Source organism: Microbacterium sp. JAI119, assembly GCF_013410135.1.
In the GTDB taxonomy this organism is placed as follows: domain Bacteria; phylum Actinomycetota; class Actinomycetes; order Actinomycetales; family Microbacteriaceae; genus Microbacterium; species Microbacterium oxydans.
Genome location: NZ_JACCCK010000001.1, coordinates 672,788 through 782,791 on the forward strand (window position 1 = coordinate 672,788; position 110,004 = coordinate 782,791).

The window sequence follows — 110,004 nt, forward strand, 5'->3', positions numbered from 1 at the left end:
TTTGGTGGAAAGATTCCGGCATATACGGAATCTTGACGATAATCTTACAGCTATGGATGACTCTGTCGACCGCGCGATCCTGACCGCCATCTCCCGCGACGGCCGTGCCACGCTCTCGCAGCTCTCCGACGCCGTGGGGCTGTCGGTGTCGGCCGTGCAGTCGCGCCTGCGCAGGCTGGAGACGCGGGGTGTCATCTCCGGCTACCGCGCGATCCTCGACCCCGAACAGGTGGGAACACCGCTCTCGGCGTTCATCGAGATCACGCCGCTCGACCCCGCCCAGCCGGACAACGCCCCGGAACTGCTCGAGCACCTCGATGCCATCGAGGCCTGTCACTCCATCGCCGGTGACGCGAGCTACATGCTGTTCGTGCGGGTGCCGTCGCCGCGCGCACTCGAAGAGCTCGTGCGCGACGTGCGCCTGGCGGCGAACGTCAGCACCCGCACGACGGTGGTGCTGCAGACGTACTACGAGCACCGGCCGATCATCCCGGTGGGCTCCGCGGAGTAGCCCGTACGGCGGGTGTCAGAGCGCGGCACCCACCAGGGCCTCGCCCAGCGGGGTGCGCAGGTGGTGCATCCTGGCGCCGTCGCGTTCGCTGGTGACCAGGCCGGCATCTCGAAGAACCGAGAGGTGATGCGACGCCGTCGATATCGCGAGGCCCGCATCGTGCGCGACCTGCGTCGTCGTGCGGGCGGCGCCGGCCTGAAGCAGGATCGCCGCCCGCGCCGGTCCCAGCAGGGCGCCGAGAGCATCCTCGATGTCGGCGGCGTCTCGGGCCCAGCCTGCGGTGACGCCGCGGGCCGGATAGAACAGCGTGGGTTGCGCCGGAGGTTCGGTGAGCACCATGCAGCCCCACGACGACATGACCGAGGGCACCAGCACCAGTCCGCTTCCGCGGCAGTCGACCTGCTCGCTGTGGCGACGCAGGGAGACGCGCACGGCGCCCGCGCCCCAGGTCACCTGGCGGTGCAGGTCTCCGGCCATGCCGGCGATACCTGCTGTCGTGATGGTGCGGGCGCGCACAGCGATGTCGGCACGGAGCAAGCGCTCGAGCTGCGGCCACACCGGGGCGAGTGCCGCCTCCCATACGGCGGCCCACCCGTCGGCGATCATGTCACGGGCGCGCTCGGGATGGTCCTGCATCTCGCGTAGGGCCTGTCGGCGGGCGCCGGTCGAACGCTGCACCATCTTCCCGAAGTCGACGCGCATCGGATCGAGAGGTGCCGCGCGCAGTTCGTCGAGCTCGGCCTCGGGGGTCAGATCCCATCGGGGCGTGGTCGTGAGGAAGTCGGGCAGGTAGCCGTCGTCGCCGATCACGCTGGAGAGCAGTGCGAAGTCGCAGCGCGGGAGCTGTTCGCGAACGGCGCGCAGCCACCCCCATTGCAGCGGATGGGCGGCCGGACGCCGCAACACCCTCACCGCGTGCGCGAGCTCGTGCCCGGGGGAGATGCCGAACCGCACCGCCTCGACGTCGCCGGGGCTCAGGTGGAACTCGACACGATGATCCGGGTGCTCGACGCCCTCGATCGGGCTGGAGTTTCGATCCACATCGAAACTCTAGGAGCAGGCGAAGGGTCTGTCGAGACTGGAGCCATGAACAGCACACCGTCTCTCTCCGGCGTCGTCGCGGCCGACGACATCCGCATCGGCACGGGGCGCAGCCGGAGGTTCGTCGGGGTCGAACACGGCGCCGCCGTGTCCTACTTCTTCGTCGAGAACCAGCCGGGGGAGGGGCCGGGTCTGCACTGGCATCCCTATCCTGAGACCTGGGTCGTGATCGAGGGCATCGCCTCGATCACGGTGGGCGAGGAGACCTTCGTCGCCGGAGCAGGCGATACCGCGACCGGACCCGCCTATGTGCCGCACCGCTTCACCAACGTCGGTGACGGGGTGCTCAAGATCATCGGCATCCACGCCTCCGCCACCATCATCCAGACGTTCCTCGACGAGGACTGACCACAGGAGCACCATGTCCTTCCAGGCATACCTCGACAACATCGAGACCAAGACCGGCCTCACCCCGCGGCAGTTCATCGAACTCGCCGCCGAGAAGGGGTTCGACCAGACGACCAAGGCGACGCCGATCGTCGCGTGGCTCAAGGAGGACTACCAACTGGGACAGGGTCACGCGATGGCCCTCGTGCACGTGATCACCAAGGGGCCGCAGATCAGCGACAAGCACGTGGGCAAGGGCGGCGCCCACGGCGACCGGTCCGACACCCTGTGGCTCGACGGCAAGGACACCAACCCGAACCCCTGATGCGCCGTCCCGCTGAGGTCCGGCATCGGGTCGGCCAGTAGGATTCCCTGCGTGGCAGCATCCTCCCAGCGCAAGAAGAAGAACCCGTCCGCGAAGCGCACGCCGGTACACACGAGTGGCAACCCGGCGAAGCGTCCGGTGGTCGAAGCCGGGCCGGTGACGGCGGGGGACTGGATCGGCGCTGCGCGCCTGCGCACCCTGCCGCTCGCGATCGCACCCGTCGTCATCGGCACGGGCGCCGCGCGCAGCACCGGGCCCGAGTTCCACTGGGTCATCGCGCTCGCCTGCCTCGCGGTCGCGGTGCTGCTGCAGATCGGTGTGAACTTCACGAACGACTACAGCGATGGCGTCCGCGGCACCGATGCGCACAGGGTCGGACCTGCGCGCCTGACGGCCTCGGGGCGGGTGAAGCCGCGCACCGTGCTGATCATCGGCCTGGTGTTCTTCGCCCTGGCCGCTCTCGTGGGTCTGGGGATCGTGATCCGCACGGGGCAGTGGTGGATGCTGGCCGTCGGCGCCGCCTGCATCGTCGCCGCGTGGTTCTACACCGGCGGCAAGCGGCCGTACGGGTACTACGGCTTCGGCGAGGTGTTCGTCTTCGTCTTCTTCGGACTCGTCGCCACGCTCGGCACCACCTGGGTGCAGATCTTCGCCCTGCCGCAGCAGGCCTGGCTCGGCGCGATCGCGACAGGTCTGTTCGCCTGCGCCGTGCTGCTCGCCAACAATCTGCGCGACATCGACCAGGACCGCGAGGTGGGCAAGCGCACCCTCACGGTGCTGATCGGGCGCAGGGCCACCCAGGTGCTCTTCACGCTCTTCGTGCTCGCGCCGTTCGGCATCGCCGCATTCCTGGCACTGGGGTTCCCGATCGCGTGGATCTCCCTGCTGGCGCTGCTCGCCGGTCTGCCGGCCATCGCCATCGTCTGGTCGTACCGGCAGCCGAAAGAGCTGGTGACCGCTCTCGCGCTCACCTCATTGACGTCGCTGCTGTACGCCGGGGCCCTGTTCTGGGCCTTCGTGGGCTGATCCGGCCGTGGGCTGATCCGGCTCGCGGGAGCCTCAGGGCTTGGCGTCGCCGTCGACGGGATCGTTCGACTCGTCGATCGCCTGGTCCTCGGCGTCCGCGTCGTCCTGACCGCCGGATGAACGGCTCTCGCGGCGCTCCTGCAGGCGGGCAGACGCGTCGGTGAGCGGCGTGCGGAGGAACAGCATCGAGATGCTCATGCCGATGAGCGCGGCGAAGATCGCTGCGAGCCACCAGAACTCCCGGAAGATCGGGAAGAAGAACCAGAGGATGGCGAGCGGGACGAGGAACGCCAGCAGCCGCAGCACGGTGTAGACGAGGAAAGGCGCGGGCTTCTTCACCCCTCCAGTCTACGTTCGCCGTCGGGAGCCCTCGTCGCCGATCCCGAGCCTGGCGAAGGGGATGCCGCGCACCACCCGTCGCCAGGGGTGCTCTCCGAGCGACCAGAGCAGTCCGGCCTCGAGGTCGAGAGCCAGGTCCTCGCACCCGACGGGGAGACGGACGGCGTCCGGAGCGAGAGCCCCGCGTCGGCCGCTCCAGAGTGTGCCGGGGTGCATGCGGTCGGACTGCGACACGAAGTGATGCCGGCCCCAGCGGACGGCGCCCTGCATCCGTGCGATGCCGGGGGTGAAGCGGTCCACCTCGGTGAACTCGCCGGCGAGGTCGACGGGGATCGCGAACTCGCCGATCCTTCCGCTCTCGTCCGGGCGATGCTCACCGATGAGTACCCGTGCGCGCGGGGAGCCGTCGTCGTCGAACACCCGCCCGAGGTACGAGCAGCGCAGGGCGATGGGATGCACCCTGGTTCGCACGGCGACGAGAGCGGTGCTGCGTCCGCCGCGGCGGTTCGACCCGGCGAGTCGCTGGGCGAGAGCGCCGCGCACGGTACGGATGTCCGACAGATCGAACTCCCAGATGCCCTGGCCCGTCGCGGCGGCGAACAGCCGATCCCCGAACCACGCGAGTCCCCCGGCGTGGATCCGCGCCGGGTGCAGTTCGCCGTCGTCGTCGTCGGCGGTCGCGAGGAGGACGTCGAGGTGACGCGAGCGCTCGAGATCGACGAGCGTCACGCGGGAGGCGAGATGCTCTCCTGACAGCTCCTGGCGGAACCAGCTCACGGCAAGGGTGCGTCGGCCGCGCCATTCGCCGACGTCGACGCCCTGCGGATACCAGCGCCTGGTCCAGGTCCTCGCGCTGAGCCAGCGCAGGTCGACGGTGTCACGCCGCCGCTGTCGCACGGGGCGCCAGGTCGATCCGAAGGGCCACAGCATCTCCTCATCGTCGCCGATACGGCCGTTGGGGGCGAACCGGACCACGGGCGTCGCGCGATGGAGTGCAGCCGTAGTTCTGGCATGTATTATGTTACCGTCCGGTCGCGCTCTCCTCTCATCCAGGGTGGCGCGTCGACCATGAGCGTCTCGCGGCCATCTGATGGGGGTCAGTCGGCCGCGTGGCACGCGGTGTCGCATCTGCGATACCGCGTCCCGAACGTGTCTCGTTCGGCAGTGCGATGCACTGGGAGGTGTGGTTCCGTTCGGGTACGGGACCACACCTCAGTGCCTTTCTCCCGAGTGCCTTTCTCCCGAGTGCACGGTCTCTGGCGCTTCACGGACACCCGTCGTTCACCTCCGCGTCGCCGCCCGGCAAGGACCGCCTGCGACCATTCCCGCACACCGTCCCCGTTCTGGAGTCCTGTGCGCACACCCCTCGTCACCGTCATCCTGCCCGCGAAGGACGCCGGCGCGTACATCGGGACGACGCTCGAGACGCTCACTCGGCAGTTCGATGATCTCGGAGCCGTGAAGCTGGTCGCGATCGACGACGGCTCGCGCGACGACACGGGTGCTCTCATGCGGCGGTACGCGGAGCGGTTCCCCCGCGCCGAGGTGCTGCGCAACGAGTCCGCGCGCGGGTTGGCGACGGCCCGCAACCAGGGACTGCCGCACGTCGAGGGGGAGGCCTTCTGCTTCCTCGACGGCGATGACTGGATGCAGCCGCGTCGGCTCGAGGTGCTCGCGTCGCGGCTGCGAGAGCTCGATTGCGACTTCGTACGCACCGACCACGTCACGGTGAGGGGTGGGACGCGCGCCCTCGTCCGGGCGCCGTATCCGTGGCGCGACCGGGTCGCTCCTCCGCGAGACGCCATCCTGCCGGAGCACGAATCGACGATGGTCGACTACCCGTACGCCTGGGCGGGGCTCTTCCACCGCCGGCTCATCGACCGTGGCCTGGCGGCGTTCACCGAAGGGCTGTTCACCGCAGAGGACCGACCGTGGATCTGGCGACTGCATCTGCATGCCGAGTCGTTCGCGGTGGTCGATGCGCCTGCGCTGCTCTACCGGCGGGGCGTGGCCACATCGCTCACCCAGACCCGAGATCGGAGACAGCTCGACTTCGCCAGGGCGATGGACGAGGTCATCTCGCTCGTCGAACGAGATCGCGAGGCGGAGCGGTTTCTCCCCAAGGCCGTCTGGACGGTGCTCGCCCTCAGCTCCCACCACCTCGTGCGCGCCCGCCGCATGAGCCCTCAGCTGCGCGGCGCAGTGCGCGCGGGGATCCTCCGCACGCTCCGTCGACTCCCGGCCGATGAGGTGGCCGTCGTGCTGAGCCACCTCGATGGACCGCGCCGCCGGGTCCTCGCACGCGTCCTCCGTCAGGCGGGTCGTGCCGGATGACGCAGGTCTTCGCGCTGCACAGCGCCTATGGACTCGCGACCGCAGTGGCCGCGATGGATGCCGGACTTATCGACGACGAGGTCCGTGGCGAGCGAATCCTTGTGCCCTTCACCTCCTCGACGGTGCCCGAGACCGTCACCGGGATCGCGGATGATGCGGCGCTCGGGCCGCTGCGGGCGCGGTTCGACCGCGCGGAGCCGCTGGATGAGATGCTCATGCCGCGGCATCCGCGATCCTGGGAGCCGAAGGCCGCTGATCTCCCGATGCTCGAGCGCCTGTTCGCGCGCGCGTGGGGTGTGGACCCTCGCGATCTGGAACTGTTCGTGCAGAGCCCGCAGGTGGCACCCGCCAGGACGTTGATGGCACTGTTCCCCCGGGCGCGGATCACGATCATCGGGGACGGGCTGATGACCTATGCGCCCATGCGGGTGCGGGTGCCCTATCCCGTCGCCGCACGCATCGAGCGAGTCGTCCATGCCGACGTCGTGCCGGGCGTCGAGCCTCTCGTGGGATCGCCGGGTGCGCGGATCGTGCCGGTGCCGCCGGCGTCGTTCGCCGCGGTCCTGCGAGAGACGGACACAGGGGAGTCTTCCCTCCCTGAGGCTTCCCCATCGACGGTGCTCGTGCTCGGCCAGTACCTGTCGGCGCTCGGTCTGGTCTCGGTGGCCGAGGAGATCGACCTGCAGCAGCGTCTGATCGACCGTGCGGCGCAGTGGCGACCACGGCGCATCGTGTTCAAGCCGCATCCGGGCGCGCCGCCTCTCGTGACGGCGGCCGTCGGGGCGCGAGCGCGCGAGCAGGGCATCGACTTCGTCGAGTATCGCGGTCCGCTCGCGGCGGAGCTGCTCGCCGAACGGATCGATGCCCTGGCCGTCGTCGCCGGGTTCTCCACTGCGCTGCCGACCGTGCACACGCTCTTCGGACGCGCGGTCGGGTCGGCCGGCAATGACGCGGTGCTCGCGGCACTGAAGCCGTTCGAGAACAGCAACCGGATTCCCGTGACTCTGGTGGACGCCATGACGCGCGAGGGCTCGCCCTACGCCGACCCCGCCCGGCTCCAGCTGCTGATCGACGCGGTCGGTTATGCCATGCAGCCGAAGATCGCCGGACATCTGCGGGGGCGGGCCGAGGAGCTGCTGCACGATCTCGACCCGGCCGAGCGCGATCGGTACTTCTCGCCACGAAGGCTCGCCGAGCTGCGGCTACCCGGCGCGCCGGTCGAGAACGCCGTGCGTCGTGCACTGCGACCCGCCGGAGGGGTGGGCAGGATCGAGGAGTGGCGACTGCACGCCCTCGGTGCGCGGCGGCGTGCGGGGCGCGTCTGGCGGGCGGCGCGCGGACGATGACGGCGATGGCGATGGCGATGGCGACGATGAGGAGGACAGGGACGATGGACGAGCAGAGGCCCCTCACGGTGGCGATCATCCCGGCACGCGGCGGATCGAAGCAGGTGCCGCGCAAGAATCTGCAGCGCGTCGGCGGCGTGCCGCTGGTCGAGCGCGCCGTGCGCGCGGCCGCCCGTGCCGCGGGCATCGACCTGGTCGTGGTCTCGACCGACGATGACGAGATCGCCGCGCTGGCGACTGCCGCGGGTGCCAGAGCGGTCCGCCGCCCCGCGGAGCTCGCGGGAGACACCGCGACCTCGGAGAGCGCGATTCTGCATGCCCTCGACGCGCTCGAAGCGAGCGGCGACAGCGTCGATGTCGTGGCGTTCCTGCAGGCGACGTCGCCGTTCATCCCCAGTGATGCGCTCGCCGCCGCCGTGGAGGAGGTTCGCGCCGACCGTGCCGACAGTGTCTTCGCGGCGCATGAGACGTACGGGTTCCTGTGGCGGGAGGACGAACACGGTGAGGCTGCGGCGATCAACCACGAGGCCGCACACCGCCCGCGAAGGCAGGATCGCGAGCCCCACCACCTCGAGACCGGGGCGTTCTACGTGTTCCGGGCTTCCGGCTTCCGGGCGAGCAGACATCGCTTCTTCGGCAGGATCCGCATCGCCCCCGTGCCGGAGTGGACCGCGATCGAGATCGACGATGCAGAGCAGCTCCGTGTCGCCCGTGCGCTCGCCGCTCTGCACGACGTGCCTGAGCCCATCCGGGTGCGCGCGGTGGTCACCGACTTCGACGGCGTGCACACGGACGACACCGCCATCATCGATGCCGACGGCGGGGAGCGCGTGCGGGTCAGTCGGGAAGACGGCATGGGTGTCGCGCTCCTGCGTCGGGCCGGTGTGCCGCTGCTGATCCTGTCGACCGAGGTCAACCCGGTGGTGCGTGCTCGTGCAGACAAGCTCAGGGTGCCCGTGCTGCACGGCATCGACGACAAGGAGAGCGCACTGCGCGCCTGGTCGCGCGAGAACGGGGTGCCGCTCGCCGACATCGCGTATCTCGGCAACGACGTCAACGACCTGCCGGCCTTGCGGATCGTGGGGTGGCCGGTCGCGGTCGCGAACGCGCACCCGCTGGTGATCGAAGAGGCTCGTGTCGTCCTGCGCCGCCGGGGCGGAGAGGGCGCCGTGCGCGAGCTGATCGAACGGGTGTTGTCGAGCTGACCTATGCCGGTAACCCGGCGGTCTCCCGGTGTTCATCCTCGGCCCGTAGTCAGGAGGGAGGGGTTGCACCAACGCTCGAACACCGGAGGAATCATGACTGTCAGCATCGGCTCGCGAGTGATCGGCGGCGGTCGTCCGGCCTACGTCATCGCGGAGATCGGCCTCAATCACAACGGCGACGTCGACATCGCGAAGAAGCTCATCGACGTCGCGGCCCGGGCCGGCGCCGACGCGGTGAAGTTCCAGAAGCGGACTCCGGAGATCTCGACTCCTGAGCACATGCGCGACGTCCCCCGCGAGACGCCCTGGGGTGTGATGAGCTACCTCGACTACCGCCGGCGGGTCGAGTTCGGTCGTGAGGAGTACATCGAGATCGGCGACTACGCGACCATGCGCGGTCTGGACTGGTTCGCCTCTCCCTGGGACGTGCCCAGCGTCGAGTTCCTGGAGGATCTCAACGTCGTGGCGCACAAGGTCGCGTCGGCCAGTCTCACCGACACCGAGCTGCTGATCGCGCTGCGGGAGACCGGCAAGCCCGTGATCCTCTCCACCGGCATGTCGACCATCGAGCAGATCGACCGTGCGCTGGAGACCCTCGGCACCGACCGCGTGGTGCTCATGCACGCGACCTCGACCTACCCGCTGGAGCCCGAGGAGGCGAACCTGCGGGTGATCGCCACGCTGCGCGACCGCTACCCCGGCGTGCCCGTCGGCTACTCGGGCCACGAGCGCGGGCTGCAGATCTCGCTCGCTGCAGTGGCCATAGGAGCCGTCGCGGTCGAGCGGCACATCACGCTCGACCGCACGATGTGGGGGTCCGACCACGCGGCATCGCTCGAGCCGACGGGGCTGGAGCACCTCGTGCGCGATATCCGGGTGATCGAGCGCGCGACCGGCGACGGGGTCAAGCGGGTGTTCGACAGCGAGCGGGCGCCGATGGCGAAGCTGCGCCGCGTTCCGGCATGACGGTAACCAGCGGCATCCGCGTCGTCGCCATCGCGGACGCCGACTCGTTCGTGAAGTGGGCCGCCTCCCTTCTCGGTTCCGTGCCCGGTGTGCGCCCTCACCTGCTGCTCGTGCGCACACCGCTCACGGCCAGCGCCGAGCAGCAGCGCACGGCTCTCGCCGGCACGACGCTCGGGCCGGATGACGTCACCCGCATCGGGTTCGCGCAGACGGAGGGCTGGCTGGCCGAACAGCGCCCGGACGTGGTCCTGCTCGCGGGGCGTGGACCGTTCGTGCGGCTGATGGGGCGCGTGATCGACACGTTGGAGCATCGGCCGGTCACGGTCTCGGGGCTGCCCGGTATGGCGATCCCCGCCCAGCGCGGGGCGCTCGACTATCGCCGCCACACCGACCTGCTGGTGGTGCACTCCCACCGCGAGGTGCGTGCCTTCGAAGAGCTCGGGCGCCGGATCGGGGTGCGGACGCCCGTGGCGCTCGCGACCCTTCCGTTCGCCCGGCGACGGCAGCGGATGCTGCGCTCGGAACGACTCGCCGTCGATGCGGTGGCGGCGTGGGGCAGCGGTTTCGGGGCGCTGAGCGGCGGTATCGCGGTCGCCGAACGCCCCCCGCGGACCGCTCCGGTCAAGCCGCCGGCCACGGACATCGTCTTCGCCGCGCAGGCCCTCGTCCCCCTCGCGAAAGACCAGCGCGCCGAGATCGCGGCCATGCTCGTGCGCGCGGCCGAGGCCGAGCCGGGCCGCCGGGTGGTGGTGAAGCTGCGGTCGCGGCCGGGGGAATCCGAGACGCACCTCGAGCGCGAGCCGTACGCGGGGTTGCTGCCATCGCGCCTTCCGGAGAACCTCGTCTTCTCCTACGACTCGATGAGCACGGCGCTCGATACGGCCGCGGGCCTCGTCACGGTGAGCTCCACCGCCGCGATCGAGGCCACGGCTCTCGGTGTGCCCGTGATCGCCCTGGATGCGTTCGGTGTGAGCAAGAGTCTGCTGAACACGGTGTTCGTGGGAAGTGGGCTGCTCGGCGGTCGCAGCGAGGTCGTGGCGGGGCGCTTCCGGCACCCGCACCCCGACTGGCTGCGCGACAACTACTTCCATCCCGACGGCGAGTCGACGTGGTGGGAGCGGGTCGAGCAGCTCGTGGCGCTGCGACGCTCCGGGGCCCTGCCCTCACGGCGGGTGCCTGCGGCCCGAGGCGGTTCCCTGCACGAGGCCTGGCACCGGGCGAGCGTGCTCGGGGTCGAAGATCGCACGGTGCGGGGCTCGGTGGCGCTCGCGGTGGGCGCCCCGGCGACGCGAGCGCTCGGTGTGCTTCGACGGCGCAGGACACCCGCGGATGGCGGGACCTGGTCGGACGCCTCGACCGACTACACGCTCGAGCCGAACCCGTTCGACGACTCCCTCCGGCGCTGAGTCTTCGGGGCGTTCGCTCGGTCAGCCTCCGAGGAGGTTGCCGAGCTGGGCACCGACCTCCTCGACGAGCTCGTCGACGCTCAGTTCGACGTTCGTGCTCGGCGTGAGGGTGAGGAACATGATCGAGGAGACGATCCGGGCGAGGGCGGTGGCCCGTTCGACGCCTGTCTTCTCATCGCGCTGAAGAATCCGGGCCACGGCGGTCTCTGTCTCCCCGACGATGCGGAGTGCTTCGGCGTGGTGCGGATCCGACGTGTCGGCGAACAGCATCTCGCGAAGGTAGGTGCGTCCGTTCTCGACCTGGACGCGATTGCACTCGATGATCGGTCGCAGGAGAGCGAGGATCGCCTCGGCGATATCGGGAGTCGCCTCGGCGGCCGCCACGCCCTTCTCGAGGGCGACCGCGTAGTGCGCGTTCTGCACGAGGAGCAGCAGCTCGCCCTTGGTCTTCGCATAGAGGAACAGTGTGCCGGTGCCGACGTCGGCCCGCTCGGCGATCTGCTGGGTGGTGACGTCGTCGATGCCGTGCTCGGCGAACAGCTCGGCCGCTGCCGCCGTGATCCGCTCGAGCTTCTGCTGCTTGTTGCGCTCGCGACGCCCGAGGACGTTCGATGCGGAGGTGGTCATGCTCTTCTTTCAGGAATAGAAACTGACTACGCTCAGTTATGAGTTAAGTCGCTAACGTGCACACTCAGATATCGCCTATTGTCGCAAAGAAGAGAGCATTCCATGCCTTCACTCCACGGAGCCGTCGTCCTCGTCACCGGAGCGAACGGAGGCATCGGCACGCAGTTCGTCCATCAGGCGCTCGCCCGCGGAGCCGCCAAGGTGTATGCCAGCGCCCGCGTGCCACGCAGCTGGGATGACGAGCGCGTCGTCCCGCTCGCGCTCGACGTGACGGATGCCGAGTCCATCCGTCACGCGGTCGAGGCCGCGCCGGATGTGACGGTGCTCATCAACAACGCCGGTGCCTCGGCACCCACCGCGGGAATCCTCACACACTCCGACGACGACATCCGCCGGAACGTTGAAACCAACTTCCTCGGCCCGCTCTTCCTCGCGCGCGCCTACGCCCCGCTGCTCACCGGGCGGCCCGGTGCCGCGATCATCGATATCCACTCCGCTCTCTCCTGGTTCGCGGTGGCCGGTATCTACAGCGCGACGAAGGCGGCGCTGTGGTCGGCGACGAACTCGCTCCGCCTGGAACTCGCTCCGGCTGGAGTGCACGTCGTGGGCGTGCACGTCGGCTATGTCGACACCTCGATGGCCGAGCACGTCTCGGACCCGAAGACCGATCCCGCCGACCTCGTGGCCACCGTGTTCGACGCGACGGAACGCGGGGAGTACGAGGTGCTTGCCGATCAGACCTCGGTGCAGCTCAAGGCGGCGCTCAGTGCTCCGCTGGAAGCCGTCTACCCCCAGCTGCAGGCGAGCGCCTGAGTCGCCGCGAGATCGTCGGAGGAGTCGAACATCATGCGCGCATTCGTCGTCCCGAAGTACAAGCGGCCACTCGAAGAGCGGGATGTCGTCGAACCGGTCGTGGGTGACCGAGACGTCCTGGTTCGTGTGGAGGCTGCCGGTCTCAACCAGCTCGACGAGAAGATCCGGCGGGGCGAGTTCGCACAGATCCTGCCCTATGAGCTGCCGCTCGTGCTCGGCAACGACCTGGCGGGGACGGTGATCCGTGTCGGCGCACTCGTCGACGGATTCCGACCCGGCGACCGTGTGTACGCGACCGCAGACGGGGCACGTATCGGGACGTTCGCCGAGCGGATCGCCGTCGCCGAGAAGGATCTCGCCCTCATGCCGGCCGGGCTCACGATGGCGGAGGCCGGGTCCCTCCCGTTGGTGGCTCTCACGGCCTGGCAGGCCCTGGTCGAGCGCGGCAAAGTCCGGGCAGGACAGAAAGTGCTCATCCACGCGGGTGCCGGCGGTGTCGGATCCATCGCCGTCCAGCTCGCCGCCCACCTCGGAGCCACGGTCGCCACGACGGCCAGTGCGGTGAACGCCGACTTCGTCCGTGAGCTCGGCGCCGACATCGTGGTCGACTACCGTCGGCAGGACTTCGCCGAGGAGCTGTCCGGCTACGACTTCGTGTTGGACAGCCTCGGCGGCGAGAATCTCGAGAAGTCGCTGCGGGTGCTGAAGCCGGGCGGACTGGTCGTCGGCATCTCGGGACCGCCCGACCCCGCATTCGCCCGCGCGCGGGGGCTGAACGCCTTCGTGCGACTGGCCGTGGCAGGGCTGAGCCGGAAGATCCGTCGCCAGGCGAAGAAGCTCGGGGTCCGCTACGAGTTCCTCTTCATGCGGGCGGATGGCGATCAGCTCCGCGAGATCTCGGCTCTCGTCGACAGTGGGGTGATCCGGCCCGTCGTCGCGAAGACGTACCCGTTCGAGCGTGTGCCGGAAGCACTCGCCGATCTTGCCGCCGGGGGGAGCCGCGGCAAGCTCGTGATGACGAACAGCTGAGTCACGGGGCGGGTGCCGGAAGCCAGACGCATCGCGCCGTGCGCGGCGCGTCGAGGGCGGCGCGTCGAGGGCGGACACGCCGACGGTGCGCTGCCGCGTCTGGGTTTTCGCACGCAGCGACGCACCGCCGGGCCCCGCTCAGCTGCTGCGACGGATCGCGCGCACTCCGACGATCAGCCCGACCACCGCGACCGCGAGCGCCGATACCCAGCCCCACAGCACGGTCGCGTCTCCCAGGTCTCCGGCGAACAGTGCCCGCTCGGCCTGCACCACCCAGTTCACCGGGTTGACCGAGGCGACGACCCGCATCCAGTCGGGGGCAGCGTCCAACGGCAGCAGCATGCCGGAGAGGATCAGCAGCGGGAAGATCAGCGACTGCTGCACACCCCAGAACAGCCACTCCCGGTCTTTCGTCGCCAGAGCGAGCGAGTAGGACAGCGAGCCGAGGCCCACCCCGAAAACGGCCAGCAGCGCCAGGCCGACGAGGAGGCCCGGGATGTCGGCCGCGAAGCCGAACGGCCAGGCGATCAGCACGATCACCAAGGCCTGCACGACGATCGGCGCGATCTCCTTGAGGGCGCGTCCGACCAGCAGGGAAGAACGGGCGAGCGGGGCGACGAGGGTGCGCTCGTGCGAGCCGGTCATCATCTCGTACTGCAGGTTAGACCCGGTAGACCCGGTGCCGAACAGCACGATCATCACGAGTACCCCCGGCACGAACCAGGCCAGCGTCTCTCCGGCAGGCTGTCCCGAGTCGCCGATCAGCAGGGGCGCGAACAGCCCGAGGAAGATGAGCGGTTGCAGCAGGCTGAAGATCAGCGTGAACGGATCGCGGAGCACGGGCTTGAGCTCGCGCGTCAGCACATTCCGCGTGTCGCGCGCGAGGTTCGGGCGCACGAGCGTGTCGTTGGTGATCATGAGAGGACTCCTGTCGTGCTGTTCTCTGAAGCTGTGCGGGTGTCGGCGGGGGCGGAGGATTCGGGTGCTTCGCCCGCGGCATCCGCTCCTTCGCCTGCTTCGCGTAGCGTGCGCCCGGTGAGGGCGAGGAACACGTCGTCGAGCGTGGGTGGCACGCCGGTGGCCCTACGCGCGACGATCCCGGCGGCGTCGAGTTCGCGCACGATCACCGGCAGCAACCGGTCGCCGTCCTGCACCGCGACCGAGATCGAGGCATCGTCGACGGCGACCTCGGCGGAGGTGAGACGGGCGACCACGGCGCGGGCGCTCACCGCTTCGGCAGCATCCGCGAAGCCGAAGGTCAGCACGTCGCCGGCGAGGGTCGCCTTGAGGGAGGCGGCGTCGTCGTCGGCGATGATGCGTCCCTTGTCCATGACCATCACCCGCTCGGCGTAACGATCGGCTTCTTCCAGGTAGTGCGTGGTGAGGAAGACCGTGGTGCCGTGCTGGGTGCGGAGGTCGAGGATGTGCTCCCAGAGGTTCGCTCTACTCTGCGGGTCGAGTCCGGTCGAAGGCTCATCGAGGAAGATGAGTGGCGGCGCGTGCATGAGCCCGAGCGCGATGTCGAGTCGGCGCTTCTGCCCGCCGCTCAACTGCTGCACACTGCGGGTCGCGAAGGACGCGAGATCGAGCGACTCGATGAGTTCGTCCGCCCGGCGCACACTGTCCCGCCGCGACAACCCGTAGAACGCGCCCTGGCTCAGCAGCTCGTCGCGCACCCGCTGCGAGAAGCTTCCGCTGGTGAGCTGTCCGACGTAGCCGATGCGGGCACGGACCCCTGCCGCGTCGGTGCGAATGTCGTGCCCGACGACCTTCGCTCGCCCCGAGGTGGGCGGGATCAGGGTCGTGAGCATCCGTAGCGTCGTCGACTTGCCCGCGCCGTTCGGCCCGAGGAAGGCGACGAGCTCTCCGCGCGCGGCGGTGAAGGAGACGTCGGTCACGGCATGCACCGGCGTCTTCTTGACGGTGAAGACCTTGGTCAGGCCTTCGGTCTCGATGAGGGATTCGTTCATGGGGAGAGAGTAGAAACCGATGCGGACAGATCCTGTCCGCATCATCTGGCAATCTGAGGCGCATGACCGACACCACCTCCCGTGCCCTCGCCCTGCTGAACCTGCTGCAGACGCACCGGCACTGGCCGGGAACCGAGCTCGCCACCCGGCTCGGAGTGACCGAACGCACCGTGCGCCGCGACGTCGACCGGCTGCGCGAGCTCGGCTATCGAGTGGAGTCGACCCCCGGTGTGGCCGGTGGCTATCGACTGGAGGCCGGAAATGCCGTGCCACCGTTGCTGCTCAACGACGACGAGGCCGTGACGATGGCGATCGGGCTGCGCGTGGCCGCGACCCAGCAGCTCGTCGGCGGACCGGAGGTCACACTCACAGCGCTGGCGAAGCTCGAGCAGGTGCTGCCCTCGGCGCTGCGGCAGCGGGTGAACGCGCTCGCCGCGTCGGTGCAGGCGCCGCGCATCGGAGAGGGACCGGTGGTCTCGCCGGAGGTGCTCGGGGAGATCGCCCTCGCCACCCGCGACACCGAGCGATTGCGTTTGAGGTACGTCGACGGCGAGGGGCAGGAGAGCGTGCGCCGGGTCGAGCCGCACGCCCTGGCCCCGGCCGGTCGCAAGTGGTTCCTGCTGTGCTGGGACCTCGACCGCGACGACTGGCGCACCTTCCGCGTCGACCGCATCGCCGCGGTCGAGCACACGCGGGTGCTGTTCACGCGCCGGGAGATCACCGAGGAGGAGATCGAAGAGCGTGTGCTGATCGCCTCGTCGTGGTCGCCGCAGAAGGTCGAGGCGGCTGCGGTGATGGAGCTGCCGCTCGCCGAGATGCAGGAGCACTTCGGGCCGTGGTGGCAGGGCGCGACGCCTGTGGGCGAGGACCGCACACGCTGGCCCGTCGGCGGCTCGGACTGGCGCGAGGCCATGTACGGACTGCTCTGGATCCCCGAGGGCGTCGAGTACGCCGTAGCGTTGTCTGATCCGCATCGGAGTGAGCTGCGCGAGGCCGTCGGGCGCCTGCTGCGTGCCCTCGACGCCCCCGAGCCGGATGACGCCGAGTGACGCAGCGACGTCATCCACAGACTCATAGGGTTATCCCAGGCAACGGTCCTGGCGGGTCAGATAACGGCCGGGTAACGTCATTCCCATCGCGGCGATCCGGGCGGTCCCGGGCCTCAGCTCATACCTGATGGCGTTGCGGGTTCGACTCCCGCCGTCGCGTCCACTCCAGAAGGTTCGGCGCAGCCTCGCGTCCGCTGAGATGCCGTCGTCACAACCCGAGCTGGTCCAGGCGCTCCTCGAAACGCACCTGCACGTCCTCGGGCTCGTCGTCCTCGGCATCGGCCCAGATCGCGTCCAACTCCTTCTGCACCGACTCGGGCAGCGCGGCGAACTTCTCCTCCCACGCAGCGACCGGCGTCCAGTAGCCGACGACCTTGAACCGGGTCGCGGGCAGGCCGAGCTCTTTGCGCAGATACTTGCGCACGTCTCGCAGCGCCACGGTCTCGCCGGCCACCCACACGTAGCCCTCATCGAGGGGGAGCCGGTCGTCGACGATGCCGCGCACGAGCGGGCCGAGTGCGCTGGGGCCGTGACCGTTGCCGCCGACCACCCAGGTGACCTCGACATCCGCCCCCGCCTCCAGACCTATGCGGTCCGACTCGCTCGGCACTTCGAGCACGACCCGCGTGCGCACGCCCCGAGGTGCTTCGGCGATGATGCGCGCGACCGCCGGAAGCCCGGTGAGGTCGGCGACGAGCACCTGCCATGTGATGCCCTCCGGCGGCGAGTACAGGCCGGTGGGGGAGTTCAGCCCGAGCACGTGACCCGGCTGCGCGCGGGCGGCCCAGGGACCGGCGACACCCGCCTCGTGGATCACGAAGTCGATGTCGAGCTCACCGGCGTCCGGGCGCACTCCGCTGATCGTGTAGGTGCGCATCGGTGCCTCTGGCGCTCCCTCCGGTGTCTCCCACCAGTCGCCCGCGGGCACCGGCAGCGAGACATCCATCGGGTCGTCGCCGTGTGGGAAGAAGACCCGCACGTACTCGTCGCCGATGCCGGTGCTGAGGAACTCGGCGACGCCCTCGCCGCCGAGCGTGACGCGGACCAGGGTCGGAGTGAGGGTGGTGGTGCTGCTGACGATGCCGCGGTGGATGCTCACGGAGTCTCCGTCTCTGTGGTGGGGGTGGTCTCTGTGGTGGGGGTGGTCTCTTCGGCGGGGGTGGTGTCTGTGGCGGGGGAGGGATCGGTCGGGTTCGGTGTCGCGACTGAGGCGCGAGTCTGCGCCAGCCAGGAGTCGCGATAGAGCCCGTCGGTGGCGAGGAGCTCCTCATGCGTGCCGCGCTGCGTAGCCCTGCCATCGGCGAACACGACGATCTGCTCGGCGGTGACGGCCTGCTGCAGCCGGTGCGCGATGAGCAGAGCGGTGCGTCCTTCGCGCAGCACGGCGATCGCCTCTTCCACGGCTTCTCGATGGTGGAGCCCGACGTCGGCGGTGGCCTCGTCGAGGATCACGATGTCCGGGTCGGCGAGGAAGGCCCGTGCGACGGCGAGCTGCTGGATGCGTCCCTCGTCCAAGGGCACGACAGCCTCCTCGGAAGGCTCCACGTTCTCGCGGACCATGGCATCGACGGCCCACTGCGCTCCGACAGCCTGCAGCGCCGCGATCATCTCGTCGTCGCTCGCCTCCGGAGCGATGAGCCTCAGATTGTCGGCGATCGTGCCCCGGAAGTGATGCAGCTCCTGCGACAGGTAGTACGGGGCCGACGTGCGGGAGGCGAGGTGCACGCTGCCAGAGGTCGGTGGGTGGTGGCCGGCGACCACGCGCGCGAGTGTGCTCTTGCCCGACCCCGAAGTGCCCACCAGCGCCGCCGTGGTGCCCGGCTCGACCCGCAGGTTCACGTCGTGGATCCCCCGGCCGGTGGTCGGATAGCGGAACGTCACGTCGCGCACCTCGATCCCCGCTGATGACGCTGATTCCTCCGATGCCCGTGCTGCCGCGTCCGCTCGCCGATCCGAGGCGATAGTCGACGGCGCGAGGTCGATCACGCCGACGAGTCGCGCCAGGCCGATGGTCGCGCGTTGGATGTCGTCGAGTCCGAAGATCAACTGCCCCACGGGACCGAACAGACGGTGGAAAAGCAGCGCTGCGGTGGTGACGGCGCCCACCGTGACCGCGCCGGCCGACTGCAGCAGGAACCCGGTGCCGAGGATCGCGGCGAGGCCGACGAGCTCGCCACCGTTGATCCAGCGGAACAGCCGGTTGGTCACTCGCACGCCCTCGATCTGCTTCCGGATCGAGGCCTCTGCGCGCTCTCGCACCCGCTCCAGCGCCGGCTCCTGCTCGTTGAACGCGGTGAGTGTCTCGATACCCTCGACCGCATCGAGTACGGCCTGACTGCGCGCGGCTTCGCGCACCCGCACTTCGCGGAACACGACGCGCGACCTGCGGAGGAACGCCCGGGTGCCGAGCACGTAGAACGGTGCGGAGGCGAGTCCGGCGAGGGCGAGCCGGGGATCGAGCGCGGTCAGTGCGACCACCGACATGGCGATCGCGAATGCGGCGGACAGCAGGGTCGGGGCCACGTTCCCTCCGGCCTCGGCCACCGCATCGACATCGCCGGTCACGCGGGAGAGCAGGTCGGCGCTCTCGCCGTCGTCGACCGTGCTCACCGGAAGACTCATCGCCGAGGCGAACACGTCCTCGCGCAGTGCCGCGAGCATGTCCTGCACCAGGCCGGTGAGCACCCGCACGGCCCACAGCATCACCACGGCCGCACCGATGGCGCCCAGTCCCGCTCCGACGACCCAGCCGGCGATGCTCGCGAAGCCTGCGTCTGACGAGACGGCATCGACGATGCGGCCCAGGCAGGCGGGCATCACGATTCCGAGGGCGGAGGCCGCGAGGAAGAGCGCGGCGACGGCTGCCGTGCGGCCGGGATGCCGGCGCAGAAGCGCACCGATGACGGCCCGTACCCGAGCGCCGGAGGCGATCGGCAGCAGAGGGGAGGTCGAGACCGGGTCACCCATACTGCACCTCCGATCCGCCGGAGGGAACGTCGACGACTCGGTCGCAGGCGCCGAGCAGAATCGGCGAGGTGGTGATCACGATCACGGTCCCGGTGTGTTCTGCCAGGGCGCGGGCGATGTGCGCCTCGGTGAGGGCGTCGACGGCGGAGGTCGGTTCGTCGAGCACGAGCACGTCGGCCTGTGCGTGCAGGGCGCGGGCGATGCCGATGCGCTGCCGTTGTCCGCCCGAGAGACGTCTCCCGGCTTCCCCGACCTGCGCTTCCCAGCCGCCGACCTGCACCACGGTGTCGTGGAGGGCTGCCATCTCGATGAAGGGCGGGTGCGTGGGCTCGTCCCGCCCGTGCCCACGCACGGCCTCGCGGAGAGAGCCGCTCACGATCGTCTGCCCATGCGGAGGGGCGACGACCCGATGCCGGTATTCCACCGGGTCGAGGTCGGCCAGATCTCGGAGTTCTCCGTCGACCGCGAGGTGGACGCGGCCTCGGTCGACACGGGTCCGCAGGCCGAGCATCCGGGAGAGGGCCCTGGCCGTGTCGCTGTCGGCAGGGCGGACACCGAGGAGCTCCCGCTCGCGCACCTCGACGCGCGGCGAACCCGAGTCCGTGTGGAAAGCCAGCACCACCTGTCCCGCCGGACCTGCCGATGCGGGCGATGCGGGCGGCGGATCCAGCAGATCCTCGGCGTCGATCATCTCGGCGAGGCGCTTGGCGGAGGCGAGTTTGTGGATCCAGTTCGAGGGGAACGACCCCGCATACGCGAGGTATCCGCTGATGAACTGGGCGAGGCCGAGCACGGTCACCAGTTCACCGATGCTGATGCGGCCCTCGGCGGCGAACCATGCCGACATGCCCGCCAACGCGGTCGTCGCGATCGCGGCCAATGTGCCGCTCACCGCTTCGTAGGAGGCGAGGGATCGGCCGGCTGCCGTCGCCGCGCGTCGGGAGGTGTCGCTCGCGGCGACGTAACGCCGCACGGCCTCATCCCGGGCACCGATACCCACGAGCACGCGGAATCCGCTCATGAAGTCGGCGGCCACGGCGCCGGCCTCGGTCGCCGCGTGCTGCTCAGCGAACCCGCGACGCTCGAGCGGACGGGAGACGACCTGCATCACGAACATCATCGCGATGGTCGAGCCGAACACGACGAGTGTCGCGACGGGCGAGATCACCAGCATCGCGAGTCCGGCTCCGATGATCGCGGCGATCGTGGAGCATTGCTGCGCCACTGACCAGGCGACGCCGGCGACGCGATAGGTGTCGGATGTGACGAAGGTGAGCGCCTCGCCGGGGGTCACCGTGCGACGGGAGAGCCGGGGTCGCAGCATCCGCGACAGCGCGAGGTGACGGAGCGCCTGCTCGCCGTACCCGTAGACCGAGACCATGAGCCGGGAGGCCGACTGATAGCTCACGGTCAGCACGAGGAACGTTCCGACGAGCACGCCGAGCCAGAGGGCGAGCGCGGCGGGGTCTGCGGGAAGTACGGCGCGGTCTATCGTCGCTCCGATGATGACGGGGATCGTCGCCTCGGCGAGCGCGTGCACGATGAGCAGCGCCGTCGCTCCGGTGAGGGCGATCCCGCGACCCCCCGATCTCAGCGCGATCCCGAACAGCTTCCGCGGAGTGGATGTCGTGGGGGATGTCTTGGGGGACGTCACGGTGTCCGCCGTCCGAGCGGCAGCACGAGCGGGGTGCCTGAGACGGGGTCGGTGATCACCTTGCAGGGCAGGTCGTACACGGCGTGCACGAGCTCGGCGGTGATGATCTCGCGCGGGTCTCCCTGCGCCACGATGGCCCCGTCGCGCATCGCCACGAGGTGCGTGGCGTAGCGAGCGGCGTGGTTGAGGTCGTGCAGCACGGCGACGAGCGTCGTGCCCTCGCGGTGCAGGTCGGCGAACAGCTCCATCAGGTCGATCTGGTGCGCGATGTCGAGGAAGGTCGTCGGCTCGTCGAGCAGCAGGTGCTTGGTCTGCTGGGCGAGGGCCATCGCCACCCAGACGCGCTGCCGCTGCCCGCCGGAGAGCTCTTCCACCAGGCGCCGTGAGAGATCCGTGACCCCGGTGGCGGCCATGGCCTCAGACACCGCACGCTCGTCGGCGCTGCTCCACGTGCGCATGGCGCTCTGATGCGGGAAGCGTCCGCGACCGACGAGATCGGCGACCGTGATGCCGTCTGGCGCGATGGGCGACTGGGGGAGAAGGCCCAGCTTGCGAGCGGCTTCCTTCGGCTTGAGCGAGCGCAGCTCGTCGCCGTCGAGCAGGACGGCCCCGGTGCTCGGGCGCAGCAGCCGGGCGAATCCGCGCAGCAGGGTGGACTTGCCGCACGCGTTCGGTCCGATGATGATCGTGAACGAGTCGTCCGGTACCTCGAGGGTCAGCTCGGAGATGATGGGGGTGTCTCCGTAGCCCAGCGTGATGTCGCGAGCCAGCAGCGAAGCGGTCATGGGTGTTCCTTTCAGGTGCGGCGCGCGTACTGGGCGGCCAGCAGCCAGGCGAGGTAGATGCCGCCGACCGAGACCGTCACGACGCCGACGGGCACGGCGACGAGCTGGGCGACGGCGTCCGACACCACGACGAGCGCGGCCCCGGTCATCATCACGGGCACGGTGCCCATCGGGGTGTTCGAGCGGGTGAGGCGCTGCGAGATCTGCGGGGCGGCGAGCGCGATGAACGAGATGGGTCCGGCGGCGGCGGTGACGAGCGCGACCAGGGCAACGCCGAACACCATCGCCGCGAGGCGGGTGCGTCCGGGACTGATGCCGAGGGCGGTCGCTGCGTCGTCGCCCATCTCGAGCACGGGGAGCGTGCGGGCGAGCGGGAGGGACAGGAGCATGACGATCGCGAACACGAGAGTCGCCGGGATCAGCTGGTCGAACCCGAGCGAGGCGATCGAACCTGCCCCCCAGGTCGCCGCCATCATCGCCTTCTCGACACTGACCGAGATCAGGATCCACGAGGTGAGGGAGCCGAGTCCTGCCGAGACGCCGATGCCGACGATGATGAGCCGGAACGACGACATCGTGTTCTTGTTCGCCAGCACGTAGACGAGAAGTGCGGTGAACAGGCCGCCGATGAGTGCGCCGGCCGCCTTGAACATGTATGTGTTCAGTTCGAGCACGACCATCACGAGCGTCACACCGAACTGGGCCCCGATGCCGAAGCCGATGATGTCCGGGGAGCCGAGCGGGTTGCGCGTGAGGGACTGGAAGATGCCACCGGCGAGGGCCAGGGCAGCGCCGCACAGCACGGCGAACAGCACCCGGGGCAGGCGCCATTCGACGACCACCTGGCGGATGTCGGGGTCGGAGGAGGGATCGAAGATCGCCCGGATGACGGCCGCGAAGTCGACCTCGTAGGCGCCGAGCGTCATGGAGAAGAGGCCGGCTCCGACGATCACGACGAGGAGGATGAGGCACACGACCACGGAGCGCACCGGGATGAGGGTCGCGACGCGCGCGGTCTCGATCCGGAACAGGCGCCGACCGTGGTCGACGGGCGCGACGTCGGTCGACCGCGCTGGCGTCCCCGACGCGGTGACCGGCTTCTGATCGATGCTCACAGCCCGCTCACCCGCTTGCGGCGCACGAGCACGATCAGGATCGGGGCTCCGAGGAGGGCGGTGACGATCCCGACGCGCATCTCCCCGTTCGGGAGCACGATGCGGCCCAGGATGTCGGCGAGGAGCAGGAAGGCGGGGCCGATGATCATGGAGTACGCGAGTACCCAGCGTTGATCGGGTCCGGTGAACCAGCGCACGATGTGGGGGATCATGAGTCCGACGAAAGCGATGGGTCCGGCGGCGGCGACGCTGGTTCCCGCCAGCAGGGTCACGGCGATGATGACGAGGATGCGGGTCACCCGCACGCGCGCGCCGAGTGCCTGCGCCAGGTCGTCCCCGAGTGCCAGGGCGTTCAGGGAGCGCGCGCACAACAGCCCGATCAGCAGCCCGGCGACGATCAGCGGCACGGCCCAGGTGAGCTGGTCGATCGTGCGTCCACCGATCGAGCCGACACCCCAGAACCGCATGACCTGAAGCGTGCTGGTGTCGCGCAGCACGATGGCGGTGGTGAACCCGGTGAAGGCGGCGCCCAGGGCCACCCCGGCGAGGGTGAGCTTCATCGGGGTCGCGCCCGAGGCGCCGAAGGAACCGAGGATGTACACGAGTAGGGTGAGCACGAAGGCGCCGCCGAGGGCGAAGGGCACGTAGGCGCCGGGGGTGGTGAACCCGAGCACGCCGACGGCGAACGTGACGGCGAACGACGCACCGGCGTTGACCCCGAGGATGCCGGGGTCGGCGAGAGGGTTGCGGGTGAATGCCTGGATCAGTCCGCCGCACACGGCGAGAGCCGCGCCCACGACGATGCCGAGCAGGGTGCGGGGCACGCGCAGCTCCATGACCATCAGGTGCAGCGGGTTCTCGTCGTCGTAGGTGAAGAGCGACTGCAGGACGGTGACGGGGTCGATCGCGCGGGCGCCGACCGCGAGCGAGGCGATGGCGGCGATCACCAGCACACCCGCGGCGATGACGAGTCCCAGAACGAGCGTCCCGTTGCGGTGCGGGGAGCCGGCGTCGCGACTCCCCGCACCCGTGTTCGAGACGTCCGTGACGTCGTCCGTCGTCAGGGACATCCCGTGCGTCACTTGCCGGTGATGGTCGGCTCGCCCTGCAGCGCGCCGGCGAGGTCGTCGACGTACTTCGGCAGGATGTACTTCAGCGAGAGCACGGTGGGAGCGCTGATGGCGGAGGCCTCGGCGGCGTCGGCGTAGATCACGTACGAACCGTTCGCGATCGGGTTCCAGCGGGAGACGACCTTGTTCTCGACGGTGTACTTCCCCTCGTCGGCGCTGCTGCCCCACGCGGCGAACAGGTCGGCCTGGACGTCGTAGAGCTTCTCGAGGCTGACGCCGGTGTACCAGTTGTCGCCCTCGGCGGTCTTGAGGAAGCTGTCCATCGCCGAGGTGGACGTGAATCCGAGGGCCTCGGTGATGCGCACGCGCGGGTCGTACTCGAGGTAGACGCCGAGGTCGGTGCCGCCCTCGTTCAGGGTCAGACCCCAGACGAATGTCTTGTCCTGGAACTCGGGGTGCTCGCCGGCGAGAGTGGTGATCTGCTCCTCGGTCTCGGCGATCAGCTCGTCGGCCTTGTCCTCTTCCGACAGGGCCTTGCCGACCGTGCGGGTCATGTCCTCCCACGTGCCGGGGTTCCACGGACCTTCGATGTAGGGGACGGTCGGGGCGATCTCGGTCAGGCGCTCGTACTCGATGTCGGAGATGCCCGAGTACAGGCTCAGGATCAGGTCGGGCTTGAGCTCCTTGATGGCCTCGTAGTTGGGGCCGTCTTCGAGGAAGGGGATGATCTCGGGCGTCTCGCCGTACTCTTCGGTGACGTAGTCCTCGAACCAGGGCTGGTAGCCGCTCTCGCCCGCGCCCCACACCTCTTCCATGCCCACGGGGTTGGTGCCGAGGGCGGCGACGATGTCGGCCGTCATCCAGCCGAGGGTGACGATGCGCTGCGGCTTCTCGGGGATCACGGTCTTCCCGTGGCCGTGCTCGATCACCACGCCGTCGGTTGCGGTGGGCGCCGAATCGGCAGCTTCACCGGGCGCGGTCGAGCACCCGGCCAGCGTGAGGGCGGCGGCGACGGCCGCGGCGACGAGGGCGGAGCCTCGGCGGATCTTCGGGCGCGCAGAAGCGTGCGACATGGTTCTCCTTCGGGAAGGGGGGAGGGTGTTGCCGCATCGACGCGGCGAGAAGTTAGGTAAGCATGCCCTAACAGAACGATGCTAGAACGCGGATGCGGCGCTCAGTGTTGCGGGAGCGACGACTTGTATCGCGGAACCGACAAACGTTGGTCGGATCGACCGTCGGGCGACCGGGAATGCCGTGCCGTCAGCGCCAGTACAGCTGGTGGGCGGCGTCGGAATGCACCCGTGCCACGTGCTGTCGCGGGGTCAGGCCGAAGCGGTCCTTGAATGCGGCGGAGAAGGCGCTCGTCGTGGCGTAGCCGCAGCGGTGCGCGGCGGCGCCGATGGGGGTGCCGTCCACGACCAGTCGGGCTCCGAGAGTCATCCGCACTCCGGTGCGCCAGCGCCCGAAGCTCATGCCGACGTCGTTCTGGAAGATGCGCAGCACCGTGCGCTCGTGGAGGCCGTGGGCGAGGAACAGCTCGATCGCACTGCGGGGGTCGCCGGGGTCGGCGAGCACGGTCTGCACGAGAGCTGCCACGCGTTCGTCGGCGGGCATCGGCACCTCGCCCCACTCGCTGGCGGCCTCCGGAAGCGGCTGTTGGAGCATCTCGATCAGGACGGACTGGATGCGCACGCGCAGGTCGGTGGGCATGTCGTTGATGCCGAGGTGCAGCAGCATCTCCTGCACGGCGCGCGGCACGAGCACCCGGGTGATGCCGTCGATCGGGGTGATCAGCGCGGAGTCGGGGATGTAGGTGTAGCAGCCCGTCGAGTCCGCCTCGTGATGAGCGGTGTGCGGGGTGTGGGCCGGGATCCATACGCCCTGACCGGGAGCGAGTCGCCACCGCGCATCCTGCAGGTGCACCCACACCGTGCCGCGATAGCACCAGGCCAGCATCGGGTCGGCGTGGCTGTGCGGGGGAGAGAGCGGACGGGTTCCCGTGTCTTCGGCGGTGACCACACCAGTGCCCATCAGGTACGGCTCGTTCACGGTCGACGGATACGAGGGGCTCGCCGCCCAGTCGTCCTGCCGGTATGAGTTCATTCGTGCTCCGCGTGACGGGCTGCGCCGCGGGCTCGAAATCCGGCCTGCCGTCCTCGCCATGCTAACGGGGTGCGGTGCGGTGCGGTGCGAGTGCGACGCGAGGCCTGATGATGGAGGTATGCCCTCCGCTCATCGCCCCGGTCTGCGGGTCTCGTCGGGTCTCACCATCCCCGAGGCCGAGCTGTCGTGGCGCTTCTCGCGGTCGTCCGGTCCGGGCGGTCAGGGCGTGAACACGGCCGATTCCCGTGTGGAGCTGGTGTGGGATGCGGCGCGTTCGCCGGTGCTCTCACCGCATCAACGCGAGCGACTGCTCGAACGGTTGAGCGGTCGCCTGGTCGACGGCGTGCTGACGATCGCCGCCTCAGAACACCGCGCACAGCTGCGGAACAGGGATGCGGCGCGCGATCGACTCGTCGCTGTCGTGGAGGAGGCGCTGCGTCCGCCCGCTCCGCCGCGTCGAGCGACGAAGCCGAGTCGGGGATCGAAGGAGCGCCGGCTGAAGGCGAAGCAGCGGCGCACGGACGTCAAGAGCCTGCGTCGGCGCCCGCGCGAGGACTGAACCGACAGTGAACGAGGGCGATGCCCGATCGTGATCCTCGGGCGCACCTGAAGTCCCTATGCTCGACGCCATGGTCGACCAGGTCGGGTGGGTTCCGGAGTCCCAGTACCGTCGCGCCGTGGGTCTCCTCCGTGGCTGGGTGATGGGGCTGGCGATCCTGGGCGTCGTCGGGGTGCTGATCCTCGGTACGTTGATGTTCCGCTGGGTGTTCCAGGTCTCGCCCTTCCCCGTGGTCGTGTCGTCGCCGGCGGCGTGTCATCTTGGCGGCGATCCGCAGGACCCCAGGTTGTACGTGGCGGTCGACGTGCAGAGGATAGTTGACGGGGCGCTCGTGGACGCATCATCGTTGGGCCCTTCGGGATGGACTGTCGAGGCCGCAGGGGTCGCCGCGTCGATGCCCGAGTTCGCTGCCCTGGATGACGCGGCGTTGACGCGCATCATCGAGCGGGCGGCGGCGGATTCCTCGATGCTCAGCGCGAAGAGGCCCACCGGCGTTCTGCTCGTGGTGCTCGACACCGAGGGTGAGAGCAGCGGGAGCCTCGCCGGACTCCGCACCGAGTGGGTGTTGGGGGAGCCCGTCCACCAGCAGGATGTGCCTCTGGGAATCGAGTTCACGCCCTCCGGTTGCACGGTGACGACCGTTCGATGAGGGCTCTCTAGCTGGCGGATCCGCTGAGGCCGGCTTCGACCGGCGCCCAGCCGTTCTCGAGGATCACGAACCCTGCTTCGAGCGTCCCGAAGGGGTCGTCGTTCTCGTTGACGAGCAGCTGCATCTGCAGGATGAACCGCGAGTAGACCCGGATCTCCGGGGTGGGTGTATCGAGTCCCAGTTCGTCGGCGATCGCGTCGGAGAGGGCGTCTTCGTGTCGGAGCCACATCTTCGCCGCGTAGTCGCGCAGCGCCGGTGTCTCGTTCAGGAAGCGCATGAAGGTGCGAGTGATCTCGTCTCCGTGCTCGTCGACGTTCGCGCGGAGCTCTGAGGCGTAGAAGTCGTGGATGGCGCGGTTGATCGTGCTCCCCGACGGGCGCTCGCGGACGGCGGCCACCAGGCGGTCGCGCTGCTCGTCGTCTTCGTCGAACACCAGCGCCTCCTTCTGAGGGAAGTGCGCGAACACGGTCGTGGGGGAGACATCTGCGGCATCGGCGACCTCGCGGATGCTCACCTCATCGAAGCCGCGTTCCAGGAACATGGCCGTCGCGACGTCGGAGATCGCCTTGCGGGTCGCGGCCTTCTTCCGTTCGCGGCGACCGAGAGGTGCGGGGTTCGTCATGCCCGACAGTCTATCGTGAACCCACTATAAAACTGGCTTGACACCAAAACTGGTATGACTACACTTTCGGTATGACTTCACCCACCTCTCTCACGCGACGGGACCAGAACCGCGCGTGGATCATGCTCATCGTGCTCACGATGCTCACCGTCATCGGAATGACGGTCGTCCTCCCGGTCCTGCCCTTCGTCGTGCTCCAGTACGTCTCGCACGAGAGCGACCTGGCCATCTGGGTCGGCGTGCTCGAAGCGATCAACGGCCTCTGCGCCTTCCTGGTCGCGCCCTTCCTCGGACGTCTCTCAGACCGCTTCGGACGTCGACCCGTGATCATCGTCGCGGCATTCGGTGCGGCCTTCTCGATGGCGCTGTTCGGATTCGGCGGCGCCCTCTGGGTGCTCGTGCTCGCTCGCGTCATCCAGGGCCTCACCGCGGGCGATCTACCCGCCCTCTTCGCCTACCTGGCCGACATCACCCCGCCGGAGCAGCGCGCCAAGCGCTTCGGCCTCCTCGGTGCGCTCTCGGGGATCGGCACCATGATCGGTCCAGCCATCGGAGGACTGCTCGCCGCGATCAGCATCCAGCTCCCGGTGTTCCTGACCGCCGCCGTCGCCCTCACGATCGCGATCCTCAGCATCTTCCTCCTCCCGGAGAGCCTGAAGCCGGGCAACAGGATCGCCGCGATCAAGCTGCGCGACGTGCAGCCCTTCGCCGTCTTCAAGGAGGCCTTCGGACGCAAGGAGCTGCGCGGGCTGATGATCGGCTTCGGCCTGCTCGCGCTGCCGTTCGGCTTCTTCGTGAACAACTTCAGCGTGCTCGCCCTGGACTCCATCCAGTGGGGACCGACCCAGATCGGACTCCTGACCGCGGCCGTCGGCATCATCGACATCCTCATCCAGGGCGTGCTGCTGGGCATCCTGCTTCCGCGCATCGGCGAGCGCGGAGTGATCGTGAGCGGCATCGTCGCGCAGATGATCGGTCTCGCGGCCCTCGCCGTCGTGGCTTCCGTCTTCGCGCAGCCGTGGGTGTTCATCGTCGGCGCCCTGATGCTGGCCGCCGGCCAGGGGGCGTCCCAGGCCGCGATGGACGGGGCGATGTCCAACGCCGTCGGCGACGACGAGCAGGGCTGGCTCGGCGGAGCCACCCAGTCGTTGAATGCGGCGATGGGCACGGCAGCCCCGCTCATCGCCGGTGCGCTCTACGCACTGGTCAGCCACGCGGCCCCGTACTGGCTCGGGGTCGCGCTCATGATCGTGGCGGTGACCGTCGTCAGCCGCGCGCACATCGCGAACACCGCGAAGCGCCCGGCCGGCGAGACGACGGGCGACGCTCCCGCGGCACTCGTGGAGACGGCTGGCTGAGGTTCAGTCCGAGGGGGTTGCCGGGCGCGGCAGCCCCCTCAGCTGTGCGATCGACGCCAGCAACTCTTCCGGCGCGGTTCCGATGCTTCCGAGCACCGCGGCGGCTGCCGCGCTGAACCCCGCCGTGTCGATCGGGAGCCGTGCCGCGTTCGGCACCAGTCCCTTCTCGTTCGTCACCCACTGGCCGGCGGCCGCGTGCCAGGCATGGGCGATCAGCATGGCCGTCGTGGTTCCGCACAGCACCACGTAGGCGGCATCGCCCGTCTTCGCGCCCTTCGTGGCTGCGTTCAGCAGGAAGTCGACCTGCCAGAGATTCTCGATGAACGCCGCGCGGAGGGCGTCGGGGTACGGAGTCACGCTTTGAGCCAGCGCGACGAGGATCCCGTCCGGGTCGCAGAGCGGCACGCCGGTCGCCACCTCACCCGCATAGGCGACGTCGAGGAAGCCGAGCGGATGTCCCGGCTGGGAGTGGAAGGCGAACTCGCCACGGGCGGCGCGGGCGCACTGATCCTCGACGCGGGTCACGTCGCGGAGGATGAGGTCGACCGGTGCGCCGTCGACGATCAGCCAGGCCCCGCTGTCGACCCAGGGTCCCCATCCGCCGCGGCCGGCGATCTCGACGTCTTCGCCGGTCCATCCGCTCGCTGCCTCCGCGAGGGCGGTCAGGTCGACGTCCGCCTCCACATACAGCCCCAGATCGATGTCGGAGTCGGGGCGGTGCGTCCCTCGCGCGCGGCTGCCGCCCAACGCGACGGCTCGCACCCCTGGCACCTTTCCCAGGTCGTCGGCCATGGAGCGGAGGCGGTCTTCATCGAGCACGACACCGATCGTACTCATGCGGATTCCCCGGTGCGGATCCCGCCGGCGTCAGTCCTTGCCGCCGCGCACGAGCTCGAGCCCTGCGCCGGCGAACTGCCGCAGGGTCGCGTCCGGGAGGAAGGCCCGGGTGAGCGCTCCGCCGATGCGGGTGAGGTCGCTCTCGTCACGGAACAGCAGGTACATGGTCTCGTACCGCGGGTGGAACTTCTGCTTGAAACGGTGCAGCGACCCGAAGCCGTACACCGGTTCCAGGGCCTCGGCGAGCCGGTCGCTGAGCGCTGCGATCATCCCGGCATCCGGTGGATAGTCGTGGGCGAGCGGTGCCCCTGAGAGCGACATGATCTGTGCGCCCTCGTCGGCGAACTGGCGGGCGGAGGATCCGATGAGGTACTCCATCACCGGCCCGAAGCCGCCCTCGCGACGTCGCATGAGGTCGAGGGTCCAGCCGCGCACGACGCCGCCTTCGCCGTAGACCGGCAGCCACGACAGGAACCCGTCGACGTCGCCGTTCGGAGCGAGGGCCAGCGCGAGTCGCACCTCCGGGTCTTCCGCCTCGTCGAGCGTGCCGAGCGTGAAACGCATCTCCGGCAGATCCTTGTCTCCCACCCAGGCCTCCGAGATCGCGCGCAGCTGCTGCTGCACACCCCACGGTTCGGCCTTCAGGTGCGTCATCCGGAACGTCATCTCCTCGCGGCCCGCCTTGTTGAGCGAGGTGCGGACGGAGTTCCAGCGCTTGCCGGTGAACTCCAGGCCGGGGAGGTCGACGATCGTGTCGTCCGCCACCACGATGCTCCGCCACGTCGAGGGCACGGCGGCGCGCGTGGCTTCGTCGGCGCTGAAGAAGCACGGCACGAGACCGGCCAGCTCGGCGGCGTGGATGAAGTCGGTCACGGCCTCGGCGCGCGTCTGTGCCGGTCCGATCGGGTCGGCGAGGGCGAGGGCGACGCCGTTGCGCCGCTGGTACGCCACGATGCCGCCGATGACCCTGGCGTAGCTGTTGCCGTCCCAGGTCGTCATCCACGAGAGCGTGCCGCCTCCGTGCGTGCGCAGCTGCTGCTTCATGTCCTCGACGGTGGGGGCGGGTTGCATGCCGAGCTTGGCTCGCCGCTTGGCGCGGAAAGCGCGGCGTACCCAGATCAGGTACACGAGCATGATCAGCCAGAGGAACCCGTTCGCCAGAGCGAGCTCGGTGTCTCCATCCCAACGGAAATCGACCTGAGCCTGGCTGTACACGGTGATCAGGATCAGCACGAGAGTGGCAGTGAGGACGTTGAAGATCCCCAGCAACAGCGCGAGCACCCAGGTCCAGCGGCGCCCGCGCCGGAGGCCGTTCACCAACACGAGGATCACGACGAGATCGATCGCGAGGTCGATGAAACCGCCGGACGCGGGATCGGTCTGGCCGAAGGGGCCGTCGGTCGCCACGAACGTCGTGATGATCTCCACGGCGCCGAGGACGAGCATCGCGACCACGGCGATCAGCCGCTGCTCGCGGACCGTGGTGTGCCGCACCCGCAGCGACCGGTCGACCACGAGGATCAGCAGCACCGCGAGGAGGTGTTCGAGGTCGGCGACCTTGCCCCAGAACAGCATCGCGATGAAGACGAAGCCGAGCAGGATGAGCCAGCCGCGCACTCGCCACGGCGGACGGAACAGCCCGACCGCGGCGGCGATGCAGGCCATGGTGCCGCCGGATGCCCCCACGTCGAGTGCCTGGGCCTGCTCCGTCGCCCAGGCCCAGGGGAACTGCGACAGCAGGAACAGCAGCAGCGCGGTGGCGAAGATCGCGAACAGCTGCCCGATCCAGTAGTAGGCGAGCGCGATGCGCGACCCGCGACGGAACTCCAGGTAGGCCATGCCCCAGAAGCCCGCGATGGTGAACAGATACACCCACGGCTCGTTGACGAAGAACGTGCCGGTGAGGGGAGTCCACCATTTGCCGTCGGCCAGGTTGGGAAGACCGTAGGCGACGCTCTGGAAGAGTGCGGTGTCCTCGAACGGTGTCCAGAGTCCGCGCGAGACTACCCCGACGACGAGGATCAGCAGCACCATCGTCAGCGTCGCGGGGATGCGCCGGACGACGGCGATCACGGGATGCGGAGAGGGGGAGTGCTCCTCGGTCAAGCGCTCAGCGTAGCGAGGGAGGTGGCTCCGCCGCGGAGGCCGCTCCTACTCGCCGCGGAGAACCCGTCGGAGGTCGGCGATCTCCTCGGCCGTCATCCCACCGCTGCGCAGGTAGCCCGACACGTCTCCGTGATTCGCGGTGATCCACTCCATCGCCGTCTCGATCGCCGACGCCGGCGACTCGGTGGCGAGGGTCTTCAGCGCCGGGGTGAGGGGGACTCCGAGAGAGGTGATCAGCGCGGTGAGGGCCTCGGCGAATCCGCGCGCGAGGTTCTTCTCCGTGAGGGTGTAGTCGGCGACGATCTCCTCACGGGGAACCTCCGCGACGAGCAGCAGGATCGCGGCAGCGAGGCCGGTGCGGTCCTTACCCGCAGTGCAGTGGAACAGCACTCCCGGCCGCTCGGTGCGCGCGGCGGCGAGCACCGTCCTGGCGATGGTGGCGAACTGCGGGGCACTGGACTCCAGGATCGAGGTGTAGAGCTCCTCCAGCGTCGGCACCTGCTTCAGCACCTCGGTGACCTGGGTCACGGAGAGACCAGCGCTCCCGGCCGAAGGGAGGAACTTCTTGACCATCTCGTCCATCGCCCCGCCCTGCATGGGAAGTTCGATCAGTGTCACGCTGCCGTCGTCGGGCAGTCGGTCGGCGGCACGGGAGCGCTCGCCGTCCGTGCGCAGGTCGATGACCGTGCCGATACGCAGATCGGTCAGGGCCTGCATCCCCTCATCCGTCAATGCAGCCAGCGCGTCCGACCGGAAGAGGAGGCCGGAGGCGAGCGTCCCGCCGTCGGAGGTCGGGAGTCCCGTGAGTTCGCGGGCGTTGTGGGTCGTCTGCAAAGCGGTTGAGATGTCGATGGTCATTCTGGCCTCTCCTGGGTGTGCGGCCAGAATATCGGTGTGGCGGGAACACGCGGCTTCGACACGGAAACCGCGCGTTCCCGCCCGTCGTCTCAGCCGTTCACGGCCTTCTCGATGGCCTGCTCGAGGTCGTCCCACTCCTGCAGCACGACTTTCTCCCCGGCGACGAAGAAGGTCGGCGTGCTGTTGACCCCGAGCTTCTCACCGTCCGTCTTGTCGGACTGCACCCGCTCCGCGGTGGCCGGATCGGCGATCGCGGCGTCGTAGGCGGCCATGTCGAGGCCAAGCTCCTCGGCGAAGCCTCGGAACACCTCAGGGGTCTCCTCTGGCTGCTCGCCCCACTGCGCCTGGGTCTCGAACAGGCGGTGGTACATGTCCTCGAAGCGGTCCTGACGAGCGGCCGCCTCGGCGGCCAACGCGGCCTGCGTGGAGTTGATGTGACCGGGAAGCGGGAAGTAGCGCACGACGTAGGTGATCTCTCCGTCGTACTTCTCGCGGAGATCTTCCACCACGGGGTAGAACGCACCGCACGCCTCACATTCGAAGTCGAGGAACTCGACGACGGTCACGGCGCCGTCGCCCCCGTCGTCGAGCACATGCGAGTCGGTGCGGACGGTCTGCTGCGGTTCTCCTTCTGCCGAGGGTGCGGCGGGTTGCTGCTGGCTGATCGCGAACACGATCCCGGCGATCAGCAGGACGATGGCGACGGCGATGGCGACCAGGGTCGCTTTGACAGAGTTCTTCATGGGGTCTCCAGACACACGGGTACGACGAGGGAAGGTGCCGCCGGCGGGCGGCGCGGACGCTCGTCGTGGATCAGGTGCGGGAGATGGAGAGCTGCGTGAGGGTGAGGGCGGAGACGAGGATGCCGGAGCCCGCCCGGCTCGGAGTCGCCGCGTGCGGAGAGTGGACGTCGAGCGTCCGTGTCGAATGGCCCGTGAGCCGGCGGAACAGCAGGATCAAGGCGACGGACCCCAGCACCGCGAGCAGGCAGATGCCCACGCCGGAGGACAGCACATCGACCGTCGCTGCGCTCTCGACATCGGCTGAGGTCGGGGCAGCCGCGGCCGAGTCCGAGACACCGGAGGCGAGACACAGTGTCGCGTGCACGTCGGCGGAACCCCGAGACGTCGACCAGGCGCCGACGACGAGCAGGAGCGCGAGGCCGACGGCGATGATCACACGGGCGATCAGCAGCCGTTCGGCCCCCGCTCGCGGCGACGGATCAAGCGATGGGGGCAACATTTCCCGCGCAGTCTAGCAACGCCGCCTCTGTCCTCCCCGGGGCCGGAGCGGTCGCGACACGCCTAGACTGGAGGGGTGGCGAGACTACTGATCGTCGGCGGCTTCCTCGCCGCCGTGTTCTGGGTGTTCAGCATCGTCGACTGTGCAGTGCAGCCGGCGACGCGGCACCGGGGTGTGTCCAAACCGCTCTGGATCGCGATCGTCGTGCTCCTTCCCGTGATCGGCGGCATCCTCTGGTTCGTGATCGGCCGCCGTCGGGCGAACGATCCCGGTGTCCGTCCTGTCGTCGCACCGGATGATGACCCCGCCTTCCTCCGCAGCATCAGCAAGTCCGAGCAGGATGCGCGTATCCGCCGCCTCGAGGAAGAGCTGGCACGCCTCGACGACGAGACCGACGAGCCTCCTGCCACGGACCAGCGCCCGTGACCTCGTCGCCGGCGATGGACGCCGCGGCGACCCTGATCGCCGAGCTCGTCGGCCACGGTGTGCGCGACATCGTGCTGTCGCCGGGCTCGCGGTCGCAGGCACTCGCGCTCGCCGCTGTGCGTGCCGCCGATGACGGACACCTCCGCGTGCACGTCCGAATCGACGAGCGGGTCGCGGGGTTCACCGCCCTCGGCATCGCCAGGGAGACACGCATGCCCGCAGCGGTGGTGTGCACCTCGGGGACGGCCGTCGGCAACCTGCTTCCCGCGGTCATGGAGGCGTTCCACTCCGGGGTCCCGATGCTCCTGCTCACCGCCGACCGCCCCCCGGAGCTGCGCGGCGTCGGCGCCAACCAGGCGACGCTCCAGGAAGGCCTCTTCCGTCCGTGGGTGCGTGACGCGCTCGATGCTCCGGTGCCGGGCGAGGGCGACTGGGCCGGACTCGCCGAACGGGCGGTCGCCGCGTCGATGGGGGCACGCGAGGTCGAGAGCGGCCTCCGTGGCGTCGCCGGGCCCGTGCACCTGAACCTTCCCACGAGAGAGCCCCTCTCGGGGGACCTTCCCTCCATCGAACTCGTCCAGGGCGAAGTTCCCTCGGTGCTGAAGGAGGAGCCGTTCGAGCTCGACCGCAGCCGGCGCACCGTCGTGATCGCCGGGGCCGATGCCGGCCCCGATGCCGAAGAGATCGCGCATGCCGGTGGGTGGCCGCTGATCGCCGAGATCGTGAGCGGTGCGCGGTTCGGACGTCAGGTCGTGCACGGCTACCGTCGCCTGCTGGCTCGCGAAGACCTCGGCGGACGCATCGAGCGGGTCGTGGTGCTGGGCCATCCCACTCTCAGCCGCGAGGTCGCCGCGCTGCTCGCGCGACAGGACGTCGAGATCGTCGCCGTGCGCCACGGCGGCGAGGAGCTGAACCTCAACCACCGCACGCGCGGAGTCGACGCGGTCGCGGTCGCCCGGGGGGCGGCCGATCGCGACTGGCTCGGCGAGTGGATGCGCGCGTCCGCCGCTGAGGTCGTGGACCTGAGCGAGCACGCCCCCGACCCGGAGGCGCTGGCATCCGCCGACTTCGCTGCGCGCAGAGAAGCGGTGAAGGCCGAGCTCGACGCGGTCCGCCGCCCGCTCGATCGCGAGCTCCTCGTCGATGCCGTGTGGCGCGCCACCTGGCCGCACGATCGCCTGGTGTTCGGATCCTCGCGCCTGGTGCGCGTCGCCGATCAGGTGCTCGGCGGCAAGAAGGTCCCCGTCCACGCCAACCGCGGTCTCGCCGGCATCGACGGCACGATAGCCACCGCGACAGGTGTCGCGATCTCCAGTCAGGCGGCCGGAGCACCAGGGATCACCCGTGTGCTGCTGGGCGATCTGGCCTTCCTGCACGATGTCGGCGCTCTGCTGCTGCCGCCGGACGAGACGGAGCCTCGGCTGCAGGTCATCGTCGGGAACGACGGCGGCGGCACGATCTTCGATGCCCTCGAGGTCGCATCCTCCGCGCGGCCGGGCGACCTCGACCGGGCCTTCTACACGCCGCACACCGTCCGCCTCGAACACCTCGCCCTCGCCTACGGCTGGGAGTACCAGCGCGTCACCACCCGCACGGCACTCGATCAGGCGCTGACCTCGCCGCGCGGCGGCCGTCAGATCATCGAGGTGCCGCTGGCGCGTTGACTGGCAGGATGTGCGTATGAACGCGCACACCTGGACGCAGAAGCTGCGAGTCGGCGAGGGATTCCGTCTCGCCGATGTCGACCCCGATGTCAAGCCCGGCTACGACCACGGCAAGTCGCACGGGGTCTCCGACCTCGCGGCAGGCCTGGCGGACCTCAACGTGCTGCAGGAACGGCTGTTCGCCGAGAGCCGCGTCGGCGTGGCGAAGGACGCCGTTCTCCTGGTGCTGCAGGCGATGGACTCCGCGGGCAAGGGCGGCATCGTGCGGCACGTTGTCGGCGGTGTCGATCCGCAGGGCGTCGCGCTCGCCGCATTCAAGGCGCCGACGGCCGAGGAGCGCGCGCACGACTTCCTCTGGCGTGTCGAGAAGCGTCTGCCGGAGCCGGGGTTCATCGGGGTGTTCGATCGCTCGCACTACGAGGATGTGCTGATCGGGCGCGTGCGCGAACTCGCCCCGCCCGCGGAGATCGAGCGCCGCTACGACGCCATCAACGAGTTCGAGGCGCGCGTCGCGGCATCGGGTACCCGGATCGTGAAGGTCATGCTGCACATCTCGCCCGAAGAGCAGAAGGCGCGGCTGATGGAGCGCCTCGAACGTCCGGACAAGTACTGGAAGTACAACCCGGGTGATGTGGACGAGCGGATGCTCTGGCCGCAGTACATGGACGCGTATCAGACCGTCTTCGACCGCACGTCGACCGACGCGGCCCCGTGGTTCGTGATCCCGGCGAATGCGAAATGGTACGCGCGACTCGCGGTGCAGGAGCTGCTGCTCGCGGCACTGGAGGACATCGATCCGCAGTGGCCGAGTGCCGACTTCGACGTCGAGGCCGAGAAGAAGCGCCTCGCCGCCAGCTGAGCGTGCGCCGCGGTCAGGCCAGCGCGTCGACCAGCGGACGGAACTTCACGCGCGTCTCGAGCAGTTCGCTCTCGGGATCGGAGCCGGCGACGATACCGGCGCCCGCGTATGCGGTCACGCCGATCTCTCCCGCCCGTTCGGTGAACTGGGCGCAGCGGAGCGCGATCGCCCACTCGCCGTTGCCTGCGGCGTCCACCCAGCCGACGGGGCCCGCGTAGCGCCCGCGATCGAAGGGCTCGAGCTCGCGGATCGCCGCGATCGCCGCGGGTGTCGGGGTGCCGGCCACAGCCGCAGTCGGGTGCAGCGCGCGGACGAGGTCGAGTGCCGTCTCGCCGGACGCGAGCTCGCCTTCGACATCGGTGGCCAGATGGAACAGGTTGGGGAGCTTCAGCAGGAAGGGCTGCTCGCTCGCCGCCAGAGCCCTGGTGTGGGCGCGCAGCGAGGCGAGCACGCTCTGCACGGCGTACTGGTGCTCGTCGAGATCCTTCACGCTCGACGCGAGATGAGCTGACGCGGCGGTATCGGCATCCGCATCGGCTCCGCGGCCGATCGTGCCCGCCAGCACCCGCGCGGTCACCGTGCCCCCGTGCACGGTCACGAGCGTCTCCGGGCTCGCGCCGATCAAGCCGTCGACGGCGAAGGCCCAGGTGTCGGGGTAGCCGGTCGACAGGGCGCGCACCAGACGCCGCAGGTCCGATCCGGCGGGGATGCTGCCGGTGAGGTCGCGTGCGAGCACGACCTTGCTCACCTCGCCGTCGGCGATGCGGGTGAGGGCGCGGCGCACCGAGTCCTGGTAGCCCTGAGGCGTCTGGGCCCCCGGACCCACCGTGCCGGCCCAGTGCGGTCCATAGGGCTGCGTGACCAGGTCGACCTGATGCTCCGGCGCACCTGCCTGCGCGGCGCCGGCGAAGCGGATCGTGGTGCGCCAGAAGCGGTCGCCGTGTCGTCCGATCACCTGCGTCGGGATCACCAGCACGCTGTCGGCTGTCGAATCCTCATCGAATGCGATGGTCCCGAAGGCGACGAGCCCGGTGCCGGGAAGCTCCATCGGGTCGGACACCTCGGCATGTGCGGCCATGTCCCGCCAGGCGCTCGCGAGCGACGTGACGCGTGACGCTTCCGCATGTGCGGGAGGCCGGATCTCGCTGAGGGTCTGGCCGACGGCGACGATCCCGTCTCCGCGCCGCAACCAGGCCAGAGGACGGGCGGGGTCGGCGTACGCCAGGAGGTCTTCGACCGGGTCGATCTCTCGGGTCTCCACGACCAGGTGGGGGGTGTGCACGCATCCAGCCTATGCCGCTCAGACGACAGGGATCCGCGTGGCCGTAGGGTGAGCGGATGAGCGATGCACGCCCCGCACCCGGCACCGAGATGGTCTTCCAGTGGCGCAAGTGGGACGGCTCGCCGCACTGGCGGCACGAGTGCGTGTATCTCGGTGCCGACCGGTGGGGCGATTGGCTCGGACAGCCCGTGGGGTGGCACAGTGTGCGACCGGGCGCGGAGTTCCACGCCGGGGGTCCGAACGTCACCCTGGTTCCGGCCGAGGGCGACCATGCCGTGACCGTCAACCGCCGTCACCGCAGGGGCATGCGCATCTACATCGACCTGGGGTGGGACATCCACTGGTCCGACGATCCGCTCCTCGTGACCGGGATCGACATGGACCTCGACGTGGTGCGGGTCGCGGGCGAGCGCGGCACCTGGGTCGACGACCGCGACGAGTGGGCCGAGCACAGTGTGCGCTACGGGTATCCCGCGGACGTCATGGCCCATCTCGAATCCCTGGCCCTCGACCTCGAGGCGCGGGTGCGTGCGCAGGTCGCCCCGTTCGACGACGCCACCGTCGACCCCTGGCTCGACCGCCTCGAAGCGCTGGGCCTCCCGCCTAGACTGGACTCGTGACCTCGAACGAGAAGAACCGCGCCGATCTCGGCAAGGACCCCGCCCGCGTCAGCGGCATGTTCGACCAGGTCGCCGCGGGCTACGACCGCACGAACACCGCCATGACGTTCGGCAACGACGTGCTCTGGCGTGCAGCCACCACGCGAGCCGTGGCTCCGAAGCCGGGTGAGCGCATCCTCGACCTCGGTGCCGGAACGGCATCGTCGTCGGCCTCCCTCGCGCGCAGCGGCGCCGAGGTGGTCGCAGCCGACTTCTCCCCGGGGATGCTCGCCGAGGGGGAGCGGCGGCACGGCGCGATGCGCAACCTGTCGTTCGTGCAGGCCGATGCCACCGATCTACCGTTCCCCGACGCCTCGTTCGACGCGGTCACCATGTCTTACGCGCTGCGCAACGTGAACGATCCGAAGAAGGCGCTTCGCGAGCTGTATCGGGTCACGAAGCCCGGGGGCCGGCTCGTGATCAACGAGTTCTCGACGCCGCCGGGGAAGCTCTTCCGCAGCGCATACAGGTTCTACAACGCGCAGGTGCTGCCCCGTGTCGCCCGCGTGGCCGGCACCAACGGCGATGCCTACGACTATCTGAACGAGTCGATCAGGGAGTGGCCCGATCAGAAGCGGCTCTCCGCGTGGATCCGTGAGGCGGGCTGGAGCGAGGTCGCGTACCGCAATCTCTCGTTCGGCATCGTGGCCCTGCACAGAGCGCGCAAGCCGGAGTGAACCGTCCGGGCGAAACCGTGACATCGGACGAAGGTAGGCTGAGAACGTGACTTCGAGCCCCATCGCCCCGGGTTCGCGACTGGCGAGCCGTCTCGGCTTCAGCGATCGCGTCTTCATCGGCCCCGCCGCCCGCCGCGTCGCCCGCGCCATCGAGGACGGGCTGGAACTCGTCGAGACCGGTCTGGCCGACGACGTCCGTGTCGCCGACCCTCTGGCCGATGCCGCGAGTCGCTATCTGTACGAGGCAGGTGGCAAGCGCATCCGCCCCGTGCTCACCCTCCTCGCCGCCCAGCTCGGCGACGGCAACACCACCCAGGTCATCGACGTCGCGAAGGCGCTCGAGATCACGCATCTCGGATCGCTCTATCACGACGATGTGATGGACGGAGCCGATCGCCGTCGCGGGGTACCGGCTGCCCACGCCGTGTGGGGCAACAACATCGCGATCCTCACGGGCGACATCCTGTTCTCCCGTGCCAGCCAGTTGATGTCCCGACTCGGTGAGCGCGCGATCCGTCTTCAGGCCGACACCTTCGAGCGGCTCGTCCTCGGTCAGATGCACGAGACCCTGGGCCCGCAGGAGGGCGACGACCCGATCGAGTTCTACATCCAGGTGCTCGCCGACAAGACGGGTTCGCTGATCGCCGCGGCCACGCAGGGCGGTGTGATCTTCTCGAACGCTCCGTCGGAGTACGAGGAGCCGCTGCGCGTGTACGGCGAGAAGATCGGCGTGGCGTTCCAGCTGCTCGACGATGTGATCGACCTCTCGGCGAAGCCCGAGGAGACCGGCAAGGTGCCGGGCACCGACCTGCGCGCCGGCGTTCCGACCATGCCCTACCTCCTGTTGAAAGCGGAGGACGACGCGGGTGCGGTCGATCTCGCGGCGCGCATCGACGACGGTGTGGCCCTGATCGCCGACGGCGCGGACTCCGCGATCCTCGACGGCCCGCTGGATGAGCTGCGCGATCACGCGGTCACGCAGAAGACCCTCGAGCTCGCGCACGCCTGGACACAGGATGCGATCGATGCCCTCACGCGCCTGCCGCGGGGGACCGTGCGCGAGGCACTGACCCGCTTCGCAGAGACCCTCGCCGAACGCTCCAGCTGAATCCGCGCGGGCGGCCCGTCGGGTCGCGCGCCTGTTGCGACGGCATACGAAAGGACCTCCCATGACCAAGCTCAGACTGGCCATCGTCGGTGCAGGCCCCGCCGGCATCTACGCCGCGGACATCCTGCTGAAGGCGGAGCGCAAGTTCGACGTCTCGATCGATCTGTTCGAGCAGCTTCCCGCGCCCTACGGTCTGGTGCGCTACGGTGTGGCCCCCGACCACCCGCGCATCAAGGGGATCATCACGGCCCTGCGCGACGTTCTCGACCGCGGTGACATCCGCCTGTTCGGCAACGTGCGCTTCGGCGAGGACATCACCCTCGAAGACCTGAAGAAGCACTACAACGCGGTGATCTTCGCCACGGGTGCCATCCGCGACACGTCTCTGGACATCCCCGGCATCGACGCTGTCGCCTCCTACGGAGCGGCCGACTACGTCAGCTGGTTCGACGGACACCCTGACGTTCCGCGCGAATGGCCGCTGGATGCGGCATCCGTCGGTGTGCTGGGCAACGGCAACGTGGCGCTCGATGTCGCACGCATGCTGGCCAAGCACGCGGAGGATCTGCTGGTCACCGAGGTGCCGTCGAACGTCTACGAGGGCCTCAAGGCCAGCGAGATCACCGACGTGCACGTGTTCGGCCGCCGTGGGCCGGCGCAGGTGAAGTTCACGCCGCTCGAGCTGCGCGAGCTCGGCGAACTGCGGGACGTCGACATGGTCGTCTACGACGAGGACTTCGACTACGACGATGCGGCGAAGGATGCCGTCGCCAGCAACAAGCAGGTCATGGTCATCGACCGCATCCTGCAGTCGTGGCGCAAGCGCGATTCGGTGAACAACGCCGGCGGCACGGCCTCGCGACGCCTGCACCTGCACTTCTGGGCGAAGCCGGTCGAGGTCCGCAAGGACGAGAACGGTCGCGTCGCGGCGCTCGTCTACGAGCGCACCCAGCCCGACGGCCAGGGCGGGGCGATCGGCACCGGTGAGCTGCGCGAGGTGCCCTTGCAGGCCCTGTACCGCGCCATCGGCTACTTCGGCTCGCCCCTTCCCGGCGTCCCGTTCGACAAGAAGCACGGCGTGATCCCCAACCGTGAGGGCCAGGTGCTCGCGAAGGACTCGAACGAGCGCGTCCCCGGCATCTACGCCACGGGGTGGATCAAGCGCGGGCCGGTGGGTCTGATCGGGCACACCAAGTCCGATGCGATGGAGACCGTGCGCCACATCATCAATGACCAGGGCTCCTGGTGGCACCCGGAGGACCCCTCCGAGGAGGCCATCGTCGAGCTCCTGCAGGAGCGCGGTGTGCGCTGGACCGATCTGGACGGATGGCACCGCCTCGACGAGCACGAGATCGCTCTCGGCGCGCCTGAGGAGCGGGCCCGCGTCAAGGTGGTCCCGCGCGACGAGATGGTCCGCGTCTCCCGCGGCGAGTAACGCCGCCTCGGTCGGGCCTCCCCGTCCCTTCGGCATGCTCCGCTAGCCTGGCGTGAACGGGGGAGGAATGCATGGCCGACTGGATTCCCGATGTGCTCGGTGACGAGTTCCAGCAGCGCACTCTCGACCTCGGTGTCGACGATCAGGGTCCGGTCGTGGCCACCCTGGTGCGCGCGCTGCCGACAGAGCCGGGCCTCTGGGAAAGGGTGCGCGGACACCGTCCGCTCCTCGACGGAGTCGATGTGCTGTACGTGCACGGCTGGTCCGACTACTTCTTCCAGAAGCGTCTCGCCCGCTTCTGGACCACGCGGGGCGCCCGTTTCTTCGCGCTCGATCTGCGCAAGTACGGCCGCAGCCTCCGCGACAGGCAGACGCCGGGATACATCGCCGATCTCGCGATCTACGACGAGGACATCGCTGCGGCACTGGACGCCACGGGGCGTGGGGAAGGAGGCGTCGAATCCGACCGGCGCCTGATCCTGCTCGGACACTCCACCGGCGGTCTGACACTGAGCCTGTGGGCGTCTCGGCATCCGGGAGCGGCCGACGCGGTGATCCTCAACAGTCCCTGGCTGGAGTTCCAGTTCGCCCCGGCGAGAGCGGCGATCGCCCCGATGGTCGAACTGCAGGCGAGGATCCGTCCGATGGAGGTGGCACCGCAGGTCGACCTCGGCTTCTACACGCGAGCACAGCAGGAGGTGGCCGACCCTGACGACCCGATGGAGGTGAACCCGGTCTGGCGCCCGGCGCAGACCATGGCCGTGTACGCGGGGTGGCTGCACGCCATCCTGTCGGGGCACAAGGCCGTGGCATCGGGCCTGTCCATCACGGCGCCGGTGTGCGTGCTGCTCTCCGCGAGATTCGTGCCCCCGACGCGATGGTCGGAGGACCTCACCTCAGCCGATTCCGTGCTGGTCGTCGACGACATCGCCCGTGCGGCACTCCGTCTCGGACCCAGCGTCACCGTGGAGCGCATCGACGGTGCCCTGCACGATGTGTTCCTCTCCCGGCACGAGGCACGGGAGGACGCCTATCGGCGGCTGGACCGGTGGGTCACCGCATGGCGAGCGGTGCAGTGAGCTCTCACAGGTAGTACATCGCCCGGACGAGGCGCTCTGCGGTGTCGCCGTCCGCACTTCGAACGGCATCGCCGAAGTCGGAGTACACCTGACCCATGCGTGCGCGATCCGACGGCGGCACCACCCAATCGCGGAGGTTGCGGAACAGCACCATGCTCGCGTCGTCGATCAGCGTGCGATGCTGCGAGTTGCCGCTGTGATCGCCGAGGTAGGAGAACACCGCCCAGCGCGCGTTCGACGTCTCGGTGCCGTCCTCGAGTGATGCGTGCAAGCCCTCGACCAGGGCGACGACGTGCTCGCGCTGGGCCATCGTGATCCTCGGTACGGCCAGTCTCGCGGCGATGCCCGCCTGGTAGCCGGCGAACTCGAGCGACTGCGCCACGGTCTCCGGGGTCACCGCCGTCACCTCCGTGTACCGGCTCGGATACATCGTCACCATCCCGAGGCGTTCCAGTCGCTGGAGCGCCTCCCGCACCGGTGTCCGTGACACGTGCAGCTCCTCCGCCACGTCGACGTCACGGATGCGCTCACCCGCGGCCAACGTGCCGTCGATGATCTGTCCGCCGATGTGGTGGAAGACTTCTTCGGCCAGGAGCTGCTTGCTCTCGCCGATGTTCGTCGATCCGGTACTCCCCATGGATCCGCCCCCAGTTGCCCTTCTGATCCCGAGCGCCCCATGATTCGCCCGGGAGGGCAACTACATCATGAAGTCGCTTCGGATGCCAATATCCCCCACCGGAGTCCGCGGTCCGCGTGGGGGCGCGCAGCGCGGGCCCCGGTGGGCTCTTCTTACGTGTGGTCGCCCGCTCGCGGTTTCCGTGGCCGGCGGATGCTCAGCATCCGCCGGCCACCGAAGACGCGAGCGCATGGAACTGCCGCGGCCTCGTCCCCACGAGGGCAAGCTCGCAATACCGAAATCGCGCAGCCCTACGACGGCAGTGCGTCACGCGGCGTTCGCGTCGTCGGTCGAGTCGACCGCTTCCCAGTCTTGGGTACGGAAACCCATATATTGGTATGCAATTCAACAATCTGGCACGCAGTCCAGAAATCACGACGGAGGGGCCGGAAGCGATCGCATCCGGCCCCTCCGTCGTCGAGCGCGACGCTTACCGGTAGTTGATGAACTGCAGGTCGAGATCGAGGTCGGCGCCCTTCAACAGTGCGATGACCGACTGCAGGTCGTCGCGGCTCTTGGACTGCACGCGCAGCTCGTCGCCCTGGATCTGGCTCTTCACGCCCTTGGGGCCCTCGTCCCGGATGATCTTGTTGATCTTCTTCGCGTTCTCGGAGGAGATGCCGTCCTTGAGCGTCGAGACGATGCGGAACTCCTTGCCGCTGGCGAACGGGTCGCCGGACTCGAGGCTCTTCAGCGAGATGCCGCGCTTGATGAGCTTGGACTGGAACACGTCGAGCACGGCCTTGGCGCGCTCCTCGGTGTTCGCGATGATGAGGATGCTCTCGCCGCTCCAGGCGATCGACGCACCGGTGCCCTTGAAGTCGTAGCGCTGCTCGATCTCCTTGCGGGCCTGGTTCAGAGCGTTCTCCGCTTCCTGGTGGTCGACCTTCGAGACGATGTCAAATGAGCTGTCAGCCATGGTTTCATCCTACTCAGGGGCTCAGCGCGTAGACGTTGTCGGAGACCCGGGTGGCTCCGTCCGGCGTGGGGTAGTCGTTGGGGACGGTCACGAAGTGCCCGGTGGGACCACTCATCTCCACGGGGGCGCCTTCTCCGCCGCACGCCATGCCCCACTCGCCATCCTCGGGGAAGGCGAGCACGCATACCGCTCCGTGTTCGACGCCGCGCAGCAGCCAGATCGAGCTGCCGGAGTGTTCACCCACCAGGCGGGCCGACGACAGGTCGGCGACGTCTCCGGAGTCCTGCTCCGCCACCGCGTCCGGGACGGCGTCTTCCGGCTCGGCTTCTCGATCCAGGACGCCATAGCTCGGGGCGAACACGGTGCACCCGCTCAGCGCGATCGCCGTGAGCGCCAACGCGAGCGCTGCCGTGATCCTGCGGATGCGAAGTGTGCCACCAGCCATGACCACAGTCTACGGAGCGGGTTTCGTCGGACCCGTGGAAGCGTTTCCATCCGAGTGAAGCGGATTTCGGTGCATCACGGGTTGATATCGACGGCCTCTCTCATTGCGAACACGCCTGATTTCGATGCATACTGTAAGCGCTTGCAGTCCTTGCAGGTGATCAGCACTGAGAGAGGCACACACCAATGAAGGTGAACAAGAGGGGCATCGTCGCCGCGGGCGCGATCGCCATCGTTTCGACTCTGACGCTTGCCGGCTGCTCCACGGGGACCAGCAACGACGACACCTCCGGCTCCGACGACAGCAGTGCGCTGGTCGTCTGGGTCGACGCCGAGCGGGTCGACGCGCTTCAGGGCGCCGCAGATGCCTACGAGGAGAAGACCGGCGTCAAGGTCGAGCTCACGGGCAAGTCGGTCGATGACATGAAGGACGACTTCATCCAGCAGGTCCCGACCGGCAAGGGCCCCGACATCGTCATGGGCGCGCACGACTGGCTGGGCGAGCTCTCCACGAACGGCGTGGTCGCTCCGATCGAGCTGGGCGACAGCTCCGAGGACTACCTCCCCGTCGCGCTGCAGGCGGCGACGTACGACGGCACCGTCTACATGCTCCCGTACGCCGTGGAGAACATCGCCGTGCTCCGCAACGCCGACCTGGTTCCGGCTCCCGCGACCAGCTTCGACGACATGATCTCCAAGGGGAAGTTCGTCGTCGAGCAGGGGACCGAGGGCAACCCGTACCACCTGTACCCGTTCCAGACCGCGTTCGGCGCCCCGGTGTTCGGCACCGACGACACCGGCAGCTACGACTCCACCGACCTCCAGCTCGGCAGCGAGGGCGGCTTCGCCTTCGCCGACTGGCTGGGCGCGCAGGGCGCTGCCGGCGTGCTCAACACCGATGTCGACGGTGAGATCGCCAAGCAGCAGTTCCTCGACGGCACCGCCGCCTTCTGGCTGACCGGTCCGTGGAACGTGGGTGCGGCCACCGACGCCGGCATCAACGTCGCGATCGACCCGATCCCGAGCCCGACCGGTGAGACCGCATCGCCGTTCGCCGGAGTGAAGGGCTTCTTCGTGAGCTCCGAGTCGAAGAACAAGGTCGCCGCGAACGACTTCCTCGTGAACTACATCGGCACCGAAGACGTGCAGCTCGAGCTGTTCAAGGCCGGCAACGTGCTTCCCGCGCTCACCGCTGCGGCCGACACCGCGGCCGCCGACCCGATCATCGCCGGCTTCCAGGCCGTCGGTGCCGACGCCGTGCCGATGCCCGCCATCCCGGCCATGGGTGCGGTCTGGCAGTACTGGGGCGTGGCCGAGGCCGCGATCATCAACGGCGAGGACCCGGCGACGACGTGGCAGAAGCTCGTCGACGACGTGACCGCCGCGATCAAGTAACAGCCAGGACACTGACTCTGCCGGGGTGGGCGCCTTCGCCCGCCCCGGCAGGATCATGACGAGGACGACATGACTGACACCGAAGAGCGCACAGCTCCTCCGACCAAGCGCCAGCGCCAGGCCGCCAAGATCGCCGAGGCTGCAGCAGGGCCGATCGGCTGGATGCTGCTGAAGATCCTCCTGCTGGCGGTCGTCGATGCGATCGCGCTGTATGCCGCGTTCGTCCTCTTCGCGCACCAGGAGTGGTTGATCCTTGGCATCGTGGTCGTCGTCGCGGTCCTGGTCAACTACATCTACTTCTCCCGCAAGCGCATCGCGGCGAAGTACCTGACGCCCGGCATCATCTTCCTGATCGTGTTCCAGGTCTTCACGCTGCTCTACACCGGGTACATCGGCTTCACGAACTACGGCACCGGCCACAACGGAACCAAGGACCAGGCGATCTCCTCGCTCCTCGCTTCGGCGCAGGAGCGGGTCGAGGACTCGCCGACGTACCCCGTCACCGTGGTCGAGCAGTTCGGCACCTACGGCCTGCTGGCGACAGACCCGGACACCGGCGATGCACTCCTCGGCACGGCGGAGCAGCCGCTCGCAGAGGTCGACGCGCAGTTCGAAGGTGACAAGGCCGTCGCGGTCGACGGGTGGACCACGCTTCCCCTCGCCACCGTCTTCACGCTGTCGGAGGAGCTGGAGCAGCTCTCCGTCCCGTTCAGCGACGACCCCAACGAGGGCAGCCTGCGCGCTCCCGACGGGCAGAAGGGCTACCTCTACGTCTCGACTCTCGAATACGACGAGGTCGCAGACACCATCACCGATACCACCACGGGCACGGTCTATTCGGACACCGGTGACGGTGCGTTCACAGCCGAAGGCGGAGAGCAGCTCCTCCCCGGATGGCAGACGACGGTCGGTTTCGACAACTTCGTGCGCGCTGTCACCGACTCCTCCATCCGCGGTCCGCTCATCTCGGTGACGCTCTGGACCTTCGCGTTCGCCCTGATCTCGGTCGCGACCACGTTCTTCCTCGGTCTGCTGCTCGCGCTGGTGTTCAACAACACCCGTATGCGCTTCCGCAACGGCTACCGCATCATCCTGATCCTCCCGTACGCGTTCCCCGCGTTCCTGTCCGCGCTGGTCTGGGCGGGCATGATGAACGAGAGCTTCGGCTTCATCAACCAGGTGATCTTCGGCGGGGCCGCGATCCCGTGGCTGACCGATCCCACGCTCGCCAAGGTGTCGGTGCTGCTGGTGAACCTGTGGCTCGGGTTCCCGTACATGTTCCTGGTCTGCATGGGGGCGCTGCAGGGCATCCCGGAGGACGTCAACGAAGCCGCCGTGATGGACGGCGCGAACCCGTGGCAGGTCTTCCGCCGCATCAAGCTGCCGCTGCTGCTCGTGACCGTGGCGCCACTGCTGATCTCGTCGTTCGCGTTCAACTTCAACAACTTCAACCTGATCTACATGCTCACCAAGGGCGGGCCGCGCTTCAGCGATGTGTCCATCCCCGTGGGCCACACCGACATCCTGATCTCGATGGTCTACAAGGTGGCCTTCACGGGTCAGACCCGCGACTACGGTCTGGCGTCGGCCTTCACGATCCTGATCTTCATCGTGGTCGCGACGATCTCCATCATCAGCTTCCGCAAGACCAAGGCCCTCGAGGAGCTGAACTGACATGAGCACCGACAGCCCCATCACCGAGCGTCCCGCCACAACCCGGCCCGCCGAGAAGGCGCAGACCCTCGCTCCGCGCCGCCGCAGCTTCGGCGCCTGGTTCGCCGACACCGGATGGCGTCACCTCGTGGCGATCGTCGTGAGCGCGTTCGCGCTGTTCCCGCTGCTGTACGTCGTCTCGGCCTCGCTGAACCCGAAGGGGACGCTGACGGGCTCGAACCAGCTGTTCTCCGCGATCGGGATCGACAGCTACGTGCGCATCCTCAGCGACCCGCAGAACCCGTACGGCACGTGGTTCCTCAACACGCTCCTGATCGCCGTCGTCACCGGCGCGGTCACGGTCTTCATCGGAGCGTGCGCCGCCTACGCCTTCTCGCGCATGAGGTTCGCCGGGCGCCGCGTGGGCCTCGTGACGATCGTGGTCGTGCAGATGTTCCCGCAGCTGCTCGCCGTGGTCGCGATCTTCCTCCTCATGTCGACCCTGGGGGACTGGTTCCCGGCCATCGGTCTGAACACCCACACGGGTCTGATCCTGGTGTACCTCGGTGGAGCGCTCGGTGTGAACACCTACCTGATGTACGGCTTCTTCAACACGATCCCCAAGGAGATCGACGAGGCTGCCCGCATCGACGGTGCCGGTCACGCACGCATCTTCTTCACGATCATCCTTCGTCTGGTCGCGCCGATCCTCGCGGTGGTCGGACTGCTCTCGTTCATCGGCACCGTCAACGAGTACGTCATCGCGAGCGTCATGCTCGTCGACGTCGATCAGCAGACGCTCGTGGTCGGTCTGACGAAGCTCGTCGCGAACCCGCGGTATGCGGACTGGTCGGCGTTCTCGGCGGGGGCCGTGATGGCCGCGATCCCGGTGATGATCCTGTTCCTGTTCCTGCAGAAGTACATCGTGGGCGGTCTGACGGCCGGAGCGACGAAGGGCTGAGCCGCTGGTCTGCCCGCCGGCGTCGTGATCCGGTGGGCACGGGTGCCCGCACGGTCGGACTCCTCACGCTCTCTTGTCTCGCATGCTACCTTGTCTTGCATGACAGCTGATGTCGGCGCTCAGATGCGCAAGGGAGTGGTCGAGTACTGCGTGCTCGGCCTGCTCGCGCGCGAGCCGATGTACGGCTGGCAGCTGGCGGATGCGCTCACCGGCGCGGGCCTGATCGCCAGCATCGGCACGCTGTACCCGCTGCTCGGGAGGCTGAAGGACAACGGGTGGGTCACCACGTTCGATCAGCCCTCCGACAGTGGTCCGGTGCGCAAGTACTACCGGCTCACCGGCAGCGGGATCGATCAGTTGGACCGTTTCCGCGCCCAGTGGACACCATTCGCCCGTGTCGTCACGGGCATCGTCGGAGAGGGACGACCATGACAGAGCTCACCGCAGACGGCCTCCGCACCGAGTACCTCGCGCGGCTCGACGAGGCCATGCGCAACCTGCCGCACGGTGTCGCGAGCGACATCCGTGCCGGCATCCTCGAGGAGCTGCAGGGGCTCGATGCCGAAGCGACGGCGGCACGCATCGCGGATCTCGGCGATCCTGTCGCGATCGCCGATGGGGCTCAGGCGGAAGTCCCGTCCGGGCCGACGATCATCGGCGCGCCCGCGGTCGCCGCGCCCCCGGTGCCGCGTCCGCCGGCGACCTCGACGAGAGGGTTCGCGATCGCTGCGGCGCTGACGTTGAGCTTCGGAGGGATCGTCGTGCCCGTACTCGGCTGGTTCGTCGGCGCCGCGCTCGTGAGCGCGAGCTCGCTCTGGAGGACGTGGGAGAAGGTGGTCGCGATCGTCGTACCCTTCGTCGTCACCGGCATCTCGTTCCTCACGGTCTCCACGCTGACGGCCTTCTCCTCGTCGGAGTCGGGTGGGAGCTCCTCGGGGACCGGGACGCCCCCGGAGGTCCCCGCCGTCAACCCGCTCGTGCCCGGCGTGGGGGAGTGGCACGTCCTCATCCTCCTCGGATTCCTCCTCGTGCCGCTCTCCGGGCTGTGGCTGCTGTGGCGACTCCGGGGGCGCGCCGCAGGATGAAGCGGGTGCCGCGCACCGGATATCGGCGTTGCTCCTCGGGGGATCGGTGCTTCGGGCCTAGCGTGGAGTCATGGCACGGGTGGGGGGTCGCAACCTCGGGATGAGCTGGTTCGCCGGCATCGTGTGCGTCGGCGTCATCGGCGCCCTCGTGTGGCTGTCGCTTCCGATGGTCCCCGTGCTCGCCCAGTTCGCCGGGGATGCGCTTCGCACCGCTCTTCCCTGACCTGGGACGACGTATCCGCATGAATGCCGACACGTCGGCACGCCTCCGCGAGCGTCCGTTCGCGCGGAGGTACCCTCGCAATGCACGATTCCGATGAGAGGCGCACCCCATGAGTGACCCCGACGTTCCCCAGCCCGAGAAGCCGGCTGACGTTGACGACGTCGTCGGCAGCGCGAACGCGGGTCTGGATGCCGCCGCGGCCGCAGGTGCGGATGTTCCCGGCTCCGGCGAGACCGTGGCAGACGGTGGCGACGTCACGCCGGCCGCCGCACCCGTGGATCCCGACCTCGCCGCTTTCGAAGCGGCCGAGCGCGAACACCCCGGAACCTTCGCTTCGCCGCCCCCCGCGGTGACCCCCGCTTCCTCCGCTGCATCGTACGACCGCGCCGAAGAGATCAGGGCTCAGGCCGACGCCGAGACCACCTCCTTCTACCCGGAGCCCGTCGTGGGCGAGCCCGTGCCCTTCGGTCACGAGCAGTCCGGCATGGCGGGAGCCGCCTACGCCCAGTACGGCGATGAGGCCGAGACGCGTGTCGTCCCCTCGGAGCCGCTGGTGGTCGCGGCCGCAGCGCAGCCGCAGCCGATCTTCGTCCAGGCTCCCGAGCCTCCCCGTGACCGGGGCAACCGCGGCACGGCAGGGGCCATCGGGCTTCTCGCCACCCTCGTCTTCGCGGTCCTGTACCTCGGTGCATGGCTCGGTCTCGGCGCGATCGCCGGTGACGTGACCGGAGAGAACATCGGTCAGAGTGCTGTCGCCCCGCTGTCCACCTGGGGGTTCTGGACGCCCGTCGTCGTGTTCTTCCTCGGGTTCTGGCTGCTCGGCGCGATCATCAACCGCGGTCGCTGGGGACTCTGGGTCGTCTTCGGTCTCATCGTCGGCGTCATCGCGTACGGCGGCCACATCCTCGGGCAGCTCTTCGAAGCCCCGTTCTGGAAGCTCAGCTCGAGCCAGGGGCTCGACCTCGTCGGCGAGCAACTGCTCGCTCCGCTCGCGATCGCGGCATTCGTGTTCGCCCGCGAGCTCACGATCTGGTTCGGCGCGTGGGTCGCACGCAGTGGCGCCCGCAAGACCGAGCTGAACGCCGAGGCGCAGCGCGAGTACGAGCGCACGCTCGAAGCCGGCCCGACGCTGGCGAGGTAATCACGAACTCCACCACGCCGAACCCCCGCGGACCCGAGTCCGCGGGGGTTTCGGCCATCCTGGCGGTGGTCCTCGCCACCATCGGCTTCTTCGCGCTCGCCGTCTTCGGGCTCGGAGCGGTGAGCGTCGCCACGGACACCGACATCATCGCGGTCCCGAACCTGGGCCAGGTGCCGGGAGTGGCCGGGATGATCGCCGCCGTCGTCTCCTTCGCCCTCGTCCTGTGGTCGACGCTGCGTCGGTCGCAGCCCTCCTATGTGGCGACGGTCGCGATCGCCCTGACGGCGGGACTCGCCCACCTCGTCGTGGTCTGGTTCGCCGTACTCATCGGCGACGGAGATCTCGTGCTCGCGACTGCGGTCGCCGGAGACCTGGTGCGAGGCGGTGCGAGCGCTGTCATCGTGCTGGCTGCGCTGATCGCCGGGTGGGGCGGTATCGCCCTGCGGCGCACCCGTGCGGAGCATCCACGCTGGCCCTGGGAGCGCGAAGAGGAGGAGTGACCTTCGGGCGCTCGTCCGTCTTCGCCCCGCCGGGCTGGGGAAATCGCGACGGCGAGGGGCGACGCGCCGTACGCTGGTGGAGTGGAGCGCTCGTTGGAGACGCAGGTCGACCAGGCCGTCGAAGCCTGGTTGCGCTGGGTGCCGCGCTGGGAGCCGGCGACCCACCGCGGTCGCGTCGCGCCGTGTCGTCGGTGTCTCGGCTCTCCGATCCTCTCGGCGGCCGGCATCGGGGCGAACGTGCCGCACGGGGTGCAGCACGGGCTGTCGACCAGGATCAAGACCATCGTCGATCATGCCGTCGCGGAGTACACGGCGAGGAACCTGCCGATGCTGCAGCGCGAACTCGACCAGCAGGCCGCGCGCAACCGTGCCCGCAGCTATCGCCCGGCGGAGGATCTCGACCCCGAGTTCGACGGCCTCCCGCTCGATCCCGATCCGGTTCCTGGCGCCCCGTTCCTGTTCACCATCGCCGGGCTCGCGGACGACTCTGCCGCGGAGCTCCCCGCGCTGCCTCCGCTCACGGAGGAGGCCAAGATCGCGCTCCGGCAGGAGGTGGCACTCGCCGACGAGTACGCCAACCTGGTGGGCCGCGAGATCTGCGGCATCCTGCTGCGGCACCGGATCTCGATCCAGGCCGCGGTCTCGCAGCACGTCGAGCCGCAGATCGAGGCTCTGCTGGCCGAGCTGACCGAATCGCTCGACTCGCCGTTCGACCCCGACCTGCCCTGAGGTGCGAGCGCAGGCACGCCCATTTGACCGCTACGTTACGCGGCATTACACTTGATCAGGTGTGTGCACGCCTCCGCGTGCGCACTGGGCGCCGGCACCTGTCGGTCTGCCCCCACGGCATACCCATCACACCAAAAGCTCGTCGGTTCCGGCGTGCCGGTGGGTCATGATGTGAAACCCATCACGCTGTCACCGTGCAGCACTATGAGGAGAGAACGTGCCAACCATTCAGCAGTTGGTTCGCAAGGGTCGCTCGCCCAAGGTCACCAAGACCAAGGCGCCGGCGCTCAAGTCGAACCCGCAGCAGGCCGGGGTCTGCACCCGCGTCTACACCACCACGCCGAAGAAGCCGAACTCCGCGATGCGCAAGGTCGCTCGTGTGAAGCTCCGCAACGGCACCGAGGTCACCGCGTACATCCCCGGTGAGGGCCACAACCTGCAGGAGCACTCGCTCGTGCTCGTGCGTGGCGGTCGTGTCAAGGACCTCCCCGGTGTGCGTTACAAGATCGTCCGCGGCGCCCTGGACACCCAGGCAGTCAAGAACCGTAAGCAGGCTCGTTCCCGCTACGGCGCGAAGAAGGGTTGAGTTAGATGCCTCGTAAGGGACCAGCCCCCAAGCGCCCCGTCGTCAACGACCCGGTATACGGCGCACCGATCGTCACCTCGCTGGTGAACAAGATCCTCGTCGACGGCAAGAAGTCGCTGGCCGAGTCGATCGTCTACGGCGCCCTCCGCGGTGTCGAGGCGAAGAACGGTCAGGACGCCGTCGCCACCCTGAAGAAGGCGCTCGACAACGTGCGCCCGACCCTCGAGGTCCGCAGCCGCCGCGTCGGTGGCTCGACCTACCAGGTGCCGGTCGAGGTCAAGCCTCACCGCGCCAACACGCTCGCACTGCGCTGGCTCGTGAGCTACGCGAAGGGCCGTCGTGAGAAGACGATGACCGAGCGTCTGCAGAACGAGATCCTCGACGCGTCGAACGGCCTGGGTGCCGCGGTCAAGCGCCGCGAGGACACGCACAAGATGGCCGAGTCGAACCGCGCGTTCGCTCACTACCGCTGGTAAACAGCTCCGCCGGCCCCTCGGCCACCCGCCGAGGGGCCGGCACCCCCTCTTCGCAGTACACCTGCTCCAAAAGATAAGGACACTCCTGTGGCACAAGACGTGCTCACGGACCTGAGCAAGGTCCGCAACATCGGCATCATGGCGCACATCGATGCCGGCAAGACCACGACGACCGAGCGCATCCTGTTCTACACGGGCGTCAACCACAAGCTCGGCGAGACGCACGACGGCGCCTCGACCACCGACTGGATGGAGCAGGAGAAGGAGCGCGGCATCACGATCACGTCTGCCGCCGTGACCTGCTACTGGAACAAGAACCAGATCAACATCATCGACACCCCCGGCCACGTGGACTTCACGGTCGAGGTGGAGCGTTCGCTCCGCGTGCTCGACGGTGCGGTCGCCGTGTTCGACGGCAAGGAGGGCGTCGAGCCCCAGTCCGAGACCGTCTGGCGTCAGGCCGACAAGTACAACGTCCCGCGCATCTGCTTCGTCAACAAGATGGACAAGCTCGGCGCCGACTTCTACTTCACGGTCGACACCATCATCAACCGCCTCGGCGCCAAGCCGCTCGTGATCCAGCTGCCGATCGGCGCGGAGAGCGACTTCATCGGCGTGGTCGACCTGATCGAGATGCGTGCACTGGTCTGGGCCGGAGACTCCAAGGGTGACGTCACCATGGGCGCCTCCTACGAGATCCAGGAGATCCCGGAAGACCTCAAGGAGAAGGCGGCGGAGTACCGTCAGCAGCTCCTCGAGACCGTCGCCGAGACCGACGACGCGCTGCTGGAGAAGTTCTTCGGTGGCGAGGAGCTCACGGTCGCCGAGATCAAGGGCGCCATCCGCAAGCTGACCGTCGCGAGCGAGATCTACCCGGTGCTCTGCGGCTCCGCGTTCAAGAACCGCGGCGTCCAGCCGATGCTCGACGCGGTCGTCGACTACCTCCCGAACCCGCTCGACGTGGGCTCGATCGAGGCGCACGACCCGAAGGACTACGACACGATCATCGAGCGTCACCCCGACGCCAATGACCCGTTCGCAGCTCTCGCGTTCAAGGTCGCCGTGCACCCGTTCTTCGGTCGCCTCACCTACGTGCGCGTCTACTCGGGCCACCTCGACTCCGGTTCGGCCGTCGTCAACTCGACCAAGAACAAGAAGGAGCGCATCGGGAAGATCTTCCAGATGCACGCCAACAAGGAGATCCCGGTCCCCTCGGTCACCGCCGGCAACATCTACGCGGTCATCGGCCTCAAGGACACCACCACGGGTGACACCCTCACCGACCCGACGGCGCCCGTCGTCCTCGAGTCGATGACGTTCCCGGAGCCCGTCATCGAGGTCGCGATCGAGCCGAAGACCAAGGCCGACCAGGAGAAGCTGGGTGTCGCCATCCAGAAGCTCGCTGAAGAGGACCCGACCTTCCGCACGGAGCTCAACCCCGAGACCGGTCAGACGACCATCAAGGGCATGGGCGAGCTGCACCTCGACATCCTCGTCGACCGCATGAAGCGCGAGTTCAACGTCGAGGCCAACGTCGGCAAGCCGCAGGTGGCGTACCGCGAGACGATCCGCAAGACCGTCGAGAAGCACGACTACACGCACAAGAAGCAGACCGGTGGTTCTGGACAGTTCGCCAAGATCCAGTTCACCATCGAGCCGCTCGACCTCGACTCCGAGAAGACCTACGAGTTCGTGAACGCCGTCACCGGTGGTCGCATCCCTCGTGAGTACATCGGCTCGATCGACGCCGGTTTCCAGGACGCGATGAACGTCGGTGTGCTCGCGGGCTACCCGATGGTCGGCGTCAAGGCGACCATCGTCGACGGTGCGGCCCACGACGTCGACTCCTCGGAGATGGCGTTCAAGATCGCGGGCTCCATGGGCTTCAAGGAGGCCGCGCGTCGTGCCAACCCCGTGTTGCTCGAGCCGCTGATGGCCGTCGAGGTCCGTACTCCTGAGGAGTACATGGGCGACGTCATCGGCGACCTGAACTCGCGTCGTGGCCAGATCCAGTCGATGGAAGACGCTGCCGGCGTCAAGGTCGTCCGCGCTCAGGTCCCGCTGTCCGAGATGTTCGGCTACATCGGCGACCTGCGCTCGAAGACCTCGGGCCGTGCCGTCTACTCGATGGAGTTCCACAGCTACGCTGAGGTGCCCCGCGCTGTGGCCGACGAGATCGTCCAGAAGACCAAGGGCGAGTAATCGCTCTTCTGGGAGCCCTGGGTCGCTGAGCCTGTCGAAGCACCCGGGGTTCCCAGGTCACCTACAACTTCACATTCCCTCTCTACTAAACTGAGAACCTAACCCGTAGAGAACCGGTCGCAAACCAGTGCCCGGTCACCTCTACAACGACGTCCTGAGGAGGACCCAGTGGCTAAGGCCAAGTTCGAGCGGACCAAGCCGCACGTCAACATCGGAACGATCGGTCACGTCGACCACGGCAAGACCACGCTCTCCGCAGCGATCTCGAAGGTGCTTGCTGACAAGTTCCCGTCCGACACCAACGTGCAGCGTGACTTCGCTTCCATCGACTCGGCGCCGGAAGAGCGCCAGCGTGGAATCACCATCAACATCTCGCACATCGAGTACGAGACCCCCAAGCGCCACTACGCGCACGTTGACGCTCCCGGCCACGCCGACTACGTCAAGAACATGATCACCGGTGCGGCTCAGATGGACGGCGCGATCCTCGTGGTCGCCGCCACCGACGGCCCGATGGCTCAGACGCGTGAGCACGTGCTGCTCGCCAAGCAGGTCGGCGTTCCGTACCTGCTGGTCGCGCTGAACAAGTCCGACATGGTCGACGACGAGGAGATCCTGGAGCTCGTCGAGCTCGAGGTCCGCGAGCTGCTCGCAGGCCAGGGCTTCGACGAGGACGCTCCTGTCGTCCGCGTCTCGGCTCTCAAGGCCCTCGAGGGCGACGAGAAGTGGACCCAGGCGATCCTGGACCTGATGCAGGCTGTCGACGACAGCGTTCCGGACCCGGAGCGTGACCGTGACAAGCCGTTCCTGATGCCCGTCGAGGACGTCTTCACGATCACCGGTCGTGGCACCGTCGTCACGGGTCGCGCCGAGCGTGGCACGCTGGCCATCAACTCCGAGGTCGAGATCGTCGGACTCCGTCCGACCGTCAAGACCACGGTCACGGGTATCGAGATGTTCCACAAGCAGCTCGACGAGGCCTGGGCCGGCGAGAACTGTGGTCTGCTGCTCCGCGGCACCAAGCGTGAGGACGTCGAGCGCGGCCAGGTCATCGTGAAGCCGGGTTCGGTCACGCCGCACACCGACTTCGAGGGCACCGCTTACATCCTGTCCAAGGACGAGGGTGGGCGTCACAACCCGTTCTACACGAACTACCGCCCGCAGTTCTACTTCCGCACCACCGACGTCACCGGCGTCATCTCGCTGCCCGAGGGCACCGAGATGGTCATGCCCGGCGACACCACCGACATGACGGTCGAGCTGATCCAGCCGATCGCCATGGAGGAGGGCCTCGGCTTCGCCATCCGTGAGGGTGGACGCACCGTCGGCGCCGGTACGGTCACGAAGATCATCAAGTAAGCACCTGCTTCCTCGCAAAGGGGTCGGACCTTCGGGTCCGGCCCCTTTGTCGTGCAGCGGGCGCTCACGACGGCGTCGGGCTCGGGCGATGTCGGCATGGGGTGCGACATTTCATCCAATAGAATGACTAGACCGCGCAGGAGCGGCAGCGTCGTACATCGGGATTGTTGGCGTGTTTTGACCGTCCGACTCCGATGTATTGGGATGCTGGATTACAGAGTCGTTCCGTGCCCATGTGGTTCGAAGAGGAGAAGCATGTCGCCGGAGGAGTGGTTCGGCGCGTTCAGACGCGCATGGGTGGGCATGACGGCCGTCTTCCTGCTGAGCGTGCTCGCTTCGACGGCGGTGCTCGTCTTCACGCCTCCGACCTATGAGGCGGAAGCGGAGATCGTGTTCAGCGCGGGCGACACCCGGGAGACCTTCGTCCCTCGCACAGTGGCTTCGAATGCTGCCGTCCGCGCCCGTTCGGAGAGCGTCCTCGCCCCGATCGCCGAGGACTTCGGCGTATCGCGGAGCGAACTCGCCGACCGCGTCTCCGCAACGTGGCGTCCGGAGACTTCGATCACCGCGGTGACCGTCTCGCACACGGACCCTCGGACGGCGGCGGCCATGGCGACCGCGATCGCCGAGTCCGCGGCGGAGCAGGCCGGATCCGGCGTCAGCGCGGAGACGTTCGAAGCGGTGACGCCGGTGGCGCCCGTCCAGCCGCTCGCGGTGACCGTGCTCCCGGTGGGGGCACTCATCGGCTTGGCGCTGGCCGTCGCATACGCCGGTCTCCGCTTCGTGATGGGGGGCCGCACGACGGTCGGAGCGACGGCTGACCGACACGGAGGGAACGAATGAGCATCGGAGAAGGTACGGGTATCCGTACGGTCAATCGGCTGATCCCGGACGCGGTGGCGTGGGCCATCGCCGCGTTGCTGGTGGTGCTGCTGCGCTATGACTTCCTCGTCCCGCTGACGGTGTGGCCGTTCGCGTTGATCGTGATCGCGGGCCTCATCGCCGCGCAGTTCGCTGCCGGGTTCGTCCTTCACCTGTATCGCGGGCGCTACCTGTACGGCTCCATCGAGGAAGTCCGCGCACTGGGGCTCGCCGCGCTCCTCGTGGGTGTCCTCATGGGGGTCGTGCTGCTCGTCTGGATGCGTCAGCCGGCGGAGGCCCTTCGAACCGCCCTCTCCGTGACGGCGATCGCGTTGGTCCTGATGCTGGTCTTCCGCTACGTGCCGCTCGTCTTCAGCCGGAAGAGCGATGACGTTCCGGGAGGATCGCGCAAGGTGCTGGTGTTCGGCGCCGGGTGGGTGGGCCAGCAGCTGATCAGCCGAATGCTCAACGAGACGAAGGAGCCGGTCTTCAGTCCCGTCGGTCTGATCGACGATGACCTCAAGAAGCGGAACCTGCGGGTCAAGGGGGTTCCCGTCCTCGGGACGCTCGCTCAGCTGAGGGCTGCCGTCGAGCTGAGCGGCGCGACGGAGCTCATCATCGCGGTAGGACGCGCCGACGCCGCACTGCTGCGTCGCGTCACCGACGCGGGCAACGCTGCCGGTCTCAACGTGCTCGTGCTCCCCGAACTCGACAAGGTCCTGCAGGGCGCGAGCCGCATCCGGGACCTGAGGGATGTCAGCATCGAAGACCTCATCGGCCGTCAACCCGTCGACACCGATGTCAAGTCGATCGCGGGATACGTGACGGGGAAGCGTGTGCTCGTCACCGGGGCCGGCGGGTCGATCGGCGGCGAGCTCTGCCGCCAGCTCTCGCAGTTCGGTCCGGACGTGCTCGTCATGCTCGACCGCGACGAGAGCGGCCTGCAGGGAAGCCAGCTCAGCATCTCCGGTCACGGCCTTCTCGACACCGAGGATGTCGTCCTCGCCGACATCCGCGATGTCGAATCGCTCCGCGAGATCTTCCGTCGTCATCGCCCCGAAGTCGTCTTCCACGCTGCGGCGCTGAAACATCTGCCCATGCTCGAGCAGTATCCCGAAGAGGCCTGGAAGACGAACGTGCTCGGCACCCGGAACGTGCTCGAAGCCGCCCTCGATGTCGATGTCGAGACGTTCGTGAACATCTCCACCGACAAGGCGGCGAACCCCTCGAGCGTTCTCGGACACTCCAAGCGCGTGGCGGAGAAGCTCACGGTGTGGGCCGCGAAGAGCTCGCATCGGCGGTACCTCTCCGTGCGCTTCGGCAACGTGATCGGCAGCAGGGGCTCCATGCTCCCCATGTTCCGGACCCTGATCGAGGCAGGCGGGCCCGTGACCGTGACCCACCCGGAGGTCACTCGATACTTCATGACGATCTCCGAAGCGTGCCAACTGGTGATCCAGGCCGGAAGCATCGGCCGGCCGGGCGAAGTGCTCATCCTCGACATGGGTGAGCCGGTGAAGATCCTCGACATCGCGCAACGCATGATCGCGATGTCCGGCGAGTACATCGAGATCGTCTACACAGGTCTGCGCCCAGGCGAGAAGCTGCACGAGGAACTGGTCGGTGAAGACGAGGTCGTCGAACGACCCTTCCACCCCCAGATCCAGCACACATCGATCGGGAGCATCAGCCCGGAGGCGCTCGACCTCGGCGGCTGGATGCGCCGGCTCGTTCCCGCAGAGGCTGCCGTGTCCGCCCATGGTCGAGAAGGAGACCTCCCGCGATGAACGACCGGATCTACATGTCGTCTCCCGATGTCAGCGAGCTCGAGGAGAAGGCGATCGTCGCCGCACTGCGGTCCGGATGGGTCGCTCCGCTCGGTCCGGACGTCGACGCCTTCGAGCGCGAGATGTGCGACAGGGTCGGAGTGCGCCACGCGGTCGCGCTGAGCTCGGGGACGGCAGGGCTCCACCTCGGACTTCTCGCGCTCGGGGTCGGTGCCGGCGACATCGTCGTCACGTCGAGCTTCACGTTCGCTGCCACCGCCAATGCGATCGCCTACACGGGCGCGACGCCGTACTTCATCGACGCGGACCCGGTGACGGGCAACATGGATGTGGGCCTGCTCCGCGAGGTCATCACGGAACTCGAGGCGAAGGGCACACCGCCGAAGGCGATCGTCCCCGTCGACCTGCTCGGCAAGGTCGCCGATCTCGAGGCGATCGAGCAGATCGCCGACGCGTACGGGATCCCGGTGCTCGCCGATGCCGCCGAGTCGCTCGGAGCCCGCCGCGGCGGCCGACCCGCAGGCAGCTTCGGGCGCGCGTCGGTCTTCTCCTTCAACGGCAACAAGATCATGACGACCTCCGGCGGCGGCATGCTGGTGACCGATGACGCGGAGATCGCAGATCGCGTCCGCTATCTCGCGACGCAGGCGCGACAGCCGGTCGCGCACTACGAGCACACCGACATCGGCTACAACTACCGGCTCAGCAACCTCCTCGCCGCGCTCGGTCGCGCACAGCTGTCCCGCCTCGACGACATGATCCGCCGACGTCACCGCTGGCGCGACGAGTACCGCGCGCTGTTCGCGGACGTCGACGGCGTCTCGGTGTTCGGCGGAGACCACGATGCCGAGGACAACGCGTGGCTCACCGCCGTGCTCGTCGACGAGGACGTCACCGGCTGGAGTGCCTCCGAGCTCTCCGCGCACCTCGGTTCTCATGACGTCGAATCCCGACCGCTGTGGAAGCCGATGCACCTGCAGCCCGTCTTCGCCGAGGCCCCGGCCGCGGTGAACGGGGTCTCGGAGCGCTTCTTCCGCGTGGGCATCACGCTGCCGTCGGGGTCGGCGCTGTCCGAGGAGCAGATGGAGCGTGTGCAGACCCTGATCCGCGGTTTCCTGGCTGAGCGCGCATGAGCAGAGTCTTCTTCGATGCGGCCAAACGCACGCTCGACCTCGGTGTCGCCGCCGTGGTCCTGATCCTCTCCCTTCCCCTGCAGATCATCGTGGCCGCGCTGGTGCTGGTGAACCTCGGTCACCCGGTGATCTTCCGGCAGCCGCGGCCGGGACGCGAGGGGAAGGTCTTCACCCTCTACAAGTTCCGCACCATGCGCCCCGCCGATCCTGCGGTCGGCACCGCCGACGACGCGGCGCGGCTGACCGCGTTCGGGCGTCTGCTGCGCGGCACCAGCCTCGACGAGCTGCCGACCTTCTGGAACGTGCTGCTCGGCGATATGAGCCTGGTGGGTCCACGCCCTCTCCTCGTCTCCTACCTCGACCGGTACACGCCAGTGCAGGCTCGTCGGCATGAGGTGCGACCAGGGGTCACCGGGTTGGCGCAGGTGAGCGGTCGGAACACCGTCGACTGGGATGAGCGGTTGCAGCTCGACGTGAAGTACGTCGACACACGATCGATGAGGCTCGACCTCTGGATCCTGTGGCGCACGGTCGCCGTCGTGGTGCGCCGTGACGGGGTCAGCGCCGACGGGCACGCGACGATGCCGGAGTTCCGAGGTCTGAAGGATGCCGATGCGTGAGCTGATCATCCTCGGCGCCGGAGGCTTCGCGCGCGAGACGCTGGACGTCGTCGAAGCCCTGAACGCGGTGTCGCCCCGCTTCGACGTGCTCGGTTTCGCCGACGACGCCCCCAGCCCTCTCGCTCTGGAGCGTCTGGCCGATCGGGGCCATCGCCATCTCGGCACCATCGATGCGGCACTCGCCGCGCACCCGGCGTCGTCATTCGTCATCGCGGTGGGGTCGCCCGAACATCGCGCGCACATCGCCGCGCGGGTGGGAAGCGACCGGGCGGAGACGCTGGTGCACCCCGGCGCGTCGATCGGGTCCCTGACGACGATCGGCGTCGGCACGGTCGTGTGCGCCGGTGTGCTGGTGTCGACGAATGTCCGGGTCGGACGACACGCTCACTTGAATCCGGGAGCCATCGTCGGCCATGACAGCGTCCTCGCGGATACGGTGTCCTTGAATCCGGGATCGGTGGTGTCGGGGGACGTGCGCATCGGAGAGCGCGTGCTCATCGGCGCGAAATCGGTGGTGCTGCAGGGATTGAGCATCGGTGCGGACGTCACGGTCGGTGCGGCTGCGTGCGTGACCAAGGACGCCCCTGCACGGGTGACACTGGTGGGAGTGCCCGCTCGTATCCACAGAACAACAGGAAAGAGTCACAGCTCGTGAAGGTAGTCATCACCGGCGGTGCCGGGTTCATCGGTTCGAACCTCGTGCGACGGTTCAACGACGAGGCGCCCGATGTCGATGTCCACGTGCTGGACGACTTCAGCACGGGACGCGAATCCAACCTCGCCGGAACGCGGATCACGCTGCACCGCGGGTCCGTCGCCGATGCCGAAGCGGTTGCCGCCGCCACGGTCGGCGCGGACGCGGTCGTCCACCTGGGCGCGCTCGGCAGCGTCCCGCGGTCCATCGACGACCCCGTCGCCTCTCACGTCGCCAACCTGACGGGGACGCTGACCGTGCTCGAAGCGGCCCGGCGCGAGAACGCCTACGTGGTGATGGCATCCTCGAGCTCCGTGTACGGCGCCAACCCCGCTCTGCCGAAGTCGGAGTTCGACTGGACGCGGCCGATGAGCCCGTACGCGGCGACCAAGCTCGGGGGAGAGGCCTACGTGCTGGCCTACCAGTACTCCTACGGTCTTCCGACCCTGGCGTTCCGCTTCTTCAACGTCTACGGTCCCTACCAGCCGGCCGACCATGTGTACGCCGCCGTGATCCCGAGGTTCGTCGACGCGGCCCTCGCCGGGCGCGCGCTCACCATCCACGGCGACGGCCTGCAGTCGCGGGACTTCACGAGCGTCGACACGGTGACGCATGCGCTCATGGTCGCCGTCCGAGACCGCGTGACGTCGGGACATCCCGTGAATCTCGCGTTCGGAACCAACACCACGCTGCGCGAGCTGGTGACCGTCATCGAAGATCAGACCGGCCGCACGGTGAGTGTCGAGCACGTCGATCCGCGTCCTGGCGATGTACGTGCCTCCCAGTCCGACGGCGTTCGTCTGCGGGAGCTGTTCCCCGACGTGCAGCCCGTCCCGCTCGAGGAAGGGATCGCGAAGACCGTCGCGTGGTTCCGGAGCAAGGACTCGTGACCCCGGCCGCGACCGCTCGCATACTGATCGGCGTCACGGCGGACGTCTCCATCGGCCTGCTGTCCGGGCTGCCGCAGCGGCTGGTCGCTGACGGATGGGAGGTGCACGTCGCGAGCTCGCCCGGCGAGAGACTCGAGGCGCTCGCATCGTCTCCCGGCGTCTCGGTGCATCCGCTCCCTATGGCCAGAGAGATCGACATCGTCGGGGACGTCCGAGGGCTGCGGGACTGGATGCGGCTGATCCGCCGCCTCCGGCCCGACGTCGTCTTCGTCGGCACTCCGAAAGCAGGCCTGCTCGGCATCACCGCCGCCCGACTGCTCGGCGTTCGCACTCGTGTGTATCACCTGCGCGGGCTCCGACCGGAGACCGCAGCGGGGATGACTCGCCGGGTGCTGACGATCATGGAGCGTCTGACGATCCGCCTCGCGACCACCACGCTGGCGGTGAGTCCGAGTCTCCGACAGCGCGTCGTGTCCCTGCGGCTCGCGCCGGCCGCACGCATCACCGTGCGCGGCAGAGGCAGCTCCAACGGTGTGGATGTGGATCGCTTCGCCCCCGGCAACACGGCGGCGCAGGTCGATGGCCTCCTGCCCGGTGTCCCCGTCATCGGTTTCGTCGGCAGACTCAACCACGACAAGGGCCTCGAGGTCCTCGCCGAGGCCTGCCGCCTCCTGGACGATCGCGGGGCGGCATACCAGCTGCTGATCGTGGGCGGCGTCGACGGTGCGGAACTGGGTTCCTTCTCTCGACTGCGGCGGGCCCCGATCGTGCTCGGGGCCGTGCCGGACACATCGATGTACTATCCCCTGATGCGATCCCTCTGCCTCCCGACCCTGCGCGAGGGCTTCCCCAACGTCGTGCTGGAGGCGGGGGCGACGGGGATCGCCGTCGTCACGACGGATGCGACCGGAGCGGTGGATTCCGTGATCCCCGAGCGCACCGGACTCATGGTGACGGCGGGGGACGCGGGTCAGCTCGCCGACGCTCTGCAGCGGGTGATCGAGGATCCGCATCTCGCGGCGGACCTGGGCGCGAACGCCCGCGACTTCGTGGTCGAGCATTTCCGACGTGACGCGGTCCATGCCTCTGTGTCCGACTTCCTGCGGAGTGAGATGGAGCGGGGTCGGCGATGACGGACGTCTCCAACGGTGTCGGCGCGCTCGTCGTCGTCGCCGTGCTCATCGGACTGACCGTCCTGACCTGGTTCATCGCGCGACGAGCGTTCCTTCCCGTGGTCGTGCACAACGCGGTGTGGGCGGTGACGCTGGTCCTCGTCGGGTCGGGGCTCATCGCCTATCACGGTGCATCGATCGCCGCGTGGGGCGTGCTGCTGGTCGGTATCGCGTTCTTCTCCGTCGGGGCGTGGGGAGGTATCGCGCTCGCAGCCCGCAAGGCACGCAGCGCCGACCTGGCACCGCGGGACCATGCGCTCGTCAGCCGACGAGTCCTGCTGATCCTCGCCGGCGCCTACGCGCTGGGTTTCGGGGTGTACATCTGGACCATCCTCCAGCGCTTCGGGTGGGAGACCTTCTGGTTCCATCCCGGAACGATCCGTGGGGCTGCCGAGTCGTACCTCGCCGGAGTGCCCCTGTGGGCACGTCTGCTGATGTACGTCGGACCTCTTCTGCTCGCGATCCTCATCGTCCCGGGGTCGGTCCGGAACGGACTCGCGTGGTGGTGGCGCGTGCCGGCTGCGGTCCTGCTCGCCGCCTCGATGCTCGCCCTGCTGCAGCGGACGAACCTCTTCGCGGGGGTTCTGCTCGCGATCGCTGCCCTTCTCCTCCTCTACGCGCGCTCCTGGCGCGGCGGCCGCGTGCGGGCGTGGTACCTCCGCCCCTGGGTGATGATGATGTCGATCGCAGCCATCGGCGCCGGTGCGCTACTCGCCTTCCAGGTGCTCGCGGGTGCGCTGGGCAAGACGGGTGATGTCGGCAGCAACGTCTCGCCATTGCTGAGCGCCTCCGGGCTGTCCAGCCCGTTCATCTATCTGACCGCGGGCGTGCCCGCGTTCCTGTCCCTGGTGGATTCCACCAACGGCGCGTGGCCCCCGGTGGGCGGGCCTCGCATCGTCTACGGCGATTTCAACCCGCAGACATTCGGAACCGCGTTCTTCGAACCCGTCCTGAGTCTGATCCCCGGACTGCGCACCTGGAACCCAGTAGCGCCGTTCGTCAACGTGGGGACTCTGACGAACGTGTATACATGGCTGGAACCGTTCTATCGGGACTGGCGGGTCGTCGGCGTCGCCCTCGGCGCGGCGGCGATCGGTGCGCTCGTGGCCTACCTTTACTCCACGCGGCGAGCATCCCCGGCGCGCTGGTGGCTTTCGGCCCTGCTGGTGTCGACGCTGTTCCTGGTCACGTTCACGCAGAAGACCAACAACACGCTGTACCTCGTCACAGCCGCGATCATCGTGGTGCTCGGGGTGATCGGCTCTCGCCGGCGGGCGGCATCATGACGGCGCTGCACACGTACACCAGCTACGGGCGCAGTGCGGGAAGCGCACGGGTCCGCGTCTTCGACTGGCTCGACAGGCTGGAGGTGCCCGCGGTCACGCACTCGTATCTCGACGGGGCGACCAACTCCGGACGGTCTCTCCTGAAGTCTCCTCGGCGGCTGCTCGCGGCCGAGGCGGAGCTGCGTCGCAGGCCTCCGCGCGACGCGCGAGTGCTGGTGTCGCGGCAGGCGAGTCCGCTGAGCCGCGGTGGTGTGGAGAGACGTCTGCTGAGTGGCGAGCGCGTCGGGATCTATGATTTCGACGACGCCCTCCACCTCGACCGCCGGGGCCCGTTCCCGAAGGCGGCGATCTGGCGAGCGGCGGTCGGCGCGGCCGACGTCGTCATCGCGGGAAACGCCACACTCGCCGAGGCGGCGAGTCGGATCAACCCTCGCGTGACCGTGATCCCGAGCTGCGTGGATCCGGCGGACTACTCGCGCAAGACGAGCTTCGACATCGGGGAGACGCCGCGCGCGATATGGATCGGCTCGCCCGCCACGGAGCGCTATCTGCGCGACATCGAGTCTGCGCTGCTGTACGCGCATGAGCGGACGGGCATGCGGCTCACCGTCGTCAGCGCGGGGGACGCGGAGCTCGGACCGCTGGACGCGATCGTCGACCGGGTGGCGTGGTCGCCGCAGACCTTCGGTGCCGTGCTCGCCGACGCCGATCTCGGGCTGATGCCGACACCGGATTCCGCCTGGTCGCGAGGCAAGTGCGGCTACAAGCTGCTGCAGTACGGCGCGGCCGGGATTCCGATGATGGGCGACCCGGTCGGGGTGAACGCCGAGATCCTGCGCAGAGGAGACGGCATCGCGCCCGAGAGCGCGGACGACTGGGCGGACGCTCTCACCGGCTTCTTCTCGGAGAGCGCGACGCGACGTGCTGAGCGTGGAGCCGCAGGTCACCGCACAGTCCGGGATCACTACAGCTTCTCGGCGTGGGAGTCGGTCTGGCGTCAGGCGGTGACCGGCAACTGATCCGCGCGGCGGGCGACGAGCAGCCAGAAGAGCGACGACAGCAGGGTGGAGAGGGCGTATGCCCATATCGCTCCGCTCAGCCCGCCCAGCAGAGCACCCGCCAGCGGCCCGACGACGCCCAGCGCGGTCTGGACGAGCCGCGCCGCGAGCAGGCCGCGTCGTGAGGCCCGCAGCCTGGACACGATGTAGAAGGTGTGCCCCACCATGTTCGCCATGACGAAGATCGCGGTCGGTGCGGCGAACGGAATGAGGTCCCGGAGAGTGCCGAGCGGCCAGGACGTCTCGCCGAGCAGCAGCAGCACCCCGGCGGCGAGACCGCCGAGCACGATACCGCCGGCCACGACCGCGCCGACGGTCGCCGCAGACATCCGCAGTCGGGCGATGCGCGGCCGGATCGGATTCAGCAGCAGGCGCACCGGTGCGGCGACGTTCGACACGGCCCGGTAGACACCGAACGGGCCCACTCCTAAGATCGGGGCCAGCGCGTAGGGGGTACCGATCGACGAGGCATCCATGATCAGGGAGTCGCGCACGAGGGGAGCGATGGCGGTCCAGCGCTGACGGGTCCAGCGCACGAGCACGCCAGGTCGACTCAGAGCCGGCCACCTCGAGAACACGGCGGCGACGACGCTCGACGCCGCCCAGGTGCCGAGGACCCAGGAGAGCTCGCCGCTATGGAGGGTGAGGGTCACGACGCTGAGGACGACGGCGACGATGGCGGCGATGGCGTCTCCGAGGACCGACCCGCGTGTGTCGCTGTTCTCGACCGCGTAGAACCGTGCGGTCGAGCGGTAGGCGCTGCCGCCGATGGCGAGCGCGATCAGCCACCAGTACGGCGTCAGGGGCGAGTTCGTCAGGGAGACGACGAGTGCGGAGACGGCGGCGAAGATCAGGGCGAACTCCGTCGACGCACCGCTGAAGTCCGCCCAGGAGGTGGGGACGTCCTGGCGTGAACGGGTCGCCGCCTCGCAGATGAGGGAGAGTGCGAGCGACAGCGCGAAGGCGCCGGCGAGATAGACGATCGAGAAGAGCCCGAAGTCCGTGGGGGCGAGGGTGATGAGGCCGAGGACCTGAACGGAGAGTGTCGCGACCGCGGCAGCCGAGGACGTGAGGATCAGGCGCAGCGAGCTCACAAACGAACGACCCTGGGTCCCGAGAGCCGGCCCTTGGTGTCGAGCACCGGCGTCGGGGACTCGTGCAGCAGCGTCAGGTCGAAGTCGGAGTGATCGGTCACCAGGATGACCAGATCAGCGGCCTCGACTTCCGCAGCGGAGAGCTCCACGCGCTCGACGGCGGTCGGCCACCGGTGCGACTCGACGTGGCGGTCCGCGCCGCGGATGGACGCACCGAAGGAGGTGAGCAGCTCGATGAGGCGCAGGGAGGGGGACTCGCGGATGTCGGCGGTGTCGCGTTTGTACGCGAGTCCGACCAGCAGGATCGTCGACCCGTTCAGCGAGCGCCGGTCTTCGTTGAGCAGTTCCATGGAACGCTGGGCGACGTAGTCCGGCATGTGGTCGTTGACATCGTTGGCGAGTTCGACGAAGCGGAAGCTACGTCCGAGCTTGCGCCGCACCTGCCACGAGAGGTAGCTCGGATCCACGGGAAGGCAGTGGCCGCCGACACCGGGGCCCGGGGTGAACTTCATGTACCCGAACGGCTTGGTCGCCGCGGCATCGATCGATTCCCAGATGTCGACGCCCAGCTCGTGCGCGAACACGGCGAGTTCGTTCACCAGGGCGATGTTGACGTGGCGGAACGTGTTCTCGAGAAGCTTGGTGAGCTCGGCCTCCTTGGGCGTGGTCACGCTCACCGTTCGGTCCACGAGGAGGTCGTAGAAGGCCTTCACCTTGCCGAGTGACTGCTCGTCGATGCCGGAGACGACCTTCGGTGTGTTGACGAAGCCCCACGTGGGGTTGCCTGGGTCGATCCGCTCCGGGCTGTATCCGACGGCGAAGTCCTGTCCTGCCCGGAGCCCGGACCCGGCCTCGAGGAGGGGGACGAGGATCTCCTCTGTCGTGCCCGGGTAGGTCGTGGACTCGAGCACGACCGTCGCCCCGCGGGTGAGTCGGGTCGCCAACGATGCTCCCGCCGACTCGATGTAGGAGATGTCGGGGAGGCCCTCGCGGAGCGGGGTGGGGACCGTGATCACCGCGACGTCGAAGCCCTCGGTGTCGTCGTAGTCGGAGGACGCGAGATAGCGACCGGAAGCGATCGCCTCCTTCAGCTGCTCCGACGAGATGTCATCGACGTACGACTCACCGGCGTGCAGAGCGGCGATCCGCACGCTGTCGACATCGAGTCCGACGACGGTCATGCCCACCTGCACGGCGCGCATGGCTACCGGAAGCCCGACATATCCCTGACCGACGATGACAGCTTTCACGTGCACTCCTCCATGGTGTGGGCGAACCCCCGCCATGGGCGTGCGTCGCGGTCTGCGACGCTGCTCAGGTCCACCTCGGTAGTATATTGCGGTGACCCGAGACTCCAGACGCGCGCGTCGAGCCCAGAACGAGCAGCAGCGTCGAAAGAGTCGCCGCACCCGGATCATCCTGTGGGTGGTGGGCGTCGTGCTCGCACTGCTCATCGCCGTCGCCGTGATCGCGGCGATCCTCATTCCGAAGGCGCTCGACGCCAAGGACAAGCTCGAGGCTTCGGTGCCGCTGGCCCAGAGCATCCCCGGGCTGATCGCCTCCGGCGACACTGCGGGCGCGCAGGCCGCGGCGGAGGAGCTGACGAAGACCGCCGCTTCCGCGCACGAGCAGACCAGCGGATTCCTCTGGGAATCGCTGGAGTGGGTGCCGGTGATCGGCCCCAACCTCCATGGCGTCCGCATGGCGACCGCGGCCGTCGACGAGCTGGCCACCAAGGCGCTCCTTCCCGCTTCGGGGATCGACATCGCAGCACTTCGTCCTTCCGACGGCGGGCTCGACCTCCAGGCGATCCACGGCATCGGGGACATCGCGCGGTCGGCCGACCAGGCCGTGCGCGATGCCTCATCGATGCTGGCGGGCGTCGATCATGACGCGCTCCTCGGGCCCGTGGCATCCGGTGTGGAACGCATCGAGAAGGTTCTGAAGCCGGCTGCGAGCACACTCGCCGGCGTCATGCCGCTTGTCGAAGCCCTCCCCGAGATGCTGGGAGAGGGGGGACCCCGCGACGTGCTGGTCATCTTCCAGAACAATGGAGAGGTGATGTCCGGTGGCGGCACGATCGGCTCCATGGCCCAGGTGCACATCGACAACGGCGCCATCTCGATCGTGAACCAGTCGTCGGCTTCCGGTCGCGACTTCCCGAACTTCCGTCCACCGGTCGGGGGAGTGACGCAGGAGGAGACCGACCTGTACGGCTCGCTGTTCGGCAGCTACGTTCAGGCGCTCACCCGCTCGCCCCGTTTCGACAGGACGTTCGAGATCGCACGCGACATGTGGCGAGAGGCCAAGGGCGTCGAGGTCGACGCGGTCGTCTCCCTCGATACCGTCGCCCTGAGCTACCTCCTGGTCGCGACCGGGCCGGTCGCTATCCCCGGCGGTCCGGAGATCTCGAACTCCAACGCGGTGGCGATGCTGCTCGGCGACCTCTACAAGACGTACGAGCCCGCAGAGGTCGACATGATCAACCAGGTCTTCGCTGGGCTGACACTGCAGAAGCTGATGGGCGGTCAGGTCGATTTCGCCAAGCTGTCCTCTGTGCTCGGGCTCGCAGCGAAGGAGGGCCGGATCGCGATCTGGAGCGCCCGCGAGTCGGAGCAGCAGCTCATCGCCGGCACGGACCTCGATCGTCGCGGGCCGAGGGCGGCGGAAGGTACGGAGGCGTTCGGCGTCTACTTCATCGACTGGACGCCCGGGAAGATGCAGCGGTACATGACCCAGTCGATCGACGTGAGTCAGCCGGTCTGCGCCGCCGACGGACGCCGTCACGTGTTCGTGACGGTGACGCTTGCCAACACCGTCGATCCCGCTTCGGTGCGAGGGCTTCCCGAGTACGTCACCGGCGTCGGGATCGAGACGCCGAAGGGATCGATGCAGGTGGAGACCCTCGCCTTCGCCCCTCCGGGATACTCGCCGGTCGGGCAGAGGGCAGACGCCGAGCTCGCGCAGTCGGAGGTGCGCAAGGACCAGGAGTTCACCGTCGGAACGATGCGGTTGACGCTGGCGCCGCAGGAGAGCAGGACGCTCACCTACGAGTTCGTCGCCGACTCCGACGCCCCCACGAAGATCGAGCTCGACAGCACCCCGGTCGTCACTCCGACGGTCCTCACGCAGGACGCCGTCACCTGCCAGTGACCGACGCCACGGGATGCTGCTCTGCCGCAGCTGATCCCCCTGGTGATAGCGCGGCGGTTCGTGCAGACTAGACGCACATCGCACATCGCACATCGCACACCGCCTCCGAAGGGGAATCATGGGTATCGAGGACGCCGTCAACAAGGGCAAGGACCTGTACGAGCAGAACAAGGACAAGATCGCCGAGGCGGTCAAGAGCGAGCAGGCCGAGGACATCAGCGACAAGGTGCTCGACGGCGTGGCCGACTTCGCCAAGAAGATCGCTCCCGGCGCCGCAGACAAGATCGACGAGATCCGCGACAGCGCCGACAAGGCCGTCGGCAACGAGTAGCACGCAGCACAGCATCTGAGCGGCGAACCACTCCGGTGGGGCGCCGCTCTTCTGTTCCTGTCCAACGGCTTCGGCTTCGGAATGTCGTCGGATGTGGCGCATCCACAGATGTATCCAGTAGGATCATCGAGACCGCCTGGGGATCTTGCGGTCGGGGAAGCCGAAGGGGTTCGGTTTCCCGAAGCACGCGGACTTCCGCGTACGAAACTGGGGATAAGCGATCTTGGGGATCATCGTGCGACGCGCGCCGTCACGGCGCCTGAGCGTCTCCCTGCCTGCGCGGCGGGTCTTCCGCCGCGCCCTCGGTCGAGGAGTTCGGCGTCCCTTCACGCCGGGCTACTCGCGTTCGGTGTGCCCCCTCGCACTGAACGCCCTCCCCAAGCGGGGCGAGGCATGGGGATGCCTCGCCCCGCTATCTCCTGGGATCTGAGCCCTCTCGGACGCGTCACCGGGACTGTCGGAGGAGCGCGACACGCCCGGGTTTGCGCAAGTGAAATCAGCCGTGGCAGAATAGACAGGTTCGATATTCCGTCGCCGCTGTGCGCGCGAGGGATCACTGCCAGGGCAGTGCATAGACGGCGCCTCCTCCGGGACGGTGCAGGGTTCTAGGCCGCGGGTAGCAGAACACAACCCCGACACCCCTCTACATGAAGGGTTCTGCCGTGCGCGGCGGAAGGTCGGCATCCGGTCGCTTCACGGCGTCCGGCTGACAGAAGAACAGTGGTGCAGCAGATCGACTCGCAAGAGCCGTTCTCGTGCCGAGGCGCGAACAGCGCCGACGTGCGTCCAATGCCCCAGGGCCACCCGGTCCCGGACGGTAAGACGCTTAAAGAGAGAGAGCAGACAATGGCGGGACAGAAGATCCGCATTCGCCTGAAGTCGTATGACCACGAGGTCATCGACACGTCCGCACGCAAGATCGTCGACACCGTGACCCGTGCGGGCGCAACCGTCGTCGGCCCCGTGCCCCTTCCGACCGAGAAGAACGTCGTGTGCGTCATCCGGTCGCCGCACAAGTACAAGGACAGCCGCGAGCACTTCGAGATGCGCACCCACAAGCGTCTGATCGACATCGTCGACCCGACGCCCAAGGCCGTCGACTCGCTGATGCGTCTCGACCTGCCGGCCGATGTCAACATCGAGATCAAGCTCTGAGGTTCGACATGGCTGACATCAACTCCAAGGTTTCCAAGGGCATGCTGGGCACGAAGCTCGGCATGACCCAGGTGTGGAACGAGAGCGGCAAGCTCGTTCCCGTCACCGTCATCGAGCTGGCACCCAACGTGGTCACCCAGGTCCGCACGCCCGAGAAGGACGGCTACAACGCCGTGCAGATCGCGTACGGCCAGATCGACCCCCGCAAGGTGAACAAGCCGCTCTCCGCCCACTTCGAGGCAGCAGGCGTCACGCCGCGTCGTCACGTCACCGAGATCCGCACCGCGGACGCCGGCGACTACAACCTGGGCCAGGAGCTCACGGTCGACGGCACCTTCGAGGCCGGCCAGCTCGTCGACGTCGTCGGCACGAGCAAGGGCAAGGGCTTCGCCGGTGTCATGAAGCGTCACAACTTCAAGGGTGTCTCGGCTTCGCACGGTTCGCACCGCAACCACCGCAAGCCCGGCTCCATCGGCGCATCGTCGACCCCGAGCCGCGTCTTCAAGGGCATGCGCATGGCCGGCCGTATGGGTGGCGAGCGCGTGACCGTCCTCAACCTCACGGTGCACTCCATCGACATCGAGAAGGGACTCATGCTCGTCAAGGGCGCCGTCCCCGGTGCTCGTGGCCGCATCGTCTATGTCCGCAACGCAGTGAAGGGTGCCTGATCATGGCTGACTCCACTCTCGCGCTCGACGTCCTCAAGGCAGACGGCAAGAAGGCAGGCTCGATCGAGCTTCCCGCCGCGCTGTTCGACGCCAAGACGAACATCCCGCTCATCCACCAGGTCGTCGTCGCGCAGCTCGCGGCGGCTCGCCAGGGCACGCACTCGACCAAGCGTCGTGGCGAGGTCTCCGGTGCCGGCCGCAAGCCCTTCAAGCAGAAGGGCACGGGTAACGCCCGTCAGGGTTCCATCCGCGCGCCGCACATGACCGGTGGTGGCATCGTGCACGGCCCCAAGCCGCGCGACTACTCGCAGCGCACCCCCAAGAAGATGATCGCCGCCGCCCTGCTGGGCGCGCTCAGCGACCGCTTCCGCGGTGACCGCATCCACGCCATCGAGTCCTTCGGGATCGACGGCACGCCTTCGACCAAGACCGCGGTGAACTTCCTCACCAACGTCGTCTCGTCGAAGAACGTGCTCGTCGTGATCGAGCGCAACGACGACGTGACGCTGAAGAGCATCCGCAACCTGTCGAACCTGCACGTGCTGACGTTCGACCAGCTCAACGCATACGACGTGCTCGTCTCCGACGACATCGTCTTCACCCAGGCCGCGCTCGAGGGCTTCATCGCCTCCAAGTCCGGCGCCAACCAGGAGGTCTCCGCATGAGCGAGCAGGCATCTGTTCTCCAGACGGCCCTGAACAAGGACCCGCGCGACATCATCCTGAAGCCGGTCGTGTCCGAGAAGAGCTACGGTCTCATCGATGAAGGCAAGTACACCTTCCTCGTCGACCCGCGCGCTTCGAAGACCGAGATCAAGCTCGCCATCGAGAAGATCTTCGGCGTCAAGGTCGCAAGGGTCAACACCCTCAACCGCGTCGGCAAGGCTCGTCGCACCCGCTTCGGCACCGGCAAGCGCAAGGACACCAAGCGCGCCATCGTCACCCTGAAGTCGGGCACCATCGACATCTTCACGGCAATCGGCTGATCCGGGGGATAAGGACAATAATGGCTATTCGCAAGTACAAGCCCACGACCCCGGGCCGTCGCGGCTCGTCGGTGGCTGACTTCGCCGAGATCACTCGATCGACGCCGGAGAAGTCGCTGCTGCGCCCGCTCTCGAAGACCGGTGGTCGCAACAACCAGGGCCGCATCACGACCCGTCACATCGGTGGTGGCCACAAGCGCCAGTACCGCGTCATCGACTTCCGTCGTAACGACAAGGACGGCGTCAACGCCAAGGTCGCTCACATCGAGTACGACCCCAACCGCACCGCGCGCATCGCGCTGCTGCACTACTTCGACGGTGAGAAGCGCTACATCCTCGCTCCGGCGAAGCTGAAGCAGGGCGACATCGTCGAGTCGGGTGCCGGGGCTGACATCAAGCCGGGTAACAACCTCCCGCTGAAGAACATCCCCACGGGTACCGTGATCCACGCGATCGAGCTCCGCCCCGGCGGCGGCGCGAAGATGGCACGTTCGGCCGGCGCGTCCGTCCGTCTCGTCGCCAAGGACGGCCCCTACGCCCAGCTGCGTCTGCCCTCGGGCGAGATCCGCAACGTCGATGCGCGCTGCCGCGCGACCATCGGCGAGGTCGGCAACGCCGAGCAGTCGAACATCAACTGGGGCAAGGCCGGCCGCATGCGCTGGAAGGGCGTCCGCCCGACCGTGCGTGGTGTCGCGATGAACCCGGTCGACCACCCGCACGGTGGTGGTGAGGGTAAGACCTCTGGTGGTCGTCACCCCGTCTCCCCCTGGGGCCAGGCTGAGGGTCGTACCCGTCACGCCAACAAGGAAAGCGACAAGTACATCGTGCGTCGTCGTAACGCCGGCAAGAAGCGTAAGTAGGAGTAAGAGAAGATGCCTCGCAGTCTTAAGAAGGGCCCCTTCGTCGACGATCACCTGCTTCGCAAGGTGGTCGTGCAGAACGAAGCCGGCACCAAGAACGTCATCAAGACCTGGTCCCGTCGGTCCATGATCATCCCGGCCATGCTGGGTCACACGATCGCGGTCCACGACGGACGCAAGCACATCCCTGTGTTCGTGTCCGAGACCATGGTCGGTCACAAGCTGGGCGAGTTCGCGCCCACCCGCACCTTCCGCGGCCACGAGAAGGACGACAAGAAGGGGCGGCGCCGCTAATGGTCGAATCGATCGCACGCGTGAAGCACATTCGCGTGACCCCTCAGAAGGCTCGTCGTGTCGTCGCGCTCATCAAGGGCAAGCAGGCCCAGGAGGCTCTGGCGATCCTGAAGTTCGCTCAGCAGTCCGCCAGTGAGCCGATCTACAAGCTCGTCGCGTCGGCCATGGCCAACGCGCAGGTGAAGGCAGATCGCGACGGCGAGTTCCTCGACGAGAAGGACCTGTACGTGGCCAACGCGTACGTCGACGAGGGCACCACGCTCAAGCGTTTCCAGCCCCGTGCACAGGGTCGCGCTTTCCAGATCAAGAAGCGCACGAGCCACATCACGGTCGTGCTCTCGACGCCTGAGGTGGCTCCGGCCGCCGCGGGCGACAGCAACAAGAAGGCGAGCAAGTAATGGGACAGAAGGTAAACCCGTACGGCTTCCGTCTCGGCATCACGACGGACCACGTCTCGCGTTGGTTCTCTGACTCGACGAAGCCGGGTCAGCGCTACGCCGACTACGTCGCCGAAGACATCAAGATCCGTAACCTGCTCAAGACGCAGCTCGACCGCGCCGGTGTCTCGAACATCGAGATCGAGCGCACCCGTGACCGCGTCCGCGTCGACATCCACACCGCCCGTCCGGGCATCGTGATCGGTCGTCGTGGAGCCGAGGCCGAGCGCATCCGCGGCGACCTCGAGAAGCTCTCGGGCAAGCAGATTCAGCTGAACATCCTCGAGGTCAAGAACCCCGAGGCCGATGCACAGCTCGTCGCACAGGGCATCGCCGAGCAGCTCTCTGCTCGTGTGGCGTTCCGTCGTGCGATGCGCAAGGGTCTGCAGGGCGCTCAGCGCGCCGGCGCCAAGGGCATCCGCATCCAGGTCTCCGGCCGCCTCGGCGGCGCCGAGATGAGCCGTTCGGAGTTCTACCGTGAGGGTCGTGTGCCGCTGCACACGCTGCGCGCGAACATCGACTACGGCTTCTACGAGGCGAAGACCACCTTCGGCCGCATCGGCGTGAAGGTCTGGATCTACAAGGGCGACCTGACCGCGAAGGAGCTCGCTCGCGAGCAGGCCAACGCACCCAAGGCTCGTCGTGACGACCGTGGTGGCGACCGCCGCCGTGCCCCGCGCAACGAGGCACCTGTCGCAGAAGGAGCGTCGGCATAATGCTCATCCCCCGTAAGGTCAAGTTCCGCAAGCAGCACCACCCGGGTCGCTCGGGTCAGGCCACCGGCGGCACGAAGGTCTCCTTCGGCGAGTACGGTATCCAGGCCCTCACGCCCGCTTACGTGACGAACCGTCAGATCGAGTCCGCTCGTATCGCGATGACCCGTCACATCAAGCGTGGTGGAAAGGTGTGGATCAACATCTACCCCGACCGTCCGCTCACGAAGAAGCCGGCCGAAACCCGCATGGGTTCCGGTAAGGGTTCCCCCGAGTGGTGGGTCGCCAACGTCAAGCCGGGCCGTGTCCTCTTCGAGGTCGCGGGTGTCGACGAGGAGCTCGCTCGCGAAGCTCTGACCCGTGCAATTCACAAGCTGCCGCTCAAGGCACGCATCATCAAGCGCGAGGAGGGCGACGCGTAATGGCGATCGGCACCAAGGAGCTCGCCCCGGCAGAGCTCGACACATTCGAAGACCAGCGCCTCGTCGAGGAGCTGCGCAAGGCCAAGGAGGAGCTGTTCAACCTCCGTTTCCAGTCGGCCACCGGCCAGCTGGAGAGCCACGGCCGCATCCGCGCCGTCAAGCGCGACATCGCGCGCCTCTACACCGTGATCCGCGAACGCGAGCTGGGCATCCGTGCGACGCCCGCTCCGGTCGAGGCTCCGGCGAAGAAGGCGACCAAGTCGAAGGCGAAGAAGGCGGACTCCGCCGACGACGCCGTGAAGGAAGAGGCTGAGTGATGGCCACCAAGAAGGAAGCGACTGTGGAGACGCAGGCCGCAGGACACGAGTCGTCCGAGCACGACGTCCGCGACGCCGCTGCCCGCGGTTACCGCAAGGCACGCCGCGGCTACGTCGTCAGCGACAAGATGGACAAGACCATCGTGGTCGAGGTCGAGGACCGCGTGAAGCACCCGCTTTACGGCAAGGTCATCCGCCGCACCTCGAAGGTCAAGGCGCACGATGAGGCGAACTCCGCCGGCATCGGCGACCTGGTCCTGATCAACGAGACCCGCCCGCTGAGCGCCACGAAGCGCTGGCGTCTGGTGGAGATTCTGGAGAAGGCCAAGTGATCCAGCAGGAATCCCGACTCAAGGTCGCCGACAACACCGGCGCCAAGGAGCTGCTCACCATCCGCGTTCTCGGTGGCTCGAAGCGCCGTTACGCGGGCCTCGGCGACACCATCGTCGCGACCGTCAAGGACGCGATCCCCGGTGGAAACGTCAAGAAGGGCGACGTCGTCAAGGCGGTCATCGTCCGCACCAAGAAGGAGGTCCGTCGTCCGGACGGCTCCTACATCAAGTTCGACGAGAACGCCGCAGTGATCCTGAAGAACGACGGGGAGCCCCGCGGCACCCGTATCTTCGGGCCGGTCGGTCGTGAGCTTCGCGACAAGAAGTTCATGAAGATCGTCTCGCTGGCGCCGGAGGTCATCTAATCATGGCGAAGATCAAGAAGGGTGACCTGGTTCAGGTCATCACCGGTGCCACGCAGGAGCGTGGCGGCGACCGTGGCAAGCAGGGCAAGGTCCTGGATGTCCTCGCCGACAAGAACCGCGTGATCGTCGAAGGCGTGAACTACGTCACCAAGCACACGCGCGTCGGCCAGACGCAGCGTGGCACCAAGACCGGAGGCATCGAGACCGTCGAAGCCTCCATCCACATCTCGAACGTCGCACTCGTCGACCCCTCGACCAAGAAGCCGACCAAGGTCGGCCACCGGGTCGAGGAGCAGACGAAGGACGGCGTGAAGCGCACCGTCCGTGTGCGCTACGCGAAGAAGAGCGGTAAGGACCTCTGATGAGCACCGACACTGCCGCGCCGGCTGGCAAGATCCAGCCGCGCCTGAAGCAGAAGTACAACACCGAGATCAAGAAGGCTCTGCAGGAAGAGTTCGGCTACGCGAACGTCATGCAGATTCCCGGACTGGTCAAGGTCGTCGTGAACACCGGTGTCGGCGAGGCAGCTCGCGACAGCAAGGTGATCGATGGCGCGGTCGACGATCTCACCAAGATCACCGGCCAGAAGCCGATCGTCACGAAGGCTCGCAAGTCCATCGCGCAGTTCAAGCTGCGCGAGGGACAGGCCATCGGCGCGCACGTCACCCTCCGTGGTGACCGCGCGTGGGAGTTCGTGGATCGCCTCGTCTCGCTCGCACTGCCCCGTATCCGCGACTTCCGCGGTCTCTCGGGCAAGCAGTTCGACGGCAACGGCAACTACACCTTCGGTCTCCAGGAGCAGAGCGTGTTCCACGAGATCGATCAGGACAAGATCGACCGGGTTCGCGGTTTCGACATCACCGTCGTCACCACCGCGAAGACGGATGACGAGGGCCGGGCACTGCTCCGCCACATCGGCTTCCCGTTCCGCTCGGAAGACGCACAGGCGTAACACCCTCGACGGGCTCAGTGGTCTCGTGTCACTGAGCCCGTCGATGTGCACGTACAATTGAAAATTGCGTGTCATCGCAGGCCGTCTGTCGTGTAACGGCAGCCGGAACCTCATGAACAAAGGAAAACAACAATGACAATGACAGACCCGGTCGCAGATCTGCTGACCCGTCTGCGCAACGCGAACTCGGCGCACCACGATTCCGTGACCCTGCCGTCGAGCAAGCTCAAGACGCACATCGCTCAGATCCTCCAGCAGGAGGGCTACATCGCCGGCTGGGAGACCTCTGACGCCCGCGTCGGACAGAACCTCACGCTGACGCTGAAGTACGGTCCCAACCGTGAGCGCTCCATCGCTGGCATCAAGCGCGTCTCGAAGCCCGGTCTCCGCGTGTACGCGAAGTCGACCGAGCTCCCCACGGTCCTCGGCGGCCTTGGCGTGGCGATCCTGTCCACCTCCTCCGGTCTTCTCACCGACCGTCAGGCAGAGCAGAAGGGCGTGGGCGGAGAAGTTCTCGCCTACGTGTGGTAATTCGAAATGTCGCGTATTGGACGACTTCCCATCGACGTTCCTGCGGGCGTGACCGTTTCGGTCAACGGCCGTGAGGTCGCGGTGAAGGGCCCCAAGGGTGAGCTCACCCTCACGGTGGCCAGCCCCATCGAGGTCGCGGTCGAGGAGAACCAGGTTCTGGTCTCCCGTCCCGACGACGAGCGCGAGTCGCGGTCGCTTCACGGCCTGACCCGCACGCTCATCAACAACAACATCATCGGCGTGACCCAGGGCTACACCAAGGGTCTCGAGGTCGTCGGTACCGGTTACCGCGTGCAGCAGAAGGGCAGCTCGGTCGAGTTCGCCCTCGGCTTCTCGCACCCGGTCCTGATCGACCCGCCCGCCGGCATCACGCTCACGGTCGAGGGCACCACGAAGCTCACCGTCAGCGGGATCGACAAGCAGGCTGTCGGCGAGGCAGCTGCCAACATCCGCAAGATCCGCAAGCCCGAGCCGTACAAGGGCAAGGGTGTGCGCTACGCCGGCGAGAACGTGCGTCGCAAGGCCGGAAAGAGTGGTAAGTAACCATGGCTCTCAAGTCAAAGTCTGACGCCCGCGCGCGTCGTCACGCCCGCCTTCGCAAGAAGGTCGTCGGCACCGAGGCGCGTCCGCGTCTCGTCGTCAACCGCTCGGCCCGCCACGTCTTCGTGCAGCTGGTCGACGACAGCAAGGGTCACACCGTTGCGTCGGCTTCGACGCTCGAGACCGACCTGCGCTCGCTCGAGGGTGACAAGACCGCCAAGGCCCGCAAGGTCGGCGAGCTCCTCGCCGAGCGTGCGAAGGCTGCCGGCGTTTCCGAGGCAGTGTTCGACCGTGGCGGCAACCGCTACGCCGGTCGTGTCGCCGCCATCGCCGACGGCGCCCGCGAGGGGGGTCTGGCACTGTGAGTGACAACAAGGAGAACGAAGTGACCGAAGCGGCTGCTGCCACTTCCGAGACGGCTGCCGGCACCACGCAGGCCGAGCCGGCTCGCGACTCGCGTGACGGCCGCCGCGGCGGCCGTGGCGACCGCAACCAGGGTGGCGGTCGTGACCGCAACTCCCGTGACCGCGGCGACAACCAGTTCCTGGAGCGCGTCGTCACCATCAACCGCGTCTCGAAGGTCGTGAAGGGTGGTCGTCGCTTCAGCTTCACCGCCCTCGTGGTCGTCGGTGACGGCAACGGTCTGGTCGGTGTCGGCTACGGCAAGGCCCGCGAGGTCCCTCTGGCGATCTCGAAGGGTGTCGAAGAGGCCAAGCGCAACTTCTTCCGCGTTCCGCGCGTCGGCAGCACCATCCCGCACCCCGTGCAGGGTGAGGCGGCCGCCGGTGTGGTCCTGCTCCGTCCGGCTGCCGCCGGTACCGGTGTCATCGCCGGTGGTCCGGTCCGCGCCGTGCTCGAGTGCGCCGGTATCCACGACGTGCTGTCGAAGTCGCTCGGCTCGTCGAACACGATCAACATCGTGCACGCGACGGTCACCGCCCTGAAGCAGCTCGAGGAGCCTCGTGCGGTCGCCGCACGTCGTGGCCTCGAGTTCGACCAGGTTGCCCCTGCGCGTCTCGTGCGCGCCGAGGCAGACGCCATCGCCGCACAGAAGGTAGGTGCCTGATGGCCGCGCGACTGAAGGTCACGCAGATCAAGTCCAAGGTGAGCGAGAAGCAGAACCAGCGCGACACGCTGCGCAGCCTCGGTCTGAAGCGGATCGGTGACACCACCGTCCGCCCCGACGACGCGCAGACGCGTGGTTACGTCAAGACCGTCGCCCACCTCGTCAAGGTTGAGGAGATCGACTAATGGCCGAGAAGAACGAGGCCGTCGAGGCTGAGAAGGCCCCGAAGAAGGCTGCGGCTCCCAAGGCTGCCGCCGAGAAGAAGCCGGCTGCGAAGAAGGCTCCGGCCAAGACCGCTGCCGCCGACGCGAAGGCTGAGGGCGCTGCCAAGAAGCCTGCCGCCAAGAAGGCGACGCCGGCGAAGGATGCTCCGGCATCCCGCCCCGGCGTGCTGAAGGTGCACCACCTGCGTCCGGTCCCCGGATCCAACACCGCCAAGACTCGCGTCGGCCGTGGTGAGGGTTCCAAGGGTAAGACCGCTGGTCGTGGAACCAAGGGCACCAAGGCGCGCAACACCGTTCGCGTCGGCTTCGAGGGTGGGCAGATGCCGCTGCACATGCGCACCCCGAAGCTGCGCGGGTTCAAGAACCCGTTCCGCGTGGAGTACCAGGTCGTGAACCTGGAGAAGCTCGCGGAGCTGTACCCGAAGGGTGGCGACGTCACCGTCGGCGACCTGGTCGCCAAGGGTGCCGTTCGCAAGAACGAGAAGGTCAAGGTTCTCGGAAACGGCGACATCGCCGTGAAGCTCACCGTTTCGGTCGACAAGGTCTCGGGTTCTGCCGAGCAGAAGATCGTCGCGGCCGGCGGATCCGTCAAGTAACCGCACAGCAAGAGGGGCCGGAGATTCTCCGGCCCCTCTTGTGGTTTCACACTCCGAGACCTTGCTCTGGGGCCGCATCCGGCGGGCCTGGTATCGGTGGCGAATTCCGGGAAGCCCGGTTTGCGTTACCCTGGTCTTTCAGCCGTCCTTCGGGAATCGGCAACCTTTTCAGGAGGAACGTCCTTGTTTAGCGCCATCGCGCGGATCTTCCGCACCCCAGACCTGCGGCGGAAGATCGGTTTCACTCTCGCCATCGTCGCGATCTACCGACTCGGCTCCAACGTCCCGGCTCCGTTCGTGGACTTCCCGAACGTCGAGGAGTGTCTCGCCGCCAACGCCGGCACCGATGGGCTGCTCGGGCTGGTCAACCTGTTCTCCGGTGGTGCACTGCTGCAGCTGTCGATCTTCGCGCTCGGTGTCATGCCGTACATCACCGCGACGATCATCACGCAGCTCCTGCGCGTGGTCATCCCGCACTTCGAGGCGCTGCACAAGGAAGGACAGGCCGGTCAGGCCCGTCTGACGCAGTACACGCGTTACCTCACGATCGCCCTCGCGCTGCTGCAGTCGACGACTCTCGTCACGGTGGCGCGCAGCGGCCAGCTCTTCGGAACCACCGACCTCGCGGCCTGCCAGCAGCTTCTGACGAACGACGTGTGGTGGGCGCAGCTGCTCATCATCATGGCGATGACGGCCGGTACGGGTCTGATCATGTGGTTCGCAGAGCTCGTCACCGAGCGCGGCATCGGCAACGGCATGTCGCTGCTCATCTTCACCTCGATCGCCGCGACGTTCCCCGGCGCCATGGGTCTGATCTGGCAGACCAAGGGCTTCGAGGTCTTCCTGCTCGTGCTGCTGGTCGGGATCATCGTGATGGGGCTCGTCGTGTTCGTCGAGCAATCCCAGCGACGGATCCCCGTGCAGTACGCCAAGCGCATGGTCGGTCGACGCACCTACGGCGGCACGAACACCTACATCCCGATCAAGGTGAACATGGCGGGTGTGATCCCCGTGATCTTCGCCTCGTCGCTGCTGTACATCCCGGCCCTCATCGCGCAGTTCAACACCCCGCAGGACGGATCTACTCCGGCGGCCTGGGTGACCTGGATCACGACGAACTTCACGACCGGCAACAGCCCCGTGTACATGGCGGCCTACTTCCTGCTGATCATCGGGTTCACCTACTTCTACGTGGCGATCACCTTCAACCCGGTCGAGGTCGCCGACAACATGAAGAAGTACGGCGGGTTCATCCCCGGCATCCGTGCGGGGCGTCCGACGGCCGAGTACCTCGACTACGTGCTCACCCGCATCACGCTCCCCGGCTCCCTCTACCTCGGTCTGATCGCGCTCATCCCGCTCATCGCCCTGGCCACCGTCGGCGCCAACCAGAACTTCCCGTTCGGCGGCGCCTCGATCCTCATCATCGTCGGTGTGGGTCTCGAGACGGTCAAGCAGATCGATGCGCAGCTGCAGCAGCGACACTACGAAGGGCTCCTCCGATGACAGCTTCCGCACGTCTTCTCATCGTCGGCCCGCAGGGCTCGGGCAAAGGCACGCAGGGCGTGCGGATCGCCGAGTCCTACGGCATCCCGGTCGTGTCGACCGGCGACATCTTCCGCGCGAACATCAAGGAGGGAACGCCGCTCGGCCAGCAGGTCACGGCGATCCTCGACAAGGGTGACCTCGTTCCGGATGAGCTGACCAGCGAGATCGTGCGCGACCGTCTGTCGCAGGAGGACGCCGCGCAGGGTTTCCTCCTCGACGGCTACCCGCGCAACACCGCACAGGTCGACCACCTCGAGTCGTTCCTCTCCGAACGGGGCGAGGCGCTCGACGCCGTCATCCTCCTCGACGTGCCCCGCGAGGAGAGCCTGGAGCGTCTGACGCTCCGTGCGACCGAGCAGGGACGCTCCGACGACACCCCCGAGGCCATCGGTCACCGTCTCGACATCTACGAGAACGAGACCGCCCCGATCCTTGAGGTCTACGGCGCCAAGGGCATCGTCGACCGCATCGACGGCGTCGGCTCGCTCGACGAGATCACCGAGCGCATCGCACAGGCTCTGGCCGCGCGCGGCCTGCGTCCCGCGGTCTCCACCTCCTGAGATGTTCCGCCGGTCGATCTACAAGACCCCGGCTCAGTTGCGGGCCATGGTGGAGCCCGGGCTGATCACGGCAGCGGCACTGGACGCCGTCCGCCCGCTGATCAAGGCCGGGGTCACCACCCTCGAACTCGACACCGTGGCGAACCGCACCATCCTCGCCCGCGGCGCCGAGTCGAATTTCCAGCTGGTGCGCGGCTACCACCACACGACCTGCATCTCGGTGAACGAGCAGGTCGTGCACGGGATCCCGGGGGAGCGGGTGCTCCAGCCGGGAGACATCGTGTCGGTCGACTGCGGTGCGCAGTTCCGCGGGTGGAACGGCGACAGCGCCATCACGGTCGTCGTGCCCGACCCGGAGCGCCCGGAGCTCGTCGCCCAGCGCGAAGAGCTCTCCCGCGTCACCGAGGGGTCGATGTGGGCCGGGATCGCCGCCATGGCCTCGGTCTCGTCCATCGACGAGATCGGTGCGGCCATCCAGGACTACATCGAGGCTCAGGGGCCCTCAGCGGTCTCGGGCGAGCCCTACGGCATCCTGCGCGAGTACGTGGGTCACGGCATCGGTCGCAAGATGCACGAGGCCCCCAGCGTCTTCAACTACCGCACGCCCGACCGTGGCGAAGACCTGAAGCCCGGTCTGGTGCTCGCGATCGAGCCCATGGTCACCGCCGGCGGAGATGCGACCTTCATCGAGGAGGACGACTGGACCGTCACGACGGTGGACGGTACGGACGGCTCCCATTGGGAACATAGCGTCGCCCTGCATGATGGGGGTATCTGGGTGCTCACCGCGCCCGATGGAGGAAGAGCCGGACTCGCCCCGTTCGGGGTAGAGCCTCGAGAGATCGGAAAGTAATGGCAGCGGCGAAGAGCAACACCAACTGGTTCGCGATCGGCGTCTCGATCGCCGTCGTCGTGGTGCTGGTGGCGATCGGCGGTCTCGTGGTGTTCCTCAACAACCAGGCCACCGCGCCCGGTGCGACGCCCAAGGCCAACGACACGTTCAACTCCGAGACCGGGGCGATCTCGTTCGGGGACGGCGAAGACACGATCGCGGTGTTCGTCGACTTCCAGTGCCCGGTCTGCAAGACCTTCGAGGACCAGTTCGGTGGACAGCTGGAGGCTGCGGCCGCCGACGGTCGTATCACCCTCGAGTACCACCCCATCGCGATCCTCGACCGGTTCTCGCAGGGGACCGAGTACTCGTCGCGCTCGGCCGGTGCCGCGGTGTGCGTCGCGGAGTCGAACCCGGAGCTGTACCTCGACTTCGCCAAGACACTGTTCGAGAACCAGCCTGCGGAGAACACCTCGGGTCTCACCAACGACCAGCTCGCGGGCTTCGCGACGCAGGTCGGCGCAGACGACGCCGTGTCGTGCATCACCGATGAGACGTACCGCAAGTTCGGAGCAGCCCAGGCGAAGTCGCACGAGATCGCGGGAACGCCGACGGTCGAGATCAACGGAACGCGCCTCAACCTGCAGGACCAGGCCGACCTCAAGAAGTTCACCGACCTGATCAGCTGAGCCCGCTGCTCGTCCGCCGCACGCGGTCGAGTTGCCCGATGGCTCCGGAGCGTCTAACATAGATCTTTGGTGCTTTGTGCCTTGATTCGGCGTGTCCGTCGGCGCAGTACCGCAATCCCATCACCCACCGCAGATCGACCGATCTGCAGAAGCGTCAGCGAGGCTATGGCTAAGAAAGACGGTGTCATCGAGATCGAGGGCGTGATCTCCGAGGCTCTGCCCAACGCGATGTTCCGCGTTGAGCTCAGCAACGGACACAAGGTCCTTGCAACGATCTCCGGCAAGATGCGGCAGAACTACATCCGCATCATCCCCGAGGACCGCGTGGTCGTGGAGCTCAGCCCCTACGACCTCACCCGCGGCCGTATCGTCTACCGCTACCGCTGATCGGTCGAGAAGTAACGGCCTGCCCCTGCCGGGGGCGGTACGAAGACAGCGAACAGGAAACATCATGAAGGTCAACCCCAGCGTCAAGCCCATCTGCGATCACTGCAAGGTGATCCGCCGTCACGGCCGCGTCATGGTGATCTGCAAGAGCAACCCGCGTCACAAGCAGCGCCAGGGCTGAGTCCCTGGCGGGCCCGCCGGTCTGATCGACGGGCCCGCGCTGTGCGGTATCGCTCACGCACATCTCACAACTGAATACACAACGGCAGGATCAGAACCCGCGCATGCGGGGGACACCTCGGGGCGGAGGCCCGGGCACCGATCCTGTTCCACACCTCCACAACACCCAGGAGAACCGCATGGCACGTCTTGCCGGCGTTGACATCCCGCGCGACAAGCGCGTGGTGATCGCCCTTACCTACATCTACGGCGTCGGCCGTACCCGCTCGGTCGAGATCCTCAAGGCGACGGACATCGACGAGAGCATCCGCGTGAAGGACCTCAGCGACGACCAGCTGATCGCCCTCCGCGACCACATCGAAGGCAACTACAAGGTGGAGGGTGACCTGCGCCGCGAGGTTGCAGCAGACATCCGCCGCAAGGTCGAGATCGGCTCCTACGAGGGCATCCGCCACCGTCGTGGTCTCCCGGTCCGTGGTCAGCGCACCAAGACCAACGCCCGTACCCGCAAGGGCCCGAAGCGCACCGTCGCAGGCAAGAAGAAGGCCCGCTAAGCGCGGCCCCAGGGACTAGGAGAACACTTTCATGGCTGCACCCAAGGCCGCCGCGCGCAAGCCGCGCCGCAAGGAAAAGAAGAACATCGCGCTGGGCCAGGCCCACATCAAGTCGACGTTCAACAACACGATCGTCTCGATCACCGACCCGTCCGGCGCCGTCATCGCCTGGGCATCGTCGGGTGGCGTGGGCTTCAAGGGCTCCCGCAAGTCGACCCCGTACGCCGCCGGCATGGCTGCCGAGTCCGCTGCCCGTCAGGCTGCGGAGCACGGCGTCAAGAAGGTCGACGTCCTCGTGAAGGGTCCGGGCTCCGGCCGCGAGACCGCGATCCGCTCGCTCCAGGCCGCAGGCCTCGAGGTCGGCTCGATCCAGGACGTCACCCCGCAGGCACACAACGGCTGCCGTCCGCCGAAGCGTCGCCGCGTCTGATTCGCGTGTCGAGCCGCTCGGTCCCTTCGCGGTCTGAGCGGCTCGACGCCCGCGTGCGGGCATCGACTTCCACAACTCCAAACCTCACCCCACCACATGTCATATAGCGGGCATGTGATCGAAAGGAACACAGAGTGCTTATTGCACAGCGTCCCACACTGACCGAGGAAAAGATCGTCGAGAACCGTAGCCGGTTCATCATCGAGCCTCTGGAGCCCGGCTTCGGTTACACGATCGGCAACGCGCTGCGCCGCAGCCTGCTGTCGTCGATCCCCGGTGCTGCTGTCACCAGCGTTCGCATCGACGGCGTGCTGCACGAGTTCAGCACCATCCCCGGCGTGAAGGAGGATGTCACCGAGATCATCCTCAACATCAAGCAGCTCGTCGTCTCGTCGGAGCGCGATGAGCCCATCACCGCGTACCTGCGCAAGACCGGTGCGGGCGAAGTCACCGCCGCTGACATCTCGGCTCCGGCCGGTGTCGAGGTGCAGAACCCCGAGCTCGTCATCGCGACGTTGAACGACACCGCGAAGTTCGAGCTCGAGCTCACCATCGAGCGTGGCCGTGGCTACGTCTCGGCGACGCAGAACCGCAACGAGTACGCCGAGGCCGGTCAGATCCCGATCGACTCGATCTACTCGCCGGTCCTCAAGGTCAGCTACCGCGTCGACGCGACCCGTGCCGGGGAGCGCACCGACTTCGACAAGCTCGTCCTGGATGTCGAGACCAAGTCGGCGATCAGCCCCCGCGACGCCGTCGCTTCGGCTGCGAAGACGCTCACCGAGCTGTTCGGTCTCGCCCGCGAGCTGAACGTCGAGGCCGAGGGCATCGAGATCGGCCCGGCGCCGGTGGAGGCAGTGAACTCCAGCGAGCTGTCGATGCCGATCGAGGACCTCGACCTGTCGGTCCGCTCGTACAACTGCCTGAAGCGTGAGGGCATCAACACCGTTTCCGAGCTCGTCGCCCTGTCGGAGACGCAGCTCATGAACATCCGCAATTTCGGCCAGAAGTCGGTCGACGAGGTGCGCGACAAGCTCATCTCGCTCGGTCTGTCGCTCAAGGATTCGGTGCCCGGTTTCGACGGCGCCCACTTCTACGGCGGCAGCGAAGACGAGTCCTTCTGATACCCGACCTTTCTGACCAGGAGTTAGACGATTATGCCCAAGCCCACTAAGGGTCCCCGCCTCGGAGGCGGCCCCGCCCACGAGCGCCTGATGCTTGCCAACCTCGCGGCGGCGCTCTACACCCACAAGTCGATCAAGACGACCGAGACCAAGGCCAAGCGCCTTCGTCCGCTCGCCGAGCGACTGATCACGTTCGCCAAGCGTGGCGACCTGCACGCGCGTCGTCGCGTGCTCTCGGTCATCGGTGACAAGGAAGTCGTGCACGTCCTGTTCTCCGAGATCGCGCCGCTCGTCGCGGACCGTGAGGGTGGCTACACCCGCATCACGAAGGTCGGCAACCGCAAGGGCGACAACGCTCCGATGGCCGTGATCGAGCTCGTCCTCGAGCCCGTCACCCCGAAGGCGAAGTCGACCAAGAAGGCTGCTGCTCCGAAGGCCGAGAAGCCGGCTGAGGCCGTCGAGGAGGCTCCCGCTGAGGAGGCTCCCGCCGACGAGACCGTCGAGGCCGGCGCCGAGTCGCAGGCCGAAGGCGAAGCCGCTGAGGCTGCTGCCGAGGACGCTGTCGAGAAGAAGTCCGAGTAAGCACTCGCTCATGAAGAAGCCCGCCGCCCTTTCGGGGTGGCGGGCTTCTTCGTGTTCCGGGCGACGTCGTCAGCGCGCGCGCAGATCCTTGCGCAGGATCTTCCCCGAGCTCGATTTGGGGATCACATCGATGAACTCCACCTGCCGGACTTTCTCGTGCGGTGCCACGTGTGCGGCCACGTGCGCCATGACCGACTCCGCATCGAGGTCGGCGCTCGGCTGACGGACGACGAACGCCTTCGGCACCTCCTGCCCGTCTTCATCGAAGGCACCGATGACGGCCGCATCGGCGATGGCGGGGTGCTCGAGCAGCACGGCTTCCAGCACGGCGGGTGCCACCTGATAGCCCTTGTACTTGATGAGCTCCTTGAGCCGGTCGACGATCCGGTAGATGCCGTCGTGCGTGACAGTCGCGACATCGCCGGTGTGCAACCAACCATCGGCGTCGAGCATCTCCGCCGTGGCATCCGGGCGATTGAGGTACCCGACCATCACCTGGGGGCCGCGCACCCACAGCTCACCGGGCTCGCTCGTTCCCGAGTCGGGCACCGTGACGTCCTCGCCCGACTCGGGGTCGACGAGGCGTGCTTCCGTGTTCGGAACGAGGGGACCGATGCTCGAGCGGTCGATGTCGGTGCGTGTCTCGGAGGTGAGGTTCACCGCGGGACTGGTCTCGGTCATGCCGTAGCCCTGGGTGACGATACAGCCCAGCCGGTTGGCCACCGCCGAGGCCAGTGCTCCGTCGAGAGGGGCGGCGCCGGAGAAGACGACCTTCACGGAGGAGAGGTCGTACTGGTCGATGATCGGGTGCTTCGCAAGGGCGACCGCGATCGGGGGAGCGACGAACACCCACGTGGTGCGGTGCTCGGCGATGATGCGCAGGAACTCGGGAAGGTCGAACTTCGGCATCGTGACGAGTCCGGCGCGCTGTCGCAGCGCGAAGTTCAGCAGCACCGTCATGCCGTAGATGTGGAAGAAGGGCAGGACGGCGAGCACCCGGTCGCTCGCATCGACGCCGAGCACCGGGCCGCACTGCGACACGTTCGCGACCAGGTTGCGGTGCGTGAGCATCACGCCCTTCGGGCGTCCGGTCGTTCCCGAGGAGTAGGGGAGCACGGCGAGGTGGGTGGACGGGTCGAAGGACACAGCCGGTGCCGGGTGCCCTTCGCCGAGGAGTGCAGCGAGCGATGGGTGTCCGTCCGCGCCGTCGAGCACGATCACATGATCGGCGTCGAAGCCGAGCTTCTCGGCAGCGGCCTGAGCTCCGGGGAGGAGCGGGGAGACCGTCACGACCCAGGTCGCGCCGGCATCTGTGAGCTGATTCGCGATCTCCTCCGCCGTGTAGAGGGAGTTGATCGTGGTGGCCGTCGCCCCCGCGCGGAGGATGCCGTGGAACACGGTCGCGAAAGCGGGGACGTTGGGGCAGAGCACCCCGACCGTCGTGCCGACTCCCACCCCACGCGCCGCGAGAGCGCCGGCGAACAGATCGATCTGCCCGACGAGTTGACGATAGGTCGTGGTCGCGCCGCTCACGCCGTCGACGAGCGCGACGGTGTCGAGTTCGGCGTCGGTGAGGTCGCCGAAGAGGAACTGGTGGATGGAGACCTCGGGGATCTCCACATCGGGATAGGTACTGCGAACCATGAGATCTCCTTCGATCCGGGCAGGCTGACGACGTCGTCGGATGCGATCCAGTGTCGCACACAATGGCACTGCGTCCCAGGGGAATGGCGTACGTCCGAGAGTCAGACGGCGGCGCGATACCGGGTGCTCGGGCGGCCCTTGGTCGAGTAGTCGAGGGAGCGCGTCGCACTGCCGGACGCGGCGAGGTGCTCGAGGTAGCGGCGGGCACTGACGCGCGAGATGTCGAGGTCTTCGCCGATCTCGGTCGCCGACGCATCGGGGCGGGCGACGAGGGCGGCGGAGACCCGGTCGAGCGTCTCCGCGCTGAGGCCCTTGGGCAGGCCGAGCCGCTGTCGGAAGGCGATGATGGCATCCGCCGCCTCCACGCGGCGGACCACGTCGTGCAGCTCGGTGTGATCGCGCAGCAGGAGCGTCGCGCCGATGCCACCGGTGCCCGCATCGCTTCCGGTGCTCCGGGCGACGAGCACGTGCGACCCCACGATCACCGGCCGTCCGGCCGACTCGCCCTCTCGGAGCACGGTCGTGAGCTCCTCGCCGAGCGCGTCGGCGGCGGGCTCACCGTCGAGGTCAGCCGCGTCTCGGCCCAGGAAGCGGGCGGCGGCGTCGTTCACGAGCGTGATCCGTCCGCCGTCGTCCACCGTGATGACCCCTTCGCTGAGACCGTGCAACGTCGTCTCCTGGTTCTTGACGAGGGCGGCGATCTGATGCGGCTCGAGACGGTAGATGCGCCGACGGATGATCGAGGTCACCCACGCGGATCCGAACACTCCGAGCACCGCGGCGGCCAGCATGGCGGAGATCAACCACACCAGGTTGGACGAGAACTCCTCGCTGAGCTCCGACTCGAGGATGCCGACGGACGCGGTGCCGATCACGTCGCCCTCGTCGTCGCGGATGGGCACCTTGACCCGCCAGGAGGTGCCCAGCGTGCCGGTCTGCGTGCCGACGTAGATCTCGCCCGAGAGCGGGATCGACGGGTCGGTGGAGACCTTCTCGCCGATGCGGTCGGGGTTCGGGTGGGAATAGCGGATGCCCTCTTCGTTGGCGACGACGACGTAGGCGAGATCGGATGCCTCGCGGATGACCTCGGCGATCGGCTGGATCACGGCGGACGGCTCGACGTCGTCGAAGGCCGCGTGCACCGTGGGGAGGGCGGCGACCGATTGCGCGACGGCCTGCATCCGATCCTTGTAGGCCTCGCGGAGTGCCTGTTCCTGGAACGCTCCAGCCACGATGCCGGTCGCCAGGGTCACCAGGAACACGATCAGCGCTTGCAGCACGAGCAACTGCACGCGGAGCGTCATCTTCGAGGCCACGTGCTCATTCTGGCCTCTCCACGAGTGGGGCGCGAGCGGGGTCGGGAGCCGCTCGCGACCAATAGTTCCGAAACTCCGACCAATGGTTTCCGAAGCTGGAGCACCGGTACTCCGACCTCCATGGTGGATCCACAGCATCACGAACGCTCAAGGAGGAGCGCACATGAAGAACGCACGCATCGGAACGTGGACCGCCCTGGCCGCGGTGGCCGCACTCACACTCACCTCGTGCGCCGGAGGCAGCGCAGCGACCGACGACGCGGGAGGGGAAGCCGAGGTCGCCGCGATCACCGACGTGTCGATCGTCGTGCCGGCGGACCCCGGTGGTGGATGGGATCAGACCGGACGTGCCCTCTCGCAGGTGCTCACCCAGGACGACCTCGTGACCTCCGCTCCCGTGACCAACGTCGGCGGTGCAGGCGGCACCGTCGGCCTCGCGCAGCTCGCGAACGAGAAGGACCCGAACACGCTGATGGTGATGGGGCTGGTCATGGTCGGCGCGGTCGAGACCAACGCCTCGGCGGTGCGGATCGAGGACACCACCCCGATCGCCCGGCTCACCGACGAGCCGCTCGTCGTGGTGGTGCCGGCCGACTCGAAGTACGACACCCTGGAAGACCTCGTGGACGACATCGTCGACAACGGCCAGTCCGTCACGATCACGGGCGGCTCCGCGGGCGGCGCCGACCACATCCTCGCCGGACTCATGCTCGAGGAGGCCGGGCTCGATGGCGCCGAGATCGCGGAGAAGCTCAACTACACTCCGAACTCCGGCGGCGGGGAGGCCGTTCCGCTCCTCATCGGCGGCAAGGTCGCTGCGGGCATCTCGGGGGTGGGCGAGTTCGCCCAGCACGTCGAGAGCGGCGCGCTCAAGGCCCTGGCGGTGTCCAGCGACGAGCCGGTGTCGCAGCTTCCCGATGTACCGACCATCACAGAAGAGGGCTACGACGTGGTGCTCACCAACTGGCGCGGGGTGATCGCTCCCGGCGGCATCTCCGACGGCGAGAAGGACGAGCTCGTGCGGGTGATCACCGAACTGCACGAGTCCGAAGCCTGGACGGAGCAGCTCGAGACCAAGGGCTGGACCGACGCGTTCCTGGTGGGCGAGGAGTTCGACGAGTTCCTCACGGGGAACATCGAAGAGGTCACCGCGACGCTGAAGAACATCGGTCTGGTGCAGTGACATGACGGTCCCCGCATCGTCGGGGACAGGGGAGCAGGGGGTGCGGGTCGACCACGGCGGTCGGCCCGCACGCCGCTCTCCCTCCGTCCCCGTCGGCGAACTCGTGTTCGCCGGAATCATGGTCGCGCTCGGTGTCTTCGCCGTCGTCGGCATCTTCCTGATCCATGTCCCCGTCGGCATGAAGGCCGGCCCCACGGTCTTCCCGATCTTCGTCTCCGTGATCCTGCTCGCCTCCGCGGTCGCTGTGCTCGTCGGCGTGCTGCGCGGGGAGCGCGGCGGTGCCGAGGAGGCGGAAGACATCGATGAGAGTCTGCCCACCGACTGGGTCACCCTCGCCAAGCTGGCCGGCCTCGTCGTCGCGCACCTGCTCCTGATCGAACCCCTCGGCTGGGCACCCGCTGCAGCCCTGCTGTTCGGCGGGGTGGCGTGGTCGCTCGCCGCCAAGCGGTGGTGGATGGCGTTCCTCGTCGGCATCGTCGTGGCGCTCGTGATCCAGGTCGTCTTCGGCGGTCTGCTCGGTCTGTCGCTGCCGTGGGGACCGGCCCTCGGCTGGCTCGGAAGGATGTTCTGATGGACAGCTGGACTCTGCTCCTGGAGGGCTTCGCGACCGCGCTGCAGCCCGAATACCTCGCGTTCGCCTTCCTCGGAGTCTTCGTGGGCACCGCGGTCGGCGTGCTCCCCGGTATCGGCCCCGCCATGACGGTGGCGCTGCTGCTGCCCCTCACCTACACGCTCGACCCCGCCGCCGCGTTGATCACCTTCGCGGGCATCTACTACGGCGGCATGTACGGCGGCTCGACCACGAGCATCCTCCTGAACACCCCGGGGGAGTCGGCCTCGATCGTCACGGCCATCGAGGGCAACAAGATGGCCAGGATGGGACGCGGTGCCGCCGCCCTCGCCACCGCCGCCATCGGATCGTTCATCGCCGGCACGCTGGCGACCCTCGGGCTGACCCTCCTCGCTCCGCTGCTCGCGCAGTTCGCGGTGAACCTCGGACCCGCCGACTACGTCGCCCTCATCGTGATCGCGTTCATCACGGTCGGTGCGCTGATCGGCAGCTCGATCTCGCGCGGCATGCTCTCGCTCGGCGTCGGCCTGTTCCTCGGGCTCGTCGGCACCGACTGGCTCTCCGGTCAGCAGCGCTACACGCTGGGCCTGCCCGCGCTCTCCGACGGCGTCGACATCGTGTTGGTCGCGGTCGGGCTGTTCGCGGTCGGTGAGACGTTCTACATCGCGGCCCGACTGCGACACGGCGGCATCGACGTGATCCCGGTCACCCGTGGGTGGCGGTCCTGGATGACGAAGTCCGATTGGCGCAGGTCCTGGAGGCCCTGGCTGCGGGGCACCGCGATCGGGTTCCCGATCGGGACGATCCCCGCCGGTGGCGCGGACGTGGCCACGTTCCTGTCCTACGCGACGGAGCGGAAGCTGTCGAAGCACAAGGACGAGTTCGGGCGCGGCGCGATCGAGGGGGTCGCCGGGCCCGAGTCGGCCAACAACGCCGCCGCGGCCGGTGTGCTGGTGCCTCTGCTCACCCTGGGCCTGCCGACCACGGCGACCGCGGCGATCATCCTCACCGCGTTCCAGTCCTACGGCATCCAGCCGGGGCCGCTGCTGTTCGAGAGCCAGTCGAATCTGGTGTGGGCGCTCATCGCGAGCCTCTACATCGGCAATGTCATCCTGATCGTGCTCAACCTTCCGCTCGTGGGCATGTGGGTGAAGCTGCTGCAGATCCCGCGGCCGTACCTGTACGCGGGCATCCTGCTGTTCGCGGTGTTCGGTGCGTATGCGCTGCACAGCTCACCGTCGGACATCGTGATCCTGCTGATCGTCGGCATCCTCGGTTACTTCATGCGCAGATACGGATACCCCGTCGCGCCGCTCGTGGTCGGGATGATCCTCGGACCGATGGCGGAGGAGCAGCTGCGCAAGGCACTGCAGCTGAGCCAGGGCGACCTGAGCACGCTGGTCATGCAGCCGTTCGCCGCCATCGCCTACGGGGTGCTCGCACTGCTGATCGTCGGGGGCCTGTGGCTGCGACGCCGTCAGCGCCGGTACGAGCAGGCTCTCACCGAGTCGATCGCCGTGCCGATCAAGGCCGACTCCGAGGTCTGATCCGGGAGCGGATTCGAGCGGACAGGAGGCCGCGAGTAGGCTGATCCGGTGAATGATGCCCAGGCTCCCGCACGAGGGCCTCGTGCCTACACGGCGTTCATCGGGATCGGCCTTCTCGCAGGCCTCCTCTCCGGTCTCTTCGGCGTGGGAGGCGGCACGGTCATCGTCCCGCTGCTGGTGCTCCTGCTGCACTTCGATCAGCGCCTTGCAGCCGGCACCTCGCTCGCTGCGATCGTGCCGACCGCCGGCGTGGGAGTGATCTCGTACGCGACGACCGGATCGGTGGCCTGGATCCCTGCGATCATCCTCGCCGCAGGTGCCGTGGTGGGGGCGCAGATCGGCACACGACTGCTGCCGCGCATCTCGCAGACCGCCCTGCGCTGGGGCTTCGTCGGCTTCCTCGTCGTCGTGATCGTCAGCCTCTTCCTCGTGATCCCGTCGCGCGATGCCGTGTTCGAACTCTCCTGGCTGAGCGGCCTCGCCCTCGTCGGAGTCGGCGTCGGCACCGGTATCCTCGCCGGGCTGATCGGCGTCGGCGGCGGAGTGATCGTCGTCCCCGTGCTGATGCTGGCCTTCGGCACGAGCGACCTGGTCGCCAAGGGCACCTCGCTGCTCATGATGATCCCGACGGCGATCTCGGGCACCGTGGGGAACTTCCGCAACCGCAACGTCGATCTGCTCGCGGCGCTGCTCATCGGCGTCTCCGCCTGCACGACGACAGCTCTCGGCGCGTGGCTGGCCACCATCGTCGACCCCACCCTGGGCAACATGCTGTTCGCGGCATATCTGGTCGTGATCGCGGTGCAGATGGCCATCAAGGCGATCAAGGGTCGTAAGCGCGCCTGAGCCCCGCGTGGATGAAAGGATCTTCATCCACGGCTCATCTGCGCATCATCATCGACGGGCATCATTGGGGACATGACCACCCCACGACGCCTTCTCGCCACCGGCGCGCTGATCGCGATCCCGGTCGCCTTCGCGGTCGGAAGCGTCGTGCTGGCGCAGATGCCGCCGTCACCGCAGATCCCCTCCGAGCCCGTCACGGTGCAGCTGGCACCGCCGGCGCCGAGCGAGGAACCGGCACCCGCACCAGCTCCGGTCGTACCGGCTCCCGCACCTGCCCCACCCCCTGCTCCGGCCCCTGCTCCCGCGCCACCAGCGCCGCCCGCAGGTGACGACGATGACGACGACGGCGGCGACGATGACTGATGCGCCCACGCTGCCCCTCGACCTCGAGGGCGCCGGCTCCGCGGCGCCGCGGAATGCGCGAGCGATCCCCCACGTCTCCGCATCGACCGGTGCGCCGCTGCGCACGCTGCGCCGCCGCACCCTGCCCGCGCGCTGGCGGATCACCCTGTGGATCATCCTCAGCAGCGCGATCACGCTGCTCGCGGTCGGCATGATCGGTCGGAGCATCTTCCTCGCGGGTGTCGAGCAGTCCGCCAATGCGGAGATCGAGCAGGAGGCCGCGGAGTTCGCCCGTTTCGCGGAGGACGCCGCGGTCAGCGGCCACACCACCCCGGAGGAACTGGTCAGCGAGTACGTCGCCCGGCAGTCCGTGCACGAGAACGAGGTCGTCGTCGCGTCGGTCGGCGGCGAGGTGATCGCCGTCGCGAACGGACGGGTGGAGGCGACGGATCCTGCCGCGCTCTCCGCCGTGCCAGGGGGAGAAGCGCTCGTGACCGGTCTGCTCGGCCAGTCGGCGTCCTCCGGTGCGATGGAGGCGCCGGACGCGGGGCCCCTGCGCTGGGGGAGGCTGGAATTCACCGCAGGCGACCGCGCCGGTGCCGTCCTGATCGTGCAGTACACGCAGGAAGCGCGATCCCAGGTCGATGCCGGGTTCACCACGATCGCGTGGGTCGCATTGATCGGCATCGTGCTCAGCTCAGGCGTCGCCTGGCTCGTGGCCGGCCAGATCCTCGCCCCCGTGCGTGAGGTCTACCGCGTCGCCCGCGACATCGGCGAGCACGATCTCTCCGCGCGGGTGCCGGTCGACGGGACAGATGACATCGCCGCCGTGGCAACCACCTTCAACCAGATGCTCGACCGCCTCGAAGCCGTGCACGCCACGCAGCAGCGGTTCGTCGACGACGCCGGGCACGAGCTGCGCACGCCGATCACGATCGTCCGCGGGCAGCTGGAGCTCTTGAGCGAGGAGCCGGAGGAGCGGGCGGCGACCCTGCGACTCGTGAGCGACGAGCTCGACCGGATGAGCCGCATCGTCACCGACCTGCTCGTCCTCGCCCGTGCCGAGCAGCCCGACTTCGTGCGCGTCGCCGACTGCGACGTCGCCGCCCTCACCCTCGACATCGAGGCCAAGGCGCAGAACCTCGGTGATCGCCGCTGGCAGCTCATGGAAGTGGCGGAAGGCACAGCGCCTCTCGACCCGCAGCGGGTCACCCAGGCCGTGCTGCAACTCGCGGCGAACGCGGTGCAGGTCACGGAGCAGGGTGACCGCATCCTGATCGGCTCGCGCTTCGACGGCGAGCGCGGCGAACGCCGACTGCGGCTGTGGGTGCGCGACAGCGGCCCCGGGGTCGCAGCGGCTGACGCCGAGCGCATCTTCGAGCGTTTCGCCCGCGGAGACAGCTCCGGCGCACGCCGCGGTTCGGGCCTCGGACTCGCGATCGTGCGGGCGATCACCGACGGGCACGACGGCTCAGCCTGGGTCGACAGCGTCTTCGGGGAAGGGGCCACTTTCGGCATCGACCTCCCCGCCCCGACCACCGTGCGGCCACAGTCCGCATCAGAGAGGAGCGAGTGAGATGCGCAGCATCCTGATCGCCGAAGACGACCCGCACATCACCTCGTTCGTGCGGCGGGGTCTGCGCGCAGCCGGCTACGAGACAGCCGAGGCCGCTGACGGACACACCGCCCTGCTGATGGCGCGCAGCGGTACGTTCGACCTGGTGCTGCTGGACATCGGGCTCGGGGGCATGGACGGATTCGACGTGCTCGCCAACCTTCGTGGCGAGGGCGTCGCGACGCCGGTGATCATCCTCACCGCCCGCGATTCTGTCATCGACACCGTGCGCGGCCTGGAGAGCGGGGCCAACGACTACGTCACCAAGCCGTTCCAGTTCGCTGAACTCATCGCACGTGTGCGGTTGCGGATCGGCGACGGCGAGGGGCGGACTGCCGGTCCGGTGCTCACTCACGGCGATGTGCGGGTCGATGTGCGGGCCCGTACCGTCACGGTCGACGGAGACATGCGCGAACTCACCTCGCGTGAGTTCGCGCTGCTCGAGGTGTTCCTGCAGAACGCCGGTCAGGTGCTGTCGCGCGACCAGCTGATCGGTCACGTCTGGGGGATGGACTTCGATCCGGCCTCCAATGTGGTCGACGTGTACGTGCGGGCGCTGCGCGGCAAGATCGGCGTCGACCGCATCGAGACCGTGCGCGGGGCGGGATACCGGTTCCGATGAACACTCGTTCCGAGAACACGTCACCCGTGGGGGAGGCGGTGGTCGAGCGGGCACGCTTCGCGACCATGCCGCCCGAGCGCCGACCGCTGCCCGTCGAACGCCGATCCGTGCGCCGGCGGCTCGGGCGCGCGGGTGCGCTCCGAGCGGTCGCGCTCGGGCTCGTGCTGACGGCCGGGGGCGCGATGCTCCTGGCCGCGCTGACCCGATCGCCGGGGAGCGGCGCGCCCACCCTGCCGATCGCGGTGACGCTCGCGGTCTTCCTGCTCGCCGTATGGGCATGGACCTCGACGCGTCTGGACGACACACTCGTCGCCTTCCTCGCCGCGATCGCCCTCATCGTCACCGGGGTACTGCCGGCACGCGACTTCTTCGCCTCGCTCGGCGACGAGACGATCTGGCTGCTCATCGGGGCGTTCGTGATCGCCTCCGCGGTGGCCACCTCGGGGCTGGCACTGCGTGGCGCCGCCCACCTGCTGCGATTCGCGCGGGGTCCACGGAGCCTGTTCCACCTCATGACGGTCGCGCTCACGCTCACCGCTTTCGCCGTGCCGGCGACGTCAGGGCGGGCGGCGCTCGCCGTCCCCGTGCATACCGCGGTCGCCACCGCGCTTCCCGGACGCGACAGGGTGATCCGTGCGCTGGCGCTCCTGATGCCGACCGTGGTGCTGCTGTCGGCTGTCGGCTCGCTGCTCGGGGCCGGAGCACACATCGTCACGGACCAGCTGCTGCGCGCCGCAGGGGAGGAGGGCTTCACGTTCTCGAGCTGGCTCTGGCTCGGACTGCCGCTCGCCGTGGTGTCGTCGCACCTGGCGTGCGAGATCATCCTCTGGCGCTTCACCCGGAGCGAAGACCGCACCACACGTCTTCGACTGAGCACTGCGGAGATCGGCCGCTCCGCGTCGACGGCCGTGACCGGGCCGCTCAGCACCCTGGAGCGACGAGCCGCCCTGCTGCTGGGGGCGGTGATCCTGCTCTGGGCCACCGAGCCGCTGCACCATCTGTCGCCCGCCCTGGTCGCGCTCCTCGGGGCCGTCGCCGCCGTGACGCCGGGGATCGGCTGCCTGACGTTCCCCGCCGCGATCAAGCGCGTGCCGTGGTCGCTGCTGCTGTTCCTCGCGGCCACCCTCGCGCTGGCGTCCGCGCTCACCACCACGGGCGCTGCCGCGTGGCTGAGCTCGTCCGCGCTCGCACCGCTGCGTGGACTCGGCGCTGCAGGGGCCGTGGCCTTCGTGCTCGTCGTCATCGCGATCTCGACGGCGGCGCATCTGCTGATCCCCTCGCGGTCGGCCCGTTCCGCGGCGATCATCCCCGTCGTGGTCGCGCTCGCTCCCGCCCTCGGCGTCTCACCGATGGCTGCAGCCTTCGCCTCGACAGCGGCTGCCGGCTTCTGCCACACGCTTCCCAGTTCGGCGAAACCCGTCGCGATGTTCGCTGACCCCGACATCGTCAGCGGTGGTTTCAGTCCGCTGGATCTGCGTCGACTCTCGGTGGTACTGGCTCCCGCGATGTTCGTGCTCGTCGCGGTGTTCGCCCTCTGGGTATGGCCGTCGATGGGGCTGCCTCTGTTGCTCTGACCCGCAGCGTCCCGTTCACCCACCCGCTTCACTCCGCGTGCGCCGCCGGTGCACCGGTGCTCGTCGTGCCCGCACACCGGGCGCTCGTCGCCCGTTCGGGCGCAGAAGGAGGAATCGTGTCCATCCACATCCCGCAGCGCATCCTGGTCGCACCCAGCGGATTCAAGGAGAGCCTGAGCGCCGAGGCCGTCGCGCAGGCGATCGCCGCCGGTGTGCGTCGGGTCATCCCCGGCGTGCAGGTGGACGAGTATCCGGTGCCGGACGGCGGGGAGGGCACGGCAGCCGCGCTCGCCGCGGCGACGGGCGGCGAACTCATCGCCGCCCGGGTGACGGGGCCCGTCGGCGACGCGGTCGACGCGCAGTGGGCGCGGCTCGGAGGGCGCGGCTCGGGAACCGCCGTGGTGGAGATGGCATCCGCCGCGGGGCTGCGACTCGTGCCGCGCGACCGCCGCGACCCCGGTGCGACCACGACCCACGGTGTCGGCGAGCTGATCGCGGCCGCGTTGGACTCGGGTGCCGAGCGGATCGTGGTCGGCTGCGGCGACTCGGGGACGAGCGATGGGGGCGCGGGCGCACTCGAAGCCCTCGGGGCCCGCATTCTCGATCGCGATGGCGCGCCTGTGGCTGCGGGCGGTCGGCACCTCCGGGACGCGGTGCACCTCGATCTGTCAGGCCTCCATCCGCGCATCGGCGAAGTCGAGATCGTGCTCGCGTGTAACATCCACAACGTGCTGTGCGGTCCGCGCGGCGTCGCCAGGGTGTTCGGACCGCAGAAGGGGGCGACACCGGAGCAGGTGGAGCAGTTGGCCGAGGCGCTCGACATCTGGGCTGCTCTCCTCGAGGAGCAGAGCCCGTTCGGTGCCGCGATGGATGTGCGCACCGGCGGAGGCACTGGCGCATCGGGCGGTCTCGGGGCCGGGCTGGCCGCAGTGCTCGGCGCCCGCCTCGCTCCGCGCTTCGAGGTGCTGCTGGACAGCGACCTGCTGCCGGAGCCGATCGACGGATTGATGGCCATGGCCGACCTGGTCATCACGGCGGAAGGCGCCATCGACTTCCAGACTCCGCGCGGAAAGGTGCCGGCCGAGATCGCCATGCGCGCCCGCGTCGCCGGCGTCCCCGTGCTCGGAATCGCCGGGTCTCTGGGCGTCGGTGCTCCGACCGTGCACGACATCGGCATCGACGCGATCGCCTCGATCCTCACCGTGCCGATGCCCCTCGAGCAGGCGGTGGAGCAGGGCGAGGCGCTGCTGCGAGACGCCGCGGAGCGCAGCATGCGGATGGTCCTGCTCGGATCGGCGATGTCGGCGCGGGCCGCCTGAAGCGTGCCCGAGCGCCGGCTGCGGGCCTGACGCACGGCGCGGCCTCGGTAGGATCGAGGGGTGGCAGTGAACCAAGATCTGGTCGGCCGGGAGTTCCCGCCGACGGCCCCGTACCTCGTCGGCCGGGAGAAGGTGCGCGAGTTCGCTCGTGCCGTCTTCGCCGACGCCCCGCAGCACACCGACGTCGAGGCGGCCCGCGCAGCCGGCTTCTCCGACGTCGTGGCGCCGCCGACGTTCGCGATGGTCATCCAAGACCTCACGCTTCAGCAGCTGCTGGGTCAGGAGGACTCCGGCATCGCGCTCGAGCGCACCATCCACGCAGAGCAGCGCTTCACCTACACGCGCCCGATCGTCGCAGGAGATGAGCTCACCGCCCAGCTGCGGGTCACCGGCATCCGCATGATGGGCGGGAACGCGATGATCACCAGCGAGGCCGAGATCACCGACCCGGCGGGAGCCCACGTCGTGACCGCCACCAGCGTGCTGCTCGTCGGAGCCGAGCCGAGCGCCGAGGAAGAGGGGGCCGCCTGATGGGCTACACCGTCGGAGACGTGGTCGCCGAGCGCACCGTGCACCTCACCCGCGAATCGCTCGTCCGCTACGCGGGAGCATCCGGGGACTTCAACCCCATCCACTACCGCGACGACGTGGCGGCCTCTGTCGGGCTCCCCGGCGTGCTCGCGCACGGCATGCTCACGATGGGCATCGCCTCGTCGGTGGTCGTCGCCGCACTCTCACCGGAGACGCGCATCCTCGATTACGGGGTGCGCTTCACCAAGCCCGTCGTGGTCGACCCGGTCGAGGGCGCCGATGTCACCGTCGTGGCCACCGTCGGCGCTGTCGACGAGGAGGTCGCCCGCATCGACCTCAAGGTCACGTTCGGCGACACCACCGTGCTCGTCAAGGCGCAGTTGCGCGTCGCCGTCTGATGAGGACGGTCTGATGCGGGAGATCGAGGCGGTCCGGCTCGCGGAGCTGACCACACTGCGCACGGGCGCGGCGCCGGAGCGGATGTTCGAGGCGACGACGACTTCCGGACTGGTCGACGCTCTGCGCGAGACCTGGGCGCGGGGCGACGAGTGGTTCGTCCTCGGTGGCGGATCCAATCTCTTCGTGGGCGACGAGCCGTTCGAGGGCACGGTCATCCGCGTGCGCACCGAGGGCATCGACGAGCTGCCGTCCCCCCACGCGGGTCGCATCCGTCTGCGTGCGCAGGCCGGACACGGCTGGGACGACTTCGTCGCGTACGCCGTCGCGCACGGCTACGCGGGTCTCGAGGCGATGAGCGGGATCCCCGGTACCGTCGGCGCGGCCCCCGTGCAGAACATCGGCGCTTACGGCCAGGAGATCCAGGAGACGCTGGTCGAGGTCGAGCTGATCGACGAATCGACCGGCGAGGTCTCGACCGTTCCCGCCGCGGAACTCGGGCTGGGCTTCCGCACCTCGGTGCTCAAGCATCACCACGGCAGCGTGCCGCTGCGCCGTGCCGTGATCCTCTCGGTGACGGTCGACCTGCTGGTCGCCGGTGAGCGCGTGGTGCGCGGCGAGCAGCTGCGTCGGGCGCTCGGCCTCACGGACGACACCCCGGTTCCGCTGGGCTGGGTGCGGGAGCGCATCCTGGCGACTCGGGCATCGAAGGGCATGCTGCTCGATGCGGACGACCCGGACACCCACGGTGTCGGCTCGTTCTTCCAGAACGCGATCGTGACGGCGACCGTGGCCGCAGCGCTGCCGCCGGAATGCCCGCGCTGGCCGGTCGCCCCCGACCTCGATGCCGTGACGGTCATCCCGCTCGCGTCCTACGACGGGCAGGTGCCGCTGTCGAAGCCGGCCGCCGTCTCCGACGTCAAGGTGAGCGCGGCGTGGCTCATCGAGCAGGCAGGCATCCGCAAGGGGTTCAAGCTGCCGCACTCCCGCGCATCCGTGTCGACGAAGCACGCGCTCGCTCTGACCAACCGAGGTGGCGCGACCGCTGGTGAGGTCGCCGAGCTCGCGCGGTTCATCCAGAGCAGGGTGCACGCCGAGTTCGGTCTCGTGCTGCAGCCGGAGCCCGTTCTCGTCGGCGTCGAGCTCTAGAGCGTCGAGGGGTAGGGCACGTCGTCGGTCGCGGCTACACTCGCGGCATGAGCGGACTGATCCCGTACCTGTTGTTCCCCGGCAACGCCGCAGAGGCGCTCGGTCACTATCGATCGGTGTTCGGCGGTGAGCTCCAGCTGCTCGACTATGCCACGGCAGGACGCCACGACGGTCCGGGCGACGCGGTCGCGCACGGACAGCTGAGCGGGCCGGTCGAGGTCGCCGGGGCGGATGCGGGTGCGGATGACGACGCGGTGCAGATGAGCGGCATGTTCCTCTCGCTCCTCGGCACAGCGGATGCCCTGACCCTCACCGACTGGTACGACAAGCTGGCGGCAGACGGACGAGTCATCGACGCGCTGCAGAAGCGTCCGTGGGGAGACTTCGACGGCACGCTCGTCGACCGCTACGGCGTCCGCTGGCTGATCGGCTTCCACCCCGAGGACTGAGGTGTGTCCCTGCCGAAGTAGGGACGAGACGACGGCAGGAAGATCAACACGACCGCCGTGGTGGTGAGGACGAGGGCCGCGAGGCCGACCGGGAACTCCCAGGTCGTGCCCGTTGCCGCAGGGACGTAGAGCGCGAAGGGGAGCGGGAACAGCACGGTCGCGTATCGGGCCCACGACTTTCCTCTTGTGACGAGCACGGTGATGGTCGCGTAGACGACCACCGGTACGAAGGGGAGCACACTGAGCAACGCTCGCCACTCTCCTCCCCAGTACCAGAGGAAGGGGGCGACCAAGAGCGAGGCGAAGAAGATCAACACGGTCACGGTGATCAGGATGGCGAAGGCCACCCGCAGACTCACAGGCATCCCCTCACCCTCCACTTCGTCCCCCTCCATCCCCACACCTCCAGTATCCCCCCTCACCCCTCACCCCTCACCCGCGTCGAGACCCATCGTCGACGCCGAGACCCACTCCCGCAAGCGACTGCAGGAGTGGGTCTCGGCGAGTGCAATGGGTCTCGACGGGGGTGCCGGGGGCGTGGCGCGACTCAGGCGAACAGACGCTGCAGGCGCTGGACGCCCTCGAGCAGCTGGTCGTCGCCCAGTGCGTACGACATGCGGATGTAACCGGAGGGGCCGAAGGCCTCACCGGGCACGACGGCCACCTCGGCCTGGTCGAGGATGAGGTCGGCGAGCTCGAGCGAGGTGGTCGGCGTCACACCGCCCCAGGTGCGACCGAGCAGACCCTGCACGTCGGGGTACACGTAGAACGCGCCCAGCGGGTTCGGCACCACGAGGCCGTCGATCTTCGACAGCTCGGAGACGATGACCTGGCGGCGGCGGTCGAAGGCCTGTCGCATCTGCTCGGCCTCGTCCTGCGGACCGGTGAGGGCGGCGATCGCAGCCTTCTGAGCGACGTTGTTCACGTTGCTGGTGAGGTGCGACTGCAGGTTGCCCGCGACCTTGATGGCGTCGGCCGGACCGACCATCCAGCCCACGCGCCAGCCGGTCATGGCGTAGGTCTTCGCGACGCCGTTGACCAGGATCGTCTGACCGGCGACCTCGGGGACGGCTTCGACGATCGAGGTGGCCTTGACACCCTCGTATGTGAGGTTCTGGTAGATCTCGTCGCTGATGATCCAGATGCCGTGCTCGAGCGCCCACTCGCCGATGGCCTTCGTCTCCTCGGCGGTGTAGACGGAGCCCGTGGGGTTCGACGGCGAGACGAACACGAGCGCGGTGGTGCGGGCGGTACGTGCGGCCTCGAGCTGCTCGACCGTGACCTTGTACTCCTGGTCGGCGCCGGCGAAGACCTCGACCGGAGTTCCGTCGGCGAGACGGATGGCCTCGGGGTAGGTGGTCCAGTACGGCGCGGGCAGCAGCACCTCGTCGCCCGGGTTCACGACCGCCTGGAACGCCTGGTATACCGACTGCTTGCCGCCGTTGGTGACGATCACCTGGCTGGGGGAGACCTCGAGTCCGGAGTCGCGCAGGGTCTTCGCCGCGATCGCCTCGCGCAGGGCAGGAAGACCCGGAGCCGGCGTGTACCGGTAGCTCGCGGGGTCGGCCAGGGCCTTGGCTGCCGCATCCACGATGAACTGCGGCGTCGCGAAGTCGGGCTCGCCGGCGGCGTAGGAGATGACGTCCTTGCCTTCGGCCTTGAGGGCCTTGGCCTTGGCGTCGACCTTGAGGGTCGCGGACTCGGCGATGGCGGACAGTTTGCGGGAGAGAGGAGCGCGTTCGGTCACGATTACGAGCGTACTCGGGTCGATGCGACGGGAGAGGTGTGGGATGCCGCCAAGATCCGGAGTTCTTTCGGGTGCGGAAGGTCAGCCGGCGACGAGACCGTGCGCCTGCGCGACGGCCGGAAGCGTGATGCGTCCGCCCTGCACGTTGAGCCCCTTCGCGAGCGCTGCGTCCTCAGCCGCCGCACGCTCCCAGCCCTTGCCTGCGATCGCCGAGACGTAGGGGAGGGTCGCGTTGGTCAGGGCGCGGGTCGCGGTCTCGGGAACCGCGCCAGGCATGTTCGCGACGCAGTAGTAAATCGAGTCGTGCACGGCGAACGTGGGGTCGTCGTGGGTGGTCGGGCGCGACCCCTCGAAGCATCCGCCCTGGTCGATCGCGATGTCGACGAGCACCGAGCCCGGCTTCATCGCGGCGACCATGTCGTCGGTCACCAGCTTGGGAGCGGCGGCACCCGGGATCAGCACGGACCCGATCACGAGGTCGGCGCTCTTCAACTCCTCGGCGATGTCGTAGCGGCTCGATGCGCGGGTCTCGAGAGCGCCGCCGTAGCGGTGCTCGAGCTCACGCAGGCGCGGCAGGGAGACGTCGATCACGGTGACCTTCGAGCCGAGTCCGAGTGCGTTCGCCGCGGCGTGCTCGCCCGCGACGCCGCCACCGATGACGACGGTCTTGGCACGCGGCGTGCCGGCGATGCCACCGAGCAGCATTCCGCGTCCGCCCTGCGACCGCAGCAGTGAGTACGAGCCCATGGTGACGGAGAGGCGTCCCGCGATCTCGCTCATCGGCACCAGAAGGGGCAGGCTGCGGTCGGGAAGCTGCACGGTCTCATAGGCCACGGCTGTGGTTCCCGCGTCGACGAGGGCGGTGGTCAGAGCGCGGTCGGCGGCGAGGTGAAGGTAGGTGAAGAGGGTGAGGTCGTCGCGCAGGAAGCCGTACTCCTGAGTGATCGGCTCCTTGACCTTGATGACCAGATCGGCCTCGCCCCACGCGTCGGCTGCGGTCGCCACGATGTCGGCGCCGGCCGCGCGGTAGTCGTCGTCGGTGATGCGCGAGCCGAGCCCTGCGCCGGACTGCACGAGTACCTGGTGGCCCTCGCGCACCAGGCGGTCGGCGCCGGCGGGGGTTAGGGAGACGCGGTTCTCGTTGTTCTTGACCTCGGTGGGGACGCCGATCTTCATTGATCCTCCAGGGTTCGATGCGGTGCGGCACTCAGGATCGCAGAAACATCGACAGAACAACAGAATCCGTGAAGATGATTCGCTCTGCGCACGGATCCTGAATAATGCTTCGTATGGAGACGACATCGGAGGCCCCGGAGCCGAATACCGTTCGGGCGCCGGCGCTCGATGCGGTCGACGCGAAGATCGTGCAGCTGCTCACGGCGGACGGCCGCATGACCAACGCCGAACTCGCCGGACGACTCGGCGTCGCCCCTTCGACGGCGCACACCCGCCTGCGCGCCCTGGTGGACCGCGGGGTGATCACGGGGTTCCACGCGAGTGTGGACGAGCGGATGCTGGGTGCCGGGCTGCAGGCTGTGATCGGCGTGACCCTGCGGCCGAGCGGACGGAGGGAGAGCATCGTCGAGTTCGCGGATCGCGTGCGGGTGCTGCCCCAGGTCATCCAGGTGTTCTTCCTGGGTGGAGACGACGACTTCCTCTTGCACATCGCCGTCGCGGACTCATCCGAGATGCGCGAGTTCGTGCTGGAGCACCTCTCGGCGCAGAGCAGCGTCGCCTCCACCCGCACGAGCATCGTGTTCGACTATCACCGCAACTCGGTGGCCGCGTCCTTCCGCTGAGGTGCCGGAGCGTTCTCGTCAGGCGCCGTAGGAGGCGGGCAGGGCGCAGTAGTCCGCGAACCGCCGCTTCGGATGTGCCGGGTCGGAGACGTCGACGATCGAACCCGCCACGGTGTGGGGCGGTTCGTCGCCCGCCAACTGCCACAGCGCGTAGTTCCACATCCCCCTGCTGCGCTCGCCGATCAGGGCGGCTGGACCGGAGACGAGCAGGATGTCGTCGCTCTTCGGTCCCTCCCGGAACGCGGTGACCACGCTGCGGAGCTCGGTCTCGTCGCCCTCTGCGGAGTGTTCGCGCACGACCTGCTGTCCCGACGCCGTCAGAGCGGTGGCGAGTTCGTCGCCTGCCTGTCGTGAGCGCTCGGCGTCCGCGCCGGCCACCGCGAGCAGCCGCCGCCCGCGCGGGTAGAAGTGCAGGAACTCGGTGGCGATGTCCGCCCAGACGTCGGTCATGCCTCCAGGCTACGCCCGCGTGGCCGCCTCGGCTCCGGACGCGGGAGAGTCCCGGGCCGCAGCTGCCTGCCGCCCGGGACTCGTCCACTCGTGCTCAGTCCTCGTCGATCAGGTATCGGCTGTAGGCGCCCAGCGTGAGGAAGGTCGGGAACTCCTCCTGCAGGGCGACCTCGCGGAAGATCTCCGCTGCGTCGTCGTAGCGGTCGCCGTGGCTGCGGGTCGCCTGTGCGAGCACCTGGTCGATCAGCCCCTCGATGTACTCCGCCGTGATGGGGGTGCCGTCCTGCGTGGTGCGGTCCTGGTGGATCCACTGCCACACCTGTGAGCGGCTGATCTCCGCGGTCGCGGCATCCTCCATGAGGTTGTCGATCGCCACAGCGCCGAGCCCGCGCAGCCAGGCCTCCAGGTAGCGGATGGCGACCGACACGTTGTCCCGCACACCCTGGGCGGTGATCGGGCGGCCGATGTGCAGGTCGAGCAGGTCGCGCGCCTCCACGTGCACGTCGTCGCGCTGGCGGTCGACCTGGTTCGGGCGGTCGCCCAGCACGGCGTCGAACTCAGCCTGCGCCGTGGGAATCAGGTCGGGGTGCGCCACCCACGTGCCGTCGAAGCCGTCTCCGGCCTCGCGCTTCTTGTCGGCAGACACCTTCTCGACCGCACGCGCCGTCACCTCGGGGTCGCGGCGGTTCGGGATGAACGCACTCATGCCGCCGATCGCGAAGGCTCCGCGCTTGTGGCACGTCTGCACGAGCAGGTCGGTGTAGGCCCGCATGAACGGCACCGTCATCGTGACTTCGCTGCGGTCGGGGAGCACGAAGCGCGCCCCACGGCCACGGTAGTTCTTGATGATCGAGAAGATGTAGTCCCAGCGCCCGGCGTTCAGGCCCGCGCAGTGGTCGCGCAGCTCGTACAGGATCTCGTCCATCTCGAACGCGGCGGGCAGCGTCTCGATCAGCACGGTGGCGCGGATGGTGCCGTGCGGGATGCCGATGTACTCCTCGCTGAACGAGAAGACGTCGTCCCACAGCTTCGCCTCCTCGCTCGACTCCAGCTTCGCGATGTAGAAGTACGGGCCTCGCCCGGCCTCGATCAGCGCCTGTGCGTTGTGCAGGAAGTAGAGACCGAAGTCGACCAGCGACCCGGATGCCGAGGTGCGACGGCCGGCCCGGTCGATGAAGGCGACGTGCTTCTCGGGCAGGTGCCAGCCGCGGGGGCGCATCACGATCGTGGGCGTGCGCTCCGCGGTGACGCGGTACTCCTTGCCGGGTCCGGATTCGGAGGCGGGGGCGGTGAAGGAGAGTTCTCCTCGGATCGCGTCCTTGAGGGAGAGCTGACCCTCGATGACGTTCTTCCAGGTGGGACTCGTGGCGTCCTCCTGGTCGGCGAGCCAGACGCGGGCGCCGGAGTTGAGCGCGTTGATGGTCATCTTCGGGTCGGTGGGTCCGGTGATCTCCACGCGGCGGTCCTCGAGGCCGGGCCCGGCACCGGCGACCCGCCAGTCCCGGTCCTCGCGGATGTGGGCCGTGTCGTCGCGGAACTTCGGGTCGTGCCCGTTGCCGATCTCGAAGCGTCGGCGCATCCGGTCGGCGAGCCGGTCGTGACGGCGGGACGCGAACCGATGGTGCAGCTCGGTGAGGAAGGCGAT

General features: G+C 68.2%; 124 protein-coding genes and 1 tRNA gene (1 of these 125 running past the window's edge). 92 read left to right on the forward strand and 33 right to left on the reverse strand.

The features are described from left to right. Nucleotides 1–52: 52 nt before the first annotated feature. Complete coding sequence (locus HDC31_RS03205) at nt 53–511, forward strand: Lrp/AsnC family transcriptional regulator (RefSeq protein WP_046747768.1); 459 nt, start codon at nt 53–55, stop codon at nt 509–511. Between the two features lie 15 nt (nt 512–526). Here HDC31_RS03205 and HDC31_RS03210 read toward each other — a convergent pair whose 3' ends face one another. Next, the gene (locus tag HDC31_RS03210) at nt 527–1,552 is read right to left on the reverse strand and encodes a DUF5937 family protein (RefSeq protein ID WP_113680555.1); all 1,026 of its coding nucleotides are present in this window, start codon (nt 1,550–1,552) and stop codon (nt 527–529) included. Nucleotides 1,553–1,597: 45 nt separating this feature from the next. Between HDC31_RS03210 and HDC31_RS03215 the strand changes: the two genes are divergently transcribed. From HDC31_RS03215 to HDC31_RS03225, 3 genes are read left to right on the forward strand one after another with little or no spacing between them, the layout of a single operon-like run. Further along, complete coding sequence (locus tag HDC31_RS03215; protein ID WP_061015667.1) at nt 1,598–1,960, forward strand: cupin domain-containing protein; 363 nt, start codon at nt 1,598–1,600, stop codon at nt 1,958–1,960. A gap of 13 nt (nt 1,961–1,973) precedes the next feature. Further along, nucleotides 1,974–2,264, forward strand: coding sequence for a DUF4287 domain-containing protein (locus HDC31_RS03220; RefSeq protein WP_046747770.1), 291 nt, complete (start codon nt 1,974–1,976; stop codon nt 2,262–2,264). Between the two features lie 51 nt (nt 2,265–2,315). Next, nucleotides 2,316–3,290, forward strand: a complete 975-nt coding sequence (locus HDC31_RS03225; RefSeq protein ID WP_058632542.1) for a 1,4-dihydroxy-2-naphthoate polyprenyltransferase — start codon at nt 2,316–2,318, stop codon at nt 3,288–3,290. Nucleotides 3,291–3,323: 33 nt separating this feature from the next. On the opposite strand, the gene HDC31_RS03230 is transcribed toward HDC31_RS03225, so the two are convergent. Then, nucleotides 3,324–3,629, reverse strand: coding sequence for a DUF4229 domain-containing protein (locus tag HDC31_RS03230; RefSeq protein WP_058632543.1), 306 nt, complete (start codon nt 3,627–3,629; stop codon nt 3,324–3,326). A gap of 9 nt (nt 3,630–3,638) precedes the next feature. After that, complete coding sequence (locus HDC31_RS03235; RefSeq protein WP_179515815.1) at nt 3,639–4,559, reverse strand: hypothetical protein; 921 nt, start codon at nt 4,557–4,559, stop codon at nt 3,639–3,641. 423 nt (nt 4,560–4,982) lie between these two features. On the opposite strand from HDC31_RS03235, the gene HDC31_RS03240 reads away from it, so the two are divergent. The 5 genes from HDC31_RS03240 to HDC31_RS03260 all read left to right on the forward strand — a co-directional run bounded on the left by HDC31_RS03240 (nt 4,983) and on the right by HDC31_RS03260 (nt 10,886). Beyond that, a complete protein-coding gene (locus HDC31_RS03240; RefSeq protein WP_113680553.1) occupies nt 4,983–5,963 on the forward strand; it encodes a glycosyltransferase family 2 protein in 981 nt (326 codons plus the stop codon). Further along, nucleotides 5,960–7,309: a polysialyltransferase family glycosyltransferase gene (locus HDC31_RS03245; RefSeq protein WP_179515816.1), complete on the forward strand. Its 1,350-nt coding sequence runs from the start codon at nt 5,960–5,962 to the stop codon at nt 7,307–7,309. Before HDC31_RS03240 ends, HDC31_RS03245 begins: the two co-directional genes overlap by 4 nt. A gap of 44 nt (nt 7,310–7,353) precedes the next feature. Next, a complete protein-coding gene (locus HDC31_RS03250; RefSeq protein ID WP_179515817.1) occupies nt 7,354–8,514 on the forward strand; it encodes an acylneuraminate cytidylyltransferase in 1,161 nt (386 codons plus the stop codon). Between the two features lie 93 nt (nt 8,515–8,607). Next, the gene (locus HDC31_RS03255; protein WP_058632547.1) at nt 8,608–9,480 is read left to right on the forward strand and encodes an N-acetylneuraminate synthase family protein; all 873 of its coding nucleotides are present in this window, start codon (nt 8,608–8,610) and stop codon (nt 9,478–9,480) included. Beyond that, complete coding sequence (locus HDC31_RS03260) at nt 9,477–10,886, forward strand: DUF6716 putative glycosyltransferase (protein ID WP_179515818.1); 1,410 nt, start codon at nt 9,477–9,479, stop codon at nt 10,884–10,886. The genes HDC31_RS03255 and HDC31_RS03260 overlap by 4 nt, the downstream gene beginning before the upstream one ends. Before the next feature lie 21 nt (nt 10,887–10,907). On the opposite strand, the gene HDC31_RS03265 is transcribed toward HDC31_RS03260, so the two are convergent. Continuing rightward, nucleotides 10,908–11,513: a TetR/AcrR family transcriptional regulator gene (locus HDC31_RS03265; protein ID WP_113680600.1), complete on the reverse strand. Its 606-nt coding sequence runs from the start codon at nt 11,511–11,513 to the stop codon at nt 10,908–10,910. Between the two features lie 102 nt (nt 11,514–11,615). On the opposite strand from HDC31_RS03265, the gene HDC31_RS03270 reads away from it, so the two are divergent. Continuing rightward, entirely contained in the window at nt 11,616–12,326 is a 711-nt protein-coding gene (locus HDC31_RS03270; RefSeq protein WP_113680601.1) for an SDR family oxidoreductase, read from the forward strand. 33 nt (nt 12,327–12,359) lie between these two features. After that, nucleotides 12,360–13,355 (forward strand): NADP-dependent oxidoreductase, encoded by a 996-nt coding sequence (locus tag HDC31_RS03275; RefSeq protein ID WP_113680602.1) that lies wholly within the window; start codon nt 12,360–12,362, stop codon nt 13,353–13,355. A 138-nt stretch (nt 13,356–13,493) separates the two neighbouring features. Here the strand turns inward: HDC31_RS03275 and HDC31_RS03280 are convergent, their stop codons facing one another. Both HDC31_RS03280 and HDC31_RS03285 read right to left on the reverse strand, forming a co-directional pair. After that, entirely contained in the window at nt 13,494–14,273 is a 780-nt protein-coding gene (locus HDC31_RS03280) for an ABC transporter permease (protein WP_113681121.1), read from the reverse strand. Beyond that, the gene (locus HDC31_RS03285) at nt 14,270–15,325 is read right to left on the reverse strand and encodes an ABC transporter ATP-binding protein (RefSeq protein ID WP_113681120.1); all 1,056 of its coding nucleotides are present in this window, start codon (nt 15,323–15,325) and stop codon (nt 14,270–14,272) included. The genes HDC31_RS03280 and HDC31_RS03285 overlap by 4 nt, the downstream gene beginning before the upstream one ends. Before the next feature lie 62 nt (nt 15,326–15,387). On the opposite strand from HDC31_RS03285, the gene HDC31_RS03290 reads away from it, so the two are divergent. After that, a complete protein-coding gene (locus HDC31_RS03290) occupies nt 15,388–16,374 on the forward strand; it encodes a YafY family protein (RefSeq protein WP_113681119.1) in 987 nt (328 codons plus the stop codon). A gap of 87 nt (nt 16,375–16,461) precedes the next feature. Continuing rightward, nucleotides 16,462–16,537 (forward strand) — tRNA-Met (locus tag HDC31_RS03295). Nucleotides 16,538–16,582: 45 nt separating this feature from the next. Here HDC31_RS03295 and HDC31_RS20475 read toward each other — a convergent pair. The 8 genes from HDC31_RS20475 to HDC31_RS03335 form a co-directional block, all read right to left on the reverse strand. Then, on the reverse strand, nt 16,583–17,473 hold the full coding sequence (locus HDC31_RS20475; RefSeq protein ID WP_046747779.1) for a siderophore-interacting protein: 891 nt from the start codon (nt 17,471–17,473) through the stop codon (nt 16,583–16,585). Then, a complete protein-coding gene (locus tag HDC31_RS03305; protein ID WP_179515819.1) occupies nt 17,470–19,341 on the reverse strand; it encodes an ABC transporter ATP-binding protein in 1,872 nt (623 codons plus the stop codon). The genes HDC31_RS20475 and HDC31_RS03305 overlap by 4 nt, the downstream gene beginning before the upstream one ends. After that, complete coding sequence (locus tag HDC31_RS03310; RefSeq protein ID WP_113681118.1) at nt 19,334–20,995, reverse strand: ABC transporter ATP-binding protein; 1,662 nt, start codon at nt 20,993–20,995, stop codon at nt 19,334–19,336. The genes HDC31_RS03305 and HDC31_RS03310 overlap by 8 nt, the downstream gene beginning before the upstream one ends. Continuing rightward, the gene (locus tag HDC31_RS03315; RefSeq protein ID WP_113681117.1) at nt 20,992–21,780 is read right to left on the reverse strand and encodes an ABC transporter ATP-binding protein; all 789 of its coding nucleotides are present in this window, start codon (nt 21,778–21,780) and stop codon (nt 20,992–20,994) included. The genes HDC31_RS03310 and HDC31_RS03315 overlap by 4 nt, the downstream gene beginning before the upstream one ends. Before the next feature lie 11 nt (nt 21,781–21,791). Then, nucleotides 21,792–22,895 carry an iron chelate uptake ABC transporter family permease subunit gene (locus HDC31_RS03320; RefSeq protein WP_113681116.1) on the reverse strand — a complete coding sequence of 368 codons (1,104 nt, stop codon included), beginning with the start codon at nt 22,893–22,895 and terminating at the stop codon, nt 21,792–21,794. Further along, nucleotides 22,892–23,965 carry an iron ABC transporter permease gene (locus HDC31_RS03325; RefSeq protein ID WP_218867293.1) on the reverse strand — a complete coding sequence of 358 codons (1,074 nt, stop codon included), beginning with the start codon at nt 23,963–23,965 and terminating at the stop codon, nt 22,892–22,894. Before HDC31_RS03325 ends, HDC31_RS03320 begins: the two co-directional genes overlap by 4 nt. 8 nt (nt 23,966–23,973) lie before the next feature. Continuing rightward, on the reverse strand, nt 23,974–25,038 hold the full coding sequence (locus tag HDC31_RS03330) for an ABC transporter substrate-binding protein (RefSeq protein WP_046747782.1): 1,065 nt from the start codon (nt 25,036–25,038) through the stop codon (nt 23,974–23,976). Nucleotides 25,039–25,225: 187 nt separating this feature from the next. Continuing rightward, complete coding sequence (locus tag HDC31_RS03335; RefSeq protein ID WP_046747783.1) at nt 25,226–26,068, reverse strand: AraC family transcriptional regulator; 843 nt, start codon at nt 26,066–26,068, stop codon at nt 25,226–25,228. Nucleotides 26,069–26,186: 118 nt separating this feature from the next. Between HDC31_RS03335 and arfB the strand changes: the two genes are divergently transcribed. Beyond that, nucleotides 26,187–26,627 carry an alternative ribosome rescue aminoacyl-tRNA hydrolase ArfB gene (gene arfB, locus HDC31_RS03340; protein ID WP_113681114.1) on the forward strand — a complete coding sequence of 147 codons (441 nt, stop codon included), beginning with the start codon at nt 26,187–26,189 and terminating at the stop codon, nt 26,625–26,627. A 70-nt stretch (nt 26,628–26,697) separates the two neighbouring features. Beyond that, the gene (locus HDC31_RS03345; RefSeq protein WP_179515820.1) at nt 26,698–27,276 is read left to right on the forward strand and encodes a hypothetical protein; all 579 of its coding nucleotides are present in this window, start codon (nt 26,698–26,700) and stop codon (nt 27,274–27,276) included. 7 nt (nt 27,277–27,283) lie between these two features. On the opposite strand, the gene HDC31_RS03350 is transcribed toward HDC31_RS03345, so the two are convergent. After that, nucleotides 27,284–27,898, reverse strand: coding sequence for a TetR/AcrR family transcriptional regulator (locus tag HDC31_RS03350; protein ID WP_046747787.1), 615 nt, complete (start codon nt 27,896–27,898; stop codon nt 27,284–27,286). A gap of 71 nt (nt 27,899–27,969) precedes the next feature. Between HDC31_RS03350 and tet(42) the strand changes: the two genes are divergently transcribed. After that, complete coding sequence (gene tet(42) / locus HDC31_RS03355) at nt 27,970–29,256, forward strand: tetracycline efflux MFS transporter Tet(42) (protein ID WP_257021921.1); 1,287 nt, start codon at nt 27,970–27,972, stop codon at nt 29,254–29,256. Nucleotides 29,257–29,259: 3 nt separating this feature from the next. Here the strand turns inward: tet(42) and HDC31_RS03360 are convergent, their stop codons facing one another. The 5 genes from HDC31_RS03360 to HDC31_RS03380 form a co-directional block, all read right to left on the reverse strand. Continuing rightward, entirely contained in the window at nt 29,260–30,093 is an 834-nt protein-coding gene (locus HDC31_RS03360; protein WP_113681110.1) for a nucleotidyltransferase domain-containing protein, read from the reverse strand. Nucleotides 30,094–30,123: 30 nt separating this feature from the next. Further along, entirely contained in the window at nt 30,124–32,199 is a 2,076-nt protein-coding gene (locus tag HDC31_RS03365) for a bifunctional lysylphosphatidylglycerol flippase/synthetase MprF (protein WP_113681109.1), read from the reverse strand. Nucleotides 32,200–32,244: 45 nt separating this feature from the next. Continuing rightward, on the reverse strand, nt 32,245–33,057 hold the full coding sequence (locus HDC31_RS03370) for a tyrosine-protein phosphatase (RefSeq protein WP_113681108.1): 813 nt from the start codon (nt 33,055–33,057) through the stop codon (nt 32,245–32,247). Between the two features lie 89 nt (nt 33,058–33,146). Then, nucleotides 33,147–33,800, reverse strand: coding sequence for a thioredoxin domain-containing protein (locus HDC31_RS03375; protein ID WP_046747790.1), 654 nt, complete (start codon nt 33,798–33,800; stop codon nt 33,147–33,149). 70 nt (nt 33,801–33,870) lie between these two features. After that, nucleotides 33,871–34,299: a hypothetical protein gene (locus HDC31_RS03380; RefSeq protein WP_113681107.1), complete on the reverse strand. Its 429-nt coding sequence runs from the start codon at nt 34,297–34,299 to the stop codon at nt 33,871–33,873. Nucleotides 34,300–34,374: 75 nt separating this feature from the next. On the opposite strand from HDC31_RS03380, the gene HDC31_RS03385 reads away from it, so the two are divergent. The 3 genes from HDC31_RS03385 to HDC31_RS03395 are packed head-to-tail and all read left to right on the forward strand — an operon-like array spanning nt 34,375 to nt 37,248. Next, nucleotides 34,375–34,725, forward strand: a complete 351-nt coding sequence (locus tag HDC31_RS03385) for a PLD nuclease N-terminal domain-containing protein (protein WP_046747792.1) — start codon at nt 34,375–34,377, stop codon at nt 34,723–34,725. 14 nt (nt 34,726–34,739) lie between these two features. Next, nucleotides 34,740–36,389: a 2-succinyl-5-enolpyruvyl-6-hydroxy-3-cyclohexene-1-carboxylic-acid synthase gene (menD, locus tag HDC31_RS03390; RefSeq protein ID WP_179516084.1), complete on the forward strand. Its 1,650-nt coding sequence runs from the start codon at nt 34,740–34,742 to the stop codon at nt 36,387–36,389. A gap of 16 nt (nt 36,390–36,405) precedes the next feature. Continuing rightward, nucleotides 36,406–37,248 (forward strand): polyphosphate kinase 2 family protein, encoded by an 843-nt coding sequence (locus HDC31_RS03395; protein ID WP_113680387.1) that lies wholly within the window; start codon nt 36,406–36,408, stop codon nt 37,246–37,248. Between the two features lie 13 nt (nt 37,249–37,261). On the opposite strand, the gene HDC31_RS03400 is transcribed toward HDC31_RS03395, so the two are convergent. Continuing rightward, nucleotides 37,262–38,530 carry an isochorismate synthase MenF gene (locus HDC31_RS03400; protein WP_061016897.1) on the reverse strand — a complete coding sequence of 423 codons (1,269 nt, stop codon included), beginning with the start codon at nt 38,528–38,530 and terminating at the stop codon, nt 37,262–37,264. A gap of 56 nt (nt 38,531–38,586) precedes the next feature. On the opposite strand from HDC31_RS03400, the gene HDC31_RS03405 reads away from it, so the two are divergent. The 5 genes from HDC31_RS03405 to HDC31_RS03425 all read left to right on the forward strand — a co-directional run bounded on the left by HDC31_RS03405 (nt 38,587) and on the right by HDC31_RS03425 (nt 43,488). Continuing rightward, complete coding sequence (locus tag HDC31_RS03405; RefSeq protein WP_113680389.1) at nt 38,587–39,150, forward strand: DUF402 domain-containing protein; 564 nt, start codon at nt 38,587–38,589, stop codon at nt 39,148–39,150. Further along, nucleotides 39,147–39,866 (forward strand): class I SAM-dependent methyltransferase, encoded by a 720-nt coding sequence (locus HDC31_RS03410; protein WP_058632562.1) that lies wholly within the window; start codon nt 39,147–39,149, stop codon nt 39,864–39,866. Before HDC31_RS03405 ends, HDC31_RS03410 begins: the two co-directional genes overlap by 4 nt. Nucleotides 39,867–39,912: 46 nt before the next feature. Further along, nucleotides 39,913–40,974, forward strand: a complete 1,062-nt coding sequence (locus HDC31_RS03415) for a polyprenyl synthetase family protein (RefSeq protein ID WP_061016898.1) — start codon at nt 39,913–39,915, stop codon at nt 40,972–40,974. A 61-nt stretch (nt 40,975–41,035) separates the two neighbouring features. Beyond that, nucleotides 41,036–42,409: an FAD-dependent oxidoreductase gene (locus HDC31_RS03420; protein ID WP_046747798.1), complete on the forward strand. Its 1,374-nt coding sequence runs from the start codon at nt 41,036–41,038 to the stop codon at nt 42,407–42,409. A gap of 71 nt (nt 42,410–42,480) precedes the next feature. Continuing rightward, complete coding sequence (locus HDC31_RS03425) at nt 42,481–43,488, forward strand: alpha/beta hydrolase (protein ID WP_113680390.1); 1,008 nt, start codon at nt 42,481–42,483, stop codon at nt 43,486–43,488. Between the two features lie 4 nt (nt 43,489–43,492). Here HDC31_RS03425 and HDC31_RS03430 read toward each other — a convergent pair whose 3' ends face one another. From HDC31_RS03430 to HDC31_RS03440, 3 genes are all read right to left on the reverse strand, one after another. Further along, complete coding sequence (locus tag HDC31_RS03430) at nt 43,493–44,125, reverse strand: GntR family transcriptional regulator (protein WP_046747800.1); 633 nt, start codon at nt 44,123–44,125, stop codon at nt 43,493–43,495. A gap of 469 nt (nt 44,126–44,594) precedes the next feature. Continuing rightward, on the reverse strand, nt 44,595–45,083 hold the full coding sequence (locus HDC31_RS03435) for a YajQ family cyclic di-GMP-binding protein (protein WP_017829222.1): 489 nt from the start codon (nt 45,081–45,083) through the stop codon (nt 44,595–44,597). Nucleotides 45,084–45,096: 13 nt separating this feature from the next. Continuing rightward, nucleotides 45,097–45,528 (reverse strand): hypothetical protein, encoded by a 432-nt coding sequence (locus HDC31_RS03440; RefSeq protein WP_113680391.1) that lies wholly within the window; start codon nt 45,526–45,528, stop codon nt 45,097–45,099. A 185-nt stretch (nt 45,529–45,713) separates the two neighbouring features. Here HDC31_RS03440 and HDC31_RS03445 point away from each other — a divergent pair, with 185 nt between their 5' ends. The 22 genes from HDC31_RS03445 to HDC31_RS03550 all read left to right on the forward strand — a co-directional run bounded on the left by HDC31_RS03445 (nt 45,714) and on the right by HDC31_RS03550 (nt 67,299). Next, nucleotides 45,714–46,922: a maltose ABC transporter substrate-binding protein gene (locus HDC31_RS03445; protein ID WP_046747802.1), complete on the forward strand. Its 1,209-nt coding sequence runs from the start codon at nt 45,714–45,716 to the stop codon at nt 46,920–46,922. A gap of 69 nt (nt 46,923–46,991) precedes the next feature. Further along, nucleotides 46,992–48,596, forward strand: a complete 1,605-nt coding sequence (locus HDC31_RS03450; protein ID WP_113680392.1) for an ABC transporter permease subunit — start codon at nt 46,992–46,994, stop codon at nt 48,594–48,596. A gap of 1 nt (nt 48,597) precedes the next feature. Then, nucleotides 48,598–49,536 carry a sugar ABC transporter permease gene (locus HDC31_RS03455; RefSeq protein ID WP_218867295.1) on the forward strand — a complete coding sequence of 313 codons (939 nt, stop codon included), beginning with the start codon at nt 48,598–48,600 and terminating at the stop codon, nt 49,534–49,536. A 99-nt stretch (nt 49,537–49,635) separates the two neighbouring features. Beyond that, nucleotides 49,636–49,968, forward strand: a complete 333-nt coding sequence (locus tag HDC31_RS03460; RefSeq protein WP_046747805.1) for a PadR family transcriptional regulator — start codon at nt 49,636–49,638, stop codon at nt 49,966–49,968. After that, nucleotides 49,965–50,621 carry a hypothetical protein gene (locus HDC31_RS03465; RefSeq protein ID WP_113680393.1) on the forward strand — a complete coding sequence of 219 codons (657 nt, stop codon included), beginning with the start codon at nt 49,965–49,967 and terminating at the stop codon, nt 50,619–50,621. The genes HDC31_RS03460 and HDC31_RS03465 overlap by 4 nt, the downstream gene beginning before the upstream one ends. Before the next feature lie 70 nt (nt 50,622–50,691). Beyond that, on the forward strand, nt 50,692–50,844 hold the full coding sequence (locus tag HDC31_RS03470; protein ID WP_164734115.1) for a hypothetical protein: 153 nt from the start codon (nt 50,692–50,694) through the stop codon (nt 50,842–50,844). Nucleotides 50,845–50,953: 109 nt separating this feature from the next. Continuing rightward, nucleotides 50,954–51,985 carry an ABC transporter gene (locus HDC31_RS03475; RefSeq protein WP_179515821.1) on the forward strand — a complete coding sequence of 344 codons (1,032 nt, stop codon included), beginning with the start codon at nt 50,954–50,956 and terminating at the stop codon, nt 51,983–51,985. A 65-nt stretch (nt 51,986–52,050) separates the two neighbouring features. After that, the gene (locus tag HDC31_RS03480; protein WP_113680394.1) at nt 52,051–52,485 is read left to right on the forward strand and encodes a hypothetical protein; all 435 of its coding nucleotides are present in this window, start codon (nt 52,051–52,053) and stop codon (nt 52,483–52,485) included. Between the two features lie 81 nt (nt 52,486–52,566). After that, nucleotides 52,567–53,214 (forward strand): hypothetical protein, encoded by a 648-nt coding sequence (locus tag HDC31_RS03485; protein ID WP_046747808.1) that lies wholly within the window; start codon nt 52,567–52,569, stop codon nt 53,212–53,214. 217 nt (nt 53,215–53,431) lie between these two features. Then, complete coding sequence (gene rpsL, locus HDC31_RS03490) at nt 53,432–53,800, forward strand: 30S ribosomal protein S12 (protein ID WP_017201609.1); 369 nt, start codon at nt 53,432–53,434, stop codon at nt 53,798–53,800. 5 nt (nt 53,801–53,805) lie between these two features. After that, a complete protein-coding gene (gene rpsG, locus HDC31_RS03495) occupies nt 53,806–54,276 on the forward strand; it encodes a 30S ribosomal protein S7 (RefSeq protein ID WP_017201608.1) in 471 nt (156 codons plus the stop codon). Between the two features lie 87 nt (nt 54,277–54,363). Beyond that, nucleotides 54,364–56,478: an elongation factor G gene (gene fusA / locus HDC31_RS03500; RefSeq protein ID WP_046747809.1), complete on the forward strand. Its 2,115-nt coding sequence runs from the start codon at nt 54,364–54,366 to the stop codon at nt 56,476–56,478. A 168-nt stretch (nt 56,479–56,646) separates the two neighbouring features. Beyond that, nucleotides 56,647–57,837 carry an elongation factor Tu gene (gene tuf / locus HDC31_RS03505; protein ID WP_046747810.1) on the forward strand — a complete coding sequence of 397 codons (1,191 nt, stop codon included), beginning with the start codon at nt 56,647–56,649 and terminating at the stop codon, nt 57,835–57,837. A gap of 255 nt (nt 57,838–58,092) precedes the next feature. Then, a complete protein-coding gene (locus HDC31_RS03510) occupies nt 58,093–58,680 on the forward strand; it encodes a hypothetical protein (protein WP_061016826.1) in 588 nt (195 codons plus the stop codon). Then, nucleotides 58,677–60,485: a nucleoside-diphosphate sugar epimerase/dehydratase gene (locus HDC31_RS03515; RefSeq protein WP_113680396.1), complete on the forward strand. Its 1,809-nt coding sequence runs from the start codon at nt 58,677–58,679 to the stop codon at nt 60,483–60,485. The genes HDC31_RS03510 and HDC31_RS03515 overlap by 4 nt, the downstream gene beginning before the upstream one ends. Next, the gene (locus tag HDC31_RS03520; RefSeq protein ID WP_113680397.1) at nt 60,482–61,618 is read left to right on the forward strand and encodes a DegT/DnrJ/EryC1/StrS aminotransferase family protein; all 1,137 of its coding nucleotides are present in this window, start codon (nt 60,482–60,484) and stop codon (nt 61,616–61,618) included. The genes HDC31_RS03515 and HDC31_RS03520 overlap by 4 nt, the downstream gene beginning before the upstream one ends. Continuing rightward, on the forward strand, nt 61,615–62,238 hold the full coding sequence (locus HDC31_RS03525) for a sugar transferase (RefSeq protein ID WP_061016832.1): 624 nt from the start codon (nt 61,615–61,617) through the stop codon (nt 62,236–62,238). The genes HDC31_RS03520 and HDC31_RS03525 overlap by 4 nt, the downstream gene beginning before the upstream one ends. Beyond that, complete coding sequence (locus HDC31_RS03530) at nt 62,231–62,893, forward strand: NeuD/PglB/VioB family sugar acetyltransferase (protein WP_179515822.1); 663 nt, start codon at nt 62,231–62,233, stop codon at nt 62,891–62,893. The genes HDC31_RS03525 and HDC31_RS03530 overlap by 8 nt, the downstream gene beginning before the upstream one ends. Then, on the forward strand, nt 62,890–63,822 hold the full coding sequence (locus HDC31_RS03535; protein ID WP_113680399.1) for an NAD-dependent epimerase/dehydratase family protein: 933 nt from the start codon (nt 62,890–62,892) through the stop codon (nt 63,820–63,822). Before HDC31_RS03530 ends, HDC31_RS03535 begins: the two co-directional genes overlap by 4 nt. Continuing rightward, nucleotides 63,819–64,955 carry a glycosyltransferase family 4 protein gene (locus HDC31_RS03540; protein WP_179515823.1) on the forward strand — a complete coding sequence of 379 codons (1,137 nt, stop codon included), beginning with the start codon at nt 63,819–63,821 and terminating at the stop codon, nt 64,953–64,955. Before HDC31_RS03535 ends, HDC31_RS03540 begins: the two co-directional genes overlap by 4 nt. Beyond that, nucleotides 64,952–66,280: an oligosaccharide repeat unit polymerase gene (locus HDC31_RS03545; protein WP_113680401.1), complete on the forward strand. Its 1,329-nt coding sequence runs from the start codon at nt 64,952–64,954 to the stop codon at nt 66,278–66,280. The genes HDC31_RS03540 and HDC31_RS03545 overlap by 4 nt, the downstream gene beginning before the upstream one ends. Continuing rightward, the gene (locus HDC31_RS03550) at nt 66,277–67,299 is read left to right on the forward strand and encodes a glycosyltransferase family 1 protein (RefSeq protein WP_113680402.1); all 1,023 of its coding nucleotides are present in this window, start codon (nt 66,277–66,279) and stop codon (nt 67,297–67,299) included. The genes HDC31_RS03545 and HDC31_RS03550 overlap by 4 nt, the downstream gene beginning before the upstream one ends. Here the strand turns inward: HDC31_RS03550 and HDC31_RS03555 are convergent. Beyond that, nucleotides 67,278–68,432: a hypothetical protein gene (locus HDC31_RS03555; RefSeq protein ID WP_113680403.1), complete on the reverse strand. Its 1,155-nt coding sequence runs from the start codon at nt 68,430–68,432 to the stop codon at nt 67,278–67,280. The genes HDC31_RS03550 and HDC31_RS03555 overlap by 22 nt on opposite strands. Continuing rightward, nucleotides 68,429–69,682 carry a nucleotide sugar dehydrogenase gene (locus HDC31_RS03560; RefSeq protein ID WP_220151072.1) on the reverse strand — a complete coding sequence of 418 codons (1,254 nt, stop codon included), beginning with the start codon at nt 69,680–69,682 and terminating at the stop codon, nt 68,429–68,431. Before HDC31_RS03560 ends, HDC31_RS03555 begins: the two co-directional genes overlap by 4 nt. 91 nt (nt 69,683–69,773) lie before the next feature. On the opposite strand from HDC31_RS03560, the gene HDC31_RS20480 reads away from it, so the two are divergent. The 32 genes from HDC31_RS20480 (at nt 69,774) to rplQ (ending at nt 89,259) form a co-directional block, all read left to right on the forward strand. Continuing rightward, a complete protein-coding gene (locus HDC31_RS20480; protein WP_147251191.1) occupies nt 69,774–71,585 on the forward strand; it encodes a DUF4012 domain-containing protein in 1,812 nt (603 codons plus the stop codon). Between the two features lie 118 nt (nt 71,586–71,703). Then, nucleotides 71,704–71,916: a hypothetical protein gene (locus tag HDC31_RS03570; RefSeq protein WP_045264638.1), complete on the forward strand. Its 213-nt coding sequence runs from the start codon at nt 71,704–71,706 to the stop codon at nt 71,914–71,916. 846 nt (nt 71,917–72,762) lie between these two features. Beyond that, the gene (gene rpsJ / locus HDC31_RS03575) at nt 72,763–73,071 is read left to right on the forward strand and encodes a 30S ribosomal protein S10 (protein ID WP_017201594.1); all 309 of its coding nucleotides are present in this window, start codon (nt 72,763–72,765) and stop codon (nt 73,069–73,071) included. Nucleotides 73,072–73,079: 8 nt separating this feature from the next. Beyond that, the gene (rplC, locus tag HDC31_RS03580; RefSeq protein ID WP_021201123.1) at nt 73,080–73,739 is read left to right on the forward strand and encodes a 50S ribosomal protein L3; all 660 of its coding nucleotides are present in this window, start codon (nt 73,080–73,082) and stop codon (nt 73,737–73,739) included. A gap of 2 nt (nt 73,740–73,741) precedes the next feature. Beyond that, the gene (gene rplD, locus HDC31_RS03585) at nt 73,742–74,404 is read left to right on the forward strand and encodes a 50S ribosomal protein L4 (RefSeq protein WP_021201122.1); all 663 of its coding nucleotides are present in this window, start codon (nt 73,742–73,744) and stop codon (nt 74,402–74,404) included. Next, nucleotides 74,401–74,724, forward strand: coding sequence for a 50S ribosomal protein L23 (gene rplW / locus HDC31_RS03590; protein ID WP_113680406.1), 324 nt, complete (start codon nt 74,401–74,403; stop codon nt 74,722–74,724). The genes rplD and rplW overlap by 4 nt, the downstream gene beginning before the upstream one ends. A 20-nt stretch (nt 74,725–74,744) precedes the next feature. Next, entirely contained in the window at nt 74,745–75,584 is an 840-nt protein-coding gene (gene rplB, locus HDC31_RS03595) for a 50S ribosomal protein L2 (RefSeq protein ID WP_017201590.1), read from the forward strand. A gap of 12 nt (nt 75,585–75,596) precedes the next feature. Then, nucleotides 75,597–75,878 (forward strand): 30S ribosomal protein S19, encoded by a 282-nt coding sequence (gene rpsS, locus HDC31_RS03600; RefSeq protein WP_017829205.1) that lies wholly within the window; start codon nt 75,597–75,599, stop codon nt 75,876–75,878. Beyond that, on the forward strand, nt 75,878–76,276 hold the full coding sequence (rplV, locus tag HDC31_RS03605) for a 50S ribosomal protein L22 (RefSeq protein ID WP_045264641.1): 399 nt from the start codon (nt 75,878–75,880) through the stop codon (nt 76,274–76,276). Before rpsS ends, rplV begins: the two co-directional genes overlap by 1 nt. Further along, nucleotides 76,276–77,031: a 30S ribosomal protein S3 gene (gene rpsC, locus HDC31_RS03610; protein ID WP_017201587.1), complete on the forward strand. Its 756-nt coding sequence runs from the start codon at nt 76,276–76,278 to the stop codon at nt 77,029–77,031. Before rplV ends, rpsC begins: the two co-directional genes overlap by 1 nt. Beyond that, on the forward strand, nt 77,031–77,450 hold the full coding sequence (gene rplP / locus HDC31_RS03615; protein ID WP_017829203.1) for a 50S ribosomal protein L16: 420 nt from the start codon (nt 77,031–77,033) through the stop codon (nt 77,448–77,450). The genes rpsC and rplP overlap by 1 nt, the downstream gene beginning before the upstream one ends. Beyond that, nucleotides 77,450–77,767, forward strand: a complete 318-nt coding sequence (gene rpmC / locus HDC31_RS03620; protein WP_017829202.1) for a 50S ribosomal protein L29 — start codon at nt 77,450–77,452, stop codon at nt 77,765–77,767. The genes rplP and rpmC overlap by 1 nt, the downstream gene beginning before the upstream one ends. Further along, nucleotides 77,767–78,099 carry a 30S ribosomal protein S17 gene (gene rpsQ, locus HDC31_RS03625; protein WP_017829201.1) on the forward strand — a complete coding sequence of 111 codons (333 nt, stop codon included), beginning with the start codon at nt 77,767–77,769 and terminating at the stop codon, nt 78,097–78,099. The genes rpmC and rpsQ overlap by 1 nt, the downstream gene beginning before the upstream one ends. Continuing rightward, nucleotides 78,096–78,464, forward strand: coding sequence for a 50S ribosomal protein L14 (gene rplN, locus HDC31_RS03630; RefSeq protein WP_017201583.1), 369 nt, complete (start codon nt 78,096–78,098; stop codon nt 78,462–78,464). Before rpsQ ends, rplN begins: the two co-directional genes overlap by 4 nt. A 2-nt stretch (nt 78,465–78,466) precedes the next feature. Beyond that, complete coding sequence (gene rplX / locus HDC31_RS03635; RefSeq protein WP_045264644.1) at nt 78,467–78,826, forward strand: 50S ribosomal protein L24; 360 nt, start codon at nt 78,467–78,469, stop codon at nt 78,824–78,826. Then, nucleotides 78,826–79,416: a 50S ribosomal protein L5 gene (gene rplE / locus HDC31_RS03640; protein ID WP_113680407.1), complete on the forward strand. Its 591-nt coding sequence runs from the start codon at nt 78,826–78,828 to the stop codon at nt 79,414–79,416. The genes rplX and rplE overlap by 1 nt, the downstream gene beginning before the upstream one ends. A 132-nt stretch (nt 79,417–79,548) precedes the next feature. After that, nucleotides 79,549–79,947, forward strand: coding sequence for a 30S ribosomal protein S8 (gene rpsH / locus HDC31_RS03645; protein ID WP_021201117.1), 399 nt, complete (start codon nt 79,549–79,551; stop codon nt 79,945–79,947). 6 nt (nt 79,948–79,953) lie between these two features. After that, nucleotides 79,954–80,490: a 50S ribosomal protein L6 gene (gene rplF / locus HDC31_RS03650; RefSeq protein WP_045264646.1), complete on the forward strand. Its 537-nt coding sequence runs from the start codon at nt 79,954–79,956 to the stop codon at nt 80,488–80,490. Nucleotides 80,491–80,492: 2 nt separating this feature from the next. Beyond that, entirely contained in the window at nt 80,493–80,852 is a 360-nt protein-coding gene (gene rplR / locus HDC31_RS03655; protein ID WP_017201578.1) for a 50S ribosomal protein L18, read from the forward strand. A gap of 20 nt (nt 80,853–80,872) precedes the next feature. After that, nucleotides 80,873–81,553 (forward strand): 30S ribosomal protein S5, encoded by a 681-nt coding sequence (rpsE, locus tag HDC31_RS03660; protein WP_269430495.1) that lies wholly within the window; start codon nt 80,873–80,875, stop codon nt 81,551–81,553. Further along, the gene (gene rpmD / locus HDC31_RS03665; RefSeq protein WP_017201575.1) at nt 81,553–81,738 is read left to right on the forward strand and encodes a 50S ribosomal protein L30; all 186 of its coding nucleotides are present in this window, start codon (nt 81,553–81,555) and stop codon (nt 81,736–81,738) included. The genes rpsE and rpmD overlap by 1 nt, the downstream gene beginning before the upstream one ends. Further along, entirely contained in the window at nt 81,738–82,373 is a 636-nt protein-coding gene (gene rplO, locus HDC31_RS03670) for a 50S ribosomal protein L15 (protein WP_061016850.1), read from the forward strand. The genes rpmD and rplO overlap by 1 nt, the downstream gene beginning before the upstream one ends. Before the next feature lie 183 nt (nt 82,374–82,556). Then, nucleotides 82,557–83,879 (forward strand): preprotein translocase subunit SecY, encoded by a 1,323-nt coding sequence (secY, locus tag HDC31_RS03675; protein ID WP_046747821.1) that lies wholly within the window; start codon nt 82,557–82,559, stop codon nt 83,877–83,879. Further along, nucleotides 83,876–84,481 carry an adenylate kinase gene (locus tag HDC31_RS03680; RefSeq protein WP_058632584.1) on the forward strand — a complete coding sequence of 202 codons (606 nt, stop codon included), beginning with the start codon at nt 83,876–83,878 and terminating at the stop codon, nt 84,479–84,481. The genes secY and HDC31_RS03680 overlap by 4 nt, the downstream gene beginning before the upstream one ends. 1 nt (nt 84,482) lies before the next feature. Beyond that, complete coding sequence (gene map / locus HDC31_RS03685) at nt 84,483–85,334, forward strand: type I methionyl aminopeptidase (RefSeq protein WP_113680408.1); 852 nt, start codon at nt 84,483–84,485, stop codon at nt 85,332–85,334. After that, nucleotides 85,334–86,002 (forward strand): thioredoxin domain-containing protein, encoded by a 669-nt coding sequence (locus tag HDC31_RS03690; RefSeq protein WP_046747824.1) that lies wholly within the window; start codon nt 85,334–85,336, stop codon nt 86,000–86,002. Before map ends, HDC31_RS03690 begins: the two co-directional genes overlap by 1 nt. 165 nt (nt 86,003–86,167) lie before the next feature. Then, complete coding sequence (infA, locus tag HDC31_RS03695; RefSeq protein ID WP_017201569.1) at nt 86,168–86,389, forward strand: translation initiation factor IF-1; 222 nt, start codon at nt 86,168–86,170, stop codon at nt 86,387–86,389. 64 nt (nt 86,390–86,453) lie between these two features. Next, nucleotides 86,454–86,570 (forward strand): 50S ribosomal protein L36, encoded by a 117-nt coding sequence (gene rpmJ, locus HDC31_RS03700; RefSeq protein WP_005050492.1) that lies wholly within the window; start codon nt 86,454–86,456, stop codon nt 86,568–86,570. Nucleotides 86,571–86,748: 178 nt separating this feature from the next. Next, on the forward strand, nt 86,749–87,123 hold the full coding sequence (rpsM, locus tag HDC31_RS03705; RefSeq protein ID WP_017201568.1) for a 30S ribosomal protein S13: 375 nt from the start codon (nt 86,749–86,751) through the stop codon (nt 87,121–87,123). Nucleotides 87,124–87,154: 31 nt separating this feature from the next. Continuing rightward, the gene (gene rpsK / locus HDC31_RS03710; protein ID WP_017829189.1) at nt 87,155–87,553 is read left to right on the forward strand and encodes a 30S ribosomal protein S11; all 399 of its coding nucleotides are present in this window, start codon (nt 87,155–87,157) and stop codon (nt 87,551–87,553) included. Between the two features lie 134 nt (nt 87,554–87,687). After that, nucleotides 87,688–88,677 carry a DNA-directed RNA polymerase subunit alpha gene (locus HDC31_RS03715; RefSeq protein WP_021201111.1) on the forward strand — a complete coding sequence of 330 codons (990 nt, stop codon included), beginning with the start codon at nt 87,688–87,690 and terminating at the stop codon, nt 88,675–88,677. A 33-nt stretch (nt 88,678–88,710) separates the two neighbouring features. Further along, nucleotides 88,711–89,259, forward strand: coding sequence for a 50S ribosomal protein L17 (rplQ, locus tag HDC31_RS03720; RefSeq protein ID WP_113680409.1), 549 nt, complete (start codon nt 88,711–88,713; stop codon nt 89,257–89,259). A 69-nt stretch (nt 89,260–89,328) separates the two neighbouring features. On the opposite strand, the gene HDC31_RS03725 is transcribed toward rplQ, so the two are convergent. Together HDC31_RS03725 and HDC31_RS03730 are read right to left on the reverse strand one after the other, a co-directional pair. After that, a complete protein-coding gene (locus HDC31_RS03725) occupies nt 89,329–90,903 on the reverse strand; it encodes an AMP-binding protein (RefSeq protein ID WP_113680410.1) in 1,575 nt (524 codons plus the stop codon). Between the two features lie 101 nt (nt 90,904–91,004). Beyond that, nucleotides 91,005–92,219 carry a PAS domain-containing protein gene (locus tag HDC31_RS03730; protein WP_141368707.1) on the reverse strand — a complete coding sequence of 405 codons (1,215 nt, stop codon included), beginning with the start codon at nt 92,217–92,219 and terminating at the stop codon, nt 91,005–91,007. Nucleotides 92,220–92,382: 163 nt separating this feature from the next. Between HDC31_RS03730 and HDC31_RS03735 the strand changes: the two genes are divergently transcribed. The 13 genes from HDC31_RS03735 to HDC31_RS03795 all read left to right on the forward strand — a co-directional run bounded on the left by HDC31_RS03735 (nt 92,383) and on the right by HDC31_RS03795 (nt 104,363). Continuing rightward, nucleotides 92,383–93,402: a tripartite tricarboxylate transporter substrate binding protein gene (locus HDC31_RS03735; RefSeq protein WP_113680411.1), complete on the forward strand. Its 1,020-nt coding sequence runs from the start codon at nt 92,383–92,385 to the stop codon at nt 93,400–93,402. Between the two features lies 1 nt (nt 93,403). Then, entirely contained in the window at nt 93,404–93,973 is a 570-nt protein-coding gene (locus HDC31_RS03740) for a tripartite tricarboxylate transporter TctB family protein (RefSeq protein WP_218867297.1), read from the forward strand. Continuing rightward, nucleotides 93,973–95,520, forward strand: coding sequence for a tripartite tricarboxylate transporter permease (locus HDC31_RS03745; RefSeq protein WP_113680412.1), 1,548 nt, complete (start codon nt 93,973–93,975; stop codon nt 95,518–95,520). Before HDC31_RS03740 ends, HDC31_RS03745 begins: the two co-directional genes overlap by 1 nt. Nucleotides 95,521–95,568: 48 nt before the next feature. Further along, nucleotides 95,569–96,366, forward strand: coding sequence for a sulfite exporter TauE/SafE family protein (locus tag HDC31_RS03750; RefSeq protein WP_046747829.1), 798 nt, complete (start codon nt 95,569–95,571; stop codon nt 96,364–96,366). Nucleotides 96,367–96,438: 72 nt separating this feature from the next. Continuing rightward, nucleotides 96,439–96,729, forward strand: coding sequence for a hypothetical protein (locus HDC31_RS03755; protein WP_179515824.1), 291 nt, complete (start codon nt 96,439–96,441; stop codon nt 96,727–96,729). After that, a complete protein-coding gene (locus tag HDC31_RS03760; protein WP_179515825.1) occupies nt 96,722–98,284 on the forward strand; it encodes an ATP-binding protein in 1,563 nt (520 codons plus the stop codon). Before HDC31_RS03755 ends, HDC31_RS03760 begins: the two co-directional genes overlap by 8 nt. Before the next feature lies 1 nt (nt 98,285). Beyond that, complete coding sequence (locus HDC31_RS03765; RefSeq protein WP_046747831.1) at nt 98,286–98,945, forward strand: response regulator transcription factor; 660 nt, start codon at nt 98,286–98,288, stop codon at nt 98,943–98,945. Then, the gene (locus HDC31_RS03770; protein WP_218867298.1) at nt 98,942–100,519 is read left to right on the forward strand and encodes an SLC13 family permease; all 1,578 of its coding nucleotides are present in this window, start codon (nt 98,942–98,944) and stop codon (nt 100,517–100,519) included. Before HDC31_RS03765 ends, HDC31_RS03770 begins: the two co-directional genes overlap by 4 nt. 116 nt (nt 100,520–100,635) lie before the next feature. After that, nucleotides 100,636–101,838, forward strand: a complete 1,203-nt coding sequence (locus HDC31_RS03775) for a glycerate kinase (protein WP_179515826.1) — start codon at nt 100,636–100,638, stop codon at nt 101,836–101,838. A 60-nt stretch (nt 101,839–101,898) separates the two neighbouring features. Next, nucleotides 101,899–102,369: a MaoC family dehydratase N-terminal domain-containing protein gene (locus tag HDC31_RS03780; protein ID WP_061018537.1), complete on the forward strand. Its 471-nt coding sequence runs from the start codon at nt 101,899–101,901 to the stop codon at nt 102,367–102,369. After that, on the forward strand, nt 102,369–102,767 hold the full coding sequence (locus HDC31_RS03785) for a MaoC/PaaZ C-terminal domain-containing protein (protein WP_058632592.1): 399 nt from the start codon (nt 102,369–102,371) through the stop codon (nt 102,765–102,767). The genes HDC31_RS03780 and HDC31_RS03785 overlap by 1 nt, the downstream gene beginning before the upstream one ends. 13 nt (nt 102,768–102,780) lie before the next feature. Then, nucleotides 102,781–103,914: a UDP-N-acetylmuramate dehydrogenase gene (locus HDC31_RS03790; RefSeq protein WP_179515827.1), complete on the forward strand. Its 1,134-nt coding sequence runs from the start codon at nt 102,781–102,783 to the stop codon at nt 103,912–103,914. 47 nt (nt 103,915–103,961) lie between these two features. Then, nucleotides 103,962–104,363 (forward strand): VOC family protein, encoded by a 402-nt coding sequence (locus HDC31_RS03795; RefSeq protein WP_058632594.1) that lies wholly within the window; start codon nt 103,962–103,964, stop codon nt 104,361–104,363. Here the strand turns inward: HDC31_RS03795 and HDC31_RS03800 are convergent. The 3 genes from HDC31_RS03800 to ald all read right to left on the reverse strand — a co-directional run bounded on the left by HDC31_RS03800 (nt 104,321) and on the right by ald (nt 107,286). Continuing rightward, entirely contained in the window at nt 104,321–104,728 is a 408-nt protein-coding gene (locus tag HDC31_RS03800; RefSeq protein WP_147251296.1) for a hypothetical protein, read from the reverse strand. The genes HDC31_RS03795 and HDC31_RS03800 overlap by 43 nt on opposite strands. Before the next feature lie 182 nt (nt 104,729–104,910). After that, nucleotides 104,911–106,110: a pyridoxal phosphate-dependent aminotransferase gene (locus HDC31_RS03805; protein WP_113681099.1), complete on the reverse strand. Its 1,200-nt coding sequence runs from the start codon at nt 106,108–106,110 to the stop codon at nt 104,911–104,913. An 81-nt stretch (nt 106,111–106,191) separates the two neighbouring features. Further along, nucleotides 106,192–107,286, reverse strand: coding sequence for an alanine dehydrogenase (gene ald / locus HDC31_RS03810; RefSeq protein WP_113681100.1), 1,095 nt, complete (start codon nt 107,284–107,286; stop codon nt 106,192–106,194). Between the two features lie 104 nt (nt 107,287–107,390). On the opposite strand from ald, the gene HDC31_RS03815 reads away from it, so the two are divergent. After that, nucleotides 107,391–107,909 carry an Lrp/AsnC family transcriptional regulator gene (locus HDC31_RS03815; protein WP_082682732.1) on the forward strand — a complete coding sequence of 173 codons (519 nt, stop codon included), beginning with the start codon at nt 107,391–107,393 and terminating at the stop codon, nt 107,907–107,909. Between the two features lie 18 nt (nt 107,910–107,927). Here HDC31_RS03815 and HDC31_RS03820 read toward each other — a convergent pair whose 3' ends face one another. Together HDC31_RS03820 and aceB are read right to left on the reverse strand one after the other, a co-directional pair. Next, nucleotides 107,928–108,359, reverse strand: coding sequence for a hypothetical protein (locus HDC31_RS03820; RefSeq protein ID WP_179515828.1), 432 nt, complete (start codon nt 108,357–108,359; stop codon nt 107,928–107,930). A gap of 94 nt (nt 108,360–108,453) precedes the next feature. After that, nucleotides 108,454–110,004 carry the 3' portion of a malate synthase A gene (gene aceB, locus HDC31_RS03825; protein ID WP_113681101.1) on the reverse strand. Its footprint extends 114 nt past the window's final position, so 1,551 of the gene's 1,665 nt are visible here — the last part of the coding sequence; the start codon falls outside the window, past its right edge; it ends in the stop codon at nt 108,454–108,456.

Excerpts from the sequence above, each read along its gene's own strand:
- rplP (WP_017829203.1), top strand. The coding sequence starts at position 77,031 with ATGCTCATCCCCCGTAAGGTCAAGTTCCGCAAGCAGCACCACCCGGGT.
- HDC31_RS03350 (WP_046747787.1), bottom strand. The coding sequence starts at position 27,898 with ATGACGAACCCCGCACCTCTCGGTCGCCGCGAACGGAAGAAGGCCGCG.
- rplW (WP_113680406.1), top strand. The coding sequence starts at position 74,401 with ATGAGCGAGCAGGCATCTGTTCTCCAGACGGCCCTGAACAAGGACCCG.
- HDC31_RS03515 (WP_113680396.1), top strand. The coding sequence starts at position 58,677 with ATGAGCATCGGAGAAGGTACGGGTATCCGTACGGTCAATCGGCTGATC.
- HDC31_RS03510 (WP_061016826.1), top strand. The coding sequence starts at position 58,093 with ATGTCGCCGGAGGAGTGGTTCGGCGCGTTCAGACGCGCATGGGTGGGC.
- rplR (WP_017201578.1), top strand. The coding sequence starts at position 80,493 with ATGGCTCTCAAGTCAAAGTCTGACGCCCGCGCGCGTCGTCACGCCCGC.
- HDC31_RS03820 (WP_179515828.1), bottom strand. The coding sequence starts at position 108,359 with ATGACCGACGTCTGGGCGGACATCGCCACCGAGTTCCTGCACTTCTAC.
- HDC31_RS03335 (WP_046747783.1), bottom strand. The coding sequence starts at position 26,068 with ATGAACTCATACCGGCAGGACGACTGGGCGGCGAGCCCCTCGTATCCG.
- HDC31_RS03285 (WP_113681120.1), bottom strand. The coding sequence starts at position 15,325 with ATGAACGAATCCCTCATCGAGACCGAAGGCCTGACCAAGGTCTTCACC.
- rplE (WP_113680407.1), top strand. The coding sequence starts at position 78,826 with ATGAGCACCGACACTGCCGCGCCGGCTGGCAAGATCCAGCCGCGCCTG.
- rpsM (WP_017201568.1), top strand. The coding sequence starts at position 86,749 with ATGGCACGTCTTGCCGGCGTTGACATCCCGCGCGACAAGCGCGTGGTG.
- HDC31_RS03465 (WP_113680393.1), top strand. The coding sequence starts at position 49,965 with ATGACAGAGCTCACCGCAGACGGCCTCCGCACCGAGTACCTCGCGCGG.
- rplC (WP_021201123.1), top strand. The coding sequence starts at position 73,080 with ATGGCTGACATCAACTCCAAGGTTTCCAAGGGCATGCTGGGCACGAAG.
- HDC31_RS03785 (WP_058632592.1), top strand. The coding sequence starts at position 102,369 with ATGGGCTACACCGTCGGAGACGTGGTCGCCGAGCGCACCGTGCACCTC.
- HDC31_RS03740 (WP_218867297.1), top strand. The coding sequence starts at position 93,404 with ATGACGGTCCCCGCATCGTCGGGGACAGGGGAGCAGGGGGTGCGGGTC.
- HDC31_RS03735 (WP_113680411.1), top strand. The coding sequence starts at position 92,383 with ATGAAGAACGCACGCATCGGAACGTGGACCGCCCTGGCCGCGGTGGCC.
- rplQ (WP_113680409.1), top strand. The coding sequence starts at position 88,711 with ATGCCCAAGCCCACTAAGGGTCCCCGCCTCGGAGGCGGCCCCGCCCAC.
- HDC31_RS03525 (WP_061016832.1), top strand. The coding sequence starts at position 61,615 with ATGAGCAGAGTCTTCTTCGATGCGGCCAAACGCACGCTCGACCTCGGT.
- HDC31_RS03460 (WP_046747805.1), top strand. The coding sequence starts at position 49,636 with ATGACAGCTGATGTCGGCGCTCAGATGCGCAAGGGAGTGGTCGAGTAC.
- rplV (WP_045264641.1), top strand. The coding sequence starts at position 75,878 with ATGGTCGAATCGATCGCACGCGTGAAGCACATTCGCGTGACCCCTCAG.
- HDC31_RS03765 (WP_046747831.1), top strand. The coding sequence starts at position 98,286 with ATGCGCAGCATCCTGATCGCCGAAGACGACCCGCACATCACCTCGTTC.
- HDC31_RS03690 (WP_046747824.1), top strand. The coding sequence starts at position 85,334 with ATGGCAGCGGCGAAGAGCAACACCAACTGGTTCGCGATCGGCGTCTCG.
- HDC31_RS03255 (WP_058632547.1), top strand. The coding sequence starts at position 8,608 with ATGACTGTCAGCATCGGCTCGCGAGTGATCGGCGGCGGTCGTCCGGCC.
- HDC31_RS03395 (WP_113680387.1), top strand. The coding sequence starts at position 36,406 with ATGAACGCGCACACCTGGACGCAGAAGCTGCGAGTCGGCGAGGGATTC.
- rplB (WP_017201590.1), top strand. The coding sequence starts at position 74,745 with ATGGCTATTCGCAAGTACAAGCCCACGACCCCGGGCCGTCGCGGCTCG.
- HDC31_RS03215 (WP_061015667.1), top strand. The coding sequence starts at position 1,598 with ATGAACAGCACACCGTCTCTCTCCGGCGTCGTCGCGGCCGACGACATC.
- HDC31_RS03420 (WP_046747798.1), top strand. The coding sequence starts at position 41,036 with ATGACCAAGCTCAGACTGGCCATCGTCGGTGCAGGCCCCGCCGGCATC.
- HDC31_RS03445 (WP_046747802.1), top strand. The coding sequence starts at position 45,714 with ATGAAGGTGAACAAGAGGGGCATCGTCGCCGCGGGCGCGATCGCCATC.
- HDC31_RS03815 (WP_082682732.1), top strand. The coding sequence starts at position 107,391 with ATGCTTCGTATGGAGACGACATCGGAGGCCCCGGAGCCGAATACCGTT.
- HDC31_RS03305 (WP_179515819.1), bottom strand. The coding sequence starts at position 19,341 with ATGGGTGACCCGGTCTCGACCTCCCCTCTGCTGCCGATCGCCTCCGGC.
- HDC31_RS03425 (WP_113680390.1), top strand. The coding sequence starts at position 42,481 with ATGGCCGACTGGATTCCCGATGTGCTCGGTGACGAGTTCCAGCAGCGC.
- rpsC (WP_017201587.1), top strand. The coding sequence starts at position 76,276 with ATGGGACAGAAGGTAAACCCGTACGGCTTCCGTCTCGGCATCACGACG.
- HDC31_RS03800 (WP_147251296.1), bottom strand. The coding sequence starts at position 104,728 with ATGCCTGTGAGTCTGCGGGTGGCCTTCGCCATCCTGATCACCGTGACC.
- HDC31_RS03680 (WP_058632584.1), top strand. The coding sequence starts at position 83,876 with ATGACAGCTTCCGCACGTCTTCTCATCGTCGGCCCGCAGGGCTCGGGC.
- HDC31_RS03290 (WP_113681119.1), top strand. The coding sequence starts at position 15,388 with ATGACCGACACCACCTCCCGTGCCCTCGCCCTGCTGAACCTGCTGCAG.
- rpsG (WP_017201608.1), top strand. The coding sequence starts at position 53,806 with ATGCCTCGTAAGGGACCAGCCCCCAAGCGCCCCGTCGTCAACGACCCG.
- menD (WP_179516084.1), top strand. The coding sequence starts at position 34,740 with ATGGACGCCGCGGCGACCCTGATCGCCGAGCTCGTCGGCCACGGTGTG.
- HDC31_RS03745 (WP_113680412.1), top strand. The coding sequence starts at position 93,973 with ATGGACAGCTGGACTCTGCTCCTGGAGGGCTTCGCGACCGCGCTGCAG.
- HDC31_RS03250 (WP_179515817.1), top strand. The coding sequence starts at position 7,354 with ATGGACGAGCAGAGGCCCCTCACGGTGGCGATCATCCCGGCACGCGGC.
- rplO (WP_061016850.1), top strand. The coding sequence starts at position 81,738 with ATGGCCGAGAAGAACGAGGCCGTCGAGGCTGAGAAGGCCCCGAAGAAG.
- rpsK (WP_017829189.1), top strand. The coding sequence starts at position 87,155 with ATGGCTGCACCCAAGGCCGCCGCGCGCAAGCCGCGCCGCAAGGAAAAG.
- HDC31_RS03755 (WP_179515824.1), top strand. The coding sequence starts at position 96,439 with ATGACCACCCCACGACGCCTTCTCGCCACCGGCGCGCTGATCGCGATC.
- HDC31_RS03440 (WP_113680391.1), bottom strand. The coding sequence starts at position 45,528 with ATGGCTGGTGGCACACTTCGCATCCGCAGGATCACGGCAGCGCTCGCG.
- HDC31_RS03475 (WP_179515821.1), top strand. The coding sequence starts at position 50,954 with ATGAGTGACCCCGACGTTCCCCAGCCCGAGAAGCCGGCTGACGTTGAC.
- HDC31_RS03550 (WP_113680402.1), top strand. The coding sequence starts at position 66,277 with ATGACGGCGCTGCACACGTACACCAGCTACGGGCGCAGTGCGGGAAGC.
- rpmJ (WP_005050492.1), top strand. The coding sequence starts at position 86,454 with ATGAAGGTCAACCCCAGCGTCAAGCCCATCTGCGATCACTGCAAGGTG.
- HDC31_RS03205 (WP_046747768.1), top strand. The coding sequence starts at position 53 with ATGGATGACTCTGTCGACCGCGCGATCCTGACCGCCATCTCCCGCGAC.
- HDC31_RS03245 (WP_179515816.1), top strand. The coding sequence starts at position 5,960 with ATGACGCAGGTCTTCGCGCTGCACAGCGCCTATGGACTCGCGACCGCA.
- HDC31_RS03345 (WP_179515820.1), top strand. The coding sequence starts at position 26,698 with ATGGTCGACCAGGTCGGGTGGGTTCCGGAGTCCCAGTACCGTCGCGCC.
- HDC31_RS03455 (WP_218867295.1), top strand. The coding sequence starts at position 48,598 with ATGAGCACCGACAGCCCCATCACCGAGCGTCCCGCCACAACCCGGCCC.
- map (WP_113680408.1), top strand. The coding sequence starts at position 84,483 with ATGTTCCGCCGGTCGATCTACAAGACCCCGGCTCAGTTGCGGGCCATG.
- HDC31_RS03470 (WP_164734115.1), top strand. The coding sequence starts at position 50,692 with ATGGCACGGGTGGGGGGTCGCAACCTCGGGATGAGCTGGTTCGCCGGC.
- HDC31_RS03530 (WP_179515822.1), top strand. The coding sequence starts at position 62,231 with ATGCGTGAGCTGATCATCCTCGGCGCCGGAGGCTTCGCGCGCGAGACG.
- HDC31_RS03235 (WP_179515815.1), bottom strand. The coding sequence starts at position 4,559 with ATGCTGTGGCCCTTCGGATCGACCTGGCGCCCCGTGCGACAGCGGCGG.
- HDC31_RS03330 (WP_046747782.1), bottom strand. The coding sequence starts at position 25,038 with ATGTCGCACGCTTCTGCGCGCCCGAAGATCCGCCGAGGCTCCGCCCTC.
- HDC31_RS03275 (WP_113680602.1), top strand. The coding sequence starts at position 12,360 with ATGCGCGCATTCGTCGTCCCGAAGTACAAGCGGCCACTCGAAGAGCGG.
- HDC31_RS03220 (WP_046747770.1), top strand. The coding sequence starts at position 1,974 with ATGTCCTTCCAGGCATACCTCGACAACATCGAGACCAAGACCGGCCTC.
- arfB (WP_113681114.1), top strand. The coding sequence starts at position 26,187 with ATGCCCTCCGCTCATCGCCCCGGTCTGCGGGTCTCGTCGGGTCTCACC.
- HDC31_RS03380 (WP_113681107.1), bottom strand. The coding sequence starts at position 34,299 with ATGTTGCCCCCATCGCTTGATCCGTCGCCGCGAGCGGGGGCCGAACGG.
- rplD (WP_021201122.1), top strand. The coding sequence starts at position 73,742 with ATGGCTGACTCCACTCTCGCGCTCGACGTCCTCAAGGCAGACGGCAAG.
- HDC31_RS03280 (WP_113681121.1), bottom strand. The coding sequence starts at position 14,273 with ATGATCACCAACGACACGCTCGTGCGCCCGAACCTCGCGCGCGACACG.
- HDC31_RS03370 (WP_113681108.1), bottom strand. The coding sequence starts at position 33,057 with ATGACCATCGACATCTCAACCGCTTTGCAGACGACCCACAACGCCCGC.
- infA (WP_017201569.1), top strand. The coding sequence starts at position 86,168 with ATGGCTAAGAAAGACGGTGTCATCGAGATCGAGGGCGTGATCTCCGAG.
- HDC31_RS03520 (WP_113680397.1), top strand. The coding sequence starts at position 60,482 with ATGAACGACCGGATCTACATGTCGTCTCCCGATGTCAGCGAGCTCGAG.
- rpsJ (WP_017201594.1), top strand. The coding sequence starts at position 72,763 with ATGGCGGGACAGAAGATCCGCATTCGCCTGAAGTCGTATGACCACGAG.
- HDC31_RS03450 (WP_113680392.1), top strand. The coding sequence starts at position 46,992 with ATGACTGACACCGAAGAGCGCACAGCTCCTCCGACCAAGCGCCAGCGC.
- rpsH (WP_021201117.1), top strand. The coding sequence starts at position 79,549 with ATGACAATGACAGACCCGGTCGCAGATCTGCTGACCCGTCTGCGCAAC.
- rpsS (WP_017829205.1), top strand. The coding sequence starts at position 75,597 with ATGCCTCGCAGTCTTAAGAAGGGCCCCTTCGTCGACGATCACCTGCTT.
- HDC31_RS03360 (WP_113681110.1), bottom strand. The coding sequence starts at position 30,093 with ATGAGTACGATCGGTGTCGTGCTCGATGAAGACCGCCTCCGCTCCATG.
- HDC31_RS03795 (WP_058632594.1), top strand. The coding sequence starts at position 103,962 with ATGAGCGGACTGATCCCGTACCTGTTGTTCCCCGGCAACGCCGCAGAG.
- rpmC (WP_017829202.1), top strand. The coding sequence starts at position 77,450 with ATGGCGATCGGCACCAAGGAGCTCGCCCCGGCAGAGCTCGACACATTC.
- rpsQ (WP_017829201.1), top strand. The coding sequence starts at position 77,767 with ATGGCCACCAAGAAGGAAGCGACTGTGGAGACGCAGGCCGCAGGACAC.
- HDC31_RS03405 (WP_113680389.1), top strand. The coding sequence starts at position 38,587 with ATGAGCGATGCACGCCCCGCACCCGGCACCGAGATGGTCTTCCAGTGG.
- HDC31_RS03325 (WP_218867293.1), bottom strand. The coding sequence starts at position 23,965 with ATGTCCCTGACGACGGACGACGTCACGGACGTCTCGAACACGGGTGCG.
- HDC31_RS03270 (WP_113680601.1), top strand. The coding sequence starts at position 11,616 with ATGCCTTCACTCCACGGAGCCGTCGTCCTCGTCACCGGAGCGAACGGA.
- HDC31_RS03265 (WP_113680600.1), bottom strand. The coding sequence starts at position 11,513 with ATGACCACCTCCGCATCGAACGTCCTCGGGCGTCGCGAGCGCAACAAG.
- HDC31_RS03260 (WP_179515818.1), top strand. The coding sequence starts at position 9,477 with ATGACGGTAACCAGCGGCATCCGCGTCGTCGCCATCGCGGACGCCGAC.
- HDC31_RS03760 (WP_179515825.1), top strand. The coding sequence starts at position 96,722 with ATGACTGATGCGCCCACGCTGCCCCTCGACCTCGAGGGCGCCGGCTCC.
- HDC31_RS03375 (WP_046747790.1), bottom strand. The coding sequence starts at position 33,800 with ATGAAGAACTCTGTCAAAGCGACCCTGGTCGCCATCGCCGTCGCCATC.
- HDC31_RS03570 (WP_045264638.1), top strand. The coding sequence starts at position 71,704 with ATGGGTATCGAGGACGCCGTCAACAAGGGCAAGGACCTGTACGAGCAG.
- HDC31_RS03315 (WP_113681117.1), bottom strand. The coding sequence starts at position 21,780 with ATGACCGCTTCGCTGCTGGCTCGCGACATCACGCTGGGCTACGGAGAC.
- rpmD (WP_017201575.1), top strand. The coding sequence starts at position 81,553 with ATGGCCGCGCGACTGAAGGTCACGCAGATCAAGTCCAAGGTGAGCGAG.
- HDC31_RS03770 (WP_218867298.1), top strand. The coding sequence starts at position 98,942 with ATGAACACTCGTTCCGAGAACACGTCACCCGTGGGGGAGGCGGTGGTC.
- HDC31_RS03435 (WP_017829222.1), bottom strand. The coding sequence starts at position 45,083 with ATGGCTGACAGCTCATTTGACATCGTCTCGAAGGTCGACCACCAGGAA.
- rplX (WP_045264644.1), top strand. The coding sequence starts at position 78,467 with ATGGCGAAGATCAAGAAGGGTGACCTGGTTCAGGTCATCACCGGTGCC.
- HDC31_RS03545 (WP_113680401.1), top strand. The coding sequence starts at position 64,952 with ATGACGGACGTCTCCAACGGTGTCGGCGCGCTCGTCGTCGTCGCCGTG.
- HDC31_RS03790 (WP_179515827.1), top strand. The coding sequence starts at position 102,781 with ATGCGGGAGATCGAGGCGGTCCGGCTCGCGGAGCTGACCACACTGCGC.
- rplF (WP_045264646.1), top strand. The coding sequence starts at position 79,954 with ATGTCGCGTATTGGACGACTTCCCATCGACGTTCCTGCGGGCGTGACC.
- ald (WP_113681100.1), bottom strand. The coding sequence starts at position 107,286 with ATGAAGATCGGCGTCCCCACCGAGGTCAAGAACAACGAGAACCGCGTC.
- HDC31_RS03725 (WP_113680410.1), bottom strand. The coding sequence starts at position 90,903 with ATGGTTCGCAGTACCTATCCCGATGTGGAGATCCCCGAGGTCTCCATC.
- HDC31_RS03430 (WP_046747800.1), bottom strand. The coding sequence starts at position 44,125 with ATGGGGAGTACCGGATCGACGAACATCGGCGAGAGCAAGCAGCTCCTG.